Genomic DNA, 115,343 nt, shown 5'->3' with positions numbered 1-115,343 from the left:
TGGAATTAAAAATGCTTCACTTCTTTATTAATGCAGGAATTCGTGATACCGCCTACTATTGGAATGAGCTATTAAAATGTATGAAAGTATACATTGCTTTGAAAAAAGAATGTCCTACTTTAGATAGTTTAAATATTGGTGGTGGTTTTCCAATCAAAAATTCATTAGCCTTTGATTATGATTATCAATATATGGTTGATGAAATTTTGAACCAAATTAAAATTGCTTGTGATGAAGCAGAAGTTCAAGTTCCTCACATATTTACCGAATTTGGTTCGTTCACTGTTGGTGAAGCTGGCGGTGCATTATACCAAGTTTTATATCAAAAGAAACAAAATGATCGTGAAAACTGGAACATGATTGATTCGTCATTCATTACAACACTTCCAGATACATGGGCAATTAACAAACGTTTTGTAATGATTGCCGTTAATCGTTGGAACGATACTTATGAAAGGGTTTTACTGGGAGGATTAACGTGTGATGGTGATGATTATTACAATTCTGAACAACACATGAATGCCGTTTATTTACCTAAATACAATAAAGAAAAACCTTTATATATAGGATTTTTTAACACAGGCGCTTACCAAGAAACAATTGGAGGTTTTGGTGGATTAAGTCATTGTATTTTACCGCAACCAAAACACATTTTAATTGATAAAGACAAGAACGGTATTATTGCAACTGAAGTGTTTTCAGAACAACAAAAAGCCGAAGATGTTTTAGAAATTTTAGGATACAACAAAAGAAAAGAACAATAAAATAAGAAAAATGAGCAAAGGACCAGTTAGTCAGTTTATAGAGAAACATTATCTTCACTTTAACTCTGCAGCTTTAGTAGATGCAGCAAAAGGTTATGAAGAACATTTATTAGACAACGGAAAAATGATGATTACTTTAGCAGGTGCAATGAGTACTGCTGAATTAGGTAAATCATTAGCTGAAATGATTCGTCAAGATAAGGTACATATTATTTCTTGTACTGGAGCTAATTTAGAAGAAGATATCATGAACTTAGTAGCTCATAATTCTTATAAAAGAGTTCCAAATTATAGAGATTTATCACCTCAAGAAGAATGGGATTTATTAGAAAATCATTATAATCGTGTAACAGATACTTGTATTCCAGAGGAAGAAGCTTTCAGAAGACTTCAATCGCATTTATTTGATATCTGGAATAATGCAGACTCAAAAGGTGAACGTTATTTTCCACATGAATTTATGTACCAAATGATTAATTCAGGTGTTTTAAAACAATACTACGAAATTGACCCAGCAGACTCATGGATGGTGGCTGCAGCTGAAAAGAATTTACCAATTGTTGTTCCTGGATGGGAAGATAGTACAATGGGTAACATTTTCTCTTCTTATTGTATCAAAGGAGAATTCAAAGCTACTACAATGAAAAGTGGAATTGAATACATGATGTGGCTAGCAGATTGGTATCCAAAAAATTGTGCTGGAAAAGGAATTGGTTTCTTCCAAATTGGTGGAGGAATCGCTGGAGATTTCCCAATATGTGTGGTTCCTATGTTATATCAAGATATGGAAATGCATGATGTACCGTTTTGGAGCTACTTCTGTCAAATATCTGATTCTACAACTAGTTATGGTTCTTACTCTGGAGCAGTTCCAAATGAAAAAATTACTTGGGGTAAATTAGATATTCACACACCTAAATTTATAGTAGAATCAGATGCTACTATAGTTGCACCGTTAATGTTTGCTTATATTTTAGGATGGTAAAAAAAGTTAAAAAAAAAATTTATTTTGCTTGAAAATATAAGTTTAGGATAGTACATTTGACCAAAATAAGATTAAAACCTACCCAATGAAAAGAGTTATTGTTGATTACGCTAAATTAACAAATGAAATCTTAACATTATTAGTTGAGAAATTTCCTGATGGTTATGATGATTCGGACATCATACGTTTTAAGAATGCTAAAAATGAAACAATAGAAGCAGTAGAAGTTAGAACAACAGATACTATTTTTCTTGTGAAAGTAAGTACAAAATTATCTGATCGAATTGAAAATTATGATGAAGATGATATTATTGTTGAAGATGTTGTTGTAGACAAAATTGTTGGCCTTAAAGAATTAGACATTGATGAAGATGAGGACGAAGAAGAGGATGACACAAATGATTCTGAAGACTTAGACGACGAAGATTAATATAAAAAAAGGGATTCATATTTTTTGAATCCCTTTTTAATTTATAAATATCTTTCTAAAATTATTTGCTTATGATGCAACTCATGTCCCAAAATAATATAACCAATACCTCGTACCGATACACTGTAGTTTGATGCTAATCCTAATTGCTGTAAAACCTCTTTACTAAAAGATTCAAACAAACTTATTGTTGCTTTTCTAACTGTTTTATATTCAGCTAATAAACTTTCAAAATCTCTTTCATTTCCACGTGCTGAAACTACGTAATCATTCTCCTCAAATCCAGGCAAAGCAGTTTTATCATTTCTTGCAATTCGAAGTGCTCTATAAGACAGTATGCGTTCAGCATCAATAAGATGTAGAATAATATCTTTAACTGTCCACTTCCCTTCCTCGTAACGAAATTCATGTTTAAATACAGGAATTGAAGTGAAAAAGTGTATTAATTCTTCATTTTGATTCGTAAGTCCTTTAACTATATCTTGTTCTGGAACTAATTTGATATAATCCACATAATAAGGAGCAAATTCATTCGGATTTAAATTTATCATAACTTTAAGACATAAAAAAAGCCTCAAAAGGAAGCTTTGTAATTTTACAATTCTTTAAAAATCGTATGCATTAATCGTTTTTTATCGTTAATGCTTTCTTCTAAAGAAATCATTGTTTCTGTTCTGTAAACACCTTCAATATCATCAATCATAAAGATAACTTCTTTAGCGTGTTTAGTATCTTTAGCTCTAATTTTACAAAAAATATTAAATTTCCCCGTAGTTACATGAGCAACTGTGACAAACGGAATTTGATTAATACGTTCTAAAACAAATTTAGTTTGTGACGTGTTGTGCAAGAAAACACCAACATAAGCAATGAAAGAATACCCTAATTTTTCATAATCTAAAGTTAATGAAGACCCTTGGATAATACCTGCATCTTCCATTTTCTTTACTCTTACATGAACAGTTCCTGCAGAAATTAATAGTTTTTTTGCAATATCTGTAAAAGGAACTCTCGTGTTATCAATCAACATGTCCAAAATTTGATGATCTACTTCATCTAAACGAAACTTACTCATAAGTGCTTATAATAATTGTTAATTTTTTTATTTTTATTTAAACATGAAGTAAATTTATTAAATAATTTTCAGACCATTGTTAAATTCTGTTAAATTATCAATAAAAAAATTGGCTGCTTCTCCCAAAACAGGATAATTCAATCCTTGCGAAGAAAATAAACCATAAGCACAATCGTATTCTATATGTCCTTTAAAATTTTGCAAATCATCCAATTTATCAATTGTTGCAATATATTTTAACTGACCATCTTGCACCACTTCATTATATTGAGCTACAAAGTTAATTATTTTTTCTTCACTATTGTCAATAATTTTGATATTTTTATAAATAAAATCATAAAAACATTTGTTATTTTGAGGAATATTCAAATATTTAATCAATTCATTGTCAACTATAACGTTTTCGTTAATAGCATCGAACGAACTCAATAGCGCTATAAAAATATATTTCCGAACTTGATCTCTCGGGTAATCGTTTTGATAATGACCTGCTTCAAAAAGAATTGTTGGGGTCCTTTGAGTAGTAAAATAATCTCCAGTACAATTTATATTATAGCCATCATCAAAACGTCCAATTTGATTTGGAATATAGTTTTGCAAAACATTATTCATCTTATTTATTATAGTGATTGATTTCAATCTTACATCATTATATTCTCTGGCTGAATTAAAAGCTGGTGATAAAAAAGATACTGTTGCAGGTAAATTAAATTCTTCTGTACCAAATATTGTTCTTTGATCATGCAAATTATAGCAATAATCAGGCTCAAATGATTTATAAATAGCATGTAAGACTTTCATTTCAGGTTGTGTTGCATTGAATGCATCACGATTTAAATCAACATTACTGGCATTTTCTCTAGTATATAGATAGGCTCCATCAGGATTTAGCATTGGAATACATAACAAGGTATACTCCTTTTTTATTAGAGAAGCTTCTTTTTCATCGGATAATAAGAAATTAAAAAAATCAAAAACACCTTTTGTAGTCGTTGATTCATTTCCATGCATTTGAGACCACATTAATATTTTGGTTTTACCTGTACCAATTTTAATTTGATAGATACTTCTATTTTGAACAGATTTACCAATTTCAGTAATTTCAAAATCTGATTTTAATCTGTCAATAACAGGAAGTATTGTATCTAAATGAATATACTTTCCTTTTAAATCTTCTACTAAATAGTGTGTTGCTAATTGTAAATAATCCATTGCTTAATTTTGATTTACAAATGTAAACAACTTTAATTTTACATTTGTAAACAATCAAAATACTTATAGATTTTACTTTTGTAAACAAACTAAATAGGTAAAGCTAGCTTAATAAAACATTAAAGTTTACAATATTAATCTATAATTATATATTTTAATAAATTTAATAAAATCAATTAGTTAAAGCATTTTTTTTAAACTAATAAATTAACTATATATTTCGAATTTACAACTGTAAACTTGTAGAATTAACTTAGTTTGTTTACATTTGTAATTCTAAAGAATTAAAAACTATTTACAATGGTAAACATCGATGATTTTATTAAACGTTTAGAAATCATACTCGATTATTATAATTTATCAGCTTCTTCTTTTGCAGATAAAATCAATGTACAACGATCAAGTTTGTCTCACCTACTCTCTGGCAGAAACAAACCTAGTTTGGATTTTATCATTAAAGTAATTGAGGTTTTTCCAGAAATTGATTTATACTGGATTTTAAATGGTAAAGGTGTTTTTCCTAAGTCAGAAAATAATTCAGTTTTATTAGAAGCATCAGAAAACAAGGAAACAACTAAATCTTTAAATGAATCGTCATTTGCAGAACCCGATTTATTTTCAACAGTTGAAAAAGTGGATCCTTCTACTCTTATGGAGCAGCATACTGTAGAATCTATTAAAACAGAAAATAATTCTTCTGAAGAAATTGAGCGAATTGTGGTGTTTTTTAAAAATGGAACTTTTAAAAACTATAAGCCGTAAAAAAAGTTCTAGAAAAACTAGAACTTTAAAAGATATGACGAAGTATTACTAATCAGTTATTTTTCAGGCACGTAACTTAAATGTGGAACTTTTCCAATTACACCTACATAGTACGATTCTAGGATTTTAATATCCGCCTCTATATTTCCTGTAGGATAAAATGGTTCATGATAAACAACTTGCTTTCTTCCATAATCAAATGCCACGGGAACAATAGGTACATTCGCTTTTATTGCCATGTAATAAAACCCTGTTTTCCATTGAGTTACTTTTTTACGCGTTCCTTCGGGTGCAATTGCTAGTCTAAAAATATCATTTTCAGAAAAGATAGTTGCAATTGTATCTACTTTATTTTCGTTTTTTTGTCTATTTAAAGGCCTTCCTCCTGTCCATGTGAAAAAATAATTAAAAGGAAATACAAATAATTCTTTTTTTGCAACATAATTAATTTCGATATTCAGTATTCCTCTAGAAAATATTCCCAAAAAAAAATCATACCAACTAGTATGTGGAACAGCAATAATTATACATTTTTTTACTAAGGGAGTAATTGTTCCAACTACTTTCCAACCAAAAATTGTACAGAAAATAAATTTGTATATAATTTGTTTCATGAGATTGTATTTGATGCAAAAATAAAATTATATTTACGATTACAAACAAAGTTTCATGATTAAGCGCTTACTAAGTTTTTTACTTCCTGTAAAAATTCATCAAAAAAAATCGGTTTATAGTAAAAATCTTGAGGTGACTTGGAATAATGGTTATTTGGTTTTAGATTCTGAAAACACTAATTATTCGTATGGAAGTTTACAACGGGTTTTAAAAAAAGGATTGAAATATATTGGTTATGATAGGATTAGGAATTTTCAATCTATTTTAGTGCTTGGTGTTGCTGGTGGTAGTGTAATTGAAACTTTAAAAAAAGAAATTAAATTTGAGGGACAAATAACTGGTGTAGAAATTGATCCAGTTGTTGTAGAATTAGCCACAAAATATTTTGGATTGGGAAAATATAATAATGTTTCAATTGTAATTGATGATGCCTTTGAATTTGTTTTGAAAAGCAAAGAAAAATATGATTTAATTATCATTGATATCTTTCAAGACACAACCATGCCAAATTTTTTATTTGAAGATTTTTTTATTAATAGAATTAATTTTTTACTTAAAGTAAATGGATTTATATTATTCAATACCATGGTTTTAAATAAAAATGATAGTGAAAGAAATTTTGATTACAGAAATAAATTTGACAGTAATTATTCTGTCCGTTTATATCCAAAAATTGAAGAGCACAACGAATTATTTACAATAAAAAAATTAGCCTGATGAACTTTTTTGAAAAATTATTAGTGGGTAATGTTGGACATAATTATATTCCAAAATACAATCCAATTCAAAAACGAATTCTAAATATTAAATCTATTTGGAATAATGATCATCAAGATGATAACGGAATTGAAAAATTAGTTCGTTTGTTTTTATCTTCCTCTCAGCTATTGTTTCCTGGTATTTACATAAAATATTTTGTAGGGAAAATTGGTCATGAATATCAGGATTTAGGAATAGATTTATATGTTTTAGCTAAAGTTATATTCCCTTTTTTAATACTAATAAACGGTTGGCAAAGTAATGATTACATAATTTGGATATTGGTTTTTGTCTTATTAGAAACTGTATTGTATATCCCTACTTTGATTTTTGCTTCGGATTTATTTTCGAGACCTCGTTCCTACAAACGTTCAATGCTACTTCTTTTCTTTAATTACATTGAAATAGTGGTTTCTTTCGCTGTGTTATATACGCTTGGTGAAAATATGAACAAACCTTTTGAACATTGGTTTGATTCAGTTTATTTTAGTGTAATTAGTTCTAATTCAATTGGCTATGGTGATTATTATCCTGTAACTACTTTTGGTAAAATTTTAGTTAGTTTACAAGCAATGTTCTTTTTATCATTTGTGATTTTATTCTTGAATTTCTTTTCAACAAAAATAAAAAGCAAAGGATATTTTGATGATGATGTCTAATTGTTTAATAGAATCCTAGCTTTCTCTAAATCTTCTGGCGTGTCAATTCCAATGCTACCGTGAGTTGTTTCTACCATTTTGATACGTTTTCCATACTCCAAATAACGAAGTTGTTCTAATTTTTCAGATGCTTCTAATGATAACATTGGCAAACGGTAAAAATCCATTAATGCTTCTTTTCTAAAAGCGTAAATTCCGATGTGTTTCATGTAACGAACACCTACATTCTCTTCCCTTGGAAATGGAATTACCGAACGTGAAAAATATAATGCAAAACCTTGTTGATCGGTAATTACTTTGACATTATTCGGATTATTAATTTCTTCTTTATCAATAATTTGAAACATTAACGAACCTAAATCAACTTTCTTTTCGGTATCTTTTTTAAAGACTTCAATTAACTCTTCTAAAGGTTTTTTGTTGATGAAAGGTTCATCACCTTGCACGTTAATTACGACATCGACATCCATATTTTCAACAGCTTCTGCAATTCGGTCGCTTCCGCTTTCGTGTTCTTTAATAGACATAATAGCCTTACCTCCATTCGAGATAATTTCGTTGTAAATTAAATCGGAATCCGTAACCACGAAAACATCATCAAACAAATTAGTTGAAATAGCTGCTTCATACGTTCTAAGAATTACCGTTTTACCTCCTAAATCTTGCATTAACTTAGCAGGGAAACGAGTGGAAGCATATCGAGCAGGAATTACAGCTATTATTTTCATGTTTTATTTATTTTGATTACAAAAGTATTAATTTTCAAAAAACTCATCTTTAAAACCGATTAAATATAATTTTTCTTCCGCTCGTGTAATGGCTGTGTAGAGCCAACGAACATAATCAACATCAATTCCATCAGGTAAATAAGGTTGTTCTATAAAAACAGTTTTCCATTGTCCACCTTGCGATTTGTGACATGTTATGGCGTAGGAAAACTTTACTTGAAGTGCATTGAAATAAGGATTTTCTTTTACTTTTTGCATTTTTTTATATTGTTGGCGTTCTTCTTCATAATCCAACAACACTTCTTGATACAATTTATTAGATTCTTCATACGTCAACGAAGGCGATTCGCTCATAATCGTATCCAACATAATTACAGTATCAAACGGAATTTGATTAGGATAATCGACCATTCTGATTTTCACCGTAGCAAATTTGAATCCGTATAATTCTTGAATTTTTCTGATTTCTAAAATTTCGATGATATCACCATTCGCAATAAATCCAGCTTCTGATTCTTCTTTTAACCAAAAATAGTTGTTTTTCACAACCATCATATAATCTCCGGTTGAAATTTCACTTTCTTTGGATAAAATAGAAGCTCTTATTTGTTGGTTGTATTGATTGGCTCTTTTATTAGAACGCAAAATAAACACAGTATCTTCAATACTATAATTGTCATATGCTTGGTGAATAGCATCTTGAATGTCATAACCATCTTGTAAACGAACCACATCCTTAAATCCTTTTAATTTAAATTGGAACGTATCAATAAAATGGGAATGTAATAATTCTCGCAATTCAGTGGCATTATACAAAATCCCAGAATGTTCAGCCTGACGCATTACTTCGTCTAATTCAATATGATGCACATTTTTTTGGTAGTGAAGGGAAAGTGAATCAATATCCAAAGCAGGACTTATACTCATATTTACAGGTGGAAGTTGCGCGGTATCTCCTATTAGTAATAGCTTGCAATTTTTTCCAGCATCTACATAAAAAAACAAATCGTCCAATAAGGAACCGTTTTCATACAATTTAGAATCTTGATTGGAATCTGAAATCATTGAAGACTCATCTACAATAAAAAGAGTGTTTTTAAATTTATTTTGTTGCAAGGTAAAACTAACACCACCTGTTTTATTCTTTTTAGGAAAATAAATCCGCTTATGAATGGTATGCGCTGGTTTTCCCGAATAATTACTAATTACTTTTGCTGCTCTTCCTGTTGGAGCTAATAAAACAGCTCTCATATTTACATCGGCTAAATTATTAATCACCGTCGAAATTATGGTTGTTTTACCTGTTCCGGCATAACCTTTGAGTACAAAAATATCATCAGAAGTCGAATTTAAAATAAAATCGGCTATTTTCTGAAAAAAAATTGCTTGTTTTTCAGTAGGTTGATGAGGAAAATTATTTTGTAATAAATTGTAAAACAGCTTATAAGTCATGAAAATGGATTTATCCAATATTAATTTTTCAAATATACTGATGATTTTTTCAAGAAATTCTTTTGTGTAGAAAAAAAAATTGTAGATTTGCGTACCTATTTAACTAAAAATAAATTAATCGAATGTTAGAAATTGCTATTTATTTAGTCGTATTGATTGTTTTAATCTTTGCATTGGTTAAACTAATTGATAAATTTGTTACACCTGGAAATAAGAAAGTATTTACTGCTGTATTGTGGGGTATCTCAATTTTTCTTGTATATTTAATATACTCATCTATCATGAAGCCAATTGCGTTTCAAAACGAAAAAGAAGCTCGTTATGAAATTGCTGTTAAAACAATGTTAGATATTAAAAAACTTCAAACAGGATACAAATCTGTTAATGGAAAATTTGCTGATACGTTTGAAGAATTAATTAAATTTGTAGAAAACGGTCAGTTTGAAATTATTTCAAGAAGAGATACTGCTGTAATTGATGCTGCAAAAAATGCTGCTTTTGGTATTAAAGTTGGAGCTGACGGTGTTGGAGGTTTCTTTAAAGATGAAGTTGTAATTACTAAATTAGGTTCAGTATCTGTAAAAGATTCTTTATTTAAAAATTCTGACCGTTACAAAAGGTTAAATATAGTCAAAGTTGGCCAAGTAGAAGTGCCTGTTGTTATGAAAACTGGAGTTGTTTCTAGAAGCGACATGAATATATCAGTATTTCAAGCGATTATTGACAAAAATGCTTTATTGAAAGATTTAGATCAAGAATTGGTTAAACAAGAAAACAAAGTTGAGTCTATTGACGAAATCAATGGTCCACAAATTATTTTAGGTTCACTAGAAGAAGTAACTCTTACTGGAAACTGGCCGAAAAAATATGGTAATAACGAATAACGACATTACTCAAAAAACATACAAAAAGTTGTCCATTCAGGTTTCCTTGAGTGGACTTTCTTTTTGTGTCTTTGATTTAATTTCAAATAAAATAATTAGTACAGCATCAATTAATTTTGAAAAAAACAAAGTAGTTGAGGAGCAATTGTGGCGAGCTTTTATAGATTACCCTATTCTTACTAAATCGTATGATGATGTATCTATTATTCACGATAATAACCTAAATACTTTTGTTCCAACCTCAATTTTTGATAGTAACTTTTTAGCAAGCTACTTGCAATACAATACTAAAGTTTTTGAAACAGATTATTTTACCTATGATGTTATTTTTCCATACGAAATGAATAACATTTACGTGCCTTTTATTAATATTAACAATTTCCTATTAGACCAATTTGAAAGTTTTGAATACCAAAATTCCAATTCTATTTTAGTTAAACAATTACTTGATTTTTCTAAAAATAATGAAGAAAAACAAGTTTTCATTCATCTTCAAAAGGAACATTTTGAAATAGTTGTGGTTAAAAACCAACAATTACTTCTATTTAATTCTTTTCAATACAATACTCCAGAAGATTTTATTTACTACATACTTTTTACATGTGAACAATTACAATTAAATCCTGAAACCATTTCGGTTCAAATTTTAGGAGATTGTTCGGATGAAGATGCTTATTTTAAAATTGCCTTTAAATACATTCGAAATTGTGCATTATTAGATATTACATCTAAATCATCTAGTTTAGAAATTACTCCCAAAGATTTACGAAATCACTTTATATTATATCATTCATGAGAATTATCTCCGGAAAACACAAAGGACGTAGACTAGTCGCTCCTAAAAATTTACCTGTCCGCCCTACTACCGATATGTGTAAAGAATCGCTGTTCAATATTCTGAATAACTATTTTAATTTACATGAATTAAAAGTACTAGACTTATTTGCTGGAACGGGAAATATTAGTTACGAATTTGCTTCTCGTGGTGCGGGTCCCATTACAAGTGTTGATGGCGACATGGGATGTGTAAATTTCATCAAAAAAACGGCAACAGAATTAGATTTAGATATCAGTGTCATTAAAAGTGATGTATTTAAATATTTAGAAAAGAGCAAATCAAGTTATGATATTATTTTTGCTGACCCTCCGTATGATCTAGGTCAGGAAAATTTTGAAAAAATAATTCAACTTATTTTTGAAAACGAAATCTTAGACGAAGAAGGTATGTTGATTGTTGAACATTCAAAACATACTAAATTAGATCATATGACTAATTTCTCTTTTTCGAAGAGTTATGGAGGTTCTGTATTTTCTTTCTACGAAATTGAAAGCTACGAAGAAGAAGATATTGAAGAGGAAGACGAAGGGTAAAATCTTCAAAAATAAAAAAGCAGACCTATAAGCCGGATTCTGTCTCCGATAAACGGAGCCTTATCATTTATCTAGACTATACATTACTATATAGCTCAAGCTGCCTACCCTTCAACATCGGACGAGTCGCCCTTATTCTAATTACTTAGAAACTGTTGATATACTTGACATTTCACCGCATAGAGTTTACCTGGTTTCACTACAGCATTATCTGTACATACTTTCTGTTGCACTTGTCCTCATTCGTCGAAACGAAAGGATGGGCGTTACCCACTATGCTACTCTTTGGTGTCCGGACTTTCCTCCCATGCATTCACACGGACGATAAGGCGGTCTGCGGTGCAAATTTAGAGTTTAGAAATTAGAATTTAGAATTTAATTAATATTATTTCAAATTGTGAATAACTTTTATAAAGATTAGTCCCAATTTAGATTTTGGAACTTGCTTTTTGGATTATCAAATTATATATTTGTGAATCAATTTATTCTATGGAACAATTTATAGTATCAGCCCGAAAATACCGTCCGCAAACATTTAAAGATGTTGTTGGACAACAGGCTATTACCAATACTTTGTTGAATGCTATTGAAACCAATCATTTAGCACAAGCTTTATTGTTTACTGGACCTCGTGGTGTGGGAAAAACAACTTGTGCCCGAATTTTAGCTCGAAAAATTAATCAAGAAGGTTATGATGACCCTTACGAAGATTTTTCGTTTAATGTTTTTGAATTAGATGCCGCTTCTAATAATGGAGTTGATGATATACGTAGTATAATCGACCAAGTTAGAATACCTCCGCAAACTGGAAAATATAAGGTTTATATTATTGACGAGGTGCACATGCTTTCACAAGCTGCTTTTAATGCTTTCCTGAAAACATTAGAAGAACCGCCAAAACATGCCATTTTTATTTTGGCTACTACGGAGAAGCATAAAATTATTCCAACGATTTTATCACGTTGTCAAATTTTTGATTTCAAAAGAATTACAGTCAAAGATGCAAAAGAACATTTAGCCGAAATTGCCAAAGAACAAGGCGTTGCTTACGAAGATGATGCATTACATATTATTGCACAAAAAGCAGATGGTGCTATGCGTGACGCTTTGTCTATTTTTGACAGAGTGGTTTCCTATTGTGGAAATAACTTGACAAGACAAGCTGTTACTGAAAATTTAAATGTATTGGATTTTGAATATTACATCAGAATCACTGATTTAATTTTAGAAAATAAAATACCTGATTTATTAGTTGCATACAATGATATTTTAGCAAAAGGTTTTGACGGTCATCATTTTATTGCTGGTTTAGCTTCGCATTTTAGAGATTTATTAGTGTGTAAAAATCCAGCTACGTTACCTTTGTTAGAAGCTGGAGAACAAGCTCAAGCCTTATATGCAGCCCAATCACACAAAGCAATGCATGATTTCTTGATAAAAGGAATTGAATTGGCAAACGAATGTGATTTAAAATTTAAAGTCAGCCAAAACCAACGACTTTTAGTTGAACTTTGCTTAATGCAACTAGCCTCTATCACTTTTGATGGAGAAAAAAAAAAGTAGCTAAATTTATCATTCCTGCTAAATATTTCAACAACAACTCCTACTCTATTTCGGAAGTTCCATCGGTTAAAGCACAGATTCCTACTGAAAAATTAAAACCTGTTGTAGTTGCTGAAACTGTTGTAAACGAACCTATAGTTACAGAGAATCCGGTAACACAAAATGATTTAGTTACTCCAATTGTTACAGAAATTCCTAAGCCAGTTTTAACAAATTTAAATCCGACAGGAACTAAAGTTTCTGCACTGTCTTTAGCAAGTATTAAAGCTAAAAAAGACTTTGAAGCACAACAAAATCAGCATCAAAAGCACAAAGAAGGATTGCCTTCTGAAATATTTAACGAAATCGACATGTTGTTGCAATGGAATAAATTTGCTCAAAAAATGACAGATGCTGGTAAGCGATTGATGGCAACTTACATGCAAATGAATGATCCTAGCTTAAATGGAACCACCATTACTCTAGAACTTCCAAATCAAAGTACAAAAGAAGAGTTTTTATCAGGTTGCCATGAATTAATAGGCTATTTAAGAGGAAAATTACACAATCACGACATTACAATTGAAGTTGTTGTAAATGAAACGGTTGAAAACAAATATGCTTTTACACCTCAAGAAAAATTTGAACGATTAAAACAAATCAATCCTACAATAGAATTATTGCGAAAAACGTTTGATTTGGATGTGTAGTTTTTATATCTTCCCATAATACATTGCTTTCACGATACCATCCGATAATCCAATTTTTGGCACATAAATATGTCGTGCACCACTCCATTTCATAGCATTTAAATATATACGCGTTGCTGGAATAATTACATCGGCACGATCTGGATTTAATCCTAAATCAGCAATGCGTTGTTCGTATGTCATGCTGTTTAATTTTTGATATTGAGATTGCACGTACATGTATGACAATGGCTTATCTTGATTTTTCTCAGATAATTTGAATAATTTATTAATATTTCCACCAGAACCAATAAGCGTAATATTATCAAAAGATTCTGTATTTGTTTTAATCCATTTTTCAATTTCTTGCCACACAATATCAGAAACCATATTATTTAGCAAACGAACCGTTCCGTTCTTGAATGATTTTGAAGCAATAATGTTTCCTTCAAAAAACAATGAAAATTCAGTACTACCACCACCAACATCAACATATAAATACGCTTTATCTGAAGTTATAAATTGTTTTAAATCAGATGCTGCAATTATAGCTGCTTCTTTTTTTCCATCTATAATATCAATTTTAATATCGGCTTTTTTCTTGATTATTTCTACAACTTCTTTTCCATTGTAGGCTTCTCTCATAGCGGAAGTTGCACAAGCACGATATTGTTCTACTTTATGAACTTTCATTAATAGCTTAAATGCTTTCATGGCATCAACCATTCGTTCAATATTTTCTTCCGAAATTTCGCCTACTGTAAAAGCATCTTGCCCCAAACGAATTGGAACACGCACCAAGGAACTTTTATTGAACTGTGTTTTGCAACCTTCTTGCTCCACAATATTGGTTACCAAAAGCCTCATGGCATTGGAACCAATATCAATAGCAGCATATTTTTTTATTGTAATCATTTATATTTTATTATTGCAGCTCTTCTGCAATTACGTCTAATTTATTTTGATAATAATTGTACATTTCTAGTTGCGCTCTAAATGGTTTTTCATCACCACGATTTCTATACTGATTTAACAATGCAGCAGAATGAATTCTAGCTTTTACATTGGCTTTCCAACCAATTTCAAATGTTTCAATTAATTCTTTTTTAATTTCTTTATCATAAATTGGACAGGTTACTTCTACCCTAGCATCTAAATTACGTGTCATAAAGTCTGCTGATGAAATGAAAACTTCAGGATCACCCGCATTACCAAAAATATAAATTCTAGAGTGTTCTAAATAATTATCCACAATACTAATAGCTTCAATATTTTCACTTATACCCTTTAATCCGGGTATTAAACAACATATTCCTCTGATAATTAATTGTATTTTTACACCAGCATTACTTGCTTCATATAATTTATCCGTCATTTTGAAATCGGATATACTATTCATTTTTAATTTGATGTAAGCTTCTTTTCCAGCAATTGCATTAGAAATTTCTCTATCAATTAATTTATTAAAACGGCTTCGAGTATAATGTGGTGAAACTATTAAGTGTTTATAACGATGTACCCTGTAATTCACATCAAAGAAATCGAATATTTTAGCAACATCTTTTAAAATTTCGTTATTGCTTGTAAACAAAGTTACATCCGTATAAATTTTTGCTGAATTTTCATTGAAATTTCCTGTTGAAACTAATCCGTAACGCTTTACTTTTCCTTCTTCTAATCGTTCTATTACACATACTTTACTATGAACTTTTAAACCTTTTACACCAAAAATCAATTCAATGCCTTCGGTTTGCATTTGTTCAGAATAAGAAATATTACTTTCTTCATCAAAACGGGCTTGTAATTCGATTTGGACAGTTACTTTTTTGCCATTTTTTGCTGCATTAATAAGTGAACTCACAATTTGAGAATTCTTAGCTAAACGATACAACGTAATTTTTATGGAAGCTACTTTTGGATCTAATGCGGCTTCACGCAAAAACTTGATAATGTAGGAAAATGATTGGTAGGGAGCATAAAGTAAATAATCCTTCTTTTTAATTCGCTCTAAAATACTACCTTCTAAAGATAATCCTGGGATTGGTAGCGGATGATTTTCACGGTATAACAAATCATATCTACCTAAATTTGGGAAATTCATATAATCTCTTCGATTATGATATCTTCCGCCTGGAATAATACTGTCTGAACTTAAAATATTCATTCCTTTTAGAAAAAATTCCAAGGTATCCTTACCAATCGCTTGATCGTATACAAAGCGAACAGGTTCGCCAACTCTTCGCTCTTTAACCGAATTTGATATTTTTTCCATCAAACTTTTACTCAAATCACTATCAAACTCTAACTGCGCATCTCGAGTGATTTTAATCATGTGAGCTGAAATACTTTCATAATCAAATATATTAAATATATTATTTAAGTTAAGTCGAATAACATCATCTAAAAGAACAATATACTGCTTATTTGAGTTTGATGGTAAAACAACAAATCGATTAATTGTATTAGGAATTTCTACAACAGCATATATAATGTTATTAGTAGAATTATCTGATTTTAAAACAAGTTTAACCGCTAAATAACCCGAAGTATCTTTTAATAAAGGAAATTCCTCCAAATTATTCAACATGATGGTAACAACCGCCGGACTTACGTTTTGAATAAAAAAATCATGTATAAAAATTTCTTGTTCTTTTGTTACTTGATTTTCATTAATAATAAAGATGTTTTCCTTTTCTAATTTTTTTTCGATTTCGGTTAAAATACGCAAACTTTCAGATTGCTGTTCAATAACAATTCCTGTAATTTCTTTAAGCAATTGTTCAGCAGGAACACCTAATATTTTTTCGGTTTCAACAGTTTCAAAACTCATTCTTCGGATTGCTGCATAACGCACTCTAAAAAATTCATCTAAATTATTTGAAAAAATTCCAAGGAATCGAAATCTATCTAATAAAGGAACATTTTCGTCATTAGCTTCTTGAAGTACTCGGGCATTGAATGTTAACCAACTTTTTTCTCTGTCTGTATAATTATTTAATGTGTTATTCATTTTTTAAACTGGCTTGGAAATATGGTTGTTATTGATTGTCCTTTACCTAAATTTTGCTAATCTTCTTAATAAAATTGCAGTACAACAACAATTGAAGTTTAAACAATTTAAATTTAAAGGTCTCCAAATTTATTAACAAAATTTGTAATAGTTTCATAATATCTAAAAAGAATTACTTTGCTTAGTATTTTTAATGATTTTAACCTAATATTACATAAAGTTAACTAATCTAAATGAGTTTTTTTTTAATTTTATTTATCGTTACAAATATTCTACAAGATTGATATGATACTTTTTATATATTAGCAAATCAAATAATATCACAAATAAATATTACCATGAATAAATCATATTTATTAACTTTTATACTTTTTGTTAACATTTTTTTTTCTTGTTCTAATGACAATGAAAATTCAAATAATTCAAGCATATTTTCAACTCCACTAACTGCAGGTAGTTATTGGACTTATAATATTGAAGATCAATCTGGAATTAATAGAGACTCTTTATTTGTTGATAGTGAAACTACTATAAACAACAATACCTATAAAGTTTTCAAAGCTAAAAATGATGCAGCTACAGGATTTTATTCAAATTCTCTAAAAAATAATAATATTAGAGAGAATAATGGTAAATTATTACTAACCGGAGATTTAGCATTAACTGCTGGACAAAATTTACCGTTTACGATTGATTTATCATTAAATGATTTTATAATTTTTGATAAAAATGCTACAAATAATCAAACTTTAAATTCGTCACCAAAAACAGGTGTAATAAATGAGACAGTTAATGGGGTTCCACTAACAATTAGCTACTCTTTACAATCGTATGGAGGAGAAACATTATCAACATTTACAACTCCAAATGGTATGGTGTATTCTAATGTAAAATCGACCAAAATAAAACTAAATCTAACCATAACTACAATTATAACAGTCCTTGGTTCACCTCAAACGTTTACGGCTTTAGCACCTCAAGATGTTTTGGTATCTACACAATATTTATCTGATGGAATTGGTGTAGTTTATACTAACACAGTTTCTTCATACACTGTAAGTAATTTTGTTGCAAATGAATTACAAATACCTGAGAGCGACACACAAACTCAAGAAGAATTTTTAGACAACTATGACATTAACTAAATAATTTTAAAACCTTCTAAGCTAATATATTATTTCATTTTTTATCTATTATTACTTTATAATAAACCGTATAAAATTGGCTATCTTTGTAAAAACAAATAATATGAAGAAATTAATTTTATCTGCATTTATGCTATTAGGTATAGCGTTTAGCGCTCAAGCTCAAGAAATTTCTAAAAATGTATTAGGCCTTCGATTAGGAGATAACGATGGTTTTGGAGGAGAAATTTCTTATCAAAGAGCATTAGGTTCAAACAATCGTTTAGAAGTTGATTTAGGTTGGAGAAATAGTAAAGACGTTGATGCTTTTAAAATTGTTGGATTATACCAATGGATATGGAATATTGATGGCGGTTTTAATTGGTATGCTGGTGTAGGTGGAGGAATTGGAAGTTGGAGTTATGACAAAAACGATGTTGAAGATAGCGGAAGTTTTATTTTAGCCGCTGGTGATATCGGAATAGAATATAACTTTTCTGAAGTGCCTATTCAATTGACATTAGACTTTAGACCAGAAATGTATTTTGGTGGTGATTATTTAGATTTTAGAGATGGATTTGGTCCTGATTTTGCTTTAGGAATTAGATATAAATTCAATTAATAAAACATCCTTAATAAAAAAGTAGCCGTATCATCATTGATCGGCTACTTTTTTTTATTCAACAATTGTATTTTTACCTTTTGGAATTAAAGCGATACAATAAGGATTAGTGATTACCGTAGTTGCTAATTCTCCTTTTTTTGGACCAATTTCCTTTTTCTTAACAACAATAGTTTCATTTTCATTTACTATTGATTCTATGCTAATTTCATAACCTCCAGAGTTTTTTTGACCTTGAAATAAAACCAATACATTTTTATTTTTAAAATCAACTTTTAAAAAATTAGCATATTGTGATTCATCTAATTTTAACGAATCTATAAACTGAATATAGGATTCATTATCACTAATTATTAGATGACCAGGCTTTTCAGCCCCGCCAATTGCACTATTATAAATTACAGAAAAAGAAGTGTCTACAACTTTTTTTGGAGCACTACAAGAAAAAATCACAAACAATATGGGTAAAAATTTAATCATTACTTTGAATTTATAGCTTTAAAATAAATCTGTTCATATAATGGTAGTATATTTTGAATATCAAACAATTTAGCAGTTTCTAAAGCATTTAATTTAAATTGGGTTAATTTTTTGTCATCTTGTAACAAAGAAATGGCATCTCGGCTCATTTTAGCAACATCACCTACATCACTCAAATATCCAGAAAAATCATCTTTATTTACTTCAGGTAAACCACCTGAATTACTTGAAATTACAGGTACACCGCAAGCCATTGCTTCTAATGCTGCCAAACCAAAACTTTCTGTTTCTGATGGTAATAAAAATAAGTCAGAAAAACACAATATCTTGTCAATTTCATTACTATTCCCAAAGAAAATTACTTTGTTCTGAATACCTAACTTTTCACATAAATATTCTGCATTTTCTTTTTCTGGACCTTCGCCTACCATCATTAATTTGGAAGGTACTTCCTTCTGGATTTCATAAAATATTTTCACAATATCTTCAATGCGTTTTACCTTTCGGAAATTTGAAATGTGTGTGATAATTTTTTCATTTTCAGAGGCCATTAAAGATCGATGGCACGGAATATTCTCTTTTAATTTTTCTTTGTTTAATTCAATAAAGTTTGGAACAACTTCAATATCATTTTTAATATCAAATAAACGATAAGTATCATCTTTTAAGCTTTGAGAAACACTCGTAACCACATCAGATTTATTGATACTAAAACTCACTGCTGGCTTATAAAATGGATGATTTCCTACCAAAGTAATATCAGTTCCGTGAAGTGTTGTAACCATTGGAATATGAATACCTTCATCGGCTAACATTTGTTTAGCCATATAACCTGCATACGCATGTGGAATTGCATAATGCACATGTAAAACATCGATTTTATATAATTTTACCATATCTACCAATTTGCTTGAGAGCGCTAATTCATAGGGTTGGTAATGAAATAATGGGTATTCTGGAACATGCACTTCATGATAATGTACGTTTGGATTCAATAACGCCAGTCGTACCGGTTGACTGTATGTAATGAAATGGATTTCGTGACCTCTTTTGGCTAATTCTAAACCAAGCTCGGTAGCCACTACTCCACTTCCTCCAAAGGTTGGATAACAAACAATTGCAATTTTCATGAATATAAATTTTGTTTAAAATTACCATTTCTAATATTGGCAATTATAAAACATTTGTTAAAATTATTTTTTAAAAGCAGATTCATAAGTCACAATCCATTCTTGAACTGTTACCTTACTTACCAATTCACCAATCAAATCAAACGGAATATTTTCAGGCTTTTTGATGCGAAAGCAACTTTTACCAATATCTAGTTTTTGTTTAGAATGTTTAGGATATTCAGAAACAAACCATTCGTATAATTCAGGATTTGCATACATACCCATATGATAAAAATTAATGCTGTTTTTTTGACTTGCAAAGGAGATAAACGGCAAAGGTAACTCTGGCGTACAATGATAACCTGAAGGATATAGTGAATGCGGTACTACATACCCTATCATACCATAACTTATACATTCTTGAAAACCTTCTGGAAGATTTTCTAAGATTACTTTTCTTAATTTTTGCAACGCTTCTCTCCTATCTGCAGGAGATTCGTTGATGTATTGATCTACTGTAATTGTTTGTGATGTCATAGTTATTCAATTATAGCTTCATAGATTACCTTTTGGATATTCTCTCTAATATTTTCTTTTGACAATTTATTCGATGCATTGGAATCTGGATAAGTTCTATTAGATAAGAATACATAAACAATTTCTTTATCTGGATCAGCCCAAGTCATAGTCCCTGTAAAACCAGTATGGCCAAAACTTGTTAACGAAACACAACCACAAGTAGGCCCTTCGTTACCTAATTGAGGCTTATCAAAACCTACTCCTCTTCTATTTCCTTCTTTACAAAAATAACACGTATTGAACAAATTGAATGTATTTTCAGTAATGTACGTTCGACCGCCATAGCTTCCTTTTTGAAGATACATTTGCATTACTTTAGCCACATCCAAAGCGTTAGCAAACAAACCAGCATGCCCTGAAATTCCACCTTGCATAGCTGCGGCCATATCATGAACATAACCTTGTACTAATTGATGTCTAAAGTAGGTATCGTTTTCTGTTGGAATTATTCTTGAAACATTCATTTTTCGCAAAGGATTGTACATGATTGAATTTGCTCCAAGTGGCTCGTAAAAATTAAAATGCGCTAAATCTTCTAACGACTTTTTATTGTGAAATTCTAAATATTCTTTGAATAAAATAAAAGAGAAATCACTGTATTTGTATTGTTTTTTAGGTAATAATTCGCTATCAAAAATGGTTTTTACTATTGTATCATTGTAGCCTTTTTTCAAATACAATTTATCTGCCACATGAATTGGAAATTCATCCGAAAATTCACTTCTATAAAATTTAGAACTCGGTCGATTTAAACTATCCAAAGTAACTTTATAAAAAGGAATCCAAGGCTGAAATCGGGCTTGATGCGTTAACATATCTAAAACTGTAGCATTGACTTTATTAGAATTTTTAGAAGCAGGCAACATTGTTTTTAACTTAGTGTCTAAAGTTAAATGTCCTTTGTCAAATTCTTGCATTACATTAGGTAAAGTAGCTACAATTTTTGTCAAAGATGCAATATCATAAACATCGATATTTGAAACTTTTTGTTCTGATTCATAAGTATGATTTCCAAATGATTTTTGATAAATAATTTTTCCTTTTCTAGCAACTACAACTTGAAGTCCTGGTGTCATTTTTTTAGATATCGCATAATTGGCTATGGAATCTATTTTGATTAATACTTTAGAATTCATACCCACATTTTCAGGAATTGAAAATCCGAGTCGTTTAATTTCTAAAGTTTCAATACCTTCATTTACTTTAAATTCATCATCAATTGAAACTGGTAATTTTCCTTTTGCTCCCATAGCCCCAAAAATAATTTGAGGAGCAATAGTTTGCGAAATATTGTTATTTTGATAAGCCACAACAATAGTTTCAATATCTTCAAAGTTTTTTAAATTGGTTAGTGAATAAGGTTTACTAAAACAAGTTAAAATAACATCATTTTGCTTAGCAATTTGATTTATCCAAAGCATCTCTTTGAAGTTCAAATTGTGATTTCTCCATGCGCCATCTTGTTTGTGATAGCCAATAATTACCTTTGTAAAATCTTGTAATTGAACCAAAACCGAATCTAAATTTTTAGAAGTAATTTCGCTAATAACTGCGTAATTTCTTAAATGTAATAAGAACGTATCAGATTTATCATTACCTAATTTAATGTACGCAATTTTCTCTTTTTCAATATCTCTAATTGGTACTAATTTATCATGATTTTTTATTACCGTAACTGCATTTTCATATAATTTATAATTTAATGCATCAAATTCAACAGCATTCAAATCATTGTATAAATTATCTAAAACTATTGGTTGGTAGTTATTTAAATTTGCCTTGTATTTATAACCCAAAATCTTTTTTACCGAATACATCAAACGTTCTTCTGTAATAACGCCAGCATCAAAAGCTTCTTTAAACTTTTTAATTGCCACAGGAACATTTTCAGCAAATAGCAACACATCATTTCCTGCTAAAAAAGCTTCTAAATCTATATCGCCTGGTTTTTTAAAATTACTGGCGCCTTTCATATTTAGTGCATCCGTAAAAATTAAACCTTCAAATTGTAATTCTTTTTTTAACATATCAGTAACTACTGGATATGAAATAGAAGTTGGATAGTTTTCTCGAGGTTCTATACTTGGCACATTTAAGTGCGCCACCATGACACTAGTTAATCCATTCTTAATTAATTCTTTGTAAGGATATAATTCCACTTCATTCAATCGATTTCTATCAAAATTTACCACAGGTAATGTATGATGTGAATCTGTTGAAGTATCACCATGACCAGGAAAATGCTTAGCCGTTGCAAATACACCTTCATCTTGCAAACCCTTCATAAGAGCTAAAGCACGCATGGTAACATTTTCTTTCGTTTCTCCAAATGAACGATTCCCAATAATAGGATTTTTAGGATTGGTGTTAATATCAACAACCGGTGCAAAATTGAAATGAATACCCATTCTCTTTGATTGTTTTGCCATTTGATTTCCGGCTTTCTCAATCAACTTCATATCTTGAACTGCACCTAAAGTCATGTTCCAAGGATAACGATAAGTAGAATCTAAACGCATACTTAATCCCCACTCTGCATCAATACCAATGAATAAAGGAACTTTCGATTTTTCTTGGAAACGATTGGTTAATTTAGCTTGACGTATTGGACCTCCTTGAAAAAAAATTAATCCTCCAATTTTATACTCTTCTACTAATTTTTCAACAGATTTATTATGAGCTTCATCTTTATTTGAATAAGCAGCCACCATAAATAATTGCCCCACTTTTTCTTCAAATGATAATTGATTATAAATACTATCAACCCATTGTTCCTGTGTTACTTGTTTAACCAATAAATCTGGCTCTGGAGTATTTTGAGAAAATGATATATGTATTGAAACTATTAAACAAAATAGTATATAAAAATGTCGCATAAATAATTTTTTGATTTTTGTACTAAGAACTAAATCTATGCCAAATTACTACATTTCTTATTTAAACAAAAAACTGTTAAGTTTATTTTAAGAAGAAAGTTTAAAATGACATTAATATGGTTCTCGACTGTAATAATATATTAAAGCTATGGCAATAAATCAATGTGTCGGTCATGGTATCCTAATAAATAAAGTACACCATCTAATCCAATACTTGAAATAGCACTTTGAGCATTATCTTTAACTTTGGGTTTGGCATGAAACGCAATTCCTAAACCTGCCAAATTTAGCATAGGTAAATCATTTGCCCCATCACCAATTGCAATGGTTTGACTAATATGTAAGCCTTCTTTATGAGCAAGTTCTTTTAAATATGCTGCTTTTTTATTGCCGTCTACTATTTCACCAATATAGCCACCAGTTAAAACGCCATCTTTAATTTCTAATTGATTGGCAAAAACGTAATCGATACCTAACTCTTTTTGTAAATAATGCCCAAAATAGGTAAATCCACCAGAAAGAATTGCAGTTTTAAAACCATACGTTTTAAGGGTATCAATTAATCTTCTTGCACCTTTTGTAATTGGCAAATTGATTGCAACCTTTTCTAACACATCTTCTTTTAATCCTTTAAGAAGTAGCATTCGTTGTTTAAAACTTTCGTTAAAATCAATTTCACCTTGCATAGCTAATTCTGTAATAGCCCTAACTTGTTCACCAACACCAGCAAACTCTGCAAGCTCATCAATAACCTCAGTTTGAATTAAAGTGGAATCCATATCAAAGCAAACTAAGCGTCTATTTCTTCTGTAAATATTATCTTCTTGAAAAGCAATATCAACATCTAAATCTCTTGAAATCTGCATGAACTTTTCAGTAAACTCTGATTTGTCTTCAATTATTCCTCGAATTGATAATTGAATTGATGCTCTTGGATAATCATCTTCATTTACTAAGGAAGCTCTTCCAGTTAAACGTTTTATAGCATCAATATTTAAGTTTTTTTCTGAAATAACTTTTGTTACTTCTGAAATTTGTTCGGCAGTCAATTTTTCACCTAAAAGGGTTACAATGTATCTGTCTTTTCCTTGAAGACTCACCCATTTTTCATAATCTTCAAGCGTAATAGGTTTAAATTTTGCTTTAATACCTAATTCATACGATTTAAACAATAAATCTTTTAAAACTGCCGCTGATTTTTTCCCAGATTTAATCTGAAAAAGGATTCCTAAAGATAACGTATCATGGATATTTGCTTGCCCTATATCTAAGACCTTAGCATCATATGCTGCTAAAACAGCCGTTAAAGAAGAAGTTAAACCTGGTTTGTCTTGTCCTGATATATTTAATAAAAAGATATCGCTAGCCATAAATTTTAAAGTAAGTAATGAATTAGTAGTTACTAAAAAAATCTATTGTGCCAACTTTCACTAGCAGGAACTTCCCAAAAATCTTTCCATTCGCCCAAAGTATTTAATAGATTATTAAATACAATAGTGTTTCCTGAAACCGCTTTTTCTTTGGCTAATTTTTTAAATTCTATTAATGGTTTAAAGGCTACATGCTCGCCCATCTTATATGTCACATTCATTTTATCCAATAAATCAACATTGTATTTTTGTTCAAAGATTTGAATTAATTGAACAGAAGCATCAATTGAACAACCTGTTGCCGCTTGAATCTCTTGATTTACAGCAATAATAATAAAACGATTATAACGAGTCACAAAAGAAGTCTCGAGGTGTTGTCCGTGAGCTGTCCAGTTATCCAAAAATATTTTTAATTCGTGTTCAATTTCTTGAATTTCTATATCTGAAAATTTTCTGTTAGATTGATATATCCAAATTTTTGAATCGTCTGGTAAGCTTTCAAAAGGTACAAACATGATTATTTTTTAATTATATCAGTAACAATTTTATAAGACACAAACTTCCCTAATTTAGCATCGTACAATTCCATTTCATAATACGTAACGTCTACTTCATCAGTAGCTTTTAGTACTTTATCTGTTAATAAAAATGCATTATCAAAATTACTTAACAAAATAAATTGATTGGTTTTTCCACTTGCTTCTTTAACTACAAAAGTTATGAATTGTTCGGTTTTTATTTCAGAAACTTTACCTGAAACTGATAATTCTTCACTTTCATCTGGTGCAACTTCTTCTTCATCATCAAGCATAAATTTGAAAATAGTAGGACACTTTGATCCCATTTTTTTTCCAACATCATATCCTAATTCTTCCATTTTTTTATCGTTAGAAATAACATCTTTGCCATAATGTTTTTCAACATCCTTTTCAAATGCATTGATTCCTTCAAGCAAACAAATTCCAATTGTTAATTCAAAATTTTCTTTTGTAATTTCTTGCTTTTCAGCACAACCACAAGCTTTTTCAGCTAATTTTTCAGACAATTGTTCTTTAGTAAGTTTTTGTGCAAATGCAATATTTCCAACAAGTACTAATAATAATAGTATTTTTTTCATGTTAAGTTTTTAATTTATAAATTTTGTGCATTTGCAATTATTTCTGCAATATCTAACACTTTAACTTCGCTTTCTTTGTGTGCAAATTTCACTCCATCTGTCATCATTGTATTACAATAAGGACAGCCTGTAGCAATAATATTTGGAGTGGTTTCAAGAGCATCTTTAGTTCTTAAAACGTTAATTTCCATATTCCCTTTTTCAGGTTCTTTAAACATTTGAGCTCCACCAGCTCCACAACATAAAGCAGAACTTTTGCTTCGTTTCATCTCAACAATTTGTGCGTTTGTTTGAGATAATATTTCTCTTGGCGCTTGGTATTCATTGTTAGCTCTACCTAAATAACAAGGATCATGAAAAGTAATACGACTACCTTTATAAGTATCTTTATTAAAATCAATACGTCCTTCTTTTAAAAGCTGTTGAATAAATTGAGTGTGATGTAAAACTTCATAATTTCCACCTAAACTAGGATATTCATTTTTTAAGCAATTAAACGAATGAGGATCGCAGGTTACAATTTTCTTTACTTCGTAAGCATTTAGCAATTCAATATTCATTAAAGCTTGCATTTGAAATAAAAATTCATTTCCAGCTCTTTTTGCTACATCTCCTGTACTACTTTCTTCTGTACCTAAAACTGCAAAATTTACATTTGCTTTATTTAAAATTTTAACAAAAGCTCTTGTAATTTTTTTTGCTCTGTCATCGAAACTACCAGCAGAACCTACCCAAAATAAAATTTCAGGTTGTCTTCCTTCGGCCATCATTTGGGCCATTGTTGGTACAATTAAATTTTCAGACATATTATATACTATTTATGATAGTTAATGTAAAATTATTCGTTTACCCAATTTAAACGATCCATTTGATTATATTGCCAAGGAGCGCCGTTGTTTTCAATATTACTCATCATATTGTTTAGCTCCATTGGCGCCGCACTTTGTTCCATTACCAAATAACGACGCATATCAATAATAATTGATAACGGACTAATATTAATAGGACATTCTTCAACACATGCATTACAAGTTGTACAAGCCCATAATTCTTCTGGCGTAATGTAATCGTTTAGTAAAGATTTTCCATCATCTACAAAAACACCTTTATTTAAATCAATATTTCTTCCTACTTCCTCTAAACGATCACGCGTATCCATCATGATTTTACGAGGTGATAATTTTTTTCCTGTTTGATTAGCTGGACATGAAGATGTACAACGACCACACTCGGTACAACTGTAAGCGTTTAATAATTGAACCCAATTTAAATCCTGAACATCTGATGCACCAAATTTTGCAGGCACTGCATCCGGATTTGCTGGGGCTGCAAATGGATCTGCACTTGGATCCATCATTAATTTTACTTCGTTTGTAACACTTTGCAAATTATCTAATTTACCTTTCGCATTTAAATCTGCAAAAAAAGTATTTGGAAACGCTAATAAAATATGTAAGTGTTTTGAGAAATATAAATAGTTCAAGAAAACTAATATTCCAGCAATATGTAACCACCAAGCGGATCTTTCGATAACAACCACTAAACCTTCACTAATTCCATTAAACATTGGAGCGATAAATTGAGAAATAGGAAAACTTCCTGCTTGATTATAATGACCAATTCCTAAATTTTGAAGGTGAAAATCAGCTGCATTCATTATCAAGAATAATGACATTAATACCACTTCAAAATATAAAATATAATTGGCGTCATTTCTAGGTTTTCCATCTAAATCTGTACTCGTAAAACGACCTAACTTGGTTACATTTCTTCTGATCCAAAAAATAATTACGGTAATTAAAACTAAGAAAGCTAAAACTTCAAATGAACCAATAAGCACATCGTAAAATCCACCCATAAAGGATAATACACGGTGTGTTCCAAAAAGGCCATCAATTATGATTTCTATTACTTCAATATTGATAATTACAAATCCAACATACACTACAATATGTAAAAAACCAGCAATTGGTCGTTTCACCATTTTTGATTGCCCTAAAGCAACCATTGTCATATTCTTCCAACGTTCGGAAGCATTATCGCTACGATTTACATCGTGACCCAATTTTATATTACGAATTAGTTTTTTTACATTAATTGTAAAATAACCTATACCTGCTGCTAAAAGCAATGCGAATAAAATATTATCTAAAAAATTCATCGTATAAAATTTACTTTTTAATTGTATCGTTTACTGGAGCTACATAAGGTTTGTTTTTCTTTCCAAAAAGAGAAACATTTACATAACGTGTAGGATGAAGACGAACATCTTGTAATAACAACTCTAATTCTTTAGAAGTATTAGTAAAGTTAGTGTACATAGCATCATCTTTCATTAATTTACCCATTGTTCCTTTTCCTTGTTCAATGTCAATCATTATTTTATCAACATTTGCTAAGGTTTTTTCTAAATTTCTTACCGTTTGACCCAAATTAGCTTTTGCTAAAGAATCTGACATTTTTGAAAAATTTGCAGCCGTATTATCAAAATTAGTCATTGTTGAATTGAACTTAGATTTATTATCTGCAATCATTCCATTAATGTTTTTGGAGGCAACACTAAATTCAGAAAGCGTTTTATTCAATTCCGAAATACTATTTTTAAGATTTTTTTTGGTTTTTTCGTCTAAAATATCATTAAAATTGGTAAATAAAGCATCTGCATTATCTAATAGTTTTTGAACTTTATATTGCAGTGGCTCTAACTGTTGGGCTAAAGCATCAGTAATACCTAATTTGCTACTAGCTTTTAAGTAATCACCTGATTTAATGTAATTTTTATCTTGAAAATTAGGTTTAATTGCAATTTGTCTACCTCCTACTAACCCTGAATCATATATTTCAGCAATACTTGATTTAGAAATTGGAAAATCAGTGTTGATTTGCATTTCAACAAGTAATTTACCATCAGGTTGAATAGTAATAGCATCTACTTTACCAATAGCTAATCCGTTAAGTGTAACTGGAGCTGAGTTTACAAGTCCGGCTACGTTGTCATAAACAACATAAACACGTGTAGTACTATTGAATAAGTCTTTTCCTTTTAAAAAATTATATCCCCAAATAAATAAAAATATAGATACAATTACGAGTACAGCGGTTTTAATTTCTTTAGTTAGTTTCAAAGTATTCTAATTTTTAACAAAAATAAACTTTTATTTTATTTTATTGCATCGGTAACGTTTATTTTTATTCCGTCTTTATAAGCCACAATAAATGCAGTTTTATAGCCTTTTTGTTTCGCTTCTTCCAATTTTTGTTTTATAGAATCATAATTTTTATCAGATGCATAAAAATATTTGAATAAACTTCCTGAAGGTTCTACTGAAATCGGGCTTAATCCTTTAAAATTTGAAGGAATCGTAGCTAATTCTTTTGTACTAGCCGAAATTTGAATTTTAAATACAATTCCTTTTTCAATAGTATTTTCTGCTTTTTTTATAATTTGTTCTTTTTTGGGAACTTCTTTAACAATAATTTCTTCCATTTTAGGAACATTTTTATCTTCTTCTTTTACATCATCATTGCTAGAAGGGCTAAAAAATTCATTTTTATAATCCATAATAGCCTTAGCAATTGCCTCTGCTAATAAATCTTGTCCAGTTTCCGAATTTAAAAATTCACCTTCTTCTTTATTAGAAACAAATCCCATTTCAATTAAAACCCGTGGCATAGTTATTTGACGCAATACTAAGAATCCAGCTTGTTTAACACCTCTATTTTTATTATCTGTTTTCTTGGTAAAAAATTCTTGAACTCTCCCCGCCAATTCAATACTTTGATCTAAATGCTCTTCTTGTAAAATAGAAATTCCAATTACCGATTCGGGAGAATTAGGATCATAACCATCATATTTAATTTTATAATCGGTTTCTAAAGTAACTACTTCGTTCTCATTTTTAGCAACTTCTAAGTTGGATGCATTACGGGTAATTCCCATCACGTATGTTTCATTGCCTTCAGCAGCTTGGTTTTTATTTGCATTACAATGCATCGAAACAAAAATACTTCCTTTGGATTTATTTGCAATATTAGCGCGTTGTTGTAACTCAATAAAAACATCTGATTTTCGTGTAAAAACGACATCAATTTGAGGGTCTTTTTCTAATATTGCACCTACTTTAAGTACTGTTTGTAATGCAATATTTTTTTCAATATTACCATGATAAACAGCTCCATAATCTTTTCCACCGTGACCGGCATCTAAAACTACTTTAAACTTTTTGGTTTGACTAAATCCTGTTAAAAAAAACATTGAAATAATTACAAATACAATTTTCTTATCCATAAACTTTTGTTTTTAATTTGTAAATGTTACAATAAATGCAGAAGTGTATCCCTTTTTTTTAGCTTCTTCTAATTTTTTCTTACAAGAATTATAATCCGTTTCATTGCCGTAAAAATACTTATATAGTTTTTTCTCTTTTTCAAATGATATCTCTTTTAATCCTTTAAAATTTGAAGGTTTAGTCGCTATTTTTTTTCTTCCGGCCGATATTTGAACTTTATAATATGTGGTAGTAGATTTTTCGTTTTCAGAATCCGATGAATTAACTGTTTTTGGATTTGAATTATCATCAGAAATTACAGCATTAGATTCTGTATTTCTCTCAGACGCATCAGGATTAAAAAAATCATTTCTATACGAAACAATCGCTTTAGAAATAGAAGTTGCTATTTCTTCTTTCCCTTTATTTGAGTCTAAATATTTACCTTCTTCCGGATGGCTCACAAAACCTAATTCGATTAAGACGCCTGGCATAACTGTTGCATCCAACACCCAAATTGGTTGTTGCTTTACTCCTCTCGAAAATCGTCCGTCATTAGAAACAAAATTCTTTTCAATTTCAGAAGCTAAACTAATACTTTGGTCTAAAAACTCTTCTTGTAAAATTTTTAATCCTAAAAGTGTTTCAGGATTATTAGGGTCAAAACCTTTATATTTTTCATTATAGTTTTTCTCTAAAAATATAACGCCATTTTCTTTTTTTGCAATATCCAAATTGGTGTCGGTTCTAGACATTCCCATAACAAAAGTTTCTGTTCCTCTTGCTGCAGTACTTTTAACCCCATTACAATGCACAGAAACAAATAAATTAGCTTTTGCTTTATTGGCAATATTTGCGCGTTCCTTTAATCCAATAAAAACATCGGTTTTTCTTGTATAAATAATTTCAATATTCTTGTTAGATTCTAAAATTTTTCCAATTTTAAGCACAACATCTAAAACAATATCCTTTTCTTTTATACCATTTTTAACAGCTCCAGGGTCTTCTCCTCCATGACCTGCATCTAAAACCACTTTGAATTTGGTATGATTTTGACCAAAAGCTAATGTAAAAGTAAAAAGTAAAAGAATTATTGACAGGTATTTAGTGTAATTTTTAGTAGGCATAAAACTATTGATTGATATTATAAGTTATAATTTTATTAAAACATTAATTTTGCAAAAAAATATATGTAAGTTTGACACTTCAAAAAGTAAGCCAAATTTTTACAAAAATACTATTAAAAGCATTGCATACAAAGTTATTTCATATCGTTTTTTCAGTAATTTTTCTAACATTAGGAACCACCTCTGTTTTTTCACAAGAAAACCCTGCTTTAAATACGGTTACTTTATCAAAGTCTGACCTAAAAAAGGTGAAAGACTCTACATCTACTACGGTTGACACTACAAAAAAAAACAAACCTTTTTTGGATGGAGTGGTTAATATGAAATCGAAAGATTACGAAAAATTAGACCAAAAGAAAAAAACAGTTACTCTTCATAACGAAGCCGAAATTTACTACACCGATTTTGAATTAAAAGCTGGGAGAATTGTTTTAGACTATGAAAAAAATTTAGTGTATGCTGGTAGATTAAAAGATTCGGCTGGAAATTACATACAAAGGCCCGTATTTAAACAAGGGGATAACGTTGTAGAACCCGATTCAATTATTTTTCATACCAAATCAAAACGAGCTAAAGTTTGGAACTCAAGAACCAATCAAGGAGAATTATTTATAAAATCTGAGATTTCTAAAAAAGAAAATGACTCGGTTTATTTTATGAAAAATGCACGCCTTACCACCTCAGAAAATATTGATGATCCAGAATATTATTTTTTAGTAAAACGAGTAAAATTTGTGCCAAAAAAGAAAGTGGTAATGAATTCTACTCAAATGTTCATTGCTGATGTTCCTACCCCAATATGGTTGCCTTTTGGTTATTTTCCTATGTCTGAAAAAAGCACCTCTGGATTCATAATGCCTACACCTGGACAAAATAATCAACAAGGTTATTTTTTACAAAATGGAGGGTATTATTTTGCGTTAAGTGATAATTATGATTTAGCCGTTTTAGGAGATTACTATACTAATGGAAGTTACGGTTTACGAGCCGAAACAAGCTATGCCAAACGCTACAAATTTAATGGTAGGGCTAATATTCGATTCGAAAATAATATTCAAAGTGAAAAAGGTTTTCCCGATTATTTAAAATCAAGACAATACAACATACAATGGTCGCATAGTCAAGATTCTAAAGCTTCCCCGAATTCAAGATTTTCTGCCTCTGTAAATTTAGGAAGTAGTCAATATTACCGCCAATCTGTAAATTTAAATAATATTGGTTCAACCATAAATAACAATTTAAGTTCCTCAGTTTCTTATTCAAAAACGTTTCAAACGGTTCCACAAGTAAACATGTCATTGTCTGCAACCCATTCTCAAAATACGAATACGCAACAAATCGACATGACACTTCCAACGTTTCAAGCAAGTGTAGATCGTATTTTTCCTTTTGCTAAGGGCGATGGTGTTAAAAAAGGAATCATTAAAAACATTAGTTTTCAATACAACATTAGAGGAGAAAATAGAATTAAAACTACTGATTCGTTATTTTTTAAGCCACAAATGTTTAGAGATGCGCGAACTGGATTTCAACATTCTATTCCAATTAGTACTAATTTTAAAGTATTCAAACATTTTAGTGTAACTGGAAGTGCGAATTACAATGAAGTATGGACTTTAAACACTATTGAAAAGTATTATAGTGCCACGGAAAACAAAGTAGTTACAGTAGATAAAAACGGTTTTGAATCGTTTAGAACTTATAATTTTAATGTAGGTATTGGAACTACCGTTTATGGTACATTTAATTTTGGCGAAGGCAAAAAAATTGAAGCAATCCGACATGTTGTTCGACCAAATATTTCGTATGGTTATACTCCAAGTTTTGATCAATATTTTGAAAGATATGCATTAGATGCTTCGGGAATAAATTTTTCTAATTATACCAAATTTGATAATGGCCTATTTGGTTCACCTTCAAACAGTATTTCAAATGCTATGAACTTTTCGATCAGCAATACTTTTGAAGCTAAAGTAAAAGATAAAGAAAGTAAAAAAGGAGAAACTAAAAAGGTAATACTTTTAAACAACTTAAATTTTTCAACACGTTATGATTTTAATGCCGATTCTTTAAAGTTAAAAGAAATATCTGTTAGTGGTGGAACACAATTATTTAAACAAAAGATGAACATCAATTTTGCTGCCGTATTAGACCCTTATGCAATAGATAATTCAGGAAAAAGAATTGAAAAGTTCAATATTGATAATGGCGGGAGTTTGTTTCGATTACCAAGAGCAAATGTTACTTTAAATTATAGTTTTTCAAGTGCTGATGGTAAAGATAGCAGCAAAAAATCAGATCAGAATGTTCAAAATGGTGGTCGCGAAGATGATTTATTTGGCGTAGGAACAGATTTAAGTGATAACAAACAAAGTCTGTTTGGAAAAGATAAGAAAGAGGACGAAAAAGGAACTAATTCTGAATGGTACAATACCAAATTACCATGGGATTTAAGGATAGCCTATTCCATGAATTATAACAACTCAAACCGACAAGATGAGATTGCTTCTCATTCCTTAATGGCTTCTGGAAACATTGAATTAGCTCCAAGATGGAAAGTTGGTTTTTCATCGGGATATGATTTTGTTCAAAAAGGAGTTACTTTCACGCAATTGCGTTTTGAACGAGATTTAGAAAGTTGGAGAATGAGTTTCAACTGGGTTCCTTTTGGAACTAATACCTATTGGGGTTTCTTTATTGGAATTTCATCTTCAATATTAAGCGACATTAAATACGATAAACGACAATTACCAGATCGTGTTTTTAGACAATAAACAACTAACCTATTATGAAAAAAATAATTTTTACAGACAAAGCTCCGGCACCTATCGGCCCTTATAATCAAGCAATTTTAGTAGATACTACTTTATACACCTCTGGTCAAATTGCTTTAGACCCTGTAACCATGGAATTGGTTTTAGATGATATTGAAACAGAAACAAAACGTGTTATGGATAACCTAAAAGCTGTTTTAGAAGCTGCCGATATGACCTTTGAAAATGTAATAAAGTCTACTATTTTTATTATGAATATGGCCGATTTTGCTCTAATTAATAAGGTTTACGGAAGTTACTTTAACGAAGAAACTGCTCCAGCTAGAGAAACTGTGCAAGTAGCATGTTTGCCAAAAAATGTAAATATTGAAATATCAATGATAGCGGTGAAATATTAACGGTTTCTTAAAATAAATACAATCCTCCAATTTATACTTGAGAGGATTTTTTTTTATAATTTGGCTTAAATGAAATCAATACATAAAATAATAATTTTACTTTTTTTAATTAAAGTAACAATTGTAAATGCTCAATTTAAAGAAAAGAATGCCTTATATACTTCAGGTGAAATTAATAAAGGTAATTATGTTGGGATTGATATTAATTTAAACTATGTCTATAAAAATAATTATAGTTTTAAAATTGGATATACTGGAAATATACGAAAACCTAAATCACAACCCGAAGATTACTCGTCTGGCTTAACAGGCGTTGTACTTTTTGGAGCTGCTAATCCATATGACCAATTAGAAAATTATCAAATTGGTATTGGTAAAATTTACAATCTAAACAATAGTGGCACTATTAGAGCAAATATATCTTTAGGATTAGGTTATACAATTATAAATGAGCCTGAAAATTGGGTAAGAATTAATAATGGATTTTTAGCTGAAAATTACACTTGGAATTATAATAAGTCAACAACTTTTAGTGTAATAGTAAATCCAAAAATAGAATTTCCCTTTTCAAGATTTTACGGGTTAACTATTTCTCCTCTACTCCAAATAAACAAAGACCGAACTTACATTGGAATTGGAATTGGTCAAATGATTGGATTATTACGAAAAAAAAAGTAATTTCAAATTAAATCTCATCTAAACCCAACAATAACAATTGAGCGGTGGCTTCATTAGTTGCTAACGGTACATTGTGCACATCGCAAATACGAATTAGCATGTTAATATCCGCTTCGTGCGCATGACTAGAGTTAGGATCTTTAAAAAATAATACCATTTTAGTTTTTCCTTCGGCAACGCGAGCGGCAATTTGCGCATCTCCGCCCAATGGTCCTGAGAGCATTCTCTTTACTTTAAACCCTGCTGCTACTGCCCGAGCCCCAGTGGTACCCGTTGCTATAATTTTAATTTTCTCTTTTAATAAAATGGTTTTGTTTTTATTTAAAAACTGCACCATATCGGCTTTTTTACCGTCGTGTGCTATAATGGCTATTTCCATAATGATAAGATTTCCTAACAAAGATAAAAATAAAAAATCCCAAATCCTTTTGTTATGATTTGAGATTTTTATTAACTTTAAATATATTTTATAATTTATTTATTTATTTAAGATATGATATGCAATTAAACCATCAATAGGTCTACGAAGTACATTTCCAATTTTTATATTGTATTTATTCAGAATTTCTGTAAGTTCGTCTTTCAAATAAAATGCAATAGAACCAATAAAATGAACCGGTACTTTATTACAATTTTCAAATTGCATGATGTAATTTTTGGCGTACTTTTTTAATTCTTTACGAATTAGTTTCTTACAATAAGGATGATTTTTATGCTTAATAATAAATTTTGCAAAAGTGGCTAAATACGCATTCGGATTTGATTCTTTATATAAATTATGCTTAATGTAATCTGCATCTAAATTATATTCTTCTTCAAATTCTTTTGCCAACTCAACAGGCATGGTATTAAAATAATACCCTCTTATAAGATGACGACCAAATCGATTACCAGAACCATCATCCATAGCTATATATCCTAAAGATTGTACTTTTTGATGTAATGTATTACCATCAAAATAACTACAATTTGAACCAGTACCTAAAATACATACAATGGCCGCTTCATCTTTTGGAGTGGTGGCATATACAGCAGCATATGTATCTTCGTGAACCACAATTTTAGCATTGATAAAATAATCTTGAAAAATATCGGAAAGGTGATTTTTCATTCGATCTGTTCCGCAACCTGCACCATAAAAAAACAAGTGTGTAGCTTTTAACTTATTTTGCGAAATATCAAATTTATCATCAAGTCGATTAATAATTTGTTCTTTATCTAAAACTTCAGGATTTAAACCTAAGGTTTGAGTAGTAAATAATACTTTTCCATTATCATCTATCGCAATCCAATCGGCTTTTGTAGAGCCACTATCAACTAATAATTTCATATTTTAAGGGTATAGAATAAAGAATAAAGAATAAAGAATAAAAATAGTAAATTATTTTCATCTTTATTCTTTCTACATTTGAATTTATTTTAAACCTGCAATATGTACCGATAAGTCGATTAATTTACTAGAATAGCCATATTCATTATCATACCAAGATACTAGTTTGAAAAAGGTTGAATTTAATCCAATTCCAGCCTTTGCATCTACAATTGATGTTCTTGTATCTGATACAAAATCTTGAGATACAACATCGTCTTCAGTGAAGCCTAAAACTCCTTTCATCTCATTTTCTGATGCCGATTTTAAAACTTTCATGATTTCTTCATATGTAGTTTCTTTGACTAATTTTACCGTTAAATCTACCACAGAAACATCAACTGTAGGCACACGGAATGACATTCCAGTAAGTTTTCCGTTTAAAGCAGGAATTACTTTACCAACTGCCTTAGCGGCACCTGTTGAAGAAGGAATTATATTTACAGAAGCAGCACGACCACCTCTCCAATCTTTTTTAGAAGGTCCGTCAGCAACCATTTGAGTAGCTGTAGAAGCATGAACGGTTGTCATTAATCCTTCTACAATTCCAAAATTATCATGAATAACTTTTGCTAAAGGAGCTAAACAGTTTGTAGTACATGAAGCATTAGAAACAATCGTATCTGATGCTTTAACTTGAGTATGATTTACCCCCATTACAAACATTGGTGCATCTGCTGAAGGAGCTGAAATAACTACTTTTTTAGCGCCACCATCAATATGAGCTTGAGCTGTTTCAAGGGTTGTAAAAATACCTGTACATTCTGCTACCACATCCACATCAACAGAAGCATCATCCCATTTAATTAATTTAGGATCTCTTTCTGCAGTAACTCTAATAAATTTATCATTTACAAATAGTTTTCCATCAATTACTTCCACTTTTCCATTAAAACGACCATGTACAGAATCGTATTTTAATAAATAAGCCAAATGATCTACATCTAATAAATCGTTAATAGCAACTACTTCTACATTATCTCTGTTAAACGTTTCTCTGAAAACAATTCTTCCAATTCTTCCGAATCCGTTTATTCCTAATTTTACTTTTGACATTTTATTTTTTTTTTAATTTATTATCTATTTATGATGATACAATATCGGATACTTTAACCAATTCCATATCAATTTCACTTTGTCCTTTAATAGCTTGTTCTAAAGGAGTTAAGGTTACTTTATCTTGGTATAAACCTACCATAAAGTTTGATTTTCCTTCTAACAAAGCTTCGACAGCTTTAACACCAAGTCTAGATGCTAAAACTCTATCAAAACACGAAGGTGATCCACCACGTTGCATGTGTCCTAATACAGAAACCCTTACATCGTATTCGGGCATATTCTCTTCGATATAATCTTTTAATTCAAAAACATTTTTACCTATTTTATCCCCTTCAGAAACAACAACAATACTTGATGTTTTTCCAGATTCTTTACTTCGTTTTAATGAATCCACTAATCGATCTAAACCAAATGCTTCTTCAGGAATTAAAATTTCTTCAGCTCCGGCACCAATACCTGCATTTAAAGCAATGTGTCCAGCATCTCTTCCCATTACTTCTACAAAAAATAATCTATTGTGAGAATTTGCTGTATCTCTAATTTTATCGATAGCATCAATTACCGTGTTAAGTGCTGTATCAAAACCTAGTGTATGACTAGTTCCAAAAATATCGTTATCAATTGTACCAGGAATACCTATTACTGGAAAACCAAATTCATCATTAAATATTTCAGCTCCTGTAAAACTTCCATCACCACCAATAACTACAAATGAATCGATTCCTGCAGCAACAAGATTATTATGGGCTAATTTTCTACCTTCAGCTGTTCTAAAATCTTTAGATCTAGCCGATTTTAAAATAGTTCCTCCTTTATTAATAATATTTTTAACATCTCTTGGTCCCATAGGCTTAAAATCACCTTCAATCATACCTTGGTAACCTCTATAAATACCTACACACTCTACATTATAGTATGCACAAGCTCTGACTACAGCTCTAATAGCAGCATTCATTCCCGGCGAGTCTCCGCCAGAAGTTAAAACACCTATTTTTTTAATTGAATTGGTCATAATAATTGTTTAATTATGTAAAGTTATAAAACGAAATATAATAAAAACACAATATTTGCTAACTATTTAATAATAGCTGCAAATTCAAACGTTTTCGTTAATAAGTTTTTGATTTAAGTACTAAAAAATAAGAATTAATCGATTTCTGGAACCTCAATAGGTTCCTCTTTAAGTGGTTCTTGTGATTTAGATTTTCTGTTATTTATGAATTCTATAAATTCTTGAGGGAACTCAGAATCGGGTAAATCATCTTGAGATTTAGATGAATCTTTTTTCTTGTTGCTTTTGAATATTTTTTGCAACATTTCTTTGAACGTATTAAATTCTACGTTATAAGTAAGTCCAAGTCCTTGTGTGTATCCAATACCTTCTCCAACATAATTAATATCGTTTTCTCTATTAAATACGTGAGCATTTAATGAACCATCTTCATTAAGCTGAATTAATACCTCTAAATTACCAACAATAACAGATTCGGTTACACCACCCACTGGAACTCCAACTTTACCATTTATCGAAATTCGGTCATTTATTCGAGTATTCATGGTTACACCTACTCTATCTGAAATCTCTGTTAATCGATTACCTTGTGAATAATCTAACCCTAATTGTAAGTTACTATCGCTATCGGCAAAAAGTCCATTAATTATAGAACTTGCTCCTTCAATTAATGATCCATAGGCTGCGTTACCTGTAGATTCTGCGGTTACAAATGAACCGGTTGCTAATAAAGCAAAAGCTTGTGTTTGTCGTGAATCTTTATCTTGTAATTTATAATCTATTTCGCTTTTCAATACTGAACTTACAGTTGGAAAATCAATATTGAAGTCGGGTTGCGGATTACTTAAATTTCCATTCAGTAAAATAGTCACATTTGTATCTACCTTTCTATTAAACGAAGCACTTTCTACTAAAACTGCAGGATTAGCCATTGTTTTATAGGTTGCTTTTAAATCTAAAACCGCATTCATTGGTTGTCCATCCCAACGAATTGTACCGCCTTTTTCAACATTAAATTTTTTATCAATTACACCACCGTATTTAAAATTGTATTCTCCTTCTTGTACTTGAAAATCGCCATACATTTCAAATTTACCGAGTGTGTTGATATTCATTTGCATTGAACCATACCCTTTGCCTTTCATGGCATGTCCTGTTTCTCTATTCAGTATGATTTCAATATCTGTATCAGTGTCAATATCAAAATTAAAATCAAGTTCAATTCCTTCATATCGTCTATCTTTAGCTATATTTTCAGCAAGAGATTTTTGAAACTCTTGAACCGTCATAAAATTAATAAAAGAAGTATTTCCTAAATCTTCTTCATCATTTACAGGAATTTTAATTGAGGTTCCTTTTTCAGATTCACCAGCCACTTTAATATTTAAAGCATTTATTTCTCCTGTAATACTGGCTTTACCTTTCATAAAAGCGGTACCATAATAGTACGCATCTTCAGAATCTTTAGTATCTAAGGCTAAAATATTATCAGAAATTAAATGTAAATCCAATTCCCAATCACCTAATTTTTCATGCTTAATAGTACCATCAATTACTCCTTTAGTATTGTATTTTGTATCTGTTACTTCAATTTTCCGCAAGCTAAATTGATGTTCTGTTAAATCTACAATTGCATTTTTTTCAAACGCATAATCGATATTAAGATATGGCACACGCATGCCTGCATTGTTAAGATATAATCGCCCATCAATTTCAGGATTAGAATATGACCCTCCAATAGTAGTTCTACCAGTTGCACTACCTCTAACATCTGATAAAACACTTCCTAAAAGTGAACCAAAAGGTGCCAAATTAAAGGCTTCAAAACCAGCTTGTAAATCCAAACTAGATTGATCTCCAATAAAATTTACATTTCCATCTAAGAAAAAGTGTTCTTTACCATCTTGCTTCAAACTTGAATTGACTTTAAATTGATTAAAATATTCGTTTCCTTCAATTTTAAAGTCTAAATCGCCCAATAAAAACTGATTAATTTTTAAACTATCGATGGTAAGATTGGAAATAGGATCATATTTATTGTTATCCTGCTTGTAAGTAATATTTCCATTAACCTTTCCTCCAAATGACAAACTATCTAAAGAAGGTGTAATTTTATTTAAATCAACATCTTCAAAAGATAATTTAAAATCTTTATAGGTAGAATCTCTCATTGTTCCTACAAAATTAATTATTTGATCGTTGTGCGATAAACTTAATTTTTCAAAGTTGAAATCGGTAAGATCTTTATTAAATATAATTTTATTATCTGTAGTTTCCCCTTCATTAATAAACCACATATAATCTTTAAATTTAATTTCAGATTTTTTAAAGCCAACAATAGATTGTTTGTCTTCATTAATAGTATGATATAAATTCAAATCATAGCTATCCTGCCCCTTTAGTCCACCTTTAAACTCAGAACGCACAAACAACGTATCATTAAGCGTTACATTAATCAAATTAAAATCAGTAATTTTATATTTATCATTTTTAATAGAATCAATCGAAATATAAGCGTTATATAAAGGATTTTTATTATCAATATCAATTTTAATATTATCTATCGAATTTTCATAAACTACAATGTTTGGAGATGTAAAATCGAAAACAAATTGTCCTTCATCGCCATTAATTTTACCTTCTAATTTGGTGTTTTCAGATATTTTTACTTCGGGCAAAATTATCTCGACAATTTTATCGTAAACTGTCAAATCAAAATCAATGAACTGTCCTTTTTCTAACTTATTTGGAGCATAATTAGCATACAAACTTCCCAGTGCATTTTCAACCATTTTCTGTACTTGATTCACTTTATATTTTCCAACAATTTTTCCTGTAATAATATCGGGAGAATTGATTTCAATGGTTCTCACTTTTTCTGCATCAAAAGTTGAGGTAATTTCGAAATCATCTAAAAAGTACGCGTCTTTATTATTTTGATATGAAACACTTTTGACTTGCAAGATACCCGCTAAATCATTTATAGAATTTCCATTTGCCTTAAAGTTAATATTTCCTTTAAAAATAGAAATTGAGTCTGAATCTATAAATTTTAATGCATATAAATTAGCATAATCAATTTGTGTTTTAAAATCGTATTTCTTTGCTTTCAAACTTAAGTCTACAATTCCATCAAAATCCATTTTTAAGTTTGGATCGTTGCTATTAAAATAACCTTTATAATAAGGCATTTTCATACTACCATCAACTGTAATATTTTGATAATTATAACCGTTGTAATAGAATTTATAAATCTTCCCTTTAATAGCAGTATTTAATAATTTTTGCGTAAAACCTTTTCCATTCACATCTAAATCAAGGGTAGTTTTCCCAATATCATTTTGACTTAAAAGTGTTCCTAAATCAAACGTTTCAAGTTTAATATTTCCTTGATAAGAAGCATTATCAATGTTATCAATGTTTTGCATGGCTAAATTAGCTTGCAAATACCCCAATTGAGACATCATTAAAACGTCAGCATTGATAATTTTCTGTGTCAATTCTACAGCTCCTGAAATATCTACTGTACCAAATTTTGACAATACAGAAGGTAGATTCTTTCCTAAAATTTGAGGCATTATAGCCTTTAAATTTTCGTAATTTGAAACTACTCTATTAAAATTTCCTTTCATGTAAAACTTTTGATGTTCTTTACCAAAAAGATTTTGAAAGTTAAGGGTACCAATAATTTCTGACTGATTTTTATCAACTAACTTTAAATTATAGGTCGTAAAATTATTAAGTGTTCCTACTAGATGCGTGTCAAGATAAAACATATTGTTTTTTCCAAACTCATTATAAAAATAATTCAAATCATTAGAAGCAATGGCTGCTTTATCGAATTGAACATCAAAAATTACTTTATTATTAAAATCAGCAAAATCTTTTCGATCATATTTCAATTCCACTCTTCCTTTCATCTCAGAGTGTTTTGTTTTCATGGCTAACCTTTCTAGTAAAATATTCTTTTTGGTATAGGTAAAATCTGCTGTAATATCCTCTACCTTTAATCCTCTATGATCGTTAAACGATAACTTATCGATAAAAGTGGTAACATTAGCGCCTTTAATAAAGAAATCCTCAATTTTACCATTAAGCTTTGTAAAATCAACTATTTTTGGCGTTTGAAGATTATGATCAATATACTGAAAGCGACTGTTAAAAACTGTCATTTTATTGGCTTTCATTCTAAATTTTCCCGATGAAGGCGAACCATCATCAAAAGCCTCAATAAATTTGTCTAGATTAGTGTAATCTTCATTTTTATAATTCACCAAACGCACATCCAAACCATGCAATACTACATTATTCATATAGGGATGTCCCAGATCATATAACTTTTTAAAACTTAGAATAGAAGTATTTAATTTTTTGATGTAAAATAAAGTGTCCTTATGATGATCTAAGACTAAAACATCCCCCAACTTTACGCTTCCAAAAGGTGTGATAGCTACTTTTCCAATGGTAATATTAGTACCATACGATTTATTTATACTATCGGTTGCATATTTTCCCAAATAAGTTTGTACCGATGGTAACGACAAAAGTATACCCATCAGCAGCAACAATAGGAGAATCCCTATAATTATTCGAAATACTATTTTTTTAAATTTTTTGATACAATCTTTTGTTTTAAATTTGCAATCAATACCCTTTTAAGTAGTAATCCAACAAAAATAACAAATTTTGTAAGATAATTTACAATATCTTTAATTCAAATTTCGTGCCTAAAATGTCTGAAAAAAATATTTATACGTTAGCTATTGAAAGTTCGTGTGATGACACCGCTGCAGCTGTACTTTGTAACGATGTTGTGTTGTCAAATGTTGTTGCTCGACAAGCAATTCACGAAGAATATGGAGGCGTTGTACCCGAATTAGCTTCTAGAGCACACCAACAAAACATTGTTCCGGTAGTAGATGTAGCCCTAAAAAAAGCGGGAATTACAAAAAACGACCTAAACTGTATCGCCTTTACTCAAGGTCCAGGATTAATGGGTTCACTTTTAGTAGGAGGCTCTTTTGCGAAATCAATGAGTATGGCTTTGGATATTCCGTTGATTGCAATTAATCACATGAAAGCGCATATTTTAGCACATTTTATTGCTGAAGAAAATTATGAGAAGCCTACATTCCCTTTTTTAGCCTTAACTATTTCAGGAGGACATACCCAAATTGTAAAAGTGAGTAGTTTTTTTGATATGGAAATTATTGGAGAAACAACTGATGATGCGGTAGGAGAAGCGTTCGACAAGAGTGCTAAAATATTAGGACTTCCCTATCCTGGCGGACCTTTAATTGATAAATTTGCGCAAGAAGGTAATCCAAAAGCTTTTCCTTTTACCAAACCAAAAGTTCCTGGATTAAACTTTAGTTTTAGTGGTTTAAAAACCCAAATTTTATATTTTATTCAGAAAAATGTTGCTTTAAACCCCGATTTTGTGGCCGAAAACAAAGCGGATATTTGTGCTTCTATTCAGCATACTATTATTGCTATTTTAATGGATAAATTAAAACTAGCGGTTGCTGAAACTGGAATTAATCAGATAGCTATTGGTGGCGGTGTTTCGGCCAATTCAGTAATTAGAACCACATTGAAGGAGGCTGAAAAAAAATACGGATGGAAAACCTATATTCCAAAGTTTGAATACACTACCGATAATGCTGCCATGATTGGAATTGTTGGGTATTATAACTTCTTAGAAGGAAATTTTAGTAACGCCGAAATAACTTCTAAAGCACGAATTGAATTTTAAGATGATGAAAAATTTATTATTTATCTTAATTACCCTTTCCGCTTTTTCTCAAAAAACACCTGAAGATTTTGGCTATAAGCACTTATCCTTTGATTATAAAAAATTAAAAGTTGATGTTTTAATCCAATCAAAAAAAGGGGAAGAAAATATACAAAAACCATTATTTTTTTGGTGTCAAGGAAGTATGCCACAACCAATCATAAAATATGACGAAAATAGACTTTATGGAACTTTGCCATTTGATGTAAATGATTTTTTATCTGATTATCATTTAGTTATTATAGGAAAACCTGGGATTCCCGTGATTTCTGATGTTAAAAATTTAAAGAATAATTATCAATATTTAGTTGATAATGACAGTGTCCCAAGGGCATATTCCGATCACAACTACTTAGATTATTATGTTGAAAGAAATGATTTTATCATTAAAAAACTTTTAAAAGAAAAATGGGTTTCAAAAAATAAATTAGTTCTCGCAGGTCATTCAGAAGGAAGTACAATTGCGGCTAAACTAGCTACAAAAAACAAAAAGGTTACGCACTTAATTTATTCGGGTGGGAATCCATATGGTAGAATTCTTAGCATGATTGAAGAAGAAGTTTTCAAACTTAAAAATTACGATATTATTGATTATTGGCGAGAAGTTGTGATCAATAAAAACAACTTAAACTATAATGGTGGAGATACTTATAGAGCTACTTATGACTTTTCTATCCCCTCAGCAGATAATTTAAAGAAACTTAAAATACCAGTTCTAGTTACATTTGGAACAAAGGATTGGAACGCTCCCTTTGTTAATTTATTCCAAATTGAAAGTATTAAATTAAATAGTACTAATTTTACATTTATACCTTATTTCGATGTTGAGCATAATTTTTTTCCAGTAAATGAAAAAAGAGAACCAAACTATGAAATTTATAATTGGGAAAATGTTGGAAAAGACTGGAAAAATTGGTTAAATAAAAATTAAGCAGATGCAACTATTCTATAATTCAGAAATAAAAAAAAGTGACAAAACCTTCTTTTTCGATAAAGAAGAAAGTAAACATATAGTTAAAGTATTACGTAAAAAGGAAGGTGATAAAGTATTTATTACAAATGGATTAGGCTACTTATTTGAATCAGAAATAATTATGACTTCCGAAAAAAAATGTGAAGTAAAAATCACTGAGGAAACTTTTCAAGAACCCAATACGTTTTACACCCATATTGCCGTTGCTCCTACCAAAATGAACGACCGTTTAGAGTGGTTTTTAGAAAAAGCAACCGAAATTGGTATTCACGAAATTACACCAATTATCTGTGATCATTCGGAACGAAAAGTGTATAAAATTGATCGAGCTGAAAAAATCATTCAAGCCGCAATGAAACAATCACTTCATTATTATATTCCTAAAATTAATGAACCCGTTTCACTTTCGCAATTCATAAAATCAAACATAACAGGACAAAAATTCATTGCTCATTGTGAAGAAACGGATAAAAAATCGTTTAAAAATGAAGTCAAAAGAGACGAAAAAATCACTATTCTAATTGGACCAGAAGGTGATTTTTCTACAAAAGAAATCAATTTCGCTATTGAAAATAAATTTATTCCTGTAACTTTGGGAAATACAAGATTACGAACCGAAACAGCAGCTTTAGTTGCTTGTCATACAATTGCCTTGATAAATGAATAAATTGATTTTATTATTATTAGTTTTTAACTTAGGATTTTCCCAAGAAATTGCAGTTGCTAAATATGCTGGTGGCGGCGATTGGTATGCAAATCCGACTTCATTGCCTAATTTAGCTAAATTCTGTAACCAAAATATCAATACATCAATAAACACAAAAGTTGCTACGGTTGAAGTGGGAAGTGCCGAAATATTTACGTACCCTTTTGTTCACATGACAGGTCATGGCAATGTGGTTTTTAGTGCAAATGATGCAATAAATCTAAGAAACTACATTACTTCTGGTGGATTTTTACATATTGATGATAATTACGGAATGGATGAATTTATTAGAAAAGAAATTAAAAAAATATTTCCCGATAATCCATTGACAGAAATTCCTTCTAATCATCTTATTTTTAAAGAACCATTTAGTTTTTCGAGTGGTTTACCTAAAATTCATGAGCACGATAACAAAAAACCTCAAGCTTTTGGCATTTTTATAGAAGGTAGAATAGCATTGCTTTATACTTATGAAACGGATTTAGGGGATGGCTGGGAAGATTCTGAAGTGCATAATAACCCACAAACTGTAAGAGAAAAAGCGCTAAAAATGGGTGCTAATATTATCAATTACGCTTTTAAAAATTAATAGTATGACTTCAAAAGAAATTTCACTTGGAATAGTAAAAGCAGTTGCAATATTAATTGCAAACGGTTTAGCTTTGTTTTTTTTATTTAAAATTTCTACAGTTTTAATCTATTGTATTATCGCGATTGTGATTTCATTATTATTAAATCCTTTAGTGAATTTTTTAAAACGAAAATTAAAGTTCAAAAACACACTCGCTGTAATTACTGCAATACTCATAGCTTTTCTTGTAATTTCTGGATTTATTTTACTTTTTGTACCCCTTTTACTAGCACAAGGTAAAAACTTATCATTGTTAGATGTTACCACCTTAGAAAAAAACTATCATATATTACTTCAAAACATTACACTTTTTTTAGATTCTTATAACGTAAATACAAAGCAACTCATTCAAAGCAGTAAACTATCTTCGTTTACAACATTTGAGTTTATTCCAAACTTCATAAACAGTTTTTTTAGCACTTTAGGAAATTTCAGTATGGGCTTTGCTTCGGTCTTATTTATAACCTTTTTTATTTTGAAGGAAAGCGAATCTTTTTATTTGAAATTTAAAAATATTTTACCCGATAATCAAAAAGAAAAAATATTACATTCTGTCAAAGAAATTAATCATTTACTATCGCGCTACTTTCTTGGTTTATTATTACAGTTAACAATTATTATGATTTTATATCTAGTTGTTTTCCTAATATTTGGCGTAGAAAATGCAATTATAATAGCCTTATTGTGTGCAATTTTCAATATTGTACCATATGTTGGACCTCTAATTGCTTCTGTAGTGGCTGGTTTATTAGTTATGACAAGCGGAATCGGTGCGGGTGCAGACTTTGTAAACGAAACACTTCCAACCGCAATTTATGTTTTAATCGGAATGTCATTAGTTCAAGTAATTGACAATAATTTTAGTTCACCTTTAATTTTTTCTAAAAGTACCAATTCACATCCATTAGAAATTTTCTTAATCATCTTGATGGCAGGAATTTTATTTGGGATAACTGGAATGATTATCGCTGTTCCATTTTACACTTCATTAAAAGTTATTGGGAAAGAATTTTTTCCGGAAAATAAAGTCATTAAAGCACTTACAAAAAACTTATAATTTTGAATATTGAAGAACTTTTACAGCCTAAAATTCAAGATTTTATTACCGAAAATTTAGGTACTGATAGCGTAAAATTAGCTTTAAAGAGAAACCCTTTTCCTGAATTTTCTTATGCCGAAATCATCAACCAAATTATTTCAAAAAAGAAGGCTAAAGAAAAATTAACCACCTGGTTTTCAAAAACCAACATAATTTATCCTGAAAAAATTTCTATTGAGCAAACTTCCTCAGAAAGTACTGCAAACTATAAATCTTCATTGGTTTCAGGTGAAAAATTAATCGATTGTACAGGCGGATTTGGAATAGACGATTATTATTTTTCAAAACAATTCAAAACGGTAATTCATTGCGAATTAAATGCCGATTTATCTCAAATTGTAAAACATAATTGTGAAGTTTTAAAAGTAAGTAATATTGAATGTTATCAAGGCGACAGCACAGAAATTTTAAAACAATTAAATCAGAAATTCGATTGCATTTACATCGATCCTTCCAGAAGAAATGACGCCAAAGGCAAAGTTTTTATGCTGGCCGATTGTTTGCCAAACGTAGTGGATTTACAAGATTTTTACTTTCAATTTACCAATGCTATTTTAATCAAGACTGCACCTATTTTAGATTTGCAAGCTGGATTATTAGAATTAAAAAATGTAGTCCAAATTCATATTGTGGCGGTAGATAACGAAGTAAAAGAGTTGCTTTGGAAAATAGAAAAAAACTTTAATGAATCACCAGAAATCATAGCTGTAAATATTGAAAAAAGTAACCCTTCAATTACTAAAATTGAAAGTTCAAAATCGTATTCAGCCCGTTATAGTTTACCAAAAAAATATCTGTACGAACCTAATGCAGCTTTAATGAAATCAGGCGGTTTTGAAGCAGTTTCCGAATTATTCACAGTGAGTAAATTACACCAACATTCGCATTTATACACTACGGAAGAAATAACAGCTTTTCCAGGAAGAAAATTTCAAATTGATGCAATAATACCGTTTCAGAAAAAAGAAATTGCACACTATATTCAAGGCAAAAAAATGAATGTTTCAACTCGAAATTTCCCCATAAAACCCGAAGAAATTAAAAAGAAATATAAAATTCAAGATGGTGGAACCGTTTTTGCTTTTTTTACTACCAATTTGAATAATGAAAAAATAATTTTACTTTGCACCAAATTATAATCCATATGAAATACTTTTTATCACTATTATTGTTACTTACGCTAAGTGTAACTGCTCAAAATAAAGATTGTAGCTATGATGTTGAAGAAAAAACAGACTCTACTTCTTTAAAAATATTACCTAAAGTATTAATGCACGAAAAAATATTTGGTAACTCTAACGAATACTTATTTTTTTCACTTTTAAATAATAATGATATTCCTATGTTGAGCATTCAACAATTACAAAAAAGTAAAGATTTTATTAAAACCAATTGCATTACAAAAAAATCAAAAATTATATTGCAATTGGCTAATGGTAAAATCTTAACCTTATTGAGTGCTAACGATGAAAATTGTAGCGAACTAATGTATGATGAAAATGAAAAAAACAATATTAGAATATTAACCAGTTATTTTTATTTTACAAAAAGTAATTACGAAGATATAAAAACTAGTCCCATTAGCATAATGCGAATTCAGTTTGACGCAGAAACTAAAGATTATATACTAAAAAGTGAATTAATTTCTGAAAATTTACAATCAAAATCTAAACCTGATAGTTATTTTATGGATTTTTTGAAATGTGTGGAGTAGGAATTTTAAGTTCGATAATTAACATGCTAATTACACAGCAAATAATAAGTAATATTGGATTGCAAATAGAATTAATGTATAATAAATCAATTTGAAATTTATTTTTTTTTAAACTTATTTTGTGATACATTTAAAATTAATTTAAAAAATGATGATAGAAGATAAATTATTAGAAATTGCGGCATACACAATACCTGCTTTAATTACTGGAGGAGTTGTATTTATAATGATACAAAAAAATTATAGTAATGAAGAGAGTAAACGAAAATTTGAATTACTAAGAGAAAATCAAAAACAAGCTTTACCAATTCGTTTTCAAGCTTATGAGCGTATAGTATTATTTTTAGAGAGAATTAATCCAACACAATTAATAATTCGTGTAGAACCAATAGGAAGTAGCAAAAGTGATTATGCTAGTTTGCTAATTCAACATATTCAATCTGAATTTGAACATAATTTAACGCAACAAATTTACTTAAATACTAAAACATGGGATATTGTACTAAAAGCAAAAAACAGTACAATACATCTAATTCGAAAAAATGCACTTTCTCAAGATGTTGCTGATGCCTTCAAAATGAGAGAAGCCATTATGATAGAACTAACAGAAACTGAAGCACCGAGCAATATTGCGATTCATTATTTGAAAGATGAATTTAAAAGCTTTTTTTAAATACAATTCATGTTTACTAAGTAATCTAAATTATTTTGTTTCGCTTTTTTTGGATGAATTAAATTATACTGATCCACTGGACACTTCACTATAAATTTGTGGAGTATTCTCAATTTTTGAAGTTTTCTTTTTTGTTGACATATTATGTAATATTTAGTCAACTTTTTTCAGGACAAGACACATAACAAAAAACCCCTCATCGATAGATGAAGGGTTTTCAAAAGAAAGGCGGCGACATACTCTCCCACATAACTGCAGTACCATCTGCGCAATCGGGCTTAACTTCTCTGTTCGGAATGGGAAGAGGTGAGCCCCGACGCAATAACCACCTTAAATTTTTGTTTAAGGTTTCAGGTTCGAAAGTTACAGGTTAAACAACTTGGAACTTTAAACTTGGAGCTTTAAACGCCACGCCATAGGCGAGCTAATATCTTAACATACTGAGATAAATAATTTAAAAGAAAGTTTTCTCCCGAGTCCGAAGACTCGGGAATTGTACATAAGCTAACGGGTTATTAGTACTACTCGACTATGACATTACTGCCTTTACATCTATAGCCTATCAACGTGGTCATCTTCCACGACCCTTAAAAGAAATCTCATCTTGTGGTGGGTTTCGCGCTTATATGCTTTCAGCGCTTATCCCTTCCCAACGTAGCTACTCTGCAGTGCTCCTGGCGGAACAACAGATACACCAGCGGTTAGTCCAATTCGGTCCTCTCGTACTAGAATCAGATCCACTCAAATTTCTAACGCCCACAGTAGATAGAGACCGAACTGTCTCACGACGTTCTGAACCCAGCTCGCGTGCCACTTTAATGGGCGAACAGCCCAACCCTTGGGACCTTCTCCAGCCCCAGGATGTGACGAGCCGACATCGAGGTGCCAAACCCCCCCGTCGATATGAGCTCTTGGGGGAGATCAGCCTGTTATCCCCGGCGTACCTTTTATCCTTTGAGCGATGGCCCTTCCATGCGGAACCACCGGATCACTATGCTCTACTTTCGTACCTGATCGACCTGTATGTCTCTCAGTCAAGCTCCCTTATGCCATTGCACTCTACGCACGGTTACCAAGCGTGCTGAGGGAACCTTTAGAAGCCTCCGTTACTCTTTTGGAGGCGACCACCCCAGTCAAACTACCCACCAAACAATGTCCTCCGATATTCGGAGTTAGGCCTCAGACAAGCAAAGGGTGGTATTTCAACAATGACTCCACAACGCCTAGCGACGCCACTTCATAGTCTCCCACCTATCCTACACATCACGTGTCCAAGGTCAATATTAAGCTATAGTAAAGGTGCACAGGGTCTTTTCGTCCCACTGCGGGTAAGCGGCATCTTCACCGCTACTACAATTTCACCGAGCTCATGGCTGAGACAGTATCCAGATCGTTACACCATTCGTGCAGGTCGGAACTTACCCGACAAGGAATTTCGCTACCTTAGGACCGTTATAGTTACGGCCGCCGTTTACTTGGGCTTCATTTCAATGCTTCTCCGAAGATAACATCTCCACTTAACCTTCAAGCACCGGGCAGGTGTCAGGCCCTATACTTCATCTTACGATTTTGCAGAGCCCTGTGTTTTTGATAAACAGTCGCCTGGATTTTTTCACTGCGGCCAGCATTGCTGCTGGCGACCCTTCTCCCGAAGTTACGGGTCCATTTTGCCTAATTCCTTAGCCATGAATCTCTCGAGCACCTTAGGATTCTCTCCTCAACTACCTGTGTCGGTTTACGGTACTGGTACTTATAATCTAAGTTTAGAAGATTTTCTTGGCAGCCTTTAGGTACACTATCACTTTGTCCGAAGACTCCGTGTACTATCGCATTTCACCAGTCCCAGCGGATTTGCCTACCGGGCCTATAGCTAAGTGCTTTAACGAACTATTCCGTCAGTTCGCGGTACTTTCACCACTGCGTCTCTCCATCACAATTATAAGTAGTACGGGAATATTAACCCGTTGGCCATCGACTGTCCCTTTCGGGTTCGCCTTAGGACCAGACTAACCCACAGCTGATTAGCATAGCTGTGGAAACCTTAGTTTTTCGGTGTGCGGGTTTCTCGCCCGCATTATCGTTACTTATGCCTACATTTTCTTTTCTAAACAGTCCAGCATGACTCACATCACACCTTCGACCCAGTTTAGAATGCTCCCCTACCACTTGTATTACTACAAATCCATAGCTTCGGTAATATGCTTATGCCCGATTATTATCCATGCTCGTCCGCTCGACTAGTGAGCTGTTACGCACTCTTTAAATGAATGGCTGCTTCCAAGCCAACATCCTAGCTGTCTGGGCAGACAAACCTCGTTATTTCAACTTAGCATATATTTGGGGACCTTAGCTGATGGTCTGGGTTCTTTCCCTCTCGGACATGGACCTTAGCACCCATGCCCTCACTGCTGGTAAACATTATATAGCATTCGGAGTTTGTCAGGAATTGGTAGGCGATGAAGCCCCCGCATCCAATCAGTAGCTCTACCTCTATATAACTTATACCCAGCGCTGCACCTAAATGCATTTCGGGGAGTACGAGCTATTTCCGAGTTTGATTGGCCTTTCACCCCTACCCACAGATCATCCCAAGACTTTTCAACGTCAACGGGTTCGGTCCTCCACTATGTGTTACCACAGCTTCAACCTGTCCATGGGTAGATCACACGGTTTCGCGTCTACCATTACTGACTAAAGCGCCCTATTCAGACTCGCTTTCGCTACGGATCCATACCATAAGTACTTATCCTTGCCAGCAACGGTAACTCGTAGGCTCATTATGCAAAAGGCACGCCGTCACCCCACGAAAGGGCTCCGACCGCTTGTAAGCGTATGGTTTCAGGATCTATTTCACTCCGTTATTCACGGTTCTTTTCACCTTTCCCTCACGGTACTGGTTCACTATCGGTCTCTCAGGAGTATTTAGCCTTAGCGGATGGTCCCGCCAAATTCACACAGGGTTTCACGTGCCCCGCGCTACTCAGGATACCACTATCGTTATCTTCTCTTACTTATACAGGGCTATCACCTTCTTTGGCTTACCTTTCCAGGTAATTCTAATTCAATCCGCAACAAATATCGTGGTCCTACAACCCCAGATATGCCGTAACATCCCTGGTTTGGGCTAATCCGCGTTCGCTCGCCACTACTTACGGAATCACTTTTGTTTTCTTCTCCTCCGCCTACTTAGATGTTTCAGTTCAGCGGGTTTGCCCACCTATCGGTGTACTATGTCTTCAACATAGTGGGTTGCCCCATTCGGATATCTACGGATCAATTCGTGTGTGCCAATCCCCGTAGCTTTTCGCAGCTTATCACGTCCTTCTTCGCCTCTGAGAGCCTAGGCATCCCCCATACGCCCTTATTTTGCTTATGTGCCGCCTAATTCTATAAATAAAACTAGGACTTTCTTTATAAAACCGTAACTTGTTACGATTCTACTGTACTTTCTACTTTTTAAAATATTTTATCTCAATATGTCAATGAACTTGTGGCGTATCGCCACTGATAATAATTATCAGCTTTGAATTAGCCGTTGTGGAGAATATCGGAGTCGAACCGATGACCTCCTGCGTGCAAGGCAGGCGCTCTAGCCAGCTGAGCTAATCCCCCGTTTTTTAGTGTTCAGTTAACAGTTATCAGTTAACAGTACTTCAAACGGTTACTCAACCTCTAAAATTTCCTTATAAGTAAAACATTGTAGTCCCGCCCAGACTCGAACTGGGGACCCCTACATTATCAGTGTAGTACTCTAACCAGCTGAGCTACGAGACTCTGTTTTTACTTATTTGTATTATTTGAATTAACAGCGAGAGTAATATTTTACGCATCGTAAACTAACTTCCTTAGTCTTCTCTAGAAAGGAGGTGTTCCAGCCGCACCTTCCGGTACGGCTACCTTGTTACGACTTAGCCCTAGTTACCAGTTTTACCCTAGGCAGCTCCTTGCGGTCACCGACTTCAGGCACCCCCAGCTTCCATGGCTTGACGGGCGGTGTGTACAAGGCCCGGGAACGTATTCACCGGATCATGGCTGATATCCGATTACTAGCGATTCCAGCTTCACGGAGTCGAGTTGCAGACTCCGATCCGAACTGAGATAGGTTTTGTAGATTCGCTCCTGCTCGCGCAGTGGCTGCTCTCTGTACCTACCATTGTAGCACGTGTGTGGCCCAGGACGTAAGGGCCGTGATGATTTGACGTCATCCCCACCTTCCTCACAGTTTACACTGGCAGTCTCGTTAGAGTTCCCGACATGACTCGCTGGCAACTAACGACAGGGGTTGCGCTCGTTATAGGACTTAACCTGACACCTCACGGCACGAGCTGACGACAACCATGCAGCACCTTGTAAATTGTCCGAAGAAAAAACTGTTTCCAGTCCTGTCAATCTACATTTAAGCCCTGGTAAGGTTCCTCGCGTATCATCGAATTAAACCACATGCTCCACCGCTTGTGCGGGCCCCCGTCAATTCCTTTGAGTTTCACACTTGCGTGCGTACTCCCCAGGTGGGATACTTATCACTTTCGCTTAGCCACTCAGATTGCTCCGAACAGCTAGTATCCATCGTTTACGGCGTGGACTACCAGGGTATCTAATCCTGTTCGCTCCCCACGCTTTCGTCCATCAGCGTCAATCGTTTGTTAGTAACCTGCCTTCGCAATTGGTATTCCATGTAATATCTAAGCATTTCACCGCTACACTACATATTCTAGTTACTTCACAAAAATTCAAGCCCTACAGTATCAATGGCAGTTTCCTAGTTGAGCTAGGAGATTTCACCACTGACTTATAAGGCCGCCTACGGACCCTTTAAACCCAATGATTCCGGATAACGCTTGGATCCTCCGTATTACCGCGGCTGCTGGCACGGAGTTAGCCGATCCTTATTCCTACAGTACCGTCAAGCTCCCACACGTGGGAGGGTTTCTTCCTGTATAAAAGCAGTTTACAATCCATAGGACCGTCTTCCTGCACGCGGCATGGCTGGTTCAGGCTTGCGCCCATTGACCAATATTCCTCACTGCTGCCTCCCGTAGGAGTCTGGTCCGTGTCTCAGTACCAGTGTGGGGGATCTCCCTCTCAGGACCCCTACCCATCATTGTCTTGGTAAGCCGTTACCTTACCAACTAACTAATGGGACGCATGCTCATCTTATACCGTTGGAACTTTAGTTATCAAACCATGCGATTCGATAACACTATGGGGCATTAATCCAAATTTCTCTGGGCTATTCCCCTGTATAAGGTAGATTGCATACGCGTTACGCACCCGTGCGCCGGTCTCAAGTCCCGAAGAACTCTACCCCTCGACTTGCATGTGTTAGGCCTGCCGCTAGCGTTCATCCTGAGCCAGGATCAAACTCTTCATCGTATATTGTTTGTTAGATAAATCTAACTATGTTTCGATTAAAGTCGCTAGTCTTTCAATGTTATTCGAAAAATCTTACTCTCTCTTAATGTTCAAAATTACATTACTGTAATTTTGTGCTGTCAATTCAATATGTCTATGAACGTGTCATTCTCTTTTTATATCCGCCTCTCATTCGATTAGCGGGTGCAAAAGTACAACTCTTTTTTAATCTGGCAAGCTTTTTTGAAAAAAAATTTTGACTATTTTCTCTTAACCACTTTGCCAATATTTTTAAGAACTTGCACTCCCCCAATTCTTTCGTTTCGGGTCGGCAAAGATACTACCTTTACTTTCTATTATCCAAATCTTTTTTTAACTTTTTTTAAAAGTTTTTTGATTTGTTTAATCCTTAGTTTGTGTGTGAACTTCTGCTCTAATGCGGGTGCAAAAGTAGAAATCTTTTTTGTTCCCACAAGCCTTTTATATTCTTTTTTTAATTCTTTTTTTGATACTTTTCTTAACTCACTGATAACAAGGATTTAATATAGAAAAGTTTTTTTAGGACTTAACCACTAAGGCACAAAGAAGACACAAAGCACACTATTTTCTTTTTAAACACATAAGACATAGTAGTGTTTTGTTACTTATATATAATGTGGGAAAAGTTCATAAAAGGGATTATGTATTGCGAAACATCCCCCTAGCCCCCTTCGAAAGGAGAATTATTTGAGGAAAATATTTGTTTGTTAAACATATAAGACATAGAAGTGTTTTTGTTACTTATATATAGTATAAGGTAAAGTTCATAAAAGTGGTTCGGTGGGTTGTGGGCTTAACTGCGTTAAGCAGTAGCCTGCTGCGCAGGAGATTCCTGTTCTGCGGAATGACAGCTCGCTTTGCGAGGAAGGATTGCTTGCATAGCGAGGAAGTTGTGCTCGTCTTGCGAGCCAGTGGGATGGTTATCTGAAATACTGTCTCGTCCTAAAATAAGTTTACATTTTTACACTTAATCCTAAAATAGATTTACAATTCATTTTTAGTCCTGTTATTTGTTTACAATAATAGGACTTTTTACATAATAATTCTTCCATAATTTTTCTGTTTTTATATTATTTTGATGTACTTGATCTGGAGTAAGATTTCCTATGCTCATATGAAGTCTTTCATTATTATATAATTCTACAACTGTTTTCAATAATTCTTTAGCTTGTTTAATATTATCTATTTGATAATCATTTAAATATTCTTCTTTTATTATGCCATTAACTCTCTCTGCAATTGCATTTTCTAACGGATCTCCTTTTTCTGTCATACTAATTCTTATATTGTTATTTTCTAGAAGTTTTATATATTTATCACTACAATATTGAATTCCTCTATCAGAATGGTGCGTGAGTTGAAAATGGCAATCTGGTACCTTTCTTAGACCAGAGATTGCCATTTTCAACGCTTCCATTGTTTCAACAGCTTCCATTGTCTGTGCCACATGTGAACCAATGATTTTTCTTGAATAAGCATCTGTTATGAAGCTGATATAAACAAATCCTGTTGCTATTTTCCAATATGTTATATCGCTAACCCATAATTGATTTGGTTTAGTTGGAATTAAATTACGTATCAAATTTGGATACTTTTTAAATCGATGATAAGAATTGGTAGTAATTGTTTGTTTTTTTCTACGCTTTACTAAAAGATAATTTGCAGATAAAACATCGAATAATCTATCTCTACCCATTTTTATTTGATGTTCTAATAGAAATGGTTGAAGTAATTCGGATAACTTTCTTCCTCCTATATGACGATGATTATTTCTTATTTTTAGCACTTCAGATATAACTAATTCATCTTCAAAAACATATTGTTCTTGATGCCAAAAGTGTTGATAATATGCTTGTCGTGTTACACCAAGTAATCGGCAAAACTTGCCTAAACCAATCTTGGGATAATGGTTTTTCATCTCCTGAATTACTTGGTATTGGACTTTTTTACGATATTAATTTTAAACTCTTTTTCTGCTATTTCTATCATTTTACGATAAGTCTCAGCTAAAAGTTTTGCCTCTTGAAGTTCTTTTTCAAGTTCTGTAATTGACTTTTGAGAGTCTATTTCTTTAGAATTATTTTTAACTGATCTCATAACGGGTAAAGATACAATTCTTGATTTTATATTATCATATCCTCTTTCCCTTAACCAGTAGGTTAGTCGACCATTACCAAGATTATGTTTTAATTCAACCTCCTTTTTGGTCATTGAACCAGCTAAGTATTCATTACAAACAAATCTTTTAAATTCTTCCGAATAAATAGATTGCCACTTAGAACTTCTTATTCTTGAATATCTTTCCATATTTTTACACTTTTGTGTAAACCTATTTCAGGACAAGACATACTATACGTCTTGACTAGCCCCGATGGGAACGGCATCCTTTTACAAACCTAACAGGTTTTTGAAAACCTGTTAGGTTTGTAAAAGATATAGTGGACAGCGGGACTATTAGTCTTTATGAAATGTAAAACGGGTGCTTCTAAAAAAATTATTCTTTAGGTGTTGTTTTAGGCTGAAGTTTAATTTTATTGATCCAGTGTTCGTTGAGTTTATCAAAATCGATGGGCTTTTTTGATTCTTGTTTGGTAAGTTGCCCTTGGTTGAAGGCTGCATTTAGAATCCCTTCAATGTGGTAGTCTTCTTTAATTTCGTAGGGTTTGTATTGTGTTTTTAAATTGATATCAAATAAATAAGCTGTAGAATTGGCCCAAAAGGCTTTCCATCCGCTTTTGTACTCCTTTATTAAATCGAAAGTGGTACTTCCGGTTTGGCGATAAATTAATTTTACTAAGATTTGACCATCTTTGCGGGATAGTTTTTTCAAACGCGGTTCAAATTCTTCTTCTAAATATTTTTCTACCAGTTTAAAGTATTTCTTTTTTTCGCGATTGGTTTTCAATTTTGCCATGGTAGCATTTAACTGCGTTAATTTATCAGCCGTTAATTTGGCATACGGATACACTTTGAAAATTCTTCTCTTTAATATTAACTTGGCTTTTTTGTCTTCGTCAGTAGTATACACGTTAGTGGGCGTGAAAATAATTTCTTTTAATTCGATAGAATATATGATTGACGAATCTTGTTGCGTCATCTTTAACGTGTCGGTTTCGGTTTGAGCAAAAGAAAAAGTAGTAATGAATAGGCAGAAACTACTAAAAAATAACTTATACATAATGTTTGTGTTTATACTTTTAAACTCATAGCAAAAAGTAAACCAAAATTATCGAAATAATATGAAACTCTAATTACTTATTTCTATTTTAGCAAAAAATTATAGTTAACATGAGTACAAAATCGATATTAAAGAAGTCGTCGATGACTTTTTTGGAAAATTATTTAAATAATGCCTCGCCAACTGGCTATGAAGCGGAAGGACAAAAAATTTGGATGGATTACTTAAAACCGTATGTAGATACTTTTATTACCGATACCTACGGAAGTGCCGTTGGAGTTATTAATCCAGATGCTCCTTATAAAGTAGTAATTGAAGGCCATGCGGATGAAATTTCGTGGTATGTGAATTATATTACCGATGACGGATTAATCTATGTGATTAGAAATGGTGGAAGTGACCACATGATTGCGCCATCGAAACGTGTGAACATTCATACCAAGAAAGGGATTGTTCGTGGTGTTTTTGGTTGGCCAGCAATTCATACGAGAGGAAGAAACGGAAAAGCTGAAGAATCGGCAAAAATTGAAAACATATTTATTGATTGTGGTTGCTCTACGAAAGCCGAAGTGGAAGAATTAGGCGTTCATGTGGGTTGTGTGATTACGTATCCCGATAATTTTGAGATTTTAAACAACGATAAATTTGTATGTAGAGCCATTGATAACCGCATGGGTGGTTTTATGATTGCCGAAGTAGCGCGTTTATTAAAGGAAAACAAAAAGAAATTACCTTTTGGATTGTACATTGTGAACTCGGTGCAAGAGGAAATTGGTTTGCGTGGTGCGGAAATGATTACCCAACGCATTAAACCAAACGTTGCCATAGTAACCGATGTTTGCCACGATACTACTACCCCAATGATTGACAAAAAAATTGAAGGCGATTTAAAAATGGGACGCGGACCTGTTATTGCTTACGCTCCTGCAACACAAAACATTTTACGTGAAATGATTGTGGACACAGCGGTAGAAAACAAAATACCTTTCCAACGTCATGCGACTTCTCGCGTTACGGGAACCGATACCGATGCTTTTGCATATAGCAATGGCGGAGTTGCCTCGGCTTTGATTTCGTTACCGTTGCGTTATATGCACACGACGGTAGAAATGGTTCACCGCGACGACGTAGAAAATGTAATTAAATTAATTTACGAAAGTTTGTTGAAAATAGAGAATAACGAAACGTTTAGTTATTTTAAATAAAAATATTGTTCATAGATAAACAAAAAATCCCGCAAAAGCGGGATTTTAATTTAACTTTTCTTACGAGAACCGTTTACAAACTTTATAATTTTTCCTGATATTTTTAAATTGAAAAGTTTAATTGCAGGAATTTGTAAAAGAATTAATATTTTAGAATATTTTTTATTTTAAAAATAAATTTATAATTAAGCAAATTAATGAATTATTTAAAAGTATATTATGATTTAATGAAATCTAGACAAAGGATGTCCAGAAATTGTTATTTGGAAAAACATCATATTGTTCCAAAAAGCATTTTTGGAAAAGGCTATATGGACGAAAGTTCACTCAAAGATGTTGAAGATAAAAACAATATTGTAAGCTTAACAGGCAGAGAACATTTTGTGGCACATTGGTTACTTCATAGGGCATTTCCAGGAGTTAGAAATTTTTCTGCAGCTTTCCATGCAATGGCCTCAATGACAAATAAATATCACAAAAGATATACTCCAAGTTCAAGAGCTATAGAAGAAGCAAGAATTGCTAATGCAGATACCATGAAACTTCCAGTAGCAATGTATTCTTCAGAAGGAGTATTAATAAAAACTTTTGATACAACAGAAAGTGCAGCTAATGAAGTTGGATCTTCTGTCCATAACATATCTGCTGCTTGTAATGTTGAAAACAATGTAAATAATATTAAAGGGTTTCAATGGAGAAGATATGATAAAATTCCATTATCAAGTATTGAACCTTATATTAATCAAAACAGTGAAAATAGTTTATCTGTTCACGAATATGACTTAAAAGGCAATTACATTAGATCTTATAATTCGATTAGAGAAGCTGCTTCAAAAGGTGTAAATAGATCATCTTTAAAATTAGAATTTAGAAACAAACCTATTTTTTCAAAAAATAATTGGTACATTGTAAGTTCTTCTGAACCTGAAATTTCAATTAAAATAAAAAAAACTAATACCCAAAAAAGAAAAGTATTACAAATAAATCCTTTAAATGGAGAAATAATTAAAATATGGAATTCAACACGTGAACCACAAAGAATTTTAGGTGTAAGCAACGTTAATTCTGTTTGTAATGGAAAACGTAAAACAATGGGAGGTTTTATTTGGAAATATGCAGACGAAAATCTCATATTAAACCTTAACGATCATAAACCAAAATTAACAAAAGCAAAAGAAATTGAGGTAATATTAAATGGTGTTAGTTTTGGAATTTTTATGTCTTTAAGAAAAGCTGAAGAAAAAACAGGTATTTCTAGAATTAAGTTATCTGAAGCAATGAAGTTAGGAAAAAAAGGCAAAAATGGAATTCAAGTATTAAAAAAATAACTTATTTATTCATCTAAAAAAGATAAAATCCCGCTTTCACGGGATTTTATATTATCTATTCTCTAAATAACTCAAAACGTTTTTCTCAATTCTTTCATTGATGTTGGAAATATCCGCTTTTATGAATTGCTCTCCAATGATGTTTTCGAATAACTCAATGTAACGTTCCGAAACCGTTTCGATATATTCGTCGGTCATGTTTGGAATTTGTTGTCCTTCTTTTCCTTGGAAACCGTTTTCAATTAACCAACGACGCACGAACTCTTTTGACAATTGTTTTTGTTCTTCGTTGTTGTTTTGTCTTTCTTGGTAACCTTCTGCGTAGAAATAACGAGAAGAATCAGGAGTGTGGATTTCGTCGATTAATACGATTTGTCCGTCTTTTGTTTTCCCGAATTCGTATTTTGTATCCACTAAAATTAAACCGCAAGACGCTGCAATTTCAGTTCCTCTTTGGTATAAAGCTCTGGTGTATTTTTCTAAAATCAGGTAATCTTCTTCGGTAACAATTCCGTTAGCTAAAATAGCTTCGCGCGAAATATCTTCATCGTGCGAACCGTTATCTGCTTTGGTTGTAGGCGTGATGATTGGTGTTGGGAATTTATCGTTTTCTTTTAAACCTTCTGGCATTTCCACACCGCAAAGAATTCTTCTTCCTGCTGCATATTCACGCGCTGCATGTCCTGATAAATATCCACGAATGACCATTTCCACTTTAAACGGCTCACATAAATGTCCTACCGCCACGTTTGGATCTGGAGTTGCTACTAACCAATTTGGTACAATATCAGACGTTAATTCCATGAACTTCGTCGCAATTTGATTTAGAATTTGTCCTTTGTAAGGAATTCCTTTTGGCAAAACCACATCAAATGCCGAAAGACGGTCGGTAGCGACCATCACTAATATGTCATCGTTGATATTGTAAACTTCTCTAACTTTTCCACGGTACACCGATTTTTGACCTGGAAAATTGAAATTGGTAGTCGTAATTGTATTCATTATGCTGTGTTGTTGTTTGTGTGGTGCAAAAGTAAACTATTTATTTTCTTCCAAAAAAGATTTCATAAAAAAAAGGAATCGAATTCGACCCCTTTAAATTTCAATTCTTTTTGAACTCTTATCTAATCATTATTCTCAATACTCTTATACGCATCAATAATTTTTTTCACCAATCTGTGACGGACGATGTCTTTATCATCTAAATAAATAATTCCGATGCCTTCTACATCTTTCAAAACCAAAATCGCTTCTTTCAATCCCGAAATGGTTCTTCTTGGTAAATCTACCTGACCTGGGTCGCCTGTAATCATGAATTTGGCATTTTTTCCCATACGTGTTAAGAACATTTTCATTTGGGAATGCGTGGTATTTTGCGCTTCATCTAAAATCACAAACGCATTATCTAACGTACGACCTCGCATAAAAGCCAACGGTGCAATTTGAATGATTCCTTTTAAAATATAATCTTCTAAGGTTTGTGGTGGTAACATATCGCGCAATGCATCATATAAAGGTTGCATGTACGGATCTAGTTTTTCCTTCATATCACCTGGAAGAAACCCTAAATTCTCCCCTGCTTCTACCGCAGGACGCGTTAAAATAATTCGCTTGACTTGTTTTTCTTTCAACGCTTTCACCGCCATAGCCACACCAGTATAGGTTTTTCCTGTTCCAGCGGGACCAATAGCAAATACCATGTCATTTTTATAAATGGTATCGACTAATTTTTGTTGGTTTAGGGTAATTGCTTTGATTAGCTTTCCTCCTATTCCATGCACTAAAATCTTATCGCGATCGTGCATGTGTTCCGCATCGTGTTGATGACTGGTTTCTAAAACTCTCAAGATAACATTATCATCAATACTGTTATACCTCGTAAAATGATGCATTAATCGTCTAAAGCGATTTTCAAACTCATCCAAGATTTCAGGCTCACCATACGCTTTGAGAGTAGTTCCTCGTGCTACAATTTTAAGTTTTGGATAATACTTCTTAATGGTTTCAAGATGAGCATCTTGCGCACCCCAAAATTCTTTTGGAGCAATGTCGACTAATTCAATGATTCTTTCGTTCAAAGGCTTTGTTTTTTTAATTATTTTTGAAACGCTAAAATTATAGTAGCTTTGCAATCAAATTTAGTAAAAACTACTATTGTATTTCAAATAAGTTATAAACAAAAAAATGTCAATAATTACGCTAATTACCGATTTTGGACACAAAGACTACTTCGTAGGCGCTTTGAAAGGCAAAATTCTGTCGGAACAAAAAGAAGCGGTTATTGTTGATGTTTCGCACGAAATTGACTTATTCAACACATTAGAAGCAAGTTACTGTATTGAAGCCGCGTATTCTAATTTTCCAAAAGGGACGATTCATATTATTGGAGTTGATAGCGAACGCGTGGGCGATACTCAACATATTGCAATGCAATGGGACGATCATTACTTTATTTGTGCCGATAATGGCATCTTGAACACCTTAATACAAAAGAAAATTCCGCAGAAAATTGTTGCCATAACCATTCACGATCGCTTGAATACCGATGTGAGCGATATGGCTGTTTTTGCAGCTGTGGCTTGTCATATTTCTAGAGGGGGTCTATTAAACGTTATTGGTAAAGAAATTAAATCCTTAAAAGAGGTTAGCGTATTGACTTCTTCGATTTCCGATGACTTATCCGAAATAAAAGGACAAATTGTTTATATCGATTCGTTTGGAAATTGCGTTACTAATATTTCTCACAAACAGTTTAATGAAACGATTCGAGGAAGAAAATTTGAAATTAGTATTAAAAATAAAAAAATAACTCGTTTACACCGAAGCTATTCTGATTTTCCTGTTTCCGACACAAAGCAACTGAAAGATTTAGAAGGCGACTTCTTGGCTTTGTTCAACGAAAATGGGTATTTAGAAATTGCTATTTATAAAAGTAATCCCAAAACGGTGGGCTCAGCCTCTACTTTGTTAGGCTTGCATTTTAGAGATAGTATTTCGGTAAAATTTAAATAAAACAAAACTATGTTCATAAGAATTGTAAAAATGCGTTTTCACGAAGATAAAATCGAAGCTTTTTTAAATAATTTTGAAGAAGTGAAACACCACATACGAAATTTCAAAGGAAACCGTTTCTTAGAATTATATCAAGACAAAAACGACCCACGTATTTTCTTTACGTATAGTTATTGGGAAAACGAAGAAGCGTTAGAAAACTACAGAAAATCGGCTTTGTTTTATGGCGTTTGGACATACACTAAAACTTTATTTAGCGACAAACCAGAAGCTTGGAGTGTTGATAGATTGGTAACATTAAATTAGAATTTAGAAGTTAGAGTTGAGAATTAAAAAACTTGAAACTTGAAACCTGAAACAAACAATAAAAAATGAAAGCATTATTATTACGAGAAATAAAATCCTTTTTTGGTTCGCCAATTGGGTATTTAGTCATCGGGATTTTTCTTTTACTCAACGGATTATTTCTTTGGGTTTTTGAAGGCGAATTCAACATATTAAACTCGGGTTTTGCCGATATGAGTCCGTTTTTCAAATTGGCTCCTTGGATTTTAATTTTCTTAATTCCTGCCGTAACCATGCGCAGTTTTTCGGATGAGAAAAAACAAGGAACGATAGAATTGTTGTTTACTAAACCACTTTCTAATTGGGATATTGTAAACGGAAAATTCTTTGGCGCACTAATTTTAATCATTCTAGCCATTGTTCCTACAATTATATATGTATTGACGATTTCGCATTTTGGAAATCCACAAGGCAATATTGATATGGGAAGTACTTTAGGTTCCTATTTCGGATTGTTGTTCTTAATTGCGGCTTATACGGCGATTGGAATTTTTGCTTCTACTTTATCGGATAATCAAATTGTGGCATTTATAATTGCCGTTTTTTGTTGTTTCTTTTTCTATTTCGGATTTGATGGCATTGCATCGTTCCTTGGAAATTACAGTTCAATGTTTGCTGCTTTAGGAATGGATTATCACTTTAAAAGTATGAGTCGCGGTGTATTGGATACGCGTGACATAGTGTATTTTGTGAGTGTGACATTTTTATTTTTGTCGGCAACGGTTTATCAACTTAAATCTTTGAAATGGTAATGAAAGAGAATAAATCACAAGCTTTAAAGCAATTGGGAATTGTAATTTTAGCCATCATCGTTATCAATTTAATCAGCAACTTCTTTTTCAAACGTTTCGACTTAACACAAGACAAACGCTATACGTTATCGGAAACGACGTTAAACATTATAAAAGATGTAGAAAGTCCGTTATACATTGAAGTGTATTTGGAAGGAAATTTTCCGCCAGAATTCAAGCGTTTACAAAACGAAACCAAACAACTTTTAGAGGAATTTACGGCTTATAATTCGAACATTATTTTCAACTTCAAAAATCCGATTGAGAAAGAGGAAACGCGAGTAGAAAAAATGAAAGAATTTTACGCAAAAGGCATGCAACCACTGAGCATCACAGTGGAAGATAAAGGAAAGCAATCGCAAGAAGTGGTTTTCCCATGGGCGCAAGCAACGTATGGCGATAAATTCACAAAAATAGCTTTGCTTAAAAACTTAATGGGTGCTTCAACCGAGCAAAAAGTAATTAGTTCCGTGCAGCATTTGGAATTTGGTTTTGCGGAAGCTATCAATAAAGTTTCAAAAGAAAAACAAAAGAAAATTGCCGTAATCAAAGGGAATGGTGAGTTAATTGAGCCTTTCATGGCCGATTTCTTAAAAACAGTTAAAGAAAGTTATTATATCGGACCTTTTACATTGGATTCGGTAGCCAAACAACCGACTCAGACATTAGAAGCGCTTAAAAAATACGATTTAGCTGTAATTGCAAAGCCAACCGAAGCTTTTACGGAAGAAGAAAAACAAGTGTTAGACCAGTACATCATGAATGGTGGCAAAACCTTGTGGTTAGTCGATGTAATTTCGGCAGACATGGACAGCTTGTACAACGAAACCGGCACCATTTTAGCAGCCCAACGTGAATTGAACTTAACAGATATGTTCTTCAAATACGGTATTCGAATGAATCCGTTATTGATTAAAGATGAATATGCTACACCTATCAAATTAGCAACCGGTAATCAAGGAAGCGAAACACAAATGCAAGAATACACTTGGAAATTTGCTCCGTTTATCTATCCAACTTCTACCAATCCGATTGTGAAAAATATGGAAGGGATTAAGTTTGAATTTGCTTCCCCAATTGAAATCCTGAAAAATGATATTAAGAAAACCGTTTTATTGAGTTCGTCTGAATATTCGAAAACCATTGGAACGCCAAGTCCAATCTCTTTAGACATGGTTACAGAAGAAACTACTCCTGAAGAATACGAAGGAAAAGGATTGCTTCCAGTGGCAGTTTTAATGGAAGGAAAATTCAAATCTGCTTACCAAAATCGTATATTACCGTTTAAAGATAATTCGTTTCAAGCTACTGGAAAAGAGAATAAGATGATTGTGATTTCAGATGGTGATGTGGTTAAAAATCAAATGGACAAAGGCGTACCATTAGAATTAGGTTTTGATAAGTGGACTAATCAACTGTATGGGAACAAAGAGTTCTTGATGAATTGTGTAAATTACCTTCTAGACGACAACGGACTTATTAACATCCGAAGCAAAGATGTTGATTTACCTCTTTTAAACAAAGAAGAAGTATATAAAAATTACACCGCAGCTCAATTGATAACTGTCGGATTACCAATAGTTATTCTGGCAATCTTTGGATTTTTATTCACTTTCTTGCGTAAAAGAAAATACAGTCGCTAGTTGTTAATAAAAATGTTTTTGCGATTGAGTAGAATTAGAATATATTTGTAAAATATAAAATCAAATCACGATTTTAAAATACAAGATGATGAAGTTTATAGTATCGAGTTCGTATTTATTAAAACAATTACAAGTATTAGGTAGTGTTATCAACAGTAGTAACACCTTGCCTATCCTTGATAATTTCCTTTTTGAATTAGACAACAACCAATTAAAAGTTTCAGCTTCTGATTTAGAAACTACCATGACAGCTACTTTAGAAATTGATTCTACAAGTCAAGGAAGTGTTGCTATTCCAGCGAAGCTTTTATTAGATATCTTAAAAACATTTCCAGAACAACCGTTAACTTTCACCGTAGAAGACAATTCAACTGTAGAAATTAGCTCGAACTCTGGAAAATATGCAATTGCATACGCTCCAGGAGAAGAATTTCCTAAAGCAGTAGTATTAGATGATCCTTCCAAAACATTAGTTCCTGCAGAAGTATTAGCAACTGCAGTAAGTAAAACAATTTTTGCAGCTGGAAACGATGATTTACGCCCTGTAATGAGTGGTGTTTTCTTCCAATTTTCACCAGAAGGATTAATTTTCGTAGCAACTGACGCTCACAAATTAGTAAAATACGCGCGCACCGATGTAAAAGCATCGCAAGTTGCTGATTTTATTATGCCAAAGAAACCTTTAAACATTTTAAAAGGAATTTTAGGCGCTTCTGACGCTGAAGTTTCAATCGAATATAACGATTCAAATGCAACATTTTCTTTCGAGAATTATGTATTGACTTGTCGTTTAATCGATGGAAAATATCCAAACTACGAAGCGGTTATTCCAAAAGAAAATCCAAACAAATTATTAATCAACAGAGTTCAGTTTTTAAACTCGGTTCGTCGTGTGGCTATTTTTGCTAACAAAACTACGCACCAAATTCGTTTAAAAATTGCTGGAACTGAGTTGAATATTTCGGCTGAAGATATCGATTATTCAAACAAAGCAGATGAGCGTTTGACTTGTGATTACCAAGGAGACGACATGCAAATCGGTTTCAACTCGCGTTTCTTAACAGAAATGTTGAATAATTTATCAAGTGATGAAATCCAATTAGAAATGTCGATGCCAAACCGTGCTGGAATTTTAACTCCAGTAGACGGCTTAGACGAAGGCGAAACAGTTACAATGCTTGTAATGCCAGTAATGTTAAGCAACTAATTCACAATATTTGATTTTACAGTGCTAACTGAAAATCTTATTACCAACCCTAACTAACTTAAAAACCACTTGGCTTAGGCTATAGTGGTTTTTTAAATTTTGCTTAAACGCAAAGGACGCAAAGTTTTTTCGCAAAGGAAGCAAAAGAAAACTCTGTGAAACTTCGTGCTAAACTTTGTGATACTTTGTGTAACTAAAAAAACTCCCAACTTCTAACTTCTAACTTCCGACTTTAATTTATCTTTGCAATCTAAATTTAGAACATGATTTCACAAGAAACTATAGTTGCATTAGCTACACCGTCTGGAGCGGGTGCGATTGCTATTATTCGATTATCTGGTAAAGATGCTATTACGATAGCGGCTGACGTATTTCAATCGGTTTCTGGAAAAGATATTACAAAACAGAAGACGCATACGATTCATTTAGGACATATAGTCGATAATGGCAAAGTATATGATCAAGTACTGCTTTCTATTTTTAAAGGACCTAATTCGTATACTGGAGAAAATGTGATTGAAATTTCGTGTCATGGTTCTACTTTTATCCAACAACAAATTATTCAATTATTGCTTCGTAGAGGAGCTAAAATGGCGCAAGCTGGTGAATTTACGTTACGCGCTTTTTTAAACGGTAAATTAGACTTATCACAAGCGGAAGCTGTAGCAGATTTAATTGCTTCAGATAATGAAGCGAGTCACCAAATCGCTATGCAACAAATGCGCGGTGGTTTTAGTAACGAGATTGCCAAACTTCGTGAAGAATTATTAAATTTTGCTTCCCTAATCGAACTCGAACTTGACTTTGCCGAAGAAGATGTTGAATTTGCCGATAGAACGCAATTTTATGAATTGTTAGAACGCATTGAGTTTGTTTTAAAACGACTAATTGATTCGTTTGCGGTTGGGAATGTAATTAAAAACGGTATTCCTGTAGCAATTGTAGGCGAACCGAATGTTGGAAAATCGACTTTATTGAATGCTTTATTAAATGAAGAACGCGCCATTGTTTCCGATATTGCAGGAACAACTCGTGATACGATTGAAGATGAATTGGTTATCAATGGCATTGGTTTCCGATTTATTGATACGGCAGGAATTCGTGAAACACAAGACCATGTAGAAAGTATCGGGATTCAAAAGACTTTTGAGAAGATTGAGCAAGCGCAAGTTGTAATGTTCCTTGTTGACAGCACAGAATTAACAATGGAAAGCTTAGAACTTTTAAAAGTGGAAGTTGAAAAAATTAGAAACAAATACCCACAAAAAGCTTTACTTACAATATTTAATAAAAAAGACAAACTAGAAGAGCGTTTACTTCAAAATCTAGAATCACAAATTGAGAATTCAATTTTCATTTCTGCAAAACAAAAAGTAGGTATTGAAGAGTTAAAAAATGAATTGATGTCCTTTGTAAACACAGGTGCATTACGTAATAACGAAACCATTGTAACCAACACGCGTCATTACGATTCTTTATTAAAAGCTTTAGAGGAAATTCAGAAAGTGAAATGGGGCTTAAACTCAGGACTTTCTTCTGATTTGATGGCGATTGATATTCGAAGTGCATTGTATTTATTTGGCGAAATTACTGGAGAAGTTACAAATGATGAATTATTGGGGAATATTTTTGCGAATTTCTGTATCGGAAAGTAGTTTTGCAATATGAAAGCGTTAAATACAAATTTTATTTTTAAATATATTGAACATTAAGTTTACATTGTCAAGTTGAAAATAAAATAAATTTTATAAAATTAAGTTATTTAATAAAAATTTATTCTTGAACAAAGTTTTTTTTATAAAGTATTAAAGTAAAAAGTTCATTGTTTTTAAAAATTTAAAATTAATAGTTACATTTACCAAAATTACTCTTTACATGCGTCGTTTATTACTTTTATTATTAATAGGTTTAGTCGTTTCTGTGACTTCTTGCCGAAACGATTTTGATTTTGAATCAAAAACTGGTGGTTTGGAATTTTCGAAGGACACGGTTTATTTAGATACTGTTTTTACTGACATTGGATCAAGTACTTACACTTTAAAAGTGTATAACCGAAGTGATAAAAACATTTCAATTCCTTCATTACGACTAAAAAAAGGAACTGCTTCAAAATACCGATTAATGGTTGATGGTATGGCTGGACAAGTATTTGAAGATGTTGAACTTCTAGCAAAAGATAGCATGTATATTTTTGTGTCGGTAACTGCAGAAGTTGCCGATGTAAACCCAACCGATTTTTTATATACCGATCAAATATTATTTGGTGAAGAAACCAATAGTAATCATCAAAAAGTAGAATTAGTTACATTGATTCAAGATGCTTATTTTATTTACCCTGGTAGAGTTCAAAATCCAGATGAAAGCTATACTTATGACGAATTAAACTTAGGAATAGATGGCAATGGCGATCCTATTACCATTCGCGGTCGATTTTTAGAAGAAAGCAATCCAGTAAATGGTAATGAATTGCATTGGTCCAACACAAAACCTTATGTGATATATGGTTATGCAGCGGTTCCTTCTAATAAGACATTAGTGGTTGATGCAGGTGCTCGAATTCATTTTCATGCCGAATCAGGCTTAATCGTAGCCAATAATGCCTCTATCCATGTTAATGGCGGCAATTCAACAACAGCCGCTTTAGAAAACGAAGTCATCTTCGAAGGCGATCGTTTAGAACCAGATTTTTCTGAAGTTCCTGGGCAATGGGGAACCATTTGGCTCACACAAGGAAGCACCAATAATCAAATTAAAAATCTAACTATTAAAAATGCTACTGTTGGGATTTTAGTTTCCGGAAATGATGGTACTTCTACACCATCATTAACTCTTGAAAACACTCAAATTTATAACTGCTCTAATGTTGGTATTTTAGCAAGAACAGGAAATATTGAAGGTAAAAACACCGTAATTAACAATTGTGGACAAGCCGCTTTTGCTGGTAGTTATGGGGGTAGTTATGATTTCACTCATTGTACTTTTGCAAATTACTGGGCTAGTTCAACACAAACATGCATTATTTTAGATGATTATATAGAAACTGAAACTGGAGAACAAATTGAAGCCTTAACCAGTGCCAATTTTAAAAATTGTATAATTTATGGATCCTCAAATTTAGGTTTATCACTTAAGAAAAGAGGAACTGTTTTTGAATATAATTTTGATCATTGTTTAATAAAATTTGCCGATTATAGTAATCAATTTGCAAACAATACATTGTATCAATTTTCAGTAAATCCGAGATTTGTAAATTGTTTGATTGCTACAAATTCAACTGTAAATAAACCCGATTTTAAAGATGCTTCAAATAATGAATTAATCATTGGAGAAGATTCGGCAGCCAAAGGTACTGCTAATAACATCTACTCTACTTTTAATGATATTTTAAATAATTCAAGAAGTGGCGCTACTGATATTGGCGCTTATAATTGGATTACTTTTGAATAACTAATTAATAATTTACAATTATGAAAAATCTCTCTTTATCTCTTTTAATCATTGGTTTAACATTTGTTTCTTGCAAAAAAGAAGAAGGGCAAAAACCAGCCGAAACAATAACTAATGAGGAAGTTACTACTGAAACAAAACCTGATTCTGCGACCGTTGCTAAGGCCTGGGCAGATTATGCCACTCCATCAAAAGGGCATGAAATATTAGCTAAAGATACGGGAACTTGGGATGCTGAATTAACGTTTTGGTCGCCAGACAATCCACAAGAAATGAAATCTACAGCTACCGTAACCTACAAAATGATTATGGGTGGTAAATATCAAGAAGGAACTTATTCTGGAGATATGTTTGGAATGCCATTTGAAGGAAAAGGAACGGTTGCTTTTGATAATGCAACTGAAGAATTTGTATCAACTTGGATTGACAATATGGGAACTGGAATGATGGTTACTCGCGGAAAATATGATGAAGCAACAAAAACATCTACTTTTCATGGAGAAATGGTAGACCCAGTAACTAAAAAGGCTAAAAATGTAAAAGAAGTTATTACCTATATTGACGATAACAACCAAAAAATGGAAATGTTTGATGTTTTGGAAGATGGCAAAGAATTCAAATCAATGCAAGTAGTTTCGAAACGCAAAATATAGTTTTCAACAAATAAATACAAAGCTGTTCAAAAAAGAACAGCTTTTTTTGTTTTTATGCAGTCTTAAAACTTTGAACTTCTAACTTTTTAGAATAAATTTGTACTTTCAACAACAACACAAACATACAGATAAGGTAAACTTGTCTTTAAAAACAAAACTACAATGATTCATTTCTTCGGAAACCAATCCAAAACCGTTTTTGCGGTTCAAACGCAAAACGAATTATCGACTGAAGACATCAACAAATTAAATTGGCTTTTTGGCAACGCACATAAAATAGAAAAATCCGTATTGTCGGATTTTTTTGTTGGACCACGTGCCGCAATGGTTACGCCTTGGAGTACTAATGCTGTAGAAATTTCCCAAAACATGGGGATTTCGGGTATCATTCGTATTGAGGAATTTGAAAAAGTAGCTGCCGATTTTAACGATTTTGATCCAATGCTTTCCCAAAAGTATTCGGAATTAAATCAAGAAATTTATACGATTAATATCCAACCAGAAGCGATTTTGGATATTGAAGATATTAACGCTTACAACAAATCAGAAGGTTTAGCATTAAGCCCTGAAGAAGTGGATTATTTAAACAATCTTTCTACAAAATTAGGAAGAAAGTTAACCGATTCTGAAATTTTTGCTTTCTCACAAGCGAATTCAGAACACTGCCGTCATAAAATTTTTAACGGAACTTTTGTGATTGATGGCGTAGAAAAACCAACTTCATTATTCAAATTAATTAAGAAAACATCAGAAACAAATCCAAACGATATTGTTTCTGCTTATAAAGATAATGTAGCTTTTGTAAAAGGTCCGAAAGTAACACAATTCGCACCAAAAAGTGCTGACAAGCCAGACTTCTACCAAGAAAAGGAATTTGACTCAGTTCTTTCCTTAAAAGCAGAAACACACAATTTCCCAACAACAGTGGAGCCTTTCAACGGAGCTGCAACCGGTTCAGGAGGAGAAATTCGTGACCGTTTAGCGGGAGGGCAAGGTTCGTTACCCTTAGCAGGAACTGCAGTTTACATGACTTCTTATTCTCGTTTAGAAAATGAGCGTCCTTGGGAAAATGGTATGGCAGAAAGACCTTGGTTGTACCAAACACCAATGGATATTTTGATAAAAGCATCCAACGGAGCTTCAGATTTTGGTAATAAATTTGGGCAACCTTTAATTACGGGTTCTATTTTAACTTTCGAACATGAAGAAAACAATCGTAAAATTGGTTATGATAAAGTGATCATGCAAGCGGGTGGAATTGGTTACGGAAAATTAGATCAAGCCATTAAAAAGAAACCAACTGCTGGCGATAAAATCGTTATTTTAGGTGGTGAAAATTATAGAATTGGAATGGGTGGCGCTGCAGTTTCTTCAGCGGATACTGGTGCTTTTGGTTCAGGAATTGAATTAAATGCGATCCAACGTTCGAATCCAGAAATGCAAAAACGTGCTGCCAACGCCATTCGTGGTTTGGTAGAAAGTGACAACAATCCAATTGTTTCCATTCACGATCATGGTGCGGGTGGACATTTGAATTGTTTATCTGAATTAGTGGAAGAAACTGGTGGATTAATTGATTTAGATAAATTACCTGTTGGTGACCCTACTCTTTCAGCAAAAGAAATCATCGGAAACGAATCGCAAGAAAGAATGGGATTGGTTATTGGTGAAAAAGACATTGAAACCTTACAAAGAATTGCCGACAGAGAGCGTTCTCCTATGTATCAAGTGGGTGATGTAACTAACGACCATAGATTTACATTTGAATCAAAATCAACAGGTGTAAAACCAATGGATTATGCGTTGGAAGATTTCTTCGGAAGTTCGCCAAAAACGATTATGACGGATAAAACCGTTGCAACAAATTACTCAGATTTAGAATATTCAAAAGAAAATATAGGAAGCTACTTAAGTCAAGTTTTACAATTAGAAGCAGTAGCTTGTAAAGATTGGTTAACTAATAAAGTTGACCGATGTGTAGGCGGACGCGTTGCAAAACAACAATGTGTTGGACCATTACAATTGCCTTTAAACAATGTCGGTGTAATGGCATTGGATTTCAAAGGAAAAGAAGGAATTGCTACATCGATTGGCCACTCGCCTATTTCGGCTTTAGTAAATCCAGTAGCGGGTTCAAGAACAGCTATTGGTGAAGCTTTATCAAATTTGGTTTGGGCTCCTTTAAAAGAAGGAATGAAATCGGTTTCCTTATCAGCTAACTGGATGTGGGCTTGTAAAAATGAAGGAGAAGACGCTCGTTTATATGAAGCCGTAAAAGGTTGTTCTGATTTTGCTATTGAATTGGGAATCAATATTCCGACAGGAAAAGATTCGCTTTCGATGAAACAAAAATACCCAAATGATGAAGTAATTGCGCCTGGAACGGTTATTATTTCAGCAGCTGGAAATTGTTCAAATATTACGAAAGTGGTTGAACCTGTTTTACAAAGAAACGGAGGTAACATTTACTACATCAACTTATCGCAAGATTCGTTTAAATTAGGTGGAAGTTCATTTGCTCAGGTATTGAATAAAATTGGCAATGATGTTCCAACGATTCAAAATTCCGAATTCTTTAAAAAAGCATTCAACGTTTTACAGGATTTAATCAAAGAAAGAAAAATTAAAGCAGGACACGATATTGGAAGCGGTGGTTTAATCACAACTTTATTAGAAATGTGTTTTGCAGATGATAAATTAGGTGCGTTAATCGACTTGAGTTCTTTAGGAGAAAAAGATACGGTTAAAGCGTTATTTAATGAAAATATAGGAGTTGTTTTCCAAGCAAATACTGAAGTGGAAGCGACTTTCGCACAACATAATATTGAAATTTTCAAAATTGGTTCGGCTATCGATGGCGATGCGTTTACGGTTATCAACGGAGATGATAGTTTAACATTCAGTGTTTCAACCTTAAGAGATACTTGGTTTAAAACATCGTTCCTTTTAGATTCGAAACAAGCTAAAAACGGAATGGCTGCAGCACGTTTTGATAATTACAAAAACCAAAAATTACAATTCACGTTCCCATCGCATTTTGATGGAAAATTACCTGTGATTGATGGGTCAAAACCAAGACCAAAAGCAGCAATCATTCGTGAAAAAGGAAGTAATTCAGAACGCGAAATGGCAAATGCTATGTATTTAGCAGGATTTGATGTAAAAGACGTTCACATGACCGATTTAATTTCGGGAAGAGAAACATTGGAAGACATTCGATTCATTGGAGCCGTTGGAGGATTTTCGAATTCAGATGTTTTAGGTTCGGCTAAAGGCTGGGCTGGAGCGTTTTTATACAATGAAAAAGCAAATACAGCTTTAAAAAACTTCTACAAACGTGAAGACACGCTTTCTGTTGGAATTTGTAATGGTTGTCAGTTGTTAATGGAATTAGAATTGATAAATCCAGAACACGAAGTTCATGGAAAAATGCACCACAATACTTCGAACAAACACGAGAGTGGCTTTACTTCGGTGACAGTTCAAAAGAATAATTCAGTGATGTTATCAACGTTAGAAGGAACTACTTTAGGTGTTTGGATTTCGCACGGAGAAGGAAAATTCAAATTACCTTATTCAGAAGAGAAATATAACATTGTAGCAAAATATGAATACGAAGGTTATCCAGCGAATCCAAATGGTTCTGATTTCAATACAGCCATGATGTGTGATACAACTGGAAGACATTTGGTGATGATGCCACACATAGAGCGTTCAACTTTCCCTTGGAATTGGGCACATTATCCAGAAAGAGGACAAAAAGATGAAGTTTCGCCTTGGTTAGAAGCGTTTGTGAATGCTAGAAAATGGATTGAAAATAAAAAATAAAAGAAAAGCTCTCTTAACGAGAGCTTTTCTTTTACAAAAAAACTGCCCGAAAGCAGTTTTTCAAATTAACCCCAAAAAAACTAAAACTTATCCGTTTCAAGCACAACATATTGCCCAGGATATTGTGTACTGGCATCGTCTTCTGCTGTGATGAAAATTCGTTTTGGTTTGGATGAAGAAACACTTTCAAACTTTACATGAAGTTTGGAGGTTCCTACAATTTGACCAATATTTAAAGGAATTTGATTATCTGATGATGATAACCAAACTACATAATATTTTTTAGGTGGTTGCAATCGTTCTGGTTCGGCTAAATATGAAACCTCCATTTGAATGTTGTAGTTATTATTTTTGTCTTTCTTAACCGATATATCTCCCCTTGCTGCCGGAACTACATTTGAATTTTCAAATTGAATTTTTTTGGAACAAGACGTAAATGTTAGCGATAAGACAAAATACAATACTAAAAAAAGTACTAATTTTTGAACTAAATAATTCGTTTTCATTTTTATTATTTTTTCATATTATTTTCGGCCATTTCTGAAATTGATTTTCCTAAATCGTTCATTTCACTATTGAATTCTACTTTAAATAATGCCCATTTTTGTTCTGGACCTTGTTCGTAATTTTCAATTTTAAGTCTTAAATCAGAATTTCGCTTTTCTAATTTGTTGATTTTAACTTCATCAATATCGCGTTCAGCTTTTCCTTTCGAATTTAATTTAAGTTTTAACTCAGATACAATTTTTTGATTTTCATCTAATTTTAACTGAATGCTCTCTTTAAAGATTCTAAAATCATTAATTGAATCATATTCAGCTTGTTCTAAATCTGCTTCTGCATTAATTAAATCCTTAGTTGCTTCTTTTACATCTTCTACTTTTTCAGTAGGCGAGTTATTGCAACTGTTCATTAAAAAACCTATTAAGCATGACGCAATAATTGTTTTTGCACTATTTTTTTTCATTTTTGTTATTTTATAAAACCATGATTTCTTTTTCATATATGTAAAATTTATTTTTTAGCGGTCATATATGGTATCGCCTTTTTATTTATTGGTGTTTGCTTAAGCAAACTTCTTGTTAATGGCGATCTCGTATATGTAAAATTTTTATTTTTTAAGTCATATATGTTATCTACATTTCATTAAATATTTCCCTTACAAACACATTATCAAATTGTGATTTAAAAATGAAACCATGGTCTTTATTAATTATTTTTTAATCATTTCATGATCAGAACCGCTATGCAGTAATTCGTTTGCTTTGTCTTTAAACGAAGTGCCCATTTTATTCATTTTGTCTTCTAATTGATGTTCAAAGTTCATGGCTTGATCTTTCAAATATTGGCTATCTTTACTTATTTCATCTTTGAATTTGTTAGCACTATTTTTTAATCCTTTTGCTATATTACTTCTTGTTTTTTTACCTTTATGTGGTGCAAACAATACACCTACAGTAGCTCCAATTAGTGCTCCAACCAATAAACTTCCAACAACTAATCTTCCTTTGTTATTTAAATTTTCCATTTTTTATATTTTTAAAAATTAAAATCGGTAACCTACAGTTCCTTGATACCACATGTTTTTATAACGAGGTGTTGTAGACGTTCCATCACCATTGTTATTTTTTAAATCCCATCCACCACGTACTCCAAAAACTAGATTTTTAATATTCAAATCTACTCCACCAATAAGCGAGAATGTATTTTTTCTAATATCATCATTTGTAAATTCTTCTTCCTGTGTAGAACTTAATGATCCTCCTGTAAATTCATCTTTTTGTTTTAACAAATAAGAATATTGTGGTCCAAATAGTAGAGTAACATATTCTATCGGTTTAACTGCAAAAAATAACGGAATATCTATATAATCTGTTGTTCTGGTAGTTTCATAATCTGTTCCTAAAAACGTTCCTGATGATTTAAATCCTTTTTGAGAAAATAAAATTTCGGGTTGAACTCCAATAAATTTTCCTAACGGAATGGATACAAAAACACCACCAACTAAACCAAATTTTCCGTCTGCAACAAAATCTTCTCCTTCTGAATCATAAACATTGGAGTAATTTGTACCTAATTTAACTCCGAAAAATAATTTTTCACGATTATCTGTCAATGTTGATTCTTGAGCCTTTGAATTGGTAACTGAAAGTGTTACTAATGCAATCATTATGATTACTTTTTTCATTTTTTTTTATTTTAAGTTATATGCGTAATATTATTTCAAACCTTACTATTAATAGTTCTAATTTATATTACAAAGGTGCGAGCAGAACGTTCAAAATGTGTTACACAATCTATTATATAAGTTACATGATTCACTCATTTTGAAAATATTCTTCAAATAAAGGCTCTACAGTTATTGGTTTTAATGCGTTTTCCATTGCTAATCTCGAAAGTAAATAGCTAATTGTTGATTCAGCTCCTTGATTTAAATTGACATGATTTTGTTCCAAGCCATCATAACATCCACCTGTTTTTGGATTATAAATAATTTGATTCAAATGATTTTTTCCTAAAAACCAATCAAAAGCTATCTTCATTTTGTTTTTATAATTTTCATATTCATATACTTGATAAAAAGTTTGAAGCGCTAAAATCGTGTAAGCTACATCAATGGGCTGCTCGCCAAATTGATTGACCGATTTTCCTCTATGGTACCAACCTTGGTTAGAAATTACTTTGATTTGATCGTCTTTAAAAATTATAGACAACAAAAAGTCAAATGAAGTTTTTGCGATATCTTTATACAACTCACTTCCTGTACTCAAACCAGCAAACAACATTGCTTCTGGTAAAATACTATTGGCATAGGTAAGATAATCTTCAAACCATTTCCAATTTTTATCTGAAATTCCACGGTATTTTGAAACTAAATTATCGGCCAATGATGTAATTAAATGATTTATTCTTTGGCTTTGTCTGTCCAAATTATAAAAATACAATCCTTTAATTGCAAAAGAAATAGCTCTTGGTGAATGCAATTTATGACAATGTAGTAATGCTTTTTCAAGAGCAAACTTTGCTTTTCTAATTAAATGGTTTGGAATAGTATCTTTAAAAGAAATGAATTCACCAAGGGCCCAAATGGCTCTTCCGTTGGCATCTTCTAAGTTTTCATATATATTATTAGAAGTGAAATTACCATCTATATCCACATAATTTAGAAAACTACCAACTTCTTGCTGACAAAATAATATAAACGTTAAATAGGTATTTATTAATTCTAAATCTTCTTCAGAATTAGTTAATTCATAATGTTTTGTAACTGCAATCAAAGCTCTTGCATTGTCATCTAAAGTATATCCAGAATTAAGATTAGGGATTGCAATTTCAGAAAACTGAATTATTCCATCCTTTGCTGTCATTCGTTTAATATGATCTAAAGAAATTTTTGGTATTTGATATTGTAAAACTATTTTATGTTTTTGACAATTATTTTTAACTAAATCAATATGAGTAATCGCCGAATTTTGCCAAGATGTTGGGCTAATTTTATGCAAGGCATTTAATTGCATTTCTCGTAATAATTTTGGATTATAAAGTAATTCAATGGTTTTTTCGGCCAGTTGGCTAGCGTCTTGAAAATCATAATTGAATCCAGCACCATCTAAAAATTCTTTGGCATGAGGAATAGGCGTTGCAATTACTGGGCAACCGCAAGCCATCGCATAAGCTAATGTTCCACTAACCGCTTGATTTGGATCTTTAGAAGTGAATAAATAAACTTTTGTGCGTTGTAAATAACACATTAGTTCTTCCAAAGACAAATACTTATTTATAAATCGAACGTTGTTTTCTAAATGTAAATCGTGTACTTTGTTATAGAGAAAATTACGGTATTTTTCGCCTTCTCTTTTTGCAACTTCTGGATGTGTTTTTCCAATGATTAAGTAAATAACATTCGGGAAATTTTCGATAATTTTAGGCAAAGCATCCAAAGCTGTTTCAATACTTTTACCTTCATTTAGCAAACCAAATGTTGACAATACAATTCTATCACTGAACTGATTTTTTGTTTTTTTTATACCATTTTCAAAAGAAGCAACTAAATGTGTTCCATGCGAAATAACTGAAATTTTTCGTTCAGCAATCCCATAATCGGTCATTAAAATAGATTTTGAAATTGCAGTCATTACAACTAAATAATCTGAATAGTCTGCTATTTTACGAACTACTTTTTTTAGTTTTTCGTTTGGAGTTGGTAAAACTGTATGAAATGTTGTAGTAATTGGACGTTTTAAATGTTTCATAAACTTCAACAAATAATCACCATAATCTCCTCCAAATAGACCAAATTCATGTTGCAAAAAAATCATGGCAATATTTTTATCAGCATTGATTTTTAAAGTTAAATCAGCATATTGTTCTTGAATTGCAGTATTTAGTTTGTATTTTACTTCTTCAGAATATGAATAATTAGATTGAGATGCTTCTAATGCACATACTTTTAATGAAAATGTACTTCCAAATTTTTCTTGTATCGCATTTTTTAAATCTTGCGTATAAGTTGCAATACCACATTCTCTTGGTGGATAAGAAGTAATAAAAAGAATTTCAGGTAACGTTTTTTGAACAACTGGAACTAGTTCATATTTAGAATTTTTAATAAATTCCATTAAATTACTTGTTTTCAGGTTGTTTTTAGCTTCGTTATAAACGAGTAATGAATTGTTGTAGATGGGAAAAAAATTAGCTCTCATTTTATGTTGGATTTAGTAAAAGTTCTTGTAATAAAGCTTTTAAACTTAAAGATGCACAGGCAATACATTTGTCTGCAGCACCATAATAGATGTAAAGTGTGTCCTCAAATAAAGCGGTTCCCGTTGGAAAAACTACATTAGATACCACGCCGTTTTTTTCATAATCTAGCTCAGGAGCAAACAATGGATTCAATAATCTTGCAATTACTTTTGTAGGATTATCAATATCTAATAAAGCAGCTGCAGCAGAATATATATAACCTTCCGAAGTATCAAAAACACCATGATAAATAAGTAACCAACCGAATTCAGTTTCAATAGGAGGACATCCACCGCCAATAAAACCTGATTCATGATTGATACCAATAGGATCCAGAATAATGTGTTCATTAAAATGGAGAAAATATTGATTCCAAAATTCTTTAGTTAAATCTTCCAATTTATCAATTAAAACCAGCTGAATTCCGGGACGAATACGATGCAAAAAAGCTAATTTTCCATTTATTTTTCTTGGAAAAAACATAACATCTTTATCCCAAAGAAAAACTTCTTCATTGTGTTTAAAATGTCGTACATGACGAAAATATTTGGCGTTTACCAAATTATTACATTCCGCCAACCGCTTAAATTCATCAAAAGTAAATTTTGGAACAATAATGCCATGGTGCTCAAAAGTTAACAAATCAGTAGAAGTTACTAACGTACCTAAAGCATTGATACCATTATAGGCTGTATATGTTATGTAATAAATATCATCTATTTTTACAATTCGAGCATCTTCAATTCCTTTTGATTCTGCATCAGAAAAAGGAATCAGTAGTGGCGTATTATTGCGTTGTATCAATTGTAAAGGTCCTTCAAATTTACAATATCCAATAGTGGAATAATTTCCTTTTCTAACTGCTCGATACAACATATGCACTGTATTTCCGTCTTTTAGAATTGCTGGATTTAAAACACTATCATTTTCAAATGGGAGTTCCGTATTTTTTAGAAGAATTCCTTCTTTTTTTATTTGTATCATGTGATTTTGTGTTAGAAGAATAAAAAAAGCGTAGACGATAATCACCTACGCCTTTTTATTGGCTATTATGTGTATTCTTAGCATTTTTTAGTTACTAAGTTGCCCACAAAAAAAAGTCAATTATTATGCTGTTGGTTGCCCTTTTCTTATAATATTGATTACTTCCTCTCGTTTTTTGTGCAAGCGTGCCTCTACTCTTTCAAGTAAATCATCTTCTCTACCACTTTGGAATTTTAAATCAGCATCTGTTAATTGCGGAAATTTATCTTTCAATTTATCTGCTTGTCGTTTCCAATCACCAGAGATTTTAAAAACTTCTAAACCTTTGTTTGCTTTTGCTTCCATTTTTACTATATTTAAATGTTATAATCTTATAAAACAAAGGTTATACTTTACTAATAAAAATGTGTTATAGTAATAAAAGTAAATATTGTATAAATCACACATTTACAAACATTTGCAATTAAATGTTTTCAAGATTATCTCTAAGTTGAGATTTTCTTTTCTTTTTAAGTTGTTTAAAATAGGATGGAGATAATCCTGTAACTTTTTTAAATTGTCCAGATAAATGTGCAACACTACTGTAGTTTAGTAAATAAGCAATTTCAGATAAATTCATTTCATCATATAAGAGCAACTCTTTAACGCGTTCAATCTTATGATTAATTATGAATTGTTGAATGGTAATTCCTTTTACCTCTGAAAATATGTTAGATAGGTAAGTATAATCTTGGTGTAATTTATCGCTAATGTATTCAGAATAATTTACTTTTGGTAATTCATCAGTATAATGAACCATTTCGATAATAACATCTTTTATTTTTTCAATCAAAATAGCTTTTTTGTCGTCTAACAATTCAAGACCTGACATTGCTAAATTTTTTTTAAGTATATCGAATTGAACAGGAGTTATATCTTCTAAAATTTCTACAACTCCTAAATCTACGATAACATGATGTAACCCTATTTTCTTTAGTTCTTCTTTGACCATCATTTTACAACGAAGACTAACCATATATTTAATATAGAGTATCATTTTGTTTTTTGTTTAAGTGCAAATTAATTTTTGCTCTATTTATTTAATCTTCATAACCACTTTTTATTACTGTTGAAATCATTTTAAATTGTTGATTTGCGTTAAACTGGTGATTAGAATGTGCCGGAATTACCATGCCATCTCCTAATTTTAATTTAAACTTCTTTTTATCAATAGTTAGCTCAGCTACTCCATCAATAATTTGAATGTAGGTATCAAAAGGCGATCTTTTTTCATCTAACTCTTCTCCTGCATCAAAAGATGAAGCTGTAACATTACCCGTTACTTTTTTTATAATTGTTTTACTTACCACTGCATTTGGTATGTATTCAATTAATTCTACAACTATGTGAATTTTTCCTTTTTCGACTTCGATAAACTCGTTTGGCTTTTTCATTTTATTTAACCGAATTGCTTTATTTCTTTTAACTAGAATTACAACTCATTCAAAGGTGGTTAATTATTTTTCACTATTGTTATAAAATCAAGGATAATATTTATATAAATCCCATTTTTTACTAAAAAAGAGCATTGATTTGAATAACCTTATCGCTTTTTGCTTAAAACTTCACTAATATTGCAAAAATTAAAATTCATGTGGTTTGTACTTTTAAGTGTAATTTGTAGTGTAACTGTTGGCCTATTTTTAAAAGTAGCCAAAAAAATGCAGTTATCTGTTTTTCAAATTATTACGTTTAATTATTTTTCGGCTCTACTCCTTACCTATTTTACTTACCAACCCGAATTAACTTTCAAAGAAAAAACAATCCCTTATTCGCTTTATATTGGATTAGCGATTTTGTTACCAATTGTTTTTTTAATTCAAGCCAAGTCAATTAAAGAAACTGGGATTGTTAAAACTGATATTGCCCAACGATTGTCTTTGTTTATTCCGTTAACTGCTTCCTATTTTATATTTAATGAAACGTTTGGTCAACTAAAAATTATCGGATTTATAGTCGGATTTTCAGCTATATTTTTTACATTGAATAAAAAATCAGATAATAAATCTAACAATTGGGTATATCCATTATTGGTTTTATTGGGATTTGGAATCATTGATATTCTATTTAAAAAGGTAGCTGTTTTAAAAGAATTTAACTTTACTACTTCTTTATTTATAATCTTTTGTGGTGCATTTGTAATTTCCATATCATTTCTAATCGGAAAAATACTTGTTCAAAAAGAAAAATTAGAATTGAAAAATATACTATGGGGATTAGCTTTAGGAATTTTAAATTTCGGAAATATTCTCTTCTATTTAAAAGCTCACAAAGCTTTATCAGAAAATCCATCCACTGTTTTTGCTGGTATGAATATGGGAGTAATTATTTTAGGTAGTATTGCTGGGATTTTAATTTTTAAAGAAAAAATAACAAAATGGAACTACTTTGGTATCTTTTTAGCAATAGTTTCAATAATTTTTATTACACTTTCTCAAATAATGTAGAAATTAGTAGGCAAGCATACTATTTTAGTATTGTTAAAATTATAATCTAAAGATTATCAATTATATAAAAAATTGTTTTATTAATTTTATTTTTATAATTTGCATAAAATAATAATTGCGAATTATGAACAATATCACACGCTTATTTGACTTTCCTTACTACCAATTAGAAAAGTATAATTTAAAAGATGCTTTAGTTACTAAATATGGAAATGAATGGGTAAAAACTTCTACCCAAGAATATTTAGACAAAGCCAATGCGATTTCAAGAGGTCTACTTCGATTAGGCGTAAATAAAAATGATAAAATAGCAATCATTTCGTCTAATAATAGAACTGAATGGCATATCACAGATATTGGTGTATTACAAACTGGTGCTCAAACCGTTCCAATGTATCCAACAATTTCTGCCGAAGATTACGAATACATTTTAAATCATTCAGAATCACAATACGTTTTTGTTTCTGACCTTGAAGTCTATGAGAAATTACAAAGCATTAAATCTAATGTACCATTATTAAAAGAAGTGTATTCTTATAATGATATTGCAGGTTGTAAAAGTTGGAAAGAAGTTTTAGATTTAGGTGCAAATACAGACAACCAAGATGTCGTTGAAGACCGAAAAAATAATGTATTAACAACAGATTTAGCGACAATCATTTATACCTCTGGAACTACAGGAAGACCAAAAGGTGTAATGCTTAGTCATCAAAATATTGTTTCCGATGTTTTGATGAGTGCTCCAAGAGTACCTTTAAGAGCAGGAAGTACAAGAGCTTTGAGCTTCTTACCTATTTGTCATATCTTCGAAAGAATGTTGACGTACTTATACCAATATTATGGTATATCAATTTACTTTGCGGAAAGTATTGAAAAAATATCTGACAATCTAAAAGAGGTTAAACCACATGTTATGTCGGTTGTACCTCGTTTATTAGAAAAAGTATATGATAAAATTTATGCTAAAGGAGCGGATTTAACCGGAATCAAAAAAGCACTTTTCTTTTGGGCTTTAGATTTAGGAATGGAATATAAACCTTACAAACAAAATGGTGCATTTTATGAATTTAAACTTAAAATTGCTAGAAAATTAATTTTCGCTAAATGGCAAGAAGGTTTAGGTGGCGAATTAGAATTACTAGTTTCAGGAAGTGCTGCATTACAATCTCGCTTAACAAAAGTTTTCTGCGCTGCTAATATTCCTGTTATGGAAGGTTATGGTTTAACGGAAACTTCTCCTGTAATCTCTGTAAACGATATGAGAAATGGAGGTTTCAGAGTTGGTTCAGTTGGTAAAGTATTAGACGGAGTTAAAGTTAAAATTGCTGAAGATGGAGAAATTTTATGTAAAGGTCCAAACGTAATGATTGGTTATTACAAAGACGAAACACAAACTAGCGAAGTTTTAAAAGACGGTTATTTCCACACAGGTGATATCGGTGAAATTGACGCCGATGGTTTCTTAAAAATTACCGACCGTAAAAAAGAAATGTTCAAAACTTCAGGTGGTAAATATGTAGCACCTCAAGTTTTAGAAAATACTTTCAAACAGTCGCGTTTTATTGAACAAATAATGGTAATTGGTGACGGAGAAAAAATGCCAGCTGCTTTTATTCAGCCAAATTTTGAATTTGTTAGAGAATGGGCTACTAGACACAATCTTAAATTTAATACTAATGAAGAATTATGTGCCAATAAAATGGTAATTGACCGAATTCAAGAAGAAATTGACCATTGCAATGAAAAATTTGGTAATTGGGAAAAAGTTAAACGTTTTGAACTTACTCCTGATGTTTGGTCAATTGTAGACGGACATCTTACTCCTACCATGAAATTGAAACGTAAAATTATTAAAGAAAAATATGCTGATTTGTATCAAAAAATTTATGGATAAAAATTATAAAGCCCACAAATTGTGGGCTTTATTTTATTAAAATGTTAAATTTTATAAAAAACACAGAAAATACTATGCATGCATAGTATTTTTTTTTATATTTGAAAAAGTTTTGATTATATACTATGAAAGATAAAACTATAGATTATGCATTAAGAACAACCTGGCAAGCCGTTGCTAGAATGTATAACGAGGAAGCTGCAAAATACGGAGCAACAATGGCAACAGGTTTTGCTTTGTTAAGTATTGATAGAGAAAAAGGTTCTCCTTCCACTACGTTAGGCCCAAAAATGGGAATGGAAGCCACTAGTTTAACCAGAACCTTAAAATCTATGGAAGAACGAGGATTAATTACCCGTAAAAAAAATCCAACTGACGGTAGAGGGGTAATTATACAATTAACCAAAGACGGCAAAGAAAAAAGAGAACTTTCTAAAGAAACTGTACTTCGATTTAATGAAGCTGTAAGACAAAATATTAGTGAGGAAAAATTACTTCATTTTATGGAAGTAGCTGAAATCATCAACGAGTTAATTATTGATAAAAAAATCTATAACGATAAATAAAACAACAAACCTACCAACATGAAACGTACTATAAAAAAAGTTGCTGTTATTGGTTCCGGAATTATGGGAAGTGGCATTGCTTGTCATTTTGCCAATATTGGTGTCGAAGTCTTATTATTAGACATCGCTCCAAACGAATTAACCGAAGCCGAACAGAAAAAAGGATTGACCATAGAAAGTAAAGCCGTTAGAAACCGATTGGTTAATGATCATTTAGGCAACGCTTTAAAATCAAAGCCCTCTCCTATATATCATCCAAGTTTTGCGGCAAGAATTACAACAGGTAACACTACTGATGATATGTCAAAAATTGCTACTGCCGATTGGATTATCGAAGTTGTAGTAGAACGTTTAGACATCAAGAAAATTGTTTTCGAACAAGTTGACAAATATAGAAAACCAGGAACTTTAGTAACATCTAACACTTCTGGTATTCCAATTCAGTTCATGAGCGAAGGAAGAAGCGAAGATTTTCAACAACATTTCTGTGGAACGCACTTCTTTAACCCTGCACGTTACTTAAAATTATTTGAAATCATTCCTGGTCCAAAAACCACAAATGAAGTATTGGATTTCTTAAATGGTTATGGTGAAAAATTCTTAGGAAAAACTTCAGTTGTAGCAAAAGATACTCCAGCTTTCATCGGAAATAGAATCGGAATCTTCGGAATTCAAAGTTTATTCCACCAAGTAAAGGAAATGGGATTAACCGTGGAAGAAGTGGATAAATTAACAGGACCCGTTATTGGTCGTCCAAAATCGGCTACTTTTAGAACGGTTGATGTGGTTGGTTTAGATACTTTAGTGCATGTAGCTAACGGAATTTATGAAAATTGTCCAAACGACGAAGCGCATGAATTATTCAAACTTCCAGAATTTGTTAACAAAATGATGGAAAACAAATGGTTAGGAAGCAAAACAGGTCAAGGTTTCTACAAAAAAGAAGGAAAAGACATTCTAACTTTAGATTTAGATACATTAGAATACAGAGCGAATAAAAAAGCATCTTTCGCAACTTTAGAATTAACCAAAACGATTGAAAAACCAATCGACAGATTCAAAGTTTTAGTGACTGGAAAAGACAAAGCAGGTGATTTCTACAGAAAAAACTTTGCTTCAATGTTCCAATACTGTTCTAACAGAATTCCTGAAATTACAGACGCTTTCTATAAAATCGACGACTCTATGAAAGCTGGATTTGGTTGGGAAAATGGTCCGTTCGAAATTTGGGATGCTATTGGAGTTGAAAAAGGAATTGAATTGATGAAAGCGGAAGGATATCAACCTGCTTCTTGGGTAACGGATATGTTAGCTTCTGGAAACACTTCTTTTTATTCGATTAAAGATGGAGCAACACACTTCTACTCTATCACAAACCAAAAAGTAAAAAAAATTCCAGGTCAAGATGCCTTCATTATCTTAAATAATATTCGCGAAAGCAAAAAAATATGGAACAACAGTGATTCTATTATTACCGATTTAGGTGATGGAATCATCAATTTAGAATTTACATCTAAAATGAATTCTATAGGTGCTGGTGTTTTACAAGGAATCAACAAAGCTATTGACATTGCTGAAAAAGACTACAATGGTTTAGTGATTGGAAATCAAGGAGCTAATTTCTCAGTTGGAGCTAACTTAGGAATGATTTTCATGATGGCAGTCGAACAAGAATATGACGAATTAAACATGGCTATCAAAATGTTCCAAGATACGATGATGCGTTGTCGTTATTCTGCAATTCCAGTTATAGCAGCTCCTCACGGAATGACATTAGGTGGTGGTTGCGAATTAACTATGCACGCTGATAGAGCTGTTGCCGCAGCAGAAACGTACATCGGATTAGTAGAATTTGGTGTTGGTGTAATTCCTGGTGGTGGTGGTTCTAAAGAAATGGCTTTGAGAGCTTCTGATTTATTCCGTAAAAACGATGTTGAATTAAACGTTTTACAAGAATATTTCTTAACTGTCGGAATGGCAAAAGTAGCTACTTCAGCTTACGAAGGATTTGATACAGGAGTTTTACAAAAAGGAAGAGATATCGTAGTGGTAAACAAAGACCGCCAAATTGCAACAGCTAAACAAGTGGCTTTACAAATGGCAGAACAAGGTTACACACAACCTGTAAGAAGAAAAGATATCAAAGTATTAGGTAAACAAGCTTTAGGTATGTTCTTAGTAGGAACTGACCAAATGGAAGCTGGCAAATACATTTCTGAACACGATAAAAAAATTGCCAATAAATTAGCTTACGTAATGGCTGGTGGTGATTTATCAGAAGCAACTTTAGTTTCTGAACAATATTTATTGGATTTAGAAAGAGAAGCATTTTTATCATTAACTGGAGAAAGAAAATCTTTAGAAAGAATTCAGTACATGTTAACCAAAGGGAAACCGTTAAGAAACTAAAAGATGAAAACAGCATATATAGTAAAAGCATATAGAACAGCAGTAGGAAAAGCACCAAAAGGAGTATTCCGATTCAAAAGACCTGACGAATTAGCAGCAGAAACCATCGAACACATGATGAAAGAGCTTCCTAATTTTGATAAAACTCGTATTGATGATGTTATGGTAGGAAATGCCATGCCTGAAGCAGAACAAGGTTTAAACGTTGGTAGATTAATTTCATTAATGGGATTAAAAGTAGAAGATGTTCCAGGTGTTACAGTAAATAGATATTGTGCATCAGGTATTGAAACTATCGGAATGGCTACGGCTAAAATTCAATCCGGAATGGCAGATTGTATCATTGCAGGTGGTGCCGAAAGTATGAGTTATATTCCAATGGGAGGCTATAAACCAACACCAGATTATAAAGCTGCAGCTGCAGGCCACGAAGATTATTATTGGGGAATGGGATTAACTGCTGAGGCGGTTGCAAAACAATTCAACGTTTCTCGTGAAGATCAAGATGAGTTTGCTTATCATTCACATATGAAGGCTTTAAAAGCACAAGCAGAAGGCAAATTTGACGCTCAAATAGTTCCTATTACAGTAGAAGAAACTTTTATCAATGAAAATGGTAAAAAAGAAACGCGTTCTTATGTTGTTAACAAAGACGAAGGACCAAGAGCAGGAACTTCTGTTGCGGTATTAGCAGGTTTAAGACCCGTATTTGCTTCTGACGGAAGTGTAACAGCAGGAAACTCATCTCAAATGAGTGATGGAGCAGCTTTCGTATTAGTTATGAGTGAAGAAATGGTAAAAGAATTAAATCTTGAACCTATTGCTCGATTAGTAAACTTTGCTTCTGCAGGTGTAGAACCAAGAATCATGGGAATTGGACCTGTAAAAGCAATTCCAAAAGCATTAAAACAAGCAGGTTTAAAACAATCTGATATTGATTTAATAGAGTTAAACGAAGCGTTCGCTTCCCAATCATTAGCGGTTGTTAGAGAATTAGGCTTAAATCCTGATATCGTAAATGTGAACGGAGGAGCTATTGCTTTAGGTCACCCACTGGGTTGTACTGGTGCAAAACTTTCTGTTCAATTGTTTGACGAAATGCGATTAAGAGGAAGTAAATATGGAATTGTTTCAATGTGTGTGGGAACAGGACAAGGAACAGCGGGAATTTACGAATTTTTGAAATAAGAAAATAGAACAAAGAAAAAAGAATATAGATAAACTGAAAATGAAAATATAGAATTCCGAAAAGTCTCTTTTCTATTCTTTATTTTCTTTTCTCTAAAAAATAAAAGTTATGTCAGATAACATCAGAGGAGGACAATTCCTTGTAAAAGAAACAAAATGCGAAGACATCTTCACTCCAGAAGATTTCAATGAAGAACAAGTTATGATGCGTGATTCGGTTATCGAATTCGTAGACAAAGAAATTTGGCCAAACAAAGAACGCTTCGAAAAGAAAGATTACGCTTTAACTGAAGACATCATGCGCAAAGCAGGTGAATTGGGTTACCTAAGCGTTGCTGTTCCTGCTGCGTATGGCGGAATGGAAATGGGATTCGTAAACACCGTTTTAGTTTGTGATTATATCTCGGGAGCAACTGGTTCGTTTTCAACTGCTTTTGGGGCGCATACTGGAATTGGAACCATGCCAATTACACTATATGGAACTGAAGAACAAAAACAAAAATATGTACCAAAATTAGCTTCGGGCGAATGGTTTGGAGCGTATTGTTTGACAGAACCTGGAGCTGGTTCAGATGCAAATTCAGGAAAAACAAAAGCCGTTCTTTCAGAAGATGGAACACATTATAAAATCACAGGTGGGAAAATGTGGATTTCTAATGCGGGTTTTTGTAACGTAATGATTGTTTTCGCTCGTATTGAAGACGATAAAAATATTACTGGTTTCATCGTTGAAAATGATCCTTCAAACGGAATTTCAATGGGTGACGAAGAGCACAAATTAGGTATTCGCTCCTCTTCTACTCGTCAGGTTTTCTTTAATGAAACAAAAGTACCAGTAGAAAATATGTTGGCTGGTCGTGGCGAAGGTTTTAAAATTGCTATGAATGCTTTAAATGTTGGACGTATTAAATTAGCAGCAGCTTGTTTAGAAGCACAACGTAGAACCATTACTGGAGCAGTAAATTATGCTAACGAAAGAGTTCAGTTTAAAACACCAATCTCAAGTTTTGGTGCTATCCAAGCTAAAATTGCTGAAATGGCTACTAATGCTTACGCTGGAGAAAGTGCTACTTACAGAGCTGCATCTGATATCGAAAACAGAATTAATATTAGAGTTAGTGAAGGAAATTCGCACCAAGAAGCAGAATTAAAAGGTGTAGAAGAATTTGCAATCGAATGTTCAATCTTAAAAGTAGCGGTTTCTGAAGATGTTCAAGCGTGTACAGACGAAGGAATTCAAATTTTTGGTGGAATGGGATTCTCTGAAGATGCACCAATGGAAAGTGCTTGGAGAGATGCTCGTATTGCCAGAATTTACGAAGGAACTAACGAAATCAACAGAATGTTATCAGTTGGAATGTTAGTGAAAAAAGCAATGAAAGGTCACGTTGATTTATTAGGTCCAGCAATGGCTGTTGCAGAAGAATTAATGGGAATTCCATCTTTCGATATTCCTGATTATTCAGAATTATTTGCTGAAGAAAAAGAAATGATTGCCAAATTGAAAAAAGTATTCTTAATGGTTGCTGGTGCTGCAGTTCAAAAATACGGAGCTGAATTAGAATCACACCAACAATTATTAATGGCTGCTTCTGATATCTTAATCGAAATCTATATGGCCGAAAGTACTATTCTTAGAACGGAGAAATTAGCTAAAAAAGAAGGCGAAGACAAAGTTCAGGAGCAAATTGCTATGGCAAAATTATACTTGTATCATGCCGTAGATATCGTGAACCATAAAGGAAAAGAAGGAATTGTTTCTTTTGCTGAAGGAGACGAACAACGTATGATGTTAATGGGTTTAAAACGTTTTACAAAATATACGAATATGCCAAATGTAATTGGACTTCGTGAAAAAATTGCTGCAAAAATTATTAGCGAAAATAAATACGCTTTTTAATACAGCAATTAATTGGTTTAGTTTGTTTAAAAAAACCATTCGCCAAGCGAATGGTTTTTTATTTTTAATATCTCAAAGCCGCAAAAACTTCTTTGTTTCCTAATTTTTCTCTTCCGTTTAAAAAGGATAATTCCATTAAAAAATTCAATTGCACAATTTCGCCACCTAATTGCTCTACTAACTCACAAACGGCTTTTGCAGTTCCTCCAGTAGCTAAAACATCATCGTGAATTAAAACCCTATCTCCTTTTTTTATGGCGTCAACATGCATTTCTAATGTATCCGTTCCATATTCTAATTCATAAGAGGCACTAATAGTATCAAACGGTAATTTTTTTGGCTTACGAACCGGAATAAATCCAACATTTAATTTTTGTGCCAATAACATTCCGAAGAAAAAACCACGACTCTCTACTCCTATTACTTTATCAATTTTTTGATTTTCTAATGAATTTACCAATGTTTCTAGACAAAATTTAGTGGCTTCTGGTGAAATTAGCAAAGGTGTAATATCTTTAAATGCAATTCCTGGTTTCGGAAAATCTTGAATATCACGAATATAGTCATGTAAGTTCATTTTTATTTACTTTTTTTCTTGTTAAGGTTTGCAATTTACACAAATATATCTATATTTGCACTCACAAAATCGGCCTCGTGGCGCAACTGAATAGCGCATCTGATTACGGCTCAGAAGGTTACTGGTTTGAATCCAGTCGAGGTCACTAGAAATAAAATTAAAGGCGAATATTTTACGTATAAAAACGTAAAGTGCTCGCCTTTAGTTATTTATGCTAATTGACAAAATCAAACATTTATGCTTTTACACTCTCAAAACGCAATTTACTACTCACAAAACTACTCACAAAAAATGAATGGGAAGTTAACTTACAAAGTAAAGATTAAAGAGGACTACATCAGAACTGATGGAACCAACTCTTTATATGTTCAGATTTTTTTAAATGGCAGAAAAAAAATATTTCCATTAAATCTTTCGGTTAAAAAAATTCACTTTGATAAAGTGAAACAACGTGTTTCTGCAAAATTTGAAAAGCATAAGGATTACAATTTGATAATTGAAAAATTCTTGGCTGATATAAATACAATTGAAATCAACTACCGACTTTCAAATGTGGTGCTTGATATTGATAAACTCACAAACGAAATATTAAATCCTTCTTCTTGGATTTGTTTTATCACTTTTTGGGATGAAGAACTGGATCGGCAAAAAGGGTTATTGAAACCAGGAACGTATCGCCAACAAAAATCTGCATTGGAGAAGCTTCGAAAATATAAGGATCATTTGTATTTCTATGAAATCGATAAAAAGCAAATCGAAGACATTCGTATATTTTTAAAAGTGAAAATGAAAAACGAAGAGAATACAATTTCTACTTTCTTTAAGAATTTTAAAAAGTACTTGAATGTTGCGCTTGATCGTGGTATAAAAATTCCGTTGAATAGTTCCGACATTAAACGACCAAACTTTAAATCGCACCGTACTTTTTTAATGCCTGATGAAATTAATACCTTATATAAGTATTGGAATTCGGATTTTGTGAACGAAATGCACAAGAATATTTTGTCAAAATTTCTATTTTCTTGCTTTACCGGATTGCGAATTTCAGATATTAAGAAAATTGAAGCTGACAATATCATCGGTGACTATGTTGTTTTCGTAGCGGAAAAGACTGGAAAGCTCCAACGCATCCAAATGAATGAATCTGCAAAGAAATTCATTAGTAAACAAAAGCCTTTCAATAGTAACTATACAGATGAATACACGAATCGCACCTTGAAAGATATTTGTAAAATTTGTGGCATTAAAAAACGTGTGACGTACCATGTAAGCCGTCACACGTTTGCAACTAATTTTATTATTTCGGGTGGAAATGTTACGGTGCTTCAAAAATTACTTGGCCATTCGAAAATTGAAGACACTATGATTTACGTTCACATTGCCGAAAGCATTACTGATATTGAAATCCTTAACCTTGATACCATTCTTAATAATTAACGCTTAATAAGCGCATTTTCACTTCTTGAAAATTGTTTGCAGCTTCGGTAGTTTGAATATCAATAATTCTAAAGCGTTGGTTGTTTATATAAACTGCCTTCGCTTTATTTATTTTTGCAATTTCAGTTTCTGTAAAATATCCTGTTACTTCACAATTGGATGCATTCAACATAAATTTTAACCATCTTCTAAAAAATGTTTCATAGATTCCTTTTTCTCCTGGTATGTTTAAATTGAATCCGTTTTCGGTGGCTTCGGCTGTAAATGGTGCGGTTGCTTCATCATAAATTATCAAACCAACACCTTGTTTATCGTTTATGTCGTCTGATAAAACCGAAGTATATCCATTGCGTGGTAAAATTTTGAATTTAGATTCAATTACTTTGGTAAAATCATCGGTGGTTCCATCATACGAAATGATTTCTTCTTGTGTGATAAATAACGCGGCATCTTCTTCGTTTTCTTCTTTTAATACGAAAGATGAATTTGCAGCAATATCATAAGAGGTCATTTTTAATGATTGAGAAATAATTGCTGGCTCTTCATTCAAAGCAATATTCTCGTTTAAATTCAAAGTGATTTCCTTTTTAAAATCATCCAAAGTAATATCTAAATTGAATTTATTTTTTATGTAATTCAAATAGTTTCCAACTGTCCATTCAGGAACATAACGACCTAATTCAATAGTTGGGTGCATTTGATTAAATTCTTTTTCATTACCAATTAAAGTCAATTCTAAATTATAATTAACAGGCATATTTTGTAAAGAATCTTCATAAATAAAAAGCATTGAACCAACACCAGATTGCAATTCTACTTCTCCTTCAACAATATAATTATTTCCATTATTATAAAAAATAGCTTTTTGAAATACCCAAACAGAATTATCAGCTCCAGATGGGTTTACAATTAATCTACTCCTTTGGTGATTATACGGAGTAAAAGGTGTGGGTAAATTTTCTAATTCAAAAGAATATTTTAATTTATAATTACCTTCTACTGTAATTGTTTGATAAACTACTTTTCGGTAAATGTCAGTTCCAAAAACTCCACCTCCTTCAATTAGTGTCCATGCTGTTGATGGTAAAATAACAAATTCTCCTTCTGGTGCAATTATAGTTTTACTAATATTATCTTTTTTAGGCACCATCAACAAACGTTTTATTAATTCGTGTGTGGTAAAATCACCTGAAATTTTCCAACCTAAAGAAGTGAAAATATAATGCAAAGGAGATAATATAAAAACGTGTGGCATTGCTACATTTTTATTAATTACCGTTACTTCTGAACCATCTACTTCGCCAATATTCAATAAAAAAATAGTTTCTTCAAAAGCATTAACACCAAAATTATTGATATGGTTTTGATAAGCATACCAAGGATCTGTATTTTCTAATCCAACACCGTATTTATTGAGCCAATACATCGTTGGAAAATTAAATTTTACAGCTGGATATATTTGTCCAATCATTGAAGTTGGATAAATTTCCCAATATTCATTTCCTGTAATTACTTCGGTGCTTTCTTCTGTAAATGGAATTGGAGAAGTTTCTCCTGGAATAACCGAAACCGAAGGCATAAATTCAGCAATCTTTTTATTCACAATTGGAATAATATCAGAGCCATATTTTAAATTACATTTTCTAAACTTTTTCAAAACCGTTAATTGTTGAAGCTCGCCATAATAACGCACTCCGTTTTCCAATATAATTACAGGAACAATCTTGTTCTTACGTATAGAAGTAATATCAGAAGGACCCAAAACCGCCTTTGTAACATCATTCTCAATCACCAAAAATGGAAATTGAGAATGTGGCACTTTAAAATCAGAAGACAAGGAATTGTTTTCTTTCTTTAAACTTAAAGAATCTTTTTTATACTCGATTTCTACGCCTTCAAGCGAAAATATTGTAACTAAAGCCATTATAAACTATTTAAAATGTTAGAGTAAATAATATTATCGTTATACGAAGCATATAATCTCATTTGGAAAGATCCACCTCCAAATGAAACAATTCTTTCCTGTGGACTTACAGTTGTAGAAAATGCTACAGGATTAGACCAAGATGTTGTTGAGTTAATCCTAACTTGTGAAAAGACTTGAAACAAAGGAAAATTAGAATCAAATGCAACGGCATAATTAGAACCTTCTAAATTGGTTATAGATAATAACTGAAGTTCTAAATCAGAAACATCTTCTCCTAAATTTAAATTTGTAAATGGCAATCCAGCCGAAAAAGTAAAAACCAAATCTTCTGCATAAATATTCAAACGTGATTTAAAGTTGGTTGCTTTTTTTGTTGCTGTGTTTACGCTGATATATTTTCCGTTGTTGTTAAAATAACAATCAATTGAATTGGCGATTTCTTTTACGATTTCTTTTTCACGAATTGACAATCCACCAGTGTTGATTGTGTAGGTTCCGTCTTCTTCTACTGCGTAAACTGCGGTTGATGTATCGTAGCGTTCGTATGATTGTACTTTCATACCACTTACATCTTCAAAATCGCCATCAAAGTATGCTGGAATGTAGTAACCGAAGTTATTTTGAAAAACTACTTCTTTCACTTCGTAATTTGGCAAACGTAAAACGTTGTAAAATTTCTCTGTGCTTTCAGCTCCTACTTCAATTTTGGCACGCAAATATAAAACCGATGATATTACAGTAACTTCAGAAAGATTCAAGGTGTAAATGAAAACCTTTTTTCCGTTTACATCAGCGATTGTTTGCGTGTGCAAAATATTATCTAAATCATCATAGATTGTCACTTTTACATCTTCTGTTTCGGCATTGGCATAAAACGGAATTACGATTGTTCCGTCTTTTTTCATATTCATATGTTCGGCTTTTAGTCCGAAAATATATAATTTGTTGATGTCGTTGAAGATTTCCGATTTTACATTGTACAACAAATAGAAATCTGGAAGCGTAACAGTTCCTAAAAGCACATCGGTATCGATGTCTTTTTCTTCGATTACGATTGAAACTTTCTTTTTGAAATTGGTTTGCTCTAAAAGTCCCGTTGTGAAGCTTCCTAAAAAGTAAGGTTTGAAATATGCATTGTACAAATACAATAAATCTTTTGTAGCGGTGAAGTTGTCTTTTCGGCTCCAACCTTGCTCATCAAAAAGCGCATCATCAATATAAATTTTGGCACGAAAATAACCATCTGCATTATCAGAAGTTACGGTTATTTGTGTATTGTTTCCGTCTAATAAATAGCGGTTTTCTGGTGGAAAATTGATTACTTGTATCATTGTTTTTTATTTATCCGATTGTACCATTTTGAGAAGCTGAAGTAATTTCATTTTTCATATCTTCCATTTCTTCCACGTCTTTATATCCAAAATTTACTTTAGCCATAATTCCACTTGAAAGTATCGCGTTCAAATTATTTACAGCATTTACTAACATTGCGGTTTCGTTGGATGAAGTTTTCACAGGATTAGCACCAACCACTCCTGGAGAAGTAGCACCACCATCTACATAACCACGCATTTTACTTTGGCGATTAGCTTCTAACCAAGTAATAGTATTTGCAAATCGTGGATCTTGTGTCATTACTTCTGGAATAACGTACTCGTTTTTGTGAACGTAACCAGTTACGGGTCCAAATTCATCATAACCAAGTGCAGGTTTATCTCCTGTGTTACCACCGTAGAAGAATTTAGGTTTTTTTGGTGGTTTAGCACTTGCAATTTTTCCAACTTGAGCAATTGTTGTAATTCCTGCTGCTGCAATAGCCGCCCACATTGCAAATCCACCATCAAACTTTGGATATTGTGCCAAAATAGATGTAACAGCCATTGCACCATTGATTCCTGCTTGAATAATTGCCAATTCTTTAGACTGACCGAACATTTCTCCAACTGCATTAGCTAATTGGTTTAAACCGCCAAGCGTTCCTTGTAATTGTTGAAGTTCTCTAACTCTGTCCATTTCATCCTGCTTTTGTTTTGCAGCTTCTTTGAAACGAGTGTATTCTTCATCTGTTATTTTCTTATCAGCGTAAAGTTTAGCATATCGCTGTAACTCGGCTTGGTAGTCTTGTTCTTGCTTTATTTTGTCGGCTTCTGCTTTTGTTTCTGCTTCTGCTAATGCTAATTCATTATCCAATGCCAATTGCTCGGCTTTTAGAATTTTTTGTTCTTGCTCGTATTGTAATTTTAGCGCATCAGTTGATTGCTGGAAACCAAGTTCTAACTCTTGATTTCTCATTTGATACTCCAAATTCAATGCTTCTTTTTGAGCATTCAAAACTTCAACCGATGTTTTTTCTAAAACTGCTTTTGCTTCTAAATCTGCAATTTTGCGCGCTAATTCATCATTATTAAATTGAATTTGAGCATCTTTAATTTTTGCTAAACGTTCGGTTTCAATTGCAATACTTTCAGGCGTTAATGCTTGTTCTTTATCAAGTGTAGAACGTAAATCAAAAATATATTTATCTAACTGCGCTTTGGCTAAATTAGCTTTTGCATCGGCAAGTGCTTTTGCTTTATCGTATTGCTCTTTTGCTGCCTTTTCTTCTTCGGCTTTTTGTTTTGCTGCTGCATCTGCACGTGCTTTTGCTTGTGCTTTTAATTCATCAGCAGTAGCACCACCGCCACCAGAACCAGATAATGTATTTGTGGTTTTGTTATTGGTAATGGTTTCAACTTCGGCTTTTATTTTTACTTCTTTTGATTTAAAACCTTCAATTGATTTTTTAAGTTTATCAACATCAACTCCTAAAGCTTCAAGAACCGGTGCAATATTGCTTATGATTCCAATTACAGCATCTAAAATGATGTTTTTAAGTTTTCCAAAAGCGTTTGAAATGGTATTTATTACTTTAAAGAATCCGTTTTGTAAGGCAGTGAAAGCTCCTTGAAAATCACCTGAAAATATTTTTTTAAAGAATTCTACAAAGGTTGATATTACGGTTCCAATTACTTTGAAGTTTGTTTTTAGTAACTCAAAAAACGCCAAGAACGTTGCTTTTGTTCCTTCCCAAGCGTTTGAAAATACAACTCCAACAAAATCAATTAGTGGTTGAATATCTTGTTTTACTTCGGAAATGTATTCTAACATCGAAGCGAAAGCATCTACCGAAACCGCTTTAATTTTTGTCCAGATTTCGCCAAAATCTTTGATTTCAAATAATTCAGATTGTGCTTTGTTTAATCGTTCGTTTGCATCAACCAATTGAAGTGAAGCTTTTGCCGTTGCATCTAATTCTCTTTTTGCTGATTGCCCTAAAGCTTCAAATATCTTTTGCGCACCACCAGCATCTTCTCCAGCACCTTTGAAAACATCTGCGGTTAATTGTGCGTATTGCTGTTGTGAAAGATTAGATTCTTCCGCTTTTTGTGCAATTGCATCTAATGCTTGTTTGGTAGTTAATTCTCCAGTCTTAACTTTGTTTAGAATATCATCAGAGAATGAAGCACCAAAAGCGTTTACCAATGCATCGCGAGTTGACTTGGTATTTTCTTTTAATGCCAAATCTGCTTCTTTTAAAGCATCTGGAAGTTTATCAGAATAGATTCCTAAATCGTAACCTGTGTTGATGATGTCTGAAAATTCTTTGGCAGAATAACCAGCCTTTGCAAAAAATTCATCGTACTCACCAAGCGAATCCAAAAACTCTTCATTTTGTGCGCCACCCGAAGCCAAACCTTCAGCAATAATTCTATTCGCTTCTGACATTGAAATGCCGTAGGTTTTGGAAAGTGAGTTGGCTTTCTCTGCTATTTCTTTGAAGTCTTTGTCGAATGTTTCAGCCGTAGCGGAAATTTCATCACGCACTTTTGAAATCTCGGAAGCGTTAACACCTAAAGCACGAAGCTCGGTGTTCATGTCGTTTAATCCTTTGTTGAAATCGAATAAGGCTTTTGCACCAGCACCTAAAGCTACCAATCCAGCTAATGCAGCACCAAGTGGCGTTGCAATAAAAGTTAAAGAAGCTTTTATCATTCCACCAATACCCGAAGTAATAGCGGAAATTCCTTCTTTTGCGCCTTGCAAATCTCCTGAAACCAATGAATCCCAAATTCCTGTAAGTGTGCCACGCAAACCTCCCGAAATTTCGTTGGCTTCTTCCATTGCTTTGTTTGTCAAACCAAGTTCATCACGATAAGCAGATTGACGTTGGCGCAACTGATCCATTGTTTGTGCTAATTCTTTTGAGTCTTTTTCGTAGGTTTCAGAATCAGAATTTAGTAAACGCATACGATTACGCACTTGCGCCATTGCTCCTTCTACTCCTTTTAATGAGTTTTCTACTTCTTTTCCATTTACGAAAATGGATATTCTTCTGGTTACATTGTCTTTACTCATTTCCTATGGTGTTGGATGATTGTGTATTTCTGTCAAATCCGAAGTTGATTCGGTTTATAATTACTTCGGCTCTTTGGTTTCCGATGATGTCTGCTAAATCTTCTACTGCTTTTCCACGTTCTACAGCATCAATAATGAAATCACGTGCTTTTAATCGTGCGTTGATTCCGTTTGCTTTTGTGCCTTCAAATCCTACGTGAAGAATTGGATAGATGTAATAAGGCGTAAAAATGGTAATGCGCTCTAAAAGATTGTTTTTGTAAAATGGTTTTACGGTAGATTTCAAAGCCAATCCACTGCCTTTGTTGGTTTTACTACGAATAGAAGAAACAAGATTTCGCTTGATGCGATTTGCAAACTGCGTTCCTGCTTGTTTTTCTAACATAAAAAGGTCTAATTGTCCAGCCATTTTGTAATTATTTATGGTAAAATTAGGTTTGCGAAATGGCAAAAAATAGGACAACAAAAAACCATTCGTGTTGGCGAATGGTTTAAGATAAAAAAGAAGTTATTTTAATTTTTTGGAAGCTTATCAACTCTTCTTCCAAGTTGTTCCATTGCTTTTTCAAAGCATTTGTTTAAATCTGTTTTTGATTCTTTATCTTCAAAAAAGAAATTGACTTTTATTGCTTTTGAAACTTGCAAAAAAGTATCAATTGTAGGTTTGAATTTCAAGGAAAAGAAACGACTAACTGCCGATTGTATCATTCCTGTTTGTTCTGCAATTTGATTTTGCGTGATTCCTTTTTCTTCTGCAATTTCTTTAAGAAGTAAAACGAGCAACATCCATTGCTCGTTTTTATTTTTATTATTTGCCATAATTAATTGTCAAATCCTGCTTTTCTAATCATTATCTGAGTAGCATCCCATTGAGTCATGTCATACATCCCATCTTCTTCACTGTAAGCATCTATAACTTGCATATCAGTTTCAGTATAAGATTTAATTTCATTGTTCGCTTCATCAGTAACAGTTACTAAATAATGACCTGCTCCTGTTTTTTTTGTTTCGATGTAAAATTCTGGTGTTCTCATTTTTTCTTTTGCCGTATTAAAGTGTTGCCGCCACGTTCTAATTGTTATTTTGATAGAGCAAATATATAACATATATGTAATATTATCCAAGCTAAAAATAATAAAATCGATGAAATACACTAAATTTTAACATTTAGCAACAAAAAACCACTCCGAAGAGTGGTTTAGTGATTAACTTAAAACAAATTACAATGAGAAAAACTGCCAGGATCAATATGGAGATTTTTGCACTTTAAGGTTGAAGCATTTGAATTGGCTTTATTCTTATCTATAAACCGCCAACTTTGAACTTGCGCTTTTTGAAAATTTGAAATGTTTAAATCAGCAGGCATTTTTTGAAAACTATAGTTCCACAATCCCACAGGCTTGTAAATACTAGGATTCTCAAAACGAACTTGTGGAGCTTCAATAGAAACTTCCAACACATTTACAAAATCAAAAGCAGTTGCTTTTACGATTTCTGTTTTCACTCCATCATCTGGAGCACTCGCTTGTACTGGCAAAGCACTAAACGCTAATAGCGTTAAAATTAAGCCTAAAATGAATTTTTTCATAATTACTATTTGGTTATTTTTAAAGTGATTCAAATTTAATTACAACACTTTCAAAAAAATAGGACAGTTCTATTTATGGTGTTGGCCACTCCCATTTTGTAGCATCATAGCACATTGGTTCGTGGTTCTTTAATGTGTAGATAACATTCCAGCCGTACATGTTATCCATTAGTGGTCCCACTTTTTCAACTTGTACGGTTTGCAAGTCAATCATTCCATAAAGCCAGTGTGTTCTATCATCGGAGCATTTTTTTAAGAAGGTGCAAATATCTAAGGCAATTACTTCTAATTCATCCAATACTTGTTCTTTCAAATCGTAATTATCTACTTTACCAGCGAAATTCATTAATAAAAATGAAATTCTACGATTGGCAAATGTTACGGTTTTATTGGCGTTTGGTGCTAAATCGGTAGAATGGCTTTCCAACATTAGCACAGGCGTTTGAACTCCTGAACGTAGTTTGTTTGTGAGCTCGGTAATATCGAAACGATAGAAACCATTGATTCCTTTGTGCGCTGTTGCAATTTCTTTGTGAAACTGTACAATCTTACTATGTGTGGCGATGCGTGTCATTATTTCTTGATTTTTTGTTTGTTATATTCTTCAATATCATCCTGAAATTGTTGCATGAATTTGTAAATATTCGTGCGCTCGATAATTGGCAGTTTGGAAAGGTCGCCTTTTGCCATTGCTTGGATTACTTTTCCAAATCCTTTGCGTGTTCCTGTTTCCTTTTTTGTTGATTTTGGAAATGCTTTTTTGAATTTGTTAGCGATGTAGTTCTTACAACCGAAGTACGTCATTTCGGTAATTACCAAAGTTGCCATTGGCACCTTCTTATTGATTTGCTTTTCGAGTTTGTTTTTATCGAAAGGCTTTCTTTCTTCGGTTTCGGAATACAAAACGTGAAACAAATATTGTAAATATTCTGGGTTTTGTGTTTCGCGAAAACGAATGTGTAAATCATCAGCTACCGCGAATTCTTCCGCATCTAGGTTTTGAATTCTGTCGGCTGGTGCGAAGTAGGTTTTCTTTCCGACTTTAATTAATGGAATGAAGTTAGTGCGGTTGTTTTCCTTTAATAGAAAATCAATAAAATGTTTCCATCCTTCATATTTTTCTTTGTCTTCTTCGTTATAAATACAATACGGAACTTGTTTTAAAAACAAACGAAAGTTGGCTTTCTTTTTAAGTTGCCACCACTTTGCATCTACTAGAATTTTTAGCAGTTTTATATCGCGAATAAATGAAGGTTCTGCGGTAGAAAACAGCAAGGCAATTCTTTCGAACTGCTTTTGATTGAGTTCGTTCCATGATTGTGGTATGTTTAGGTTAATCTTCATTTCCGATGTTTTTTACTTCGCGAAGCATTTTATTTTTTAGTAAATGAATGTCGGCTTCTACTCTTCCTAACTTTTCGTAAAAGTCTGATGATGCCGAAGACAACATTTCCAACTGACTTAATAAGTTGGCACGTTTTAATTGTAAGCTATTTAATTGCTGTTGATCAGTCATTATCTTGAAATTTTAAAAAGTGAGAAATCATAACCAATCATAATTCTTTGTTCCGTATCAAACGAAAATCTTAAAATATTTCCTTTTGAATTTTGAAAACCTACATTTCCATTAAAAAGCGGTTTATCAAATGTTAGCGAGTTTCCTAAACCACCACCAACTAACATTCGAAACTTGACTTGCTTTTGTGGTACATCGACTTTCTTTGCTTTAATGGTGTAAGTTGGTGTCATTTCTTTGACTTCATTGCTGCCAATTATTCCATTAATGGTTAGTTTTAGATTTTCATCTTCAAAGTTGGATTCAAAGTTTTTCAATTCCGTAGCTAATCGATATAATTCGGCTTTTTTAATAGAATCACCCCATTCGAACTCCGATTGCATGTTGTCGATTTCTTCCTGGTAGGCAATGATTCTTTGTTCGGCTTCAGAAATGTCTTTTAAGTACTTTTTTTCTGCTTTGGTGTCTTTGTACCACTTTGGTATTTTAATCGTTTCATGCTTTACGATTGTGTCAGCAGGAAGCGTTTTTGTAATTGCTGGAATGGTTACCGTTGTTCCAGGAACCGAAGCACCACAACCTCTGAAAAATAATAACAAGAAAAGCAAAATCCAACCTAAGTATGGAAATGCTTTTTTAAATTGAAATAAGTTGATTTGCATAATTATATTTTTGGATAAACAATTCCGTTTTCAGTTACTGTAATTCCCTTGTCTACTCTTTGTTTTAAGACTTTCCAATTAAAACCATATGTTTTTTGAAAATGTGGTGCATCTGGGAATTTCTTCCAATCACCGCCCCATTCCCAACCAGCATCTTTGAATACTTTTACAACTTCCATCCAATCAGCTATTCCATCAACATCAAAGTCTTTTAAGGTGTCCCAGGTTGCGGTTTCAAAAGTTCCGTTTTTATCTTTATCTATCAATAAAACAATATCAAAGGCTAATCCATAATTGTGAATACTTTGCCAGGCATCTGCATTTGTAACTTTTGGTTTTTGTAAAAATAAAATGTGCTGTTCTTTTGGAGTTGAGTAAACTCTTGTGATTCTTAAACGAACATACTTGCCTAAATTATTATTAGCAACAATGTACAAAGCACCTAATTCATCCTTTATTCTAGGATGAGCTGTTTTAATTCTTTCAAGCGATATCTGATCCATGTTTTACTATTTAGCTTCATTAATTTCCGTTTTTACTTTCTTATAGAAACCGATTATTTTCTTAATACTTTCCCAAAGGTTAAAACCGCACTTTGGTAGGTTTTCATTGAAAATAGAGTAAAATTCATTCAAGCAAAAAAGCAATATTAAAAAGGTAGTTAACTCAATTTCTGCATCTGAAATGGTTGAATACTTTAAATTTTTAATTAAGAAAGTATCTTGGAACTTATCTATTACTATTGGCGTACCGAGATAAACCATTAGTTTTATAAACATTTTCTTGAACTTGTCAGAAGAAAATCCTTCACCTTTTCCAAAAAACCACTTGTCTTTTCGATCTTGTTTTTTTCTCCAAATTAGCCAACTAGCAAGCATTCCTGTAGTAAAATCGGCTATAAATAAAATTGTAAGCAAGTCGACCGCACCCCAAAAGCTAACTATTTGCACTGCCACAACGGTTGAAGAAAGTGTAAACAGTCCAAACAAAGGCTTGTTGAACAACTCTATAAACATTGAAAATTTAGGAGCTGTAATTTGTAATATTTCGTTTATATAATTTTTCATAGTTTTATTATTACTCTACTTTATCATAAAAGATTTCATTTTCAAAATCCCAATATGGATTTTCCATAACTTCAGTTCTAAGCGTTTCAATTAGCATTTCATTTTCTGCAATGAAATCATCAAATTGTGCGCGATGCTCTTTTCCTGTATTCTTGTTTATTACTGTTCTAAGCATATTATTGATTTGTTAAATAAAAACCTTGTAAAACACTAGAATCACCTGTAGCTGATTGTTGTATACTAACATATAAATAATTTGTAACTGTTGGGTCAAAAGATTTTGTTAGAATAACTGAAGCAGATGTTGTATTATCAATAACGTTTGATGATAACGGATAAACTTTAATAGTTCCATTGTCAATTATAAAATCTCTTTGCATTTTTACAAACAAGTTAGATGCTCCACTTGAATATCTTGCAATAGCATCTGTGTTGCCAAATGGCATTGTTGATGCTGTGCTAATCTTTACTCTTATTTCACAAGTTCCTGCTGTACCAGTTTTTGTTAGAATAAGAAGTGGCATATTTATAATTTCATTTAATGATAAAGAATTGGGTGGTATAGTAACTTTCAAAACTTCCACTTCAGAAACACTTCCTGTAACTATTGAACTTGGAGTTGTTACTTTAATAGAAAAAGCCTTATCTTGTTTCGTGTCTAAATATGGCTGTAATTCATTATAATCAATCCATGATTGAATTACATCGATAAATTTTCCGCCAATAAATTTTAAATGAAGAAGACCTCTTCTTGGTAATTTTATATTAACGCCTTTTTTAAAATTAAAATCATAGTTAGCATTATCAGCATTATGCTTTAAGGAAATTTCATCTGATGAATTATTATAAATATAATAATCCTTGCCATCATATAGATCATTAAATGAAACATTAAAGCCATTAATTGATTGAATTAAGGTATCAATTATAAGATAAGATTCTGTAGCAGGTAAATCTAATCTAATTGATGAAATTGGTTCTGAAAAAGAATAATTATATTGGCGTGAATTTTCTTTAGACGCAAATTTATCATATACCCATTCTATAGTGGGTAACTCTTCGCCATTAGTAGTTTTAAATGCTGCAGCAGTAATTTCGTTATCAGTAACATTTCCCTGGTCAGTTACTTGTTGAAAAGTTGGTATTCCATTATTCCAACTTGTTAAAAATAACTGACAATAGGTTATGCCATATTTTAACCACACTTTACCTCCTGGTGGCACTACCAAATCACTTTCATCTAAAAAAAAGAACTTTGAATTAGCAGAACCTGTTCCATTATGTAGCAAAGTGAAGGGCGTTGTACCTGTATTATGAATGAATAAATCTTTCATTGGATAAGGCGTTTCTGCATCTGGATTGCCAGTAATTAAACTTGTTCCAAATCCATCAACAGAAATCAATAAAGTATTTCCAATAGCATAATAACTATTACCTTCAGGTCTTAATTGAATTACAGCTCTTGTGCCTTTTAACAGTGGATAGCTATAGTCTAAATTTTCAGATTTTTTTTTGAATTGCGTGCCGATAATTGGTTCTTCTGTATTTCCAATTGTATCTCCTGAAATATTCCAAGAAGTTAAAATAATATTTGTATCAGGCGCAATTGGTTTTAACGCGATAGTATCACTTTCATTTCCTTGCTGTAACTCTATTGTATTTGAGGTATTTAACAAGGCGTTGTCTATTCTTTGGAAACCTTCTGAAGCTTCGGCAATTGTTAAAACAACTGGAGCTGTATTTTGATAGGTTACTCCGTTTATTTTCCAAACGAAACCAACCGAGAACGTGAATTGGTTTCCGTCTCTGGTAATTGTACCTAATGAAACAATAGTGTTTGCGTTGGCAAAAACTACTGGTTCACATGCAAATGGATTATTACTTCCTGTTATACTCATGATTCAAATTTCTTATTTATTGATGCAAAAAAATAGGACACTTCGACAAGCTCAGTGCAGGCGATTATAGTCCGAAAACTCCTTTTGTGTTGTATGGTTCGTAACCTGGTAATGATTTTGAATTTTTTACCAATGGGAAATCACATTGATTGAAATCAGTAGGATTCGCTTCTATAATTTCGGCTACGAGTTTTAAATATTGTGTTCCGTTGTTGATTTCTTCATCGGCTAACGATTTTAATTGATCAACTGGTTTTCCGTATGTTGTATTTTCTATTCTGCCATCGGACATGTTTTCAAAGTCGATGCGTAAGCCACGTTCATCGAAAACAAACAATCCATTTGCAGAAACTTTGGCAACTGTAAACGCTACAATCGCTTTTTGCATTGCGATTTTAACCGCTTTTACGTTTCCTGTAACGTTTGTTTTTAGTGCTGTGATTAATTCAGGACATAAAAACGTTTGTAAATACTGGTCTTCTACCTTGCGAATAATTGGAATTAAGGCTAAAAACGTTTGTCTACTATCGAAAATGTTATAGTATTTTGAAAATATAGTGGCATTATTAACTAATAATTCGTTGTTTGCTGGACTATAATTGGTAGCGTAATCAGTAAAAATCGAAAGATTAGCGTCTAAATGTGCCAAAAGTAAATCCATAGATTCGTGACCGGCACGCAATAATTCTCTGCGGATGTCTTTGATTTGTCCCCAATTTGCAGCTGCACGATTTTCGGAAGTGTTTACAGATATTCCAGAAGAATCTAATTGCACCGCTAACAATGGTAAGAATATGTACATTCCGAAGTTTGCAATTGCTGAACGCAAGTGTTCGCGAGCTTCGTTTTTAATTGTTGCGTTTTCTCCTGTTGCTAGTGCATCAAGTACTACATGAAGGTTTCCAACATATTTATGGGTGTAGGCATACACTGCTTTTTGAATGTAAGGCTCGAAGTCTTGAAATTCAAATGAATTGGCAATGGAAACGTATTTTTTTAAATCGGAGTTATCTGCTAGTATCATGCTGTTACGGATTTTGAGCCTGTAGGATTTGCATCCAATGTGGTTAATATTGTGTTTTCAAAAGCGGCACGAATGGAAGTGTCCCAACCATTATACTGTGCAATGAAATCGTACACTTCCAAAGTAGTTTCACGATTGGTTTTGAAAAGTGCAGAAAGGATTGTAAAGGCTTCACGTTTATCGGAACCAGAACCTGCTCCGAGTTTCCCTCCTGGTATGCCAGCACCAATCAAGGACGGGTCAACACCAAGAGCGAAAAGAACTTCGGAGTTAGCGGCTTCTGCTTCCGGAAGGTAAGAGCCATCTTTTAATTTATCGTCAATTGGAATTACTTCAACTGCTGGATAAGCTTTTCCATCTTCTCCAATTATTTTCATAGATTGGATTGCTTTTCCTGCGTTATCATTTCCTGTTAAAGATTCATTTACTTTATCAATGATTTTATTTCTAATATCAATTCTTTCATCAGGAGTAAACTTTATCCAATTTTCCTGATACAAAGCTTTTAAGTAGCGTTCATCAATTTCGACAATGTATTTCAAAGTCATTTGATTTTGAAAGATTGCTTTCTTTAAAGCAGGAACCGAGTTTGCAACATCTAACCAACCGCTTTCAGCAACTGCGTGCCATTCTGATTTTGGATATAATGCTTCATCAAGAAGTGGGTAAAATATCGGGCGAATGAATTTTTTAATATTGTTGGTTTTGCAATATTCCTTCACTTGATCAGGAGACCAATAAGAATCAATTAACGGAACTTCTTCTACATATTCCGAAGTAGTGGCAACGGTTTCTTTTCCGAATTTCTCCGAAATATAAACGTACTCTACCAAATTATTTTCTTTGTTTGGAAGCGAGAAACGACACCATGCAGTTTTTTGTCTTCTGACCTTGTTAATGGTTTTGAAGTTTTCAGAAACAATGTATTCAGGAAAACCAATTGAGAAATATTCCAAGTCGGCAATAGTTTCTTTCCAAAAGCGATTCATTTGAGAATCTAAAAAGAACTTTTGAATGTCTGGAACTTCAGAAAGTTCTACCATTTTAGTTTCCTTTTTACCGTTTGCATCAGCAACATCACGCACTAAAACCAATCCATTACCATAATGCGCTTTACGAAGGAAACGCAAACCTGAAGATGCGGAACCATTCGGGCGAACTGCTTTTAAAATTTGTTGCGGATAATCGTTGTTTTTGCCCCAAGAAGCGATTTCTGCGGTTTTGTCTTTGACATCTACTTTTACAACGGTAACCGAAGAATCTAAACTCTCGGTTGTATTCTTAAAAGTAAAAGCAGCAACGTCTCCGTTTTTTAATTTGGAGACTGCTATTTTGGTTCCGAAAAATTCAGTGTTCTCATTCATTAGTAAATGACTTTTGTATTATTAATAGAAACAATGAAGTCAATGCGGATTTTTTTAATTTCTCCGTTTGACAATTCGATGTTTCGCGTCCTGTTTTTATAATGGTTTGGTGATTTTGCGGATAAATCAGCAGGAGCTTCTTCGGCTTCTTTTGCTTGCGGAAGGTATTTAACACCGTAGTAGGCCTTTAGTTTTCCGCCTTGTTTGGTTTGTTCATTGAATGTTCTGTATTCAATATCAAACGGAACAAACATTCCACTTGCATCACGCAAATTGAAAATTTTAAGAGCTTCTGACAATGTGATAAATCCGTTAATCATGATGTAAAATTCGATTTTACACCTAAAAAAAAATAGGACAGTTTAAACCAATGGTAAAAACTGCCTATTTTAATGTAATATTCTAATTTTTAAGCATTTAACTATTTGAAAGCCAAAACTTTAGTTTAAAAAAATCAAATTCGTATTTTAATTTATCACGATTCGGCACGCCTGTCCCTAAGAATTTTTTCACTTTCCATTTGCGAAAATGTAGGAAATATGAATTTGTTATCGTGATACTCCGATTGTGTACTCGTTGGCGAAGCTCGTTGCACCTTTGAACCTATCGTTGTACATGGTAATGATAGGGATGTCGAACGCATCAGGTAAGTGCGTTGCGTGTTGCTGTGGGAAGGAACTGTTACGTTCATCCTTCTTGTTCTTCTCTACTCCTGCATTGGATTCCTTTGCTTCGGTTCTTTCCAATGCGATAATCAAATCAGGATTGTTTCCTTCATTGATACGTATCTTAGGCAGGTTGGGTTGGTTCTCCTTTAGCATAGCATTGAACAACAAATACTTATCATAGTGTGTTGCTGCCGAACCTTTAGACATGATGATGACAGTCCAGCCATGCTGTGTAAGCAGTTCGCGTACTTGTTCAAACAAAGTCTTGGAACTATTTGGTAGTCTGTTGTTTCCATCATGTCCACCATATAAGTAGATGGTCTTATCCTGGTGCGGTCTGTAGTATGGAATAAACTGCTCAATGAATAGATCATCCAACAACTTAGGAGACTTCACCCACATAGACTTCAATACACGATACTCATCATCATGTGTTTGCGATACTACTAAGGAATTGAACACACCAAAGTCAAGCGACACAATCAGCGGTTCATTTGGGTTGATGTCGTTATCCTGATTACTATTGAAGTGTTCACGCATTACATCCTGATTACTATTCTTAAACTTCGATGCGTCTAATCCTTCCAGATACGATGCGCTGTAGTCTGTGTAGTAATGCTTATCAGGGTTTAGGTTGGCATAGAATCCATCAGTGATTTCTTTCGGGCGAATGTTTAGAATTTCGGCTTCATAGATCAATTGACTTGGTGCGTTCAATCGTGCTTCTTCAAACCATTCTTTACGTAAATAGGGATTGTTTAACGCAGAACCTTTCAGAAAGAAATACTTATCCGGATGCTTTTTAGCAATTTCTTCTTTATCAACAAACCATTTCCCTTTCTTGGTTACTGGAGTAGATGATACATAAATCTCGGCTCCCAACATTGGATTGTTCTTGAACTCGGCTTTCTTAGCACGATTCGTTGTTTGTACGTTGTTATATAGTTTGGTTTCATCTAATAACGCAGCTTCATCGGCTAATATGCCGTAAGAGTTTAAACCACGACCACTATTTGGATTATCTAACGAAACCAATTGAAAGATTGTGCCATTGGAAAAGTGAATTATATTATTCCATCCCATTGGACCCGAAGGCGGTTGGAATGGCATTTTATAACCAAAACGCTTGCCACATCTTCCCACAACAAAATCAACGTCTTGGTATATGCCAAACATTTCCAATCCTTCAATGGTAGAAGGGAGCGTTTTCGATAATATTTGCGAATAAGTAACACCCACCAATGCAATTGTAGCACGTGGAAGATTAGTTACAAAATCACGCATTTTCTTTCCTAATATGGTAGATTTTCCCCAACCACGACCAGCTTCCAGATATTTCTTTGGCTGTGGTGCCAAATCAAACACTAATTGCGAAAGGTGTAAACTAACTATCTTCTTCTTTGGCTGTATCATCAGAATCAAAATCTATATCGGTTACATCAAGCGTGTTGAAATCCACAACTCCTTTTGAAATCATGTTTTGAAGAACTGCAATCAATTTAGGATCAACTGTGATTTCAATATCTTTTTTCTCTAGTTTTTCTGGGTCAAAACTTAATTCTTCGGCACTAAAGTCACCATACTTGGCATACATATCTAATCCTTTGGATTCGGCTTTCATATCGCCACGCCTTTTGGCTCTTTGAATAAAATCACGACACCATTCGCGCCACATGGCTTTTTCTACTTCTTTGGATGTTTGGTGAATGTCGCCAAATAAGTTTCCAGCGTTGTTGATGTCTAAATATGCCTGTGCTTGACTTAAACCAAAATCTTTTTCAAGCATATTGGCAATTTTATATCTTGGAAAACCACGAAGCAACAAATTAACTACCAAAACCCAACGTTGGCGAATGGCTTCACACGTTTCAGAAAGTTCATACTTTTCAGGATTCACATAATAGGCTTGAATCTTATCAAAAGTAGAATCACCCACTTTTACTAACATATTTCGTTTATCCTTCGCCATTGATTAATGCTTTAATTTTTAGTAATTCTTCATTTTTAGCAATCAAAGAGCTTTCTTGCTTGGTAATTGTGCGTTGAATCTTATTCACTTCAACAACTCCAGAAGCAATTTTTAATAGTTCACGATTCAATTCCAATCTCTTTTTCATTTTGGAAATACTCGCAAAAAGATATTGTTCTTGTTTCACCAGGTTAGCAGGCGATAATGTTTCAAACTTTCCTTTCGCTTCTTTTGGTGCTACTTTGTGCGTTTTCCAATAGTCTAGCTTTTCCCAACACAAAGCGTTTCTTTTTTGCTTTTGGGAAATCTCGATTTGAAGTTGTAAAGCTTTGTTTTCGGCTTCGGCTGGAAGTTCATTCAATTGGACTTTCAACAAACACATTTCTTTAAAAATTGTGTTGGCTTCTAAAAGTGTAGGACGCAGTTCTTCTGGTAATTCGTGAAAGTATAGTGCTTGTTTGGTAGTATGTTGAATTTGTTGTTGTTCAATATATTGCACTACTTCATTTTTGGACACATTTTGTCCAATAGTAGTTTTTTTTGCAATTTCCTTTTTAACCGGAACAACTGCTTTTTCTGAATGGTCAATTTTTGACAACTCATACTTCAATTTTTCCAGAAGTTGTGGCGATTGCTTTTTTTGGAAGTTTTTAAGCAACACTTTATTATGCGATGGAAAACTCGCATACAACAAAACTCCTTCATTGTAAGGAGTTCCTTTTGCTTTCCATTGTTCTATTGCGTTCATAGAACAAAGTTGCAGAAATGGAAAGCGTAAAAATAGGACAGTTCGACAAGCTCACTGCAGGCTATAAATAAAAAAGCGGACAAATGTCCGCTTTAATAACCGTTTCATTCCCCAAATAATCAATTTAACCGAAATTGTTTATTTTGAAACGATGTGACCAACGCCTTAGTCATTATTTTCTAATATTCAACTGTAATTTGTAAAACGTGAATGTCGTTTGGATTTATGTTCTTATCAATTCCTACTAACGCTTTATGAATTAAACGTTGCAGCACTAAAATTTCATTTCTATACATTGTATCTTCTGCATAGTCTGAACCTAAAATATCATAGGTCATTTTATCAAACACTTGCAAAGCTTCTTTTGAGGTCATATCTTCAAATAAAGCTTCTTTGAAAGATAATAAGGCTTTTTTTGTTTTTTGTGAAGTTGCTTTAGTCTTTAAAGTTGGAACTTCTTTGGTAATAGTTTCTGACATAATATAAAATAAAAAGGTGGCGGTGCTGTCAAGGTACAATTACCAATGAAGTAAAACCCCAGAGCTGTTAGCTCTGACACCGCCATATTAATAATAAGATTTTTTGAAGTAGAAAACATGATAATTGATTTTTGACTCTGCAAACATATAAATTATTTTTTAATTAATATCAAATTCTTCTAAAAAATTTTCTTCATACATTATTTCAATACCATTTTCTTCAGCATATTCTATTTTAACATCACCAGCATTATCACCAACAATAAGTACATCAGTATTTTTTCCAACTGCTGTATCAATATCAGCTCCAATTTCCCATAACATTTTTGCCATTTCATTTCTATCAGGTATTTTTTTGAAATCACCAGTAATAACAACTTTCTTTCCAAAAAAATAATTTCCATTATCTTCTAATCCTTTTTTTGGATATAAAAACTCTTTTTTTATTTTTTTATCTCGATAATATTCAACTTCAATAGGATTAAAGTTTGGATTTGAATTTTTATTAAATGCTTTTGTTTGTTCTTCTTTAAATTTTGGCAATGGAAAATCAGCAGTAATATTCGGAGTAGTATATTTTTTTGCTTCTTTTAAAACTTCTTCTCTAAATTTTTCTTGATTATTTTTAATTTTTTCATATTCATATTTGATATTAAAAAAATCATTTTTTAGTTTGTTTAATTCTTTTTTTTGAATAAAATAAATAATAGGAAAAACAATTCCAGAAAGCATTAATAATCCTTGAATCATAATAATTTGAGTTTAGTTAATCCAACAAATATAAAAAAAGCGTTCCATTACAGAACGCTTTTTCTTTTTAAACAAACTAACCTCAATTATTATGGAGTTACAGGAGTTAACTGCAATGCACCCTTATAAATAGACGCTGGCCATTTTTGTTTGTCTTTCAATGTCAACGTTACCGAGTTTTTACCTTCGATAAGTGCTTCAATTGCGTGCTCGATTCCTTCTACCCATGCAGGCATTCTTTTAGAACCTAACTGACGAACATTTCCTGTTCCAAACTCTACTACATTGAATACTAATTTTTGGTTTTTAATCCATCTAAGGAAACCTAATAAATCAGCATCTGAACCACCAACTTCCACCACCAATTCGTTTTCAAACAATCTTCTACCTTTTTCACCTACCATAGTAGATTTAATAGTTCCTGTTTCAGTAACGAATTTTAATTCGTGGATTTTTTTACCTGTTGCCATGATGTGTCCAGGTGAAGCTGGAATTTCAACTAATTCAGCAAATGTGTCGGCAGTAACCGTTCCACAAATGTCTGCTGGATCTTCAATACTGTTGTACTCACCATGTAATGAATA

Annotated in this window: 106 protein-coding genes, 3 tRNA genes, 3 rRNA genes and 1 other RNA gene (2 of these 113 running past the window's edge); 43 read left to right on the top strand and 70 right to left on the bottom strand. The window is 32.4% G+C overall.

Going from position 1 to position 115,343, the window contains the following annotated elements; genetic code table 11:
• The 3 genes from RSE15_RS01320 to RSE15_RS01310 form a co-directional block, all read left to right on the top strand.
• Nucleotides 1–764, top strand: partial view of a type III PLP-dependent enzyme domain-containing protein gene (locus RSE15_RS01320; protein WP_324069190.1) — the 3' portion only. 646 nt of this gene lie to the left of the window's left edge; the window shows 764 of its 1,410 coding nt (coding positions 647–1,410); its start codon lies off the left edge, out of view; its stop codon occupies nucleotides 762–764.
• Nucleotides 765–774: 10 nt separating this feature from the next.
• Nucleotides 775–1,749, top strand: a complete 975-nt coding sequence (locus RSE15_RS01315; protein WP_153200232.1) for a deoxyhypusine synthase family protein — start codon at nucleotides 775–777, stop codon at nucleotides 1,747–1,749.
• Between the two features lie 85 nt (nucleotides 1,750–1,834).
• Nucleotides 1,835–2,179 carry a DNA primase gene (locus RSE15_RS01310; RefSeq protein ID WP_324069189.1) on the top strand — a complete coding sequence of 115 codons (345 nt, stop codon included), beginning with the start codon at nucleotides 1,835–1,837 and terminating at the stop codon, nucleotides 2,177–2,179.
• Between the two features lie 41 nt (nucleotides 2,180–2,220).
• On the opposite strand, the gene RSE15_RS01305 is transcribed toward RSE15_RS01310, so the two are convergent.
• From RSE15_RS01305 to RSE15_RS01295, 3 genes are read right to left on the bottom strand one after another with little or no spacing between them, the layout of a single operon-like run.
• Nucleotides 2,221–2,730: a DinB family protein gene (locus tag RSE15_RS01305; RefSeq protein ID WP_324069188.1), complete on the bottom strand. Its 510-nt coding sequence runs from the start codon at nucleotides 2,728–2,730 to the stop codon at nucleotides 2,221–2,223.
• A 44-nt stretch (nucleotides 2,731–2,774) separates the two neighbouring features.
• Entirely contained in the window at nucleotides 2,775–3,254 is a 480-nt protein-coding gene (locus tag RSE15_RS01300) for an Lrp/AsnC family transcriptional regulator (protein WP_026726210.1), read from the bottom strand.
• A gap of 57 nt (nucleotides 3,255–3,311) precedes the next feature.
• Nucleotides 3,312–4,466 (bottom strand): M14 family zinc carboxypeptidase, encoded by a 1,155-nt coding sequence (locus RSE15_RS01295; protein WP_324069187.1) that lies wholly within the window; start codon nucleotides 4,464–4,466, stop codon nucleotides 3,312–3,314.
• A gap of 300 nt (nucleotides 4,467–4,766) precedes the next feature.
• On the opposite strand from RSE15_RS01295, the gene RSE15_RS01290 reads away from it, so the two are divergent.
• Entirely contained in the window at nucleotides 4,767–5,228 is a 462-nt protein-coding gene (locus tag RSE15_RS01290) for a helix-turn-helix domain-containing protein (RefSeq protein ID WP_324069186.1), read from the top strand.
• Between the two features lie 56 nt (nucleotides 5,229–5,284).
• On the opposite strand, the gene RSE15_RS01285 is transcribed toward RSE15_RS01290, so the two are convergent.
• Nucleotides 5,285–5,842: a 1-acyl-sn-glycerol-3-phosphate acyltransferase gene (locus RSE15_RS01285; RefSeq protein WP_324069185.1), complete on the bottom strand. Its 558-nt coding sequence runs from the start codon at nucleotides 5,840–5,842 to the stop codon at nucleotides 5,285–5,287.
• Between the two features lie 55 nt (nucleotides 5,843–5,897).
• Between RSE15_RS01285 and RSE15_RS01280 the strand changes: the two genes are divergently transcribed.
• Nucleotides 5,898–6,560 (top strand): spermidine synthase, encoded by a 663-nt coding sequence (locus RSE15_RS01280; RefSeq protein ID WP_324069184.1) that lies wholly within the window; start codon nucleotides 5,898–5,900, stop codon nucleotides 6,558–6,560.
• A complete protein-coding gene (locus RSE15_RS01275; RefSeq protein ID WP_324069183.1) occupies nucleotides 6,560–7,261 on the top strand; it encodes a potassium channel family protein in 702 nt (233 codons plus the stop codon). Before RSE15_RS01280 ends, RSE15_RS01275 begins: the two co-directional genes overlap by 1 nt.
• Here the strand turns inward: RSE15_RS01275 and kdsB are convergent.
• Both kdsB and RSE15_RS01265 read right to left on the bottom strand, forming a co-directional pair.
• Nucleotides 7,258–7,989, bottom strand: a complete 732-nt coding sequence (gene kdsB / locus RSE15_RS01270; RefSeq protein WP_324069182.1) for a 3-deoxy-manno-octulosonate cytidylyltransferase — start codon at nucleotides 7,987–7,989, stop codon at nucleotides 7,258–7,260. The two genes, RSE15_RS01275 and kdsB, sit on opposite strands and share 4 nt — an antisense overlap.
• 27 nt (nucleotides 7,990–8,016) lie before the next feature.
• A complete protein-coding gene (locus tag RSE15_RS01265) occupies nucleotides 8,017–9,441 on the bottom strand; it encodes an ATP-dependent DNA helicase (RefSeq protein WP_324069181.1) in 1,425 nt (474 codons plus the stop codon).
• 122 nt (nucleotides 9,442–9,563) lie between these two features.
• Here RSE15_RS01265 and RSE15_RS01260 point away from each other — a divergent pair, with 122 nt between their 5' ends.
• Genes RSE15_RS01260 through rsmD form a run of 3 tightly spaced genes read left to right on the top strand, consistent with a single transcriptional unit; the run spans nucleotide 9,564 to nucleotide 11,696 of the window.
• A complete protein-coding gene (locus tag RSE15_RS01260; protein WP_324069180.1) occupies nucleotides 9,564–10,325 on the top strand; it encodes a hypothetical protein in 762 nt (253 codons plus the stop codon).
• The gene (locus RSE15_RS01255; RefSeq protein ID WP_324069179.1) at nucleotides 10,309–11,121 is read left to right on the top strand and encodes a DUF3822 family protein; all 813 of its coding nucleotides are present in this window, start codon (nucleotides 10,309–10,311) and stop codon (nucleotides 11,119–11,121) included. The genes RSE15_RS01260 and RSE15_RS01255 overlap by 17 nt, the downstream gene beginning before the upstream one ends.
• On the top strand, nucleotides 11,118–11,696 hold the full coding sequence (gene rsmD, locus RSE15_RS01250) for a 16S rRNA (guanine(966)-N(2))-methyltransferase RsmD (RefSeq protein ID WP_324069178.1): 579 nt from the start codon (nucleotides 11,118–11,120) through the stop codon (nucleotides 11,694–11,696). The genes RSE15_RS01255 and rsmD overlap by 4 nt, the downstream gene beginning before the upstream one ends.
• Before the next feature lie 12 nt (nucleotides 11,697–11,708).
• On the opposite strand, the gene rnpB is transcribed toward rsmD, so the two are convergent.
• Nucleotides 11,709–12,037, bottom strand: an RNA gene (gene rnpB / locus RSE15_RS01245) — RNase P RNA component class A.
• A gap of 148 nt (nucleotides 12,038–12,185) precedes the next feature.
• Here rnpB and dnaX point away from each other — a divergent pair.
• On the top strand, nucleotides 12,186–13,259 hold the full coding sequence (gene dnaX, locus RSE15_RS01240; RefSeq protein WP_133607073.1) for a DNA polymerase III subunit gamma/tau: 1,074 nt from the start codon (nucleotides 12,186–12,188) through the stop codon (nucleotides 13,257–13,259).
• Between the two features lie 320 nt (nucleotides 13,260–13,579).
• On the top strand, nucleotides 13,580–13,948 hold the full coding sequence (locus RSE15_RS01235) for a DUF8439 domain-containing protein (RefSeq protein WP_324069177.1): 369 nt from the start codon (nucleotides 13,580–13,582) through the stop codon (nucleotides 13,946–13,948).
• 3 nt (nucleotides 13,949–13,951) lie between these two features.
• Here the strand turns inward: RSE15_RS01235 and RSE15_RS01230 are convergent, their stop codons facing one another.
• Entirely contained in the window at nucleotides 13,952–14,842 is an 891-nt protein-coding gene (locus RSE15_RS01230; RefSeq protein WP_324069176.1) for a Ppx/GppA phosphatase family protein, read from the bottom strand.
• Nucleotides 14,843–14,852: 10 nt separating this feature from the next.
• Nucleotides 14,853–16,937: a polyphosphate kinase 1 gene (gene ppk1, locus RSE15_RS01225; RefSeq protein ID WP_324069175.1), complete on the bottom strand. Its 2,085-nt coding sequence runs from the start codon at nucleotides 16,935–16,937 to the stop codon at nucleotides 14,853–14,855.
• Nucleotides 16,938–17,275: 338 nt separating this feature from the next.
• Between ppk1 and RSE15_RS01220 the strand changes: the two genes are divergently transcribed.
• Together RSE15_RS01220 and RSE15_RS01215 are read left to right on the top strand one after the other, a co-directional pair.
• Nucleotides 17,276–18,082, top strand: coding sequence for a hypothetical protein (locus tag RSE15_RS01220; RefSeq protein ID WP_324069174.1), 807 nt, complete (start codon nucleotides 17,276–17,278; stop codon nucleotides 18,080–18,082).
• A gap of 103 nt (nucleotides 18,083–18,185) precedes the next feature.
• Nucleotides 18,186–18,683 carry a hypothetical protein gene (locus tag RSE15_RS01215; RefSeq protein WP_324069173.1) on the top strand — a complete coding sequence of 166 codons (498 nt, stop codon included), beginning with the start codon at nucleotides 18,186–18,188 and terminating at the stop codon, nucleotides 18,681–18,683.
• A gap of 54 nt (nucleotides 18,684–18,737) precedes the next feature.
• Here the strand turns inward: RSE15_RS01215 and RSE15_RS01210 are convergent, their stop codons facing one another.
• The 12 genes from RSE15_RS01210 to RSE15_RS01155 all read right to left on the bottom strand — a co-directional run bounded on the left by RSE15_RS01210 (nucleotide 18,738) and on the right by RSE15_RS01155 (nucleotide 31,612).
• Nucleotides 18,738–19,163, bottom strand: a complete 426-nt coding sequence (locus RSE15_RS01210) for a protease complex subunit PrcB family protein (protein WP_324069172.1) — start codon at nucleotides 19,161–19,163, stop codon at nucleotides 18,738–18,740.
• Complete coding sequence (gene bshA / locus RSE15_RS01205) at nucleotides 19,163–20,293, bottom strand: N-acetyl-alpha-D-glucosaminyl L-malate synthase BshA (RefSeq protein WP_324069171.1); 1,131 nt, start codon at nucleotides 20,291–20,293, stop codon at nucleotides 19,163–19,165. Before bshA ends, RSE15_RS01210 begins: the two co-directional genes overlap by 1 nt.
• A gap of 63 nt (nucleotides 20,294–20,356) precedes the next feature.
• The gene (locus RSE15_RS01200; RefSeq protein ID WP_324069170.1) at nucleotides 20,357–20,812 is read right to left on the bottom strand and encodes a DUF1801 domain-containing protein; all 456 of its coding nucleotides are present in this window, start codon (nucleotides 20,810–20,812) and stop codon (nucleotides 20,357–20,359) included.
• A gap of 2 nt (nucleotides 20,813–20,814) precedes the next feature.
• A complete protein-coding gene (locus RSE15_RS01195) occupies nucleotides 20,815–23,730 on the bottom strand; it encodes a serine hydrolase domain-containing protein (RefSeq protein ID WP_324069169.1) in 2,916 nt (971 codons plus the stop codon).
• A 146-nt stretch (nucleotides 23,731–23,876) separates the two neighbouring features.
• Nucleotides 23,877–25,100 carry a phosphoserine phosphatase SerB gene (gene serB / locus RSE15_RS01190; protein WP_324069168.1) on the bottom strand — a complete coding sequence of 408 codons (1,224 nt, stop codon included), beginning with the start codon at nucleotides 25,098–25,100 and terminating at the stop codon, nucleotides 23,877–23,879.
• A 32-nt stretch (nucleotides 25,101–25,132) separates the two neighbouring features.
• Nucleotides 25,133–25,615, bottom strand: coding sequence for an ABC transporter ATPase (locus RSE15_RS01185; RefSeq protein ID WP_324069167.1), 483 nt, complete (start codon nucleotides 25,613–25,615; stop codon nucleotides 25,133–25,135).
• Nucleotides 25,616–25,617: 2 nt separating this feature from the next.
• Nucleotides 25,618–26,217 (bottom strand): hypothetical protein, encoded by a 600-nt coding sequence (locus tag RSE15_RS01180; RefSeq protein ID WP_324069166.1) that lies wholly within the window; start codon nucleotides 26,215–26,217, stop codon nucleotides 25,618–25,620.
• Nucleotides 26,218–26,231: 14 nt separating this feature from the next.
• Entirely contained in the window at nucleotides 26,232–27,023 is a 792-nt protein-coding gene (locus tag RSE15_RS01175) for a (Fe-S)-binding protein (protein ID WP_324069165.1), read from the bottom strand.
• A 32-nt stretch (nucleotides 27,024–27,055) separates the two neighbouring features.
• A complete protein-coding gene (locus RSE15_RS01170) occupies nucleotides 27,056–28,378 on the bottom strand; it encodes a 4Fe-4S dicluster domain-containing protein (protein WP_324069164.1) in 1,323 nt (440 codons plus the stop codon).
• A gap of 10 nt (nucleotides 28,379–28,388) precedes the next feature.
• Nucleotides 28,389–29,342: an MlaD family protein gene (locus RSE15_RS01165; protein WP_324069163.1), complete on the bottom strand. Its 954-nt coding sequence runs from the start codon at nucleotides 29,340–29,342 to the stop codon at nucleotides 28,389–28,391.
• A gap of 35 nt (nucleotides 29,343–29,377) precedes the next feature.
• Complete coding sequence (locus RSE15_RS01160) at nucleotides 29,378–30,505, bottom strand: N-acetylmuramoyl-L-alanine amidase family protein (RefSeq protein ID WP_324069162.1); 1,128 nt, start codon at nucleotides 30,503–30,505, stop codon at nucleotides 29,378–29,380.
• Nucleotides 30,506–30,517: 12 nt separating this feature from the next.
• Nucleotides 30,518–31,612, bottom strand: a complete 1,095-nt coding sequence (locus RSE15_RS01155; RefSeq protein ID WP_324069161.1) for an N-acetylmuramoyl-L-alanine amidase family protein — start codon at nucleotides 31,610–31,612, stop codon at nucleotides 30,518–30,520.
• 71 nt (nucleotides 31,613–31,683) lie between these two features.
• Between RSE15_RS01155 and RSE15_RS01150 the strand changes: the two genes are divergently transcribed.
• From RSE15_RS01150 to RSE15_RS01140, 3 genes are all read left to right on the top strand, one after another.
• Nucleotides 31,684–34,386: a putative LPS assembly protein LptD gene (locus tag RSE15_RS01150; RefSeq protein ID WP_324069160.1), complete on the top strand. Its 2,703-nt coding sequence runs from the start codon at nucleotides 31,684–31,686 to the stop codon at nucleotides 34,384–34,386.
• A 14-nt stretch (nucleotides 34,387–34,400) separates the two neighbouring features.
• Entirely contained in the window at nucleotides 34,401–34,784 is a 384-nt protein-coding gene (locus RSE15_RS01145) for a RidA family protein (RefSeq protein ID WP_324069159.1), read from the top strand.
• 69 nt (nucleotides 34,785–34,853) lie between these two features.
• The gene (locus RSE15_RS01140; RefSeq protein ID WP_324069158.1) at nucleotides 34,854–35,462 is read left to right on the top strand and encodes a hypothetical protein; all 609 of its coding nucleotides are present in this window, start codon (nucleotides 34,854–34,856) and stop codon (nucleotides 35,460–35,462) included.
• 7 nt (nucleotides 35,463–35,469) lie between these two features.
• Here the strand turns inward: RSE15_RS01140 and RSE15_RS01135 are convergent, their stop codons facing one another.
• The 5 genes from RSE15_RS01135 to RSE15_RS01115 form a co-directional block, all read right to left on the bottom strand.
• Nucleotides 35,470–35,841, bottom strand: a complete 372-nt coding sequence (locus RSE15_RS01135; RefSeq protein ID WP_324069157.1) for a methylglyoxal synthase — start codon at nucleotides 35,839–35,841, stop codon at nucleotides 35,470–35,472.
• Between the two features lie 99 nt (nucleotides 35,842–35,940).
• Nucleotides 35,941–36,792, bottom strand: coding sequence for a BadF/BadG/BcrA/BcrD ATPase family protein (locus RSE15_RS01130; protein WP_324069156.1), 852 nt, complete (start codon nucleotides 36,790–36,792; stop codon nucleotides 35,941–35,943).
• An 84-nt stretch (nucleotides 36,793–36,876) separates the two neighbouring features.
• Nucleotides 36,877–37,887: a type I glyceraldehyde-3-phosphate dehydrogenase gene (gene gap / locus RSE15_RS01125; RefSeq protein ID WP_324069155.1), complete on the bottom strand. Its 1,011-nt coding sequence runs from the start codon at nucleotides 37,885–37,887 to the stop codon at nucleotides 36,877–36,879.
• Between the two features lie 28 nt (nucleotides 37,888–37,915).
• Nucleotides 37,916–38,902, bottom strand: coding sequence for a 6-phosphofructokinase (gene pfkA, locus RSE15_RS01120; RefSeq protein ID WP_324069154.1), 987 nt, complete (start codon nucleotides 38,900–38,902; stop codon nucleotides 37,916–37,918).
• 134 nt (nucleotides 38,903–39,036) lie between these two features.
• Nucleotides 39,037–43,458 (bottom strand): translocation/assembly module TamB domain-containing protein, encoded by a 4,422-nt coding sequence (locus RSE15_RS01115; protein ID WP_324069153.1) that lies wholly within the window; start codon nucleotides 43,456–43,458, stop codon nucleotides 39,037–39,039.
• Nucleotides 43,459–43,634: 176 nt separating this feature from the next.
• Here RSE15_RS01115 and tsaD point away from each other — a divergent pair, with 176 nt between their 5' ends.
• From tsaD to RSE15_RS01075, 8 genes are all read left to right on the top strand, one after another.
• The gene (gene tsaD, locus RSE15_RS01110) at nucleotides 43,635–44,657 is read left to right on the top strand and encodes a tRNA (adenosine(37)-N6)-threonylcarbamoyltransferase complex transferase subunit TsaD (protein WP_324069152.1); all 1,023 of its coding nucleotides are present in this window, start codon (nucleotides 43,635–43,637) and stop codon (nucleotides 44,655–44,657) included.
• A gap of 4 nt (nucleotides 44,658–44,661) precedes the next feature.
• On the top strand, nucleotides 44,662–45,627 hold the full coding sequence (locus RSE15_RS01105) for an alpha/beta hydrolase family protein (RefSeq protein ID WP_324069151.1): 966 nt from the start codon (nucleotides 44,662–44,664) through the stop codon (nucleotides 45,625–45,627).
• A 4-nt stretch (nucleotides 45,628–45,631) separates the two neighbouring features.
• Nucleotides 45,632–46,336: a 16S rRNA (uracil(1498)-N(3))-methyltransferase gene (locus RSE15_RS01100; protein ID WP_324069150.1), complete on the top strand. Its 705-nt coding sequence runs from the start codon at nucleotides 45,632–45,634 to the stop codon at nucleotides 46,334–46,336.
• Nucleotides 46,329–46,964 (top strand): DUF4159 domain-containing protein, encoded by a 636-nt coding sequence (locus tag RSE15_RS01095; protein ID WP_324069149.1) that lies wholly within the window; start codon nucleotides 46,329–46,331, stop codon nucleotides 46,962–46,964. The genes RSE15_RS01100 and RSE15_RS01095 overlap by 8 nt, the downstream gene beginning before the upstream one ends.
• 4 nt (nucleotides 46,965–46,968) lie before the next feature.
• On the top strand, nucleotides 46,969–48,063 hold the full coding sequence (locus RSE15_RS01090) for an AI-2E family transporter (protein WP_324069148.1): 1,095 nt from the start codon (nucleotides 46,969–46,971) through the stop codon (nucleotides 48,061–48,063).
• Between the two features lie 2 nt (nucleotides 48,064–48,065).
• Nucleotides 48,066–49,244, top strand: a complete 1,179-nt coding sequence (locus tag RSE15_RS01085; RefSeq protein WP_324069147.1) for a THUMP-like domain-containing protein — start codon at nucleotides 48,066–48,068, stop codon at nucleotides 49,242–49,244.
• Between the two features lie 5 nt (nucleotides 49,245–49,249).
• Nucleotides 49,250–49,819 carry a hypothetical protein gene (locus tag RSE15_RS01080; RefSeq protein WP_324069146.1) on the top strand — a complete coding sequence of 190 codons (570 nt, stop codon included), beginning with the start codon at nucleotides 49,250–49,252 and terminating at the stop codon, nucleotides 49,817–49,819.
• A 148-nt stretch (nucleotides 49,820–49,967) separates the two neighbouring features.
• Nucleotides 49,968–50,492: a DUF7935 family protein gene (locus tag RSE15_RS01075; RefSeq protein WP_324069145.1), complete on the top strand. Its 525-nt coding sequence runs from the start codon at nucleotides 49,968–49,970 to the stop codon at nucleotides 50,490–50,492.
• Nucleotides 50,493–50,715: 223 nt separating this feature from the next.
• Here the strand turns inward: RSE15_RS01075 and rrf are convergent.
• The 8 genes from rrf to RSE15_RS01035 form a co-directional block, all read right to left on the bottom strand.
• Nucleotides 50,716–50,825 (bottom strand): 5S ribosomal RNA (gene rrf, locus RSE15_RS01070).
• A gap of 162 nt (nucleotides 50,826–50,987) precedes the next feature.
• Nucleotides 50,988–53,868: ribosomal RNA gene (locus RSE15_RS01065) — 23S ribosomal RNA — on the bottom strand.
• A 162-nt stretch (nucleotides 53,869–54,030) separates the two neighbouring features.
• Nucleotides 54,031–54,104, bottom strand: a tRNA-Ala gene (locus tag RSE15_RS01060).
• Nucleotides 54,105–54,192: 88 nt separating this feature from the next.
• Nucleotides 54,193–54,266: transfer RNA gene (locus tag RSE15_RS01055), tRNA-Ile, on the bottom strand.
• 85 nt (nucleotides 54,267–54,351) lie between these two features.
• A 16S ribosomal RNA gene (locus tag RSE15_RS01050) occupies nucleotides 54,352–55,865 on the bottom strand.
• The 16S, 23S and 5S rRNA genes sit together here with 2 tRNA genes alongside, the layout of an rRNA operon.
• Nucleotides 55,866–56,889: 1,024 nt before the next feature.
• Entirely contained in the window at nucleotides 56,890–57,801 is a 912-nt protein-coding gene (locus RSE15_RS01045) for an IS3 family transposase (RefSeq protein ID WP_324069144.1), read from the bottom strand.
• Nucleotides 57,802–57,809: 8 nt separating this feature from the next.
• Complete coding sequence (locus RSE15_RS01040) at nucleotides 57,810–58,190, bottom strand: hypothetical protein (protein ID WP_324069143.1); 381 nt, start codon at nucleotides 58,188–58,190, stop codon at nucleotides 57,810–57,812.
• A gap of 187 nt (nucleotides 58,191–58,377) precedes the next feature.
• Nucleotides 58,378–59,061 carry a DUF4294 domain-containing protein gene (locus RSE15_RS01035; RefSeq protein ID WP_324069142.1) on the bottom strand — a complete coding sequence of 228 codons (684 nt, stop codon included), beginning with the start codon at nucleotides 59,059–59,061 and terminating at the stop codon, nucleotides 58,378–58,380.
• A gap of 110 nt (nucleotides 59,062–59,171) precedes the next feature.
• Between RSE15_RS01035 and RSE15_RS01030 the strand changes: the two genes are divergently transcribed.
• Nucleotides 59,172–60,266 (top strand): M42 family metallopeptidase, encoded by a 1,095-nt coding sequence (locus RSE15_RS01030; RefSeq protein ID WP_324069141.1) that lies wholly within the window; start codon nucleotides 59,172–59,174, stop codon nucleotides 60,264–60,266.
• A 197-nt stretch (nucleotides 60,267–60,463) separates the two neighbouring features.
• Nucleotides 60,464–61,594, top strand: a complete 1,131-nt coding sequence (locus RSE15_RS01025; protein ID WP_324069140.1) for an NUMOD1 domain-containing DNA-binding protein — start codon at nucleotides 60,464–60,466, stop codon at nucleotides 61,592–61,594.
• Between the two features lie 51 nt (nucleotides 61,595–61,645).
• Here the strand turns inward: RSE15_RS01025 and RSE15_RS01020 are convergent, their stop codons facing one another.
• Nucleotides 61,646–62,596, bottom strand: coding sequence for a phosphoribosylaminoimidazolesuccinocarboxamide synthase (locus RSE15_RS01020; protein WP_324069139.1), 951 nt, complete (start codon nucleotides 62,594–62,596; stop codon nucleotides 61,646–61,648).
• A gap of 122 nt (nucleotides 62,597–62,718) precedes the next feature.
• Nucleotides 62,719–63,672, bottom strand: a complete 954-nt coding sequence (locus tag RSE15_RS01015) for a PhoH family protein (RefSeq protein WP_324069138.1) — start codon at nucleotides 63,670–63,672, stop codon at nucleotides 62,719–62,721.
• 106 nt (nucleotides 63,673–63,778) lie between these two features.
• Between RSE15_RS01015 and RSE15_RS01010 the strand changes: the two genes are divergently transcribed.
• From RSE15_RS01010 to purL, 9 genes are all read left to right on the top strand, one after another.
• Entirely contained in the window at nucleotides 63,779–64,606 is an 828-nt protein-coding gene (locus RSE15_RS01010) for an SAM hydrolase/SAM-dependent halogenase family protein (RefSeq protein WP_324069136.1), read from the top strand.
• A gap of 9 nt (nucleotides 64,607–64,615) precedes the next feature.
• Nucleotides 64,616–64,912 (top strand): putative quinol monooxygenase, encoded by a 297-nt coding sequence (locus RSE15_RS01005; protein WP_324069135.1) that lies wholly within the window; start codon nucleotides 64,616–64,618, stop codon nucleotides 64,910–64,912.
• A 65-nt stretch (nucleotides 64,913–64,977) separates the two neighbouring features.
• Entirely contained in the window at nucleotides 64,978–65,703 is a 726-nt protein-coding gene (gldF, locus tag RSE15_RS01000; protein WP_324069134.1) for a gliding motility-associated ABC transporter permease subunit GldF, read from the top strand.
• Entirely contained in the window at nucleotides 65,703–67,385 is a 1,683-nt protein-coding gene (gene gldG / locus RSE15_RS00995) for a gliding motility-associated ABC transporter substrate-binding protein GldG (RefSeq protein ID WP_324069133.1), read from the top strand. The genes gldF and gldG overlap by 1 nt, the downstream gene beginning before the upstream one ends.
• A gap of 88 nt (nucleotides 67,386–67,473) precedes the next feature.
• Nucleotides 67,474–68,592: a DNA polymerase III subunit beta gene (dnaN, locus tag RSE15_RS00990; protein WP_073584276.1), complete on the top strand. Its 1,119-nt coding sequence runs from the start codon at nucleotides 67,474–67,476 to the stop codon at nucleotides 68,590–68,592.
• A 263-nt stretch (nucleotides 68,593–68,855) separates the two neighbouring features.
• A complete protein-coding gene (gene mnmE / locus RSE15_RS00985; protein ID WP_324069132.1) occupies nucleotides 68,856–70,247 on the top strand; it encodes a tRNA uridine-5-carboxymethylaminomethyl(34) synthesis GTPase MnmE in 1,392 nt (463 codons plus the stop codon).
• Between the two features lie 220 nt (nucleotides 70,248–70,467).
• The gene (locus tag RSE15_RS00980) at nucleotides 70,468–72,039 is read left to right on the top strand and encodes a right-handed parallel beta-helix repeat-containing protein (RefSeq protein ID WP_324069131.1); all 1,572 of its coding nucleotides are present in this window, start codon (nucleotides 70,468–70,470) and stop codon (nucleotides 72,037–72,039) included.
• A 20-nt stretch (nucleotides 72,040–72,059) separates the two neighbouring features.
• The gene (locus tag RSE15_RS00975) at nucleotides 72,060–72,692 is read left to right on the top strand and encodes a DUF1579 domain-containing protein (protein ID WP_324069130.1); all 633 of its coding nucleotides are present in this window, start codon (nucleotides 72,060–72,062) and stop codon (nucleotides 72,690–72,692) included.
• Between the two features lie 162 nt (nucleotides 72,693–72,854).
• The gene (gene purL, locus RSE15_RS00970; protein ID WP_324069129.1) at nucleotides 72,855–76,520 is read left to right on the top strand and encodes a phosphoribosylformylglycinamidine synthase; all 3,666 of its coding nucleotides are present in this window, start codon (nucleotides 72,855–72,857) and stop codon (nucleotides 76,518–76,520) included.
• An 80-nt stretch (nucleotides 76,521–76,600) separates the two neighbouring features.
• Here the strand turns inward: purL and RSE15_RS00965 are convergent, their stop codons facing one another.
• From RSE15_RS00965 to RSE15_RS00925, 9 genes are all read right to left on the bottom strand, one after another.
• Nucleotides 76,601–77,026: a hypothetical protein gene (locus RSE15_RS00965; RefSeq protein ID WP_324069128.1), complete on the bottom strand. Its 426-nt coding sequence runs from the start codon at nucleotides 77,024–77,026 to the stop codon at nucleotides 76,601–76,603.
• Nucleotides 77,027–77,031: 5 nt separating this feature from the next.
• On the bottom strand, nucleotides 77,032–77,487 hold the full coding sequence (locus RSE15_RS00960) for a hypothetical protein (RefSeq protein WP_324069127.1): 456 nt from the start codon (nucleotides 77,485–77,487) through the stop codon (nucleotides 77,032–77,034).
• A 246-nt stretch (nucleotides 77,488–77,733) separates the two neighbouring features.
• Nucleotides 77,734–78,048: a YtxH domain-containing protein gene (locus tag RSE15_RS00955; RefSeq protein ID WP_324069126.1), complete on the bottom strand. Its 315-nt coding sequence runs from the start codon at nucleotides 78,046–78,048 to the stop codon at nucleotides 77,734–77,736.
• An 18-nt stretch (nucleotides 78,049–78,066) separates the two neighbouring features.
• On the bottom strand, nucleotides 78,067–78,708 hold the full coding sequence (locus tag RSE15_RS00950; RefSeq protein ID WP_324069125.1) for a porin family protein: 642 nt from the start codon (nucleotides 78,706–78,708) through the stop codon (nucleotides 78,067–78,069).
• Between the two features lie 130 nt (nucleotides 78,709–78,838).
• The gene (locus RSE15_RS00945) at nucleotides 78,839–81,223 is read right to left on the bottom strand and encodes a glycosyltransferase (RefSeq protein ID WP_324069124.1); all 2,385 of its coding nucleotides are present in this window, start codon (nucleotides 81,221–81,223) and stop codon (nucleotides 78,839–78,841) included.
• Nucleotide 81,224: 1 nt separating this feature from the next.
• On the bottom strand, nucleotides 81,225–82,247 hold the full coding sequence (locus RSE15_RS00940) for a glycoside hydrolase family 130 protein (RefSeq protein WP_324069123.1): 1,023 nt from the start codon (nucleotides 82,245–82,247) through the stop codon (nucleotides 81,225–81,227).
• Nucleotides 82,248–82,370: 123 nt separating this feature from the next.
• On the bottom strand, nucleotides 82,371–82,592 hold the full coding sequence (locus RSE15_RS00935; protein ID WP_324069122.1) for a hypothetical protein: 222 nt from the start codon (nucleotides 82,590–82,592) through the stop codon (nucleotides 82,371–82,373).
• A 118-nt stretch (nucleotides 82,593–82,710) separates the two neighbouring features.
• Entirely contained in the window at nucleotides 82,711–83,283 is a 573-nt protein-coding gene (locus RSE15_RS00930; RefSeq protein ID WP_324069121.1) for a helix-turn-helix domain-containing protein, read from the bottom strand.
• A 43-nt stretch (nucleotides 83,284–83,326) separates the two neighbouring features.
• Complete coding sequence (locus tag RSE15_RS00925; protein WP_324069120.1) at nucleotides 83,327–83,680, bottom strand: cupin domain-containing protein; 354 nt, start codon at nucleotides 83,678–83,680, stop codon at nucleotides 83,327–83,329.
• 198 nt (nucleotides 83,681–83,878) lie between these two features.
• Between RSE15_RS00925 and RSE15_RS00920 the strand changes: the two genes are divergently transcribed.
• The 6 genes from RSE15_RS00920 to RSE15_RS00895 all read left to right on the top strand — a co-directional run bounded on the left by RSE15_RS00920 (nucleotide 83,879) and on the right by RSE15_RS00895 (nucleotide 92,690).
• A complete protein-coding gene (locus RSE15_RS00920; RefSeq protein ID WP_324069118.1) occupies nucleotides 83,879–84,733 on the top strand; it encodes an EamA family transporter in 855 nt (284 codons plus the stop codon).
• Nucleotides 84,734–84,857: 124 nt separating this feature from the next.
• On the top strand, nucleotides 84,858–86,627 hold the full coding sequence (locus RSE15_RS00915; RefSeq protein WP_324069117.1) for an AMP-dependent synthetase/ligase: 1,770 nt from the start codon (nucleotides 84,858–84,860) through the stop codon (nucleotides 86,625–86,627).
• Between the two features lie 125 nt (nucleotides 86,628–86,752).
• Nucleotides 86,753–87,193, top strand: coding sequence for a MarR family winged helix-turn-helix transcriptional regulator (locus RSE15_RS00910; protein ID WP_324069116.1), 441 nt, complete (start codon nucleotides 86,753–86,755; stop codon nucleotides 87,191–87,193).
• Nucleotides 87,194–87,211: 18 nt separating this feature from the next.
• Complete coding sequence (locus tag RSE15_RS00905) at nucleotides 87,212–89,602, top strand: 3-hydroxyacyl-CoA dehydrogenase/enoyl-CoA hydratase family protein (RefSeq protein WP_324069115.1); 2,391 nt, start codon at nucleotides 87,212–87,214, stop codon at nucleotides 89,600–89,602.
• Between the two features lie 3 nt (nucleotides 89,603–89,605).
• A complete protein-coding gene (locus RSE15_RS00900; protein ID WP_324069114.1) occupies nucleotides 89,606–90,790 on the top strand; it encodes an acetyl-CoA C-acyltransferase in 1,185 nt (394 codons plus the stop codon).
• A gap of 109 nt (nucleotides 90,791–90,899) precedes the next feature.
• A complete protein-coding gene (locus RSE15_RS00895) occupies nucleotides 90,900–92,690 on the top strand; it encodes an acyl-CoA dehydrogenase FadE (protein ID WP_324069113.1) in 1,791 nt (596 codons plus the stop codon).
• Nucleotides 92,691–92,754: 64 nt separating this feature from the next.
• Here the strand turns inward: RSE15_RS00895 and RSE15_RS00890 are convergent, their stop codons facing one another.
• Nucleotides 92,755–93,267 (bottom strand): adenine phosphoribosyltransferase, encoded by a 513-nt coding sequence (locus RSE15_RS00890; protein WP_324069112.1) that lies wholly within the window; start codon nucleotides 93,265–93,267, stop codon nucleotides 92,755–92,757.
• Nucleotides 93,268–93,338: 71 nt separating this feature from the next.
• On the opposite strand from RSE15_RS00890, the gene RSE15_RS00885 reads away from it, so the two are divergent.
• Both RSE15_RS00885 and RSE15_RS00880 read left to right on the top strand, forming a co-directional pair.
• Nucleotides 93,339–93,412 (top strand) — tRNA-Arg (locus tag RSE15_RS00885).
• A 146-nt stretch (nucleotides 93,413–93,558) separates the two neighbouring features.
• Nucleotides 93,559–94,704 carry a tyrosine-type recombinase/integrase gene (locus tag RSE15_RS00880; protein ID WP_324069111.1) on the top strand — a complete coding sequence of 382 codons (1,146 nt, stop codon included), beginning with the start codon at nucleotides 93,559–93,561 and terminating at the stop codon, nucleotides 94,702–94,704.
• Here RSE15_RS00880 and RSE15_RS00875 read toward each other — a convergent pair.
• From RSE15_RS00875 to RSE15_RS00760, 24 genes are all read right to left on the bottom strand, one after another.
• Nucleotides 94,694–96,628, bottom strand: coding sequence for a hypothetical protein (locus tag RSE15_RS00875; protein ID WP_324069110.1), 1,935 nt, complete (start codon nucleotides 96,626–96,628; stop codon nucleotides 94,694–94,696). The two genes, RSE15_RS00880 and RSE15_RS00875, sit on opposite strands and share 11 nt — an antisense overlap.
• Complete coding sequence (locus RSE15_RS00870; RefSeq protein ID WP_324069109.1) at nucleotides 96,628–97,962, bottom strand: hypothetical protein; 1,335 nt, start codon at nucleotides 97,960–97,962, stop codon at nucleotides 96,628–96,630. Before RSE15_RS00870 ends, RSE15_RS00875 begins: the two co-directional genes overlap by 1 nt.
• A 10-nt stretch (nucleotides 97,963–97,972) precedes the next feature.
• On the bottom strand, nucleotides 97,973–101,026 hold the full coding sequence (locus RSE15_RS00865; protein ID WP_324069108.1) for a phage tail tape measure protein: 3,054 nt from the start codon (nucleotides 101,024–101,026) through the stop codon (nucleotides 97,973–97,975).
• The gene (locus RSE15_RS00860; protein ID WP_324069107.1) at nucleotides 101,019–101,435 is read right to left on the bottom strand and encodes a hypothetical protein; all 417 of its coding nucleotides are present in this window, start codon (nucleotides 101,433–101,435) and stop codon (nucleotides 101,019–101,021) included. The genes RSE15_RS00865 and RSE15_RS00860 overlap by 8 nt, the downstream gene beginning before the upstream one ends.
• Before the next feature lie 104 nt (nucleotides 101,436–101,539).
• Complete coding sequence (locus tag RSE15_RS00855; RefSeq protein WP_324069106.1) at nucleotides 101,540–101,845, bottom strand: helix-turn-helix domain-containing protein; 306 nt, start codon at nucleotides 101,843–101,845, stop codon at nucleotides 101,540–101,542.
• 2 nt (nucleotides 101,846–101,847) lie between these two features.
• Nucleotides 101,848–102,060, bottom strand: coding sequence for a hypothetical protein (locus RSE15_RS00850; RefSeq protein WP_324069105.1), 213 nt, complete (start codon nucleotides 102,058–102,060; stop codon nucleotides 101,848–101,850).
• Between the two features lie 176 nt (nucleotides 102,061–102,236).
• On the bottom strand, nucleotides 102,237–102,614 hold the full coding sequence (locus tag RSE15_RS00845) for a hypothetical protein (protein WP_324069104.1): 378 nt from the start codon (nucleotides 102,612–102,614) through the stop codon (nucleotides 102,237–102,239).
• A gap of 73 nt (nucleotides 102,615–102,687) precedes the next feature.
• The gene (locus tag RSE15_RS00840; protein ID WP_324069103.1) at nucleotides 102,688–103,188 is read right to left on the bottom strand and encodes a hypothetical protein; all 501 of its coding nucleotides are present in this window, start codon (nucleotides 103,186–103,188) and stop codon (nucleotides 102,688–102,690) included.
• Nucleotides 103,188–103,958 (bottom strand): hypothetical protein, encoded by a 771-nt coding sequence (locus tag RSE15_RS00835; protein WP_324069102.1) that lies wholly within the window; start codon nucleotides 103,956–103,958, stop codon nucleotides 103,188–103,190. The genes RSE15_RS00840 and RSE15_RS00835 overlap by 1 nt, the downstream gene beginning before the upstream one ends.
• Nucleotides 103,948–104,130 carry a hypothetical protein gene (locus tag RSE15_RS00830; protein WP_324069101.1) on the bottom strand — a complete coding sequence of 61 codons (183 nt, stop codon included), beginning with the start codon at nucleotides 104,128–104,130 and terminating at the stop codon, nucleotides 103,948–103,950. Before RSE15_RS00830 ends, RSE15_RS00835 begins: the two co-directional genes overlap by 11 nt.
• Complete coding sequence (locus RSE15_RS00825; protein WP_324069100.1) at nucleotides 104,130–104,792, bottom strand: hypothetical protein; 663 nt, start codon at nucleotides 104,790–104,792, stop codon at nucleotides 104,130–104,132. Before RSE15_RS00825 ends, RSE15_RS00830 begins: the two co-directional genes overlap by 1 nt.
• A 2-nt stretch (nucleotides 104,793–104,794) precedes the next feature.
• Nucleotides 104,795–105,295 (bottom strand): M15 family metallopeptidase, encoded by a 501-nt coding sequence (locus RSE15_RS00820; protein ID WP_324069099.1) that lies wholly within the window; start codon nucleotides 105,293–105,295, stop codon nucleotides 104,795–104,797.
• Between the two features lie 6 nt (nucleotides 105,296–105,301).
• Nucleotides 105,302–105,859 carry a phage holin family protein gene (locus RSE15_RS00815; RefSeq protein ID WP_324069098.1) on the bottom strand — a complete coding sequence of 186 codons (558 nt, stop codon included), beginning with the start codon at nucleotides 105,857–105,859 and terminating at the stop codon, nucleotides 105,302–105,304.
• Nucleotides 105,860–105,869: 10 nt separating this feature from the next.
• Complete coding sequence (locus RSE15_RS00810; RefSeq protein ID WP_324069097.1) at nucleotides 105,870–106,034, bottom strand: hypothetical protein; 165 nt, start codon at nucleotides 106,032–106,034, stop codon at nucleotides 105,870–105,872.
• 1 nt (nucleotide 106,035) lies between these two features.
• The gene (locus RSE15_RS00805) at nucleotides 106,036–107,757 is read right to left on the bottom strand and encodes a hypothetical protein (RefSeq protein ID WP_324069096.1); all 1,722 of its coding nucleotides are present in this window, start codon (nucleotides 107,755–107,757) and stop codon (nucleotides 106,036–106,038) included.
• A 64-nt stretch (nucleotides 107,758–107,821) separates the two neighbouring features.
• Entirely contained in the window at nucleotides 107,822–108,781 is a 960-nt protein-coding gene (locus RSE15_RS00800; protein WP_324069095.1) for a DUF6712 family protein, read from the bottom strand.
• Entirely contained in the window at nucleotides 108,778–110,145 is a 1,368-nt protein-coding gene (locus RSE15_RS00795) for a phage portal family protein (RefSeq protein WP_324069094.1), read from the bottom strand. The genes RSE15_RS00800 and RSE15_RS00795 overlap by 4 nt, the downstream gene beginning before the upstream one ends.
• Nucleotides 110,145–110,465 (bottom strand): hypothetical protein, encoded by a 321-nt coding sequence (locus tag RSE15_RS00790; RefSeq protein WP_324069093.1) that lies wholly within the window; start codon nucleotides 110,463–110,465, stop codon nucleotides 110,145–110,147. The genes RSE15_RS00795 and RSE15_RS00790 overlap by 1 nt, the downstream gene beginning before the upstream one ends.
• 228 nt (nucleotides 110,466–110,693) lie before the next feature.
• Nucleotides 110,694–112,226 (bottom strand): hypothetical protein, encoded by a 1,533-nt coding sequence (locus RSE15_RS00785; protein ID WP_324069092.1) that lies wholly within the window; start codon nucleotides 112,224–112,226, stop codon nucleotides 110,694–110,696.
• Complete coding sequence (locus tag RSE15_RS00780; protein ID WP_324069091.1) at nucleotides 112,198–112,782, bottom strand: hypothetical protein; 585 nt, start codon at nucleotides 112,780–112,782, stop codon at nucleotides 112,198–112,200. The genes RSE15_RS00785 and RSE15_RS00780 overlap by 29 nt, the downstream gene beginning before the upstream one ends.
• Nucleotides 112,769–113,530: a hypothetical protein gene (locus RSE15_RS00775; RefSeq protein WP_324069090.1), complete on the bottom strand. Its 762-nt coding sequence runs from the start codon at nucleotides 113,528–113,530 to the stop codon at nucleotides 112,769–112,771. Before RSE15_RS00775 ends, RSE15_RS00780 begins: the two co-directional genes overlap by 14 nt.
• A gap of 179 nt (nucleotides 113,531–113,709) precedes the next feature.
• Complete coding sequence (locus RSE15_RS00770; RefSeq protein WP_324069089.1) at nucleotides 113,710–114,009, bottom strand: hypothetical protein; 300 nt, start codon at nucleotides 114,007–114,009, stop codon at nucleotides 113,710–113,712.
• 159 nt (nucleotides 114,010–114,168) lie between these two features.
• Nucleotides 114,169–114,759 carry a BRCT domain-containing protein gene (locus tag RSE15_RS00765; RefSeq protein WP_324069088.1) on the bottom strand — a complete coding sequence of 197 codons (591 nt, stop codon included), beginning with the start codon at nucleotides 114,757–114,759 and terminating at the stop codon, nucleotides 114,169–114,171.
• 89 nt (nucleotides 114,760–114,848) lie between these two features.
• Nucleotides 114,849–115,343: the 3' portion of a hypothetical protein gene (locus tag RSE15_RS00760; RefSeq protein ID WP_324069087.1), read on the bottom strand. The gene runs 66 nt beyond the window's last position; 495 of the gene's 561 nt are visible here — the last part of the coding sequence; the start codon falls outside the window, past its right edge; it ends in the stop codon at nucleotides 114,849–114,851.

The sequence above is a fragment of the Flavobacterium sp. genome, assembly GCF_035195345.1.
GTDB lineage: Bacteria > Bacteroidota > Bacteroidia > Flavobacteriales > Flavobacteriaceae > Flavobacterium.
Note: the sequence above shows the minus strand (reverse complement) of the source record. Positions and strands in the feature narration are given on the sequence as shown.

Bases quoted from the DNA above. Each gene is read 5' to 3' on its own strand.
- RSE15_RS01135 (WP_324069157.1), bottom strand. From the start codon at position 35,841: ATGGAAATAGCCATTATAGCACACGACGGTAAAAAAGCCGATATGGTG.
- RSE15_RS01305 (WP_324069188.1), bottom strand. From the start codon at position 2,730: ATGATAAATTTAAATCCGAATGAATTTGCTCCTTATTATGTGGATTAT.
- RSE15_RS00890 (WP_324069112.1), bottom strand. From the start codon at position 93,267: ATGAACTTACATGACTATATTCGTGATATTCAAGATTTTCCGAAACCA.
- RSE15_RS01195 (WP_324069169.1), bottom strand. From the start codon at position 23,730: ATGCGACATTTTTATATACTATTTTGTTTAATAGTTTCAATACATATA.
- RSE15_RS01010 (WP_324069136.1), top strand. From the start codon at position 63,779: ATGTCAATAATTACGCTAATTACCGATTTTGGACACAAAGACTACTTC.
- RSE15_RS00935 (WP_324069122.1), bottom strand. From the start codon at position 82,592: ATGGAAGCAAAAGCAAACAAAGGTTTAGAAGTTTTTAAAATCTCTGGT.
- RSE15_RS00795 (WP_324069094.1), bottom strand. From the start codon at position 110,145: ATGAATGAGAACACTGAATTTTTCGGAACCAAAATAGCAGTCTCCAAA.
- RSE15_RS01130 (WP_324069156.1), bottom strand. From the start codon at position 36,792: ATGAAATTATTAGTTGATAGTGGCTCTACAAAAGCCGATTGGATTGCG.
- RSE15_RS01020 (WP_324069139.1), bottom strand. From the start codon at position 62,596: ATGAATACAATTACGACTACCAATTTCAATTTTCCAGGTCAAAAATCG.
- RSE15_RS01075 (WP_324069145.1), top strand. From the start codon at position 49,968: ATGATGATAGAAGATAAATTATTAGAAATTGCGGCATACACAATACCT.
- RSE15_RS01140 (WP_324069158.1), top strand. From the start codon at position 34,854: ATGAAATCAATACATAAAATAATAATTTTACTTTTTTTAATTAAAGTA.
- RSE15_RS01215 (WP_324069173.1), top strand. From the start codon at position 18,186: ATGAAGAAATTAATTTTATCTGCATTTATGCTATTAGGTATAGCGTTT.
- RSE15_RS00785 (WP_324069092.1), bottom strand. From the start codon at position 112,226: ATGATACAGCCAAAGAAGAAGATAGTTAGTTTACACCTTTCGCAATTA.
- RSE15_RS01285 (WP_324069185.1), bottom strand. From the start codon at position 5,842: ATGAAACAAATTATATACAAATTTATTTTCTGTACAATTTTTGGTTGG.
- rsmD (WP_324069178.1), top strand. From the start codon at position 11,118: ATGAGAATTATCTCCGGAAAACACAAAGGACGTAGACTAGTCGCTCCT.
- RSE15_RS01035 (WP_324069142.1), bottom strand. From the start codon at position 59,061: ATGTATAAGTTATTTTTTAGTAGTTTCTGCCTATTCATTACTACTTTT.
- RSE15_RS01175 (WP_324069165.1), bottom strand. From the start codon at position 27,023: ATGTCTGAAAATTTAATTGTACCAACAATGGCCCAAATGATGGCCGAA.
- RSE15_RS00805 (WP_324069096.1), bottom strand. From the start codon at position 107,757: ATGAGTATAACAGGAAGTAATAATCCATTTGCATGTGAACCAGTAGTT.
- RSE15_RS00770 (WP_324069089.1), bottom strand. From the start codon at position 114,009: ATGTCAGAAACTATTACCAAAGAAGTTCCAACTTTAAAGACTAAAGCA.
- RSE15_RS00800 (WP_324069095.1), bottom strand. From the start codon at position 108,781: ATGATACTAGCAGATAACTCCGATTTAAAAAAATACGTTTCCATTGCC.
- gap (WP_324069155.1), bottom strand. From the start codon at position 37,887: ATGTCAAAAGTAAAATTAGGAATAAACGGATTCGGAAGAATTGGAAGA.
- RSE15_RS00955 (WP_324069126.1), bottom strand. From the start codon at position 78,048: ATGGAAAATTTAAATAACAAAGGAAGATTAGTTGTTGGAAGTTTATTG.
- RSE15_RS00845 (WP_324069104.1), bottom strand. From the start codon at position 102,614: ATGAAAAAATTCATTTTAGGCTTAATTTTAACGCTATTAGCGTTTAGT.
- RSE15_RS00870 (WP_324069109.1), bottom strand. From the start codon at position 97,962: ATGATACAAGTAATCAATTTTCCACCAGAAAACCGCTATTTATTAGAC.
- RSE15_RS01170 (WP_324069164.1), bottom strand. From the start codon at position 28,378: ATGAATTTTTTAGATAATATTTTATTCGCATTGCTTTTAGCAGCAGGT.
- RSE15_RS00850 (WP_324069105.1), bottom strand. From the start codon at position 102,060: ATGAGAACACCAGAATTTTACATCGAAACAAAAAAAACAGGAGCAGGT.
- purL (WP_324069129.1), top strand. From the start codon at position 72,855: ATGATTCATTTCTTCGGAAACCAATCCAAAACCGTTTTTGCGGTTCAA.
- RSE15_RS01295 (WP_324069187.1), bottom strand. From the start codon at position 4,466: ATGGATTATTTACAATTAGCAACACACTATTTAGTAGAAGATTTAAAA.
- gldF (WP_324069134.1), top strand. From the start codon at position 64,978: ATGAAAGCATTATTATTACGAGAAATAAAATCCTTTTTTGGTTCGCCA.
- RSE15_RS01105 (WP_324069151.1), top strand. From the start codon at position 44,662: ATGAAAAATTTATTATTTATCTTAATTACCCTTTCCGCTTTTTCTCAA.
- RSE15_RS00790 (WP_324069093.1), bottom strand. From the start codon at position 110,465: ATGATTAACGGATTTATCACATTGTCAGAAGCTCTTAAAATTTTCAAT.
- RSE15_RS01210 (WP_324069172.1), bottom strand. From the start codon at position 19,163: ATGATTAAATTTTTACCCATATTGTTTGTGATTTTTTCTTGTAGTGCT.
- RSE15_RS01290 (WP_324069186.1), top strand. From the start codon at position 4,767: ATGGTAAACATCGATGATTTTATTAAACGTTTAGAAATCATACTCGAT.
- ppk1 (WP_324069175.1), bottom strand. From the start codon at position 16,937: ATGAATAACACATTAAATAATTATACAGACAGAGAAAAAAGTTGGTTA.
- RSE15_RS01180 (WP_324069166.1), bottom strand. From the start codon at position 26,217: ATGAAAAAAATACTATTATTATTAGTACTTGTTGGAAATATTGCATTT.
- RSE15_RS01040 (WP_324069143.1), bottom strand. From the start codon at position 58,190: ATGGAAAGATATTCAAGAATAAGAAGTTCTAAGTGGCAATCTATTTAT.
- RSE15_RS01025 (WP_324069140.1), top strand. From the start codon at position 60,464: ATGAATTATTTAAAAGTATATTATGATTTAATGAAATCTAGACAAAGG.
- RSE15_RS00950 (WP_324069125.1), bottom strand. From the start codon at position 78,708: ATGAAAAAAGTAATCATAATGATTGCATTAGTAACACTTTCAGTTACC.
- RSE15_RS01160 (WP_324069162.1), bottom strand. From the start codon at position 30,505: ATGGATAAGAAAATTGTATTTGTAATTATTTCAATGTTTTTTTTAACA.
- RSE15_RS00855 (WP_324069106.1), bottom strand. From the start codon at position 101,845: ATGGCAAATAATAAAAATAAAAACGAGCAATGGATGTTGCTCGTTTTA.
- RSE15_RS00895 (WP_324069113.1), top strand. From the start codon at position 90,900: ATGTCAGATAACATCAGAGGAGGACAATTCCTTGTAAAAGAAACAAAA.
- mnmE (WP_324069132.1), top strand. From the start codon at position 68,856: ATGATTTCACAAGAAACTATAGTTGCATTAGCTACACCGTCTGGAGCG.
- RSE15_RS00900 (WP_324069114.1), top strand. From the start codon at position 89,606: ATGAAAACAGCATATATAGTAAAAGCATATAGAACAGCAGTAGGAAAA.
- RSE15_RS01030 (WP_324069141.1), top strand. From the start codon at position 59,172: ATGAGTACAAAATCGATATTAAAGAAGTCGTCGATGACTTTTTTGGAA.
- RSE15_RS00840 (WP_324069103.1), bottom strand. From the start codon at position 103,188: ATGACACGCATCGCCACACATAGTAAGATTGTACAGTTTCACAAAGAA.
- kdsB (WP_324069182.1), bottom strand. From the start codon at position 7,989: ATGAAAATAATAGCTGTAATTCCTGCTCGATATGCTTCCACTCGTTTC.
- RSE15_RS01080 (WP_324069146.1), top strand. From the start codon at position 49,250: ATGAAATACTTTTTATCACTATTATTGTTACTTACGCTAAGTGTAACT.
- RSE15_RS00860 (WP_324069107.1), bottom strand. From the start codon at position 101,435: ATGGCTGGACAATTAGACCTTTTTATGTTAGAAAAACAAGCAGGAACG.
- RSE15_RS00820 (WP_324069099.1), bottom strand. From the start codon at position 105,295: ATGGATCAGATATCGCTTGAAAGAATTAAAACAGCTCATCCTAGAATA.
- RSE15_RS00875 (WP_324069110.1), bottom strand. From the start codon at position 96,628: ATGGCTTTAGTTACAATATTTTCGCTTGAAGGCGTAGAAATCGAGTAT.
- RSE15_RS01090 (WP_324069148.1), top strand. From the start codon at position 46,969: ATGACTTCAAAAGAAATTTCACTTGGAATAGTAAAAGCAGTTGCAATA.
- RSE15_RS01260 (WP_324069180.1), top strand. From the start codon at position 9,564: ATGTTAGAAATTGCTATTTATTTAGTCGTATTGATTGTTTTAATCTTT.
- RSE15_RS00975 (WP_324069130.1), top strand. From the start codon at position 72,060: ATGAAAAATCTCTCTTTATCTCTTTTAATCATTGGTTTAACATTTGTT.
- RSE15_RS00780 (WP_324069091.1), bottom strand. From the start codon at position 112,782: ATGGCGAAGGATAAACGAAATATGTTAGTAAAAGTGGGTGATTCTACT.
- RSE15_RS00910 (WP_324069116.1), top strand. From the start codon at position 86,753: ATGAAAGATAAAACTATAGATTATGCATTAAGAACAACCTGGCAAGCC.
- RSE15_RS00940 (WP_324069123.1), bottom strand. From the start codon at position 82,247: ATGATACAAATAAAAAAAGAAGGAATTCTTCTAAAAAATACGGAACTC.
- RSE15_RS00920 (WP_324069118.1), top strand. From the start codon at position 83,879: ATGTGGTTTGTACTTTTAAGTGTAATTTGTAGTGTAACTGTTGGCCTA.
- dnaN (WP_073584276.1), top strand. From the start codon at position 67,474: ATGAAGTTTATAGTATCGAGTTCGTATTTATTAAAACAATTACAAGTA.
- RSE15_RS01115 (WP_324069153.1), bottom strand. From the start codon at position 43,458: ATGGGTATACTTTTGTCGTTACCATCGGTACAAACTTATTTGGGAAAA.
- RSE15_RS00830 (WP_324069101.1), bottom strand. From the start codon at position 104,130: ATGACTGATCAACAGCAATTAAATAGCTTACAATTAAAACGTGCCAAC.
- RSE15_RS01095 (WP_324069149.1), top strand. From the start codon at position 46,329: ATGAATAAATTGATTTTATTATTATTAGTTTTTAACTTAGGATTTTCC.
- RSE15_RS00945 (WP_324069124.1), bottom strand. From the start codon at position 81,223: ATGAGAGCTAATTTTTTTCCCATCTACAACAATTCATTACTCGTTTAT.
- RSE15_RS01265 (WP_324069181.1), bottom strand. From the start codon at position 9,441: ATGACTTATAAGCTGTTTTACAATTTATTACAAAATAATTTTCCTCAT.
- gldG (WP_324069133.1), top strand. From the start codon at position 65,703: ATGAAAGAGAATAAATCACAAGCTTTAAAGCAATTGGGAATTGTAATT.
- bshA (WP_324069171.1), bottom strand. From the start codon at position 20,293: ATGAAAATTGCAATTGTTTGTTATCCAACCTTTGGAGGAAGTGGAGTA.
- RSE15_RS00810 (WP_324069097.1), bottom strand. From the start codon at position 106,034: ATGCTTAGAACAGTAATAAACAAGAATACAGGAAAAGAGCATCGCGCA.
- RSE15_RS01255 (WP_324069179.1), top strand. From the start codon at position 10,309: ATGGTAATAACGAATAACGACATTACTCAAAAAACATACAAAAAGTTG.
- RSE15_RS01300 (WP_026726210.1), bottom strand. From the start codon at position 3,254: ATGAGTAAGTTTCGTTTAGATGAAGTAGATCATCAAATTTTGGACATG.
- pfkA (WP_324069154.1), bottom strand. From the start codon at position 38,902: ATGACCAATTCAATTAAAAAAATAGGTGTTTTAACTTCTGGCGGAGAC.
- RSE15_RS00775 (WP_324069090.1), bottom strand. From the start codon at position 113,530: ATGAACGCAATAGAACAATGGAAAGCAAAAGGAACTCCTTACAATGAA.
- RSE15_RS00880 (WP_324069111.1), top strand. From the start codon at position 93,559: ATGAATGGGAAGTTAACTTACAAAGTAAAGATTAAAGAGGACTACATC.
- serB (WP_324069168.1), bottom strand. From the start codon at position 25,100: ATGGCTAGCGATATCTTTTTATTAAATATATCAGGACAAGACAAACCA.
- RSE15_RS00825 (WP_324069100.1), bottom strand. From the start codon at position 104,792: ATGCAAATCAACTTATTTCAATTTAAAAAAGCATTTCCATACTTAGGT.
- dnaX (WP_133607073.1), top strand. From the start codon at position 12,186: ATGGAACAATTTATAGTATCAGCCCGAAAATACCGTCCGCAAACATTT.
- tsaD (WP_324069152.1), top strand. From the start codon at position 43,635: ATGTCTGAAAAAAATATTTATACGTTAGCTATTGAAAGTTCGTGTGAT.
- RSE15_RS01220 (WP_324069174.1), top strand. From the start codon at position 17,276: ATGAATAAATCATATTTATTAACTTTTATACTTTTTGTTAACATTTTT.
- RSE15_RS01145 (WP_324069159.1), top strand. From the start codon at position 34,401: ATGAAAAAAATAATTTTTACAGACAAAGCTCCGGCACCTATCGGCCCT.
- RSE15_RS00765 (WP_324069088.1), bottom strand. From the start codon at position 114,759: ATGATTCAAGGATTATTAATGCTTTCTGGAATTGTTTTTCCTATTATT.
- RSE15_RS00815 (WP_324069098.1), bottom strand. From the start codon at position 105,859: ATGAAAAATTATATAAACGAAATATTACAAATTACAGCTCCTAAATTT.
- RSE15_RS01045 (WP_324069144.1), bottom strand. From the start codon at position 57,801: ATGAAAAACCATTATCCCAAGATTGGTTTAGGCAAGTTTTGCCGATTA.
- RSE15_RS00960 (WP_324069127.1), bottom strand. From the start codon at position 77,487: ATGAAAAAAAATAGTGCAAAAACAATTATTGCGTCATGCTTAATAGGT.
- RSE15_RS01230 (WP_324069176.1), bottom strand. From the start codon at position 14,842: ATGATTACAATAAAAAAATATGCTGCTATTGATATTGGTTCCAATGCC.
- RSE15_RS00965 (WP_324069128.1), bottom strand. From the start codon at position 77,026: ATGAAAACGAATTATTTAGTTCAAAAATTAGTACTTTTTTTAGTATTG.
- RSE15_RS00915 (WP_324069117.1), top strand. From the start codon at position 84,858: ATGAACAATATCACACGCTTATTTGACTTTCCTTACTACCAATTAGAA.
- RSE15_RS00835 (WP_324069102.1), bottom strand. From the start codon at position 103,958: ATGAAGATTAACCTAAACATACCACAATCATGGAACGAACTCAATCAA.
- RSE15_RS00980 (WP_324069131.1), top strand. From the start codon at position 70,468: ATGCGTCGTTTATTACTTTTATTATTAATAGGTTTAGTCGTTTCTGTG.
- RSE15_RS01200 (WP_324069170.1), bottom strand. From the start codon at position 20,812: ATGACATCACAAACAATTACAGTAGATCAATACATCAACGAATCTCCT.
- RSE15_RS01185 (WP_324069167.1), bottom strand. From the start codon at position 25,615: ATGTTTGTACCTTTTGAAAGCTTACCAGACGATTCAAAAATTTGGATA.
- RSE15_RS01310 (WP_324069189.1), top strand. From the start codon at position 1,835: ATGAAAAGAGTTATTGTTGATTACGCTAAATTAACAAATGAAATCTTA.
- RSE15_RS01005 (WP_324069135.1), top strand. From the start codon at position 64,616: ATGTTCATAAGAATTGTAAAAATGCGTTTTCACGAAGATAAAATCGAA.
- RSE15_RS00905 (WP_324069115.1), top strand. From the start codon at position 87,212: ATGAAACGTACTATAAAAAAAGTTGCTGTTATTGGTTCCGGAATTATG.
- RSE15_RS00925 (WP_324069120.1), bottom strand. From the start codon at position 83,680: ATGAAAAAGCCAAACGAGTTTATCGAAGTCGAAAAAGGAAAAATTCAC.
- RSE15_RS01315 (WP_153200232.1), top strand. From the start codon at position 775: ATGAGCAAAGGACCAGTTAGTCAGTTTATAGAGAAACATTATCTTCAC.
- RSE15_RS01275 (WP_324069183.1), top strand. From the start codon at position 6,560: ATGAACTTTTTTGAAAAATTATTAGTGGGTAATGTTGGACATAATTAT.
- RSE15_RS00930 (WP_324069121.1), bottom strand. From the start codon at position 83,283: ATGATACTCTATATTAAATATATGGTTAGTCTTCGTTGTAAAATGATG.
- RSE15_RS01100 (WP_324069150.1), top strand. From the start codon at position 45,632: ATGCAACTATTCTATAATTCAGAAATAAAAAAAAGTGACAAAACCTTC.
- RSE15_RS00865 (WP_324069108.1), bottom strand. From the start codon at position 101,026: ATGAGTAAAGACAATGTAACCAGAAGAATATCCATTTTCGTAAATGGA.
- RSE15_RS01280 (WP_324069184.1), top strand. From the start codon at position 5,898: ATGATTAAGCGCTTACTAAGTTTTTTACTTCCTGTAAAAATTCATCAA.
- RSE15_RS01155 (WP_324069161.1), bottom strand. From the start codon at position 31,612: ATGCCTACTAAAAATTACACTAAATACCTGTCAATAATTCTTTTACTT.